The organism is Pseudomonas sp. DR48 (assembly GCF_019823085.1).
Taxonomy (GTDB): Bacteria; Pseudomonadota; Gammaproteobacteria; order Pseudomonadales; family Pseudomonadaceae; genus Aquipseudomonas.
This window is the reverse complement of the sequence record NZ_CP081946.1, coordinates 2,721,156-2,836,498: the sequence shown is the minus strand read 5'-3', so window position 1 is coordinate 2,836,498 and position 115,343 is coordinate 2,721,156. Positions and strand designations below refer to the sequence as shown.

At 57.6% G+C, this 115,343-nt stretch carries 87 protein-coding genes, 2 tRNA genes, 3 rRNA genes, 1 other RNA gene and 2 pseudogenes (2 of these 95 cut by a window edge); 38 read left to right on the top strand and 57 right to left on the bottom strand.

Annotated features, from left to right (window positions below):
• The 5 genes from K5K95_RS12755 to K5K95_RS12735 all read left to right on the top strand — a co-directional run.
• On the top strand, positions 1-2,228 hold the 3' portion of the coding sequence (locus K5K95_RS12755; RefSeq protein ID WP_222589725.1) for an FAD-binding and (Fe-S)-binding domain-containing protein. The gene continues 592 nt to the left of window position 1, outside the view; only the last 2,228 of its 2,820 coding nucleotides appear in the window; its start codon lies beyond the left edge, outside the window; its stop codon occupies positions 2,226-2,228.
• Positions 2,229-2,345: 117 nt separating this feature from the next.
• Positions 2,346-2,621, top strand: coding sequence for a hypothetical protein (locus K5K95_RS12750; RefSeq protein ID WP_222589724.1), 276 nt, complete (start codon positions 2,346-2,348; stop codon positions 2,619-2,621).
• A gap of 390 nt (positions 2,622-3,011) precedes the next feature.
• Complete coding sequence (locus tag K5K95_RS12745; protein ID WP_222589723.1) at positions 3,012-3,278, top strand: hypothetical protein; 267 nt, start codon at positions 3,012-3,014, stop codon at positions 3,276-3,278.
• 95 nt (positions 3,279-3,373) lie between these two features.
• Positions 3,374-3,771, top strand: a transfer-messenger RNA (tmRNA) gene (gene ssrA, locus K5K95_RS12740).
• Positions 3,772-3,957: 186 nt separating this feature from the next.
• Entirely contained in the window at positions 3,958-5,214 is a 1,257-nt protein-coding gene (locus tag K5K95_RS12735; protein ID WP_222589722.1) for an integrase domain-containing protein, read from the top strand.
• Between the two features lie 166 nt (positions 5,215-5,380).
• Here the strand turns inward: K5K95_RS12735 and K5K95_RS33045 are convergent, their stop codons facing one another.
• From K5K95_RS33045 to K5K95_RS12690, 11 genes are all read right to left on the bottom strand, one after another.
• Entirely contained in the window at positions 5,381-5,650 is a 270-nt protein-coding gene (locus K5K95_RS33045; protein WP_261398150.1) for a hypothetical protein, read from the bottom strand.
• Complete coding sequence (locus tag K5K95_RS12730) at positions 5,647-6,627, bottom strand: integrase domain-containing protein (protein ID WP_222589721.1); 981 nt, start codon at positions 6,625-6,627, stop codon at positions 5,647-5,649. The genes K5K95_RS33045 and K5K95_RS12730 overlap by 4 nt, the downstream gene beginning before the upstream one ends.
• The gene (locus K5K95_RS12725) at positions 6,611-6,964 is read right to left on the bottom strand and encodes a hypothetical protein (protein WP_222589720.1); all 354 of its coding nucleotides are present in this window, start codon (positions 6,962-6,964) and stop codon (positions 6,611-6,613) included. Before K5K95_RS12725 ends, K5K95_RS12730 begins: the two co-directional genes overlap by 17 nt.
• Positions 6,951-8,357, bottom strand: a complete 1,407-nt coding sequence (locus K5K95_RS12720) for a YfjI family protein (protein WP_222589719.1) — start codon at positions 8,355-8,357, stop codon at positions 6,951-6,953. The genes K5K95_RS12725 and K5K95_RS12720 overlap by 14 nt, the downstream gene beginning before the upstream one ends.
• Before the next feature lie 1,065 nt (positions 8,358-9,422).
• Positions 9,423-9,644 (bottom strand): LasR-specific antiactivator QslA, encoded by a 222-nt coding sequence (locus tag K5K95_RS33040; protein WP_261398149.1) that lies wholly within the window; start codon positions 9,642-9,644, stop codon positions 9,423-9,425.
• Positions 9,622-9,837: a hypothetical protein gene (locus tag K5K95_RS33035; protein ID WP_227973654.1), complete on the bottom strand. Its 216-nt coding sequence runs from the start codon at positions 9,835-9,837 to the stop codon at positions 9,622-9,624. Before K5K95_RS33035 ends, K5K95_RS33040 begins: the two co-directional genes overlap by 23 nt.
• Before the next feature lie 71 nt (positions 9,838-9,908).
• Complete coding sequence (locus K5K95_RS12710) at positions 9,909-11,153, bottom strand: MFS transporter (protein WP_222589718.1); 1,245 nt, start codon at positions 11,151-11,153, stop codon at positions 9,909-9,911.
• Positions 11,154-11,170: 17 nt separating this feature from the next.
• Positions 11,171-12,112: an alpha/beta fold hydrolase gene (locus K5K95_RS12705; protein WP_222589717.1), complete on the bottom strand. Its 942-nt coding sequence runs from the start codon at positions 12,110-12,112 to the stop codon at positions 11,171-11,173.
• 119 nt (positions 12,113-12,231) lie between these two features.
• Positions 12,232-13,230 carry a zinc-binding alcohol dehydrogenase family protein gene (locus K5K95_RS12700; protein WP_222589716.1) on the bottom strand — a complete coding sequence of 333 codons (999 nt, stop codon included), beginning with the start codon at positions 13,228-13,230 and terminating at the stop codon, positions 12,232-12,234.
• A 113-nt stretch (positions 13,231-13,343) separates the two neighbouring features.
• On the bottom strand, positions 13,344-14,315 hold the full coding sequence (locus K5K95_RS12695; protein ID WP_222589715.1) for an alpha/beta fold hydrolase: 972 nt from the start codon (positions 14,313-14,315) through the stop codon (positions 13,344-13,346).
• Between the two features lie 72 nt (positions 14,316-14,387).
• Positions 14,388-15,032, bottom strand: a complete 645-nt coding sequence (locus K5K95_RS12690) for a glutathione S-transferase (protein WP_222589714.1) — start codon at positions 15,030-15,032, stop codon at positions 14,388-14,390.
• Positions 15,033-15,157: 125 nt separating this feature from the next.
• Here K5K95_RS12690 and K5K95_RS12685 point away from each other — a divergent pair, with 125 nt between their 5' ends.
• Positions 15,158-15,694 (top strand): TetR/AcrR family transcriptional regulator, encoded by a 537-nt coding sequence (locus K5K95_RS12685; RefSeq protein WP_260329027.1) that lies wholly within the window; start codon positions 15,158-15,160, stop codon positions 15,692-15,694.
• A gap of 172 nt (positions 15,695-15,866) precedes the next feature.
• Here the strand turns inward: K5K95_RS12685 and K5K95_RS12680 are convergent, their stop codons facing one another.
• The 4 genes from K5K95_RS12680 to K5K95_RS12665 all read right to left on the bottom strand — a co-directional run bounded on the left by K5K95_RS12680 (position 15,867) and on the right by K5K95_RS12665 (position 22,152).
• Complete coding sequence (locus K5K95_RS12680) at positions 15,867-17,285, bottom strand: efflux transporter outer membrane subunit (RefSeq protein WP_222589713.1); 1,419 nt, start codon at positions 17,283-17,285, stop codon at positions 15,867-15,869.
• On the bottom strand, positions 17,282-20,476 hold the full coding sequence (locus K5K95_RS12675) for an efflux RND transporter permease subunit (RefSeq protein WP_222589712.1): 3,195 nt from the start codon (positions 20,474-20,476) through the stop codon (positions 17,282-17,284). The genes K5K95_RS12680 and K5K95_RS12675 overlap by 4 nt, the downstream gene beginning before the upstream one ends.
• Positions 20,477-20,487: 11 nt before the next feature.
• Positions 20,488-21,732, bottom strand: a complete 1,245-nt coding sequence (mexE, locus tag K5K95_RS12670) for a multidrug efflux RND transporter periplasmic adaptor subunit MexE (protein WP_222589711.1) — start codon at positions 21,730-21,732, stop codon at positions 20,488-20,490.
• A 141-nt stretch (positions 21,733-21,873) separates the two neighbouring features.
• Positions 21,874-22,152 (bottom strand): LysR family transcriptional regulator, encoded by a 279-nt coding sequence (locus tag K5K95_RS12665; RefSeq protein WP_222589710.1) that lies wholly within the window; start codon positions 22,150-22,152, stop codon positions 21,874-21,876.
• 172 nt (positions 22,153-22,324) lie between these two features.
• On the opposite strand from K5K95_RS12665, the gene K5K95_RS12660 reads away from it, so the two are divergent.
• On the top strand, positions 22,325-22,927 hold the full coding sequence (locus K5K95_RS12660; RefSeq protein ID WP_221398665.1) for a TetR/AcrR family transcriptional regulator: 603 nt from the start codon (positions 22,325-22,327) through the stop codon (positions 22,925-22,927).
• Between the two features lie 81 nt (positions 22,928-23,008).
• On the opposite strand, the gene K5K95_RS12655 is transcribed toward K5K95_RS12660, so the two are convergent.
• A complete protein-coding gene (locus tag K5K95_RS12655) occupies positions 23,009-23,557 on the bottom strand; it encodes a nuclear transport factor 2 family protein (protein ID WP_221398664.1) in 549 nt (182 codons plus the stop codon).
• A 66-nt stretch (positions 23,558-23,623) separates the two neighbouring features.
• On the bottom strand, positions 23,624-24,049 hold the full coding sequence (locus K5K95_RS12650) for a MarR family winged helix-turn-helix transcriptional regulator (protein ID WP_260329026.1): 426 nt from the start codon (positions 24,047-24,049) through the stop codon (positions 23,624-23,626).
• A 168-nt stretch (positions 24,050-24,217) separates the two neighbouring features.
• On the opposite strand from K5K95_RS12650, the gene K5K95_RS12645 reads away from it, so the two are divergent.
• Entirely contained in the window at positions 24,218-24,853 is a 636-nt protein-coding gene (locus K5K95_RS12645) for a glutathione S-transferase family protein (protein ID WP_222589709.1), read from the top strand.
• A 254-nt stretch (positions 24,854-25,107) separates the two neighbouring features.
• Positions 25,108-25,989 (top strand): NmrA family NAD(P)-binding protein, encoded by an 882-nt coding sequence (locus K5K95_RS12640; RefSeq protein ID WP_222589708.1) that lies wholly within the window; start codon positions 25,108-25,110, stop codon positions 25,987-25,989.
• Between the two features lie 742 nt (positions 25,990-26,731).
• Here the strand turns inward: K5K95_RS12640 and K5K95_RS12635 are convergent.
• Positions 26,732-28,288 (bottom strand): methyl-accepting chemotaxis protein, encoded by a 1,557-nt coding sequence (locus tag K5K95_RS12635; protein WP_222589707.1) that lies wholly within the window; start codon positions 28,286-28,288, stop codon positions 26,732-26,734.
• A gap of 543 nt (positions 28,289-28,831) precedes the next feature.
• Here K5K95_RS12635 and K5K95_RS12630 point away from each other — a divergent pair.
• From K5K95_RS12630 to K5K95_RS12600, 7 genes are all read left to right on the top strand, one after another.
• A complete protein-coding gene (locus tag K5K95_RS12630; RefSeq protein ID WP_222589706.1) occupies positions 28,832-29,083 on the top strand; it encodes a hypothetical protein in 252 nt (83 codons plus the stop codon).
• A 140-nt stretch (positions 29,084-29,223) separates the two neighbouring features.
• Entirely contained in the window at positions 29,224-30,255 is a 1,032-nt protein-coding gene (pstS, locus tag K5K95_RS12625; RefSeq protein WP_222589705.1) for a phosphate ABC transporter substrate-binding protein PstS, read from the top strand.
• Between the two features lie 73 nt (positions 30,256-30,328).
• The gene (gene pstC, locus K5K95_RS12620) at positions 30,329-31,294 is read left to right on the top strand and encodes a phosphate ABC transporter permease subunit PstC (RefSeq protein WP_222589704.1); all 966 of its coding nucleotides are present in this window, start codon (positions 30,329-30,331) and stop codon (positions 31,292-31,294) included.
• Positions 31,294-32,187 carry a phosphate ABC transporter permease PstA gene (gene pstA / locus K5K95_RS12615; RefSeq protein ID WP_222590335.1) on the top strand — a complete coding sequence of 298 codons (894 nt, stop codon included), beginning with the start codon at positions 31,294-31,296 and terminating at the stop codon, positions 32,185-32,187. Before pstC ends, pstA begins: the two co-directional genes overlap by 1 nt.
• Positions 32,188-32,189: 2 nt before the next feature.
• Entirely contained in the window at positions 32,190-33,023 is an 834-nt protein-coding gene (gene pstB, locus K5K95_RS12610; protein WP_405046064.1) for a phosphate ABC transporter ATP-binding protein PstB, read from the top strand.
• 101 nt (positions 33,024-33,124) lie between these two features.
• Positions 33,125-33,823 carry a hypothetical protein gene (locus K5K95_RS12605; protein WP_222589703.1) on the top strand — a complete coding sequence of 233 codons (699 nt, stop codon included), beginning with the start codon at positions 33,125-33,127 and terminating at the stop codon, positions 33,821-33,823.
• Positions 33,823-34,458 (top strand): hypothetical protein, encoded by a 636-nt coding sequence (locus K5K95_RS12600; RefSeq protein ID WP_222589702.1) that lies wholly within the window; start codon positions 33,823-33,825, stop codon positions 34,456-34,458. The genes K5K95_RS12605 and K5K95_RS12600 overlap by 1 nt, the downstream gene beginning before the upstream one ends.
• A gap of 95 nt (positions 34,459-34,553) precedes the next feature.
• Here the strand turns inward: K5K95_RS12600 and K5K95_RS12595 are convergent, their stop codons facing one another.
• Together K5K95_RS12595 and K5K95_RS12590 are read right to left on the bottom strand one after the other, a co-directional pair.
• Complete coding sequence (locus tag K5K95_RS12595) at positions 34,554-35,798, bottom strand: saccharopine dehydrogenase family protein (RefSeq protein ID WP_222589701.1); 1,245 nt, start codon at positions 35,796-35,798, stop codon at positions 34,554-34,556.
• A 29-nt stretch (positions 35,799-35,827) separates the two neighbouring features.
• Positions 35,828-36,925, bottom strand: a complete 1,098-nt coding sequence (locus tag K5K95_RS12590) for a carboxynorspermidine decarboxylase (protein WP_222589700.1) — start codon at positions 36,923-36,925, stop codon at positions 35,828-35,830.
• Between the two features lie 355 nt (positions 36,926-37,280).
• Between K5K95_RS12590 and ppk2 the strand changes: the two genes are divergently transcribed.
• From ppk2 to K5K95_RS12575, 3 genes are all read left to right on the top strand, one after another.
• Positions 37,281-38,198, top strand: a complete 918-nt coding sequence (ppk2, locus tag K5K95_RS12585) for a polyphosphate kinase 2 (RefSeq protein ID WP_222589699.1) — start codon at positions 37,281-37,283, stop codon at positions 38,196-38,198.
• Positions 38,199-38,451: 253 nt separating this feature from the next.
• Positions 38,452-39,162 carry a PIG-L family deacetylase gene (locus tag K5K95_RS12580; RefSeq protein WP_222589698.1) on the top strand — a complete coding sequence of 237 codons (711 nt, stop codon included), beginning with the start codon at positions 38,452-38,454 and terminating at the stop codon, positions 39,160-39,162.
• Between the two features lie 370 nt (positions 39,163-39,532).
• A complete protein-coding gene (locus tag K5K95_RS12575) occupies positions 39,533-39,910 on the top strand; it encodes a DUF6124 family protein (protein ID WP_222589697.1) in 378 nt (125 codons plus the stop codon).
• Between the two features lie 704 nt (positions 39,911-40,614).
• On the opposite strand, the gene pelG is transcribed toward K5K95_RS12575, so the two are convergent.
• The 8 genes from pelG to K5K95_RS12535 form a co-directional block, all read right to left on the bottom strand.
• The gene (pelG, locus tag K5K95_RS12570; RefSeq protein WP_222589696.1) at positions 40,615-41,985 is read right to left on the bottom strand and encodes an exopolysaccharide Pel transporter PelG; all 1,371 of its coding nucleotides are present in this window, start codon (positions 41,983-41,985) and stop codon (positions 40,615-40,617) included.
• Entirely contained in the window at positions 41,986-43,500 is a 1,515-nt protein-coding gene (gene pelF / locus K5K95_RS12565) for a GT4 family glycosyltransferase PelF (RefSeq protein ID WP_222589695.1), read from the bottom strand.
• Positions 43,497-44,486, bottom strand: a complete 990-nt coding sequence (locus tag K5K95_RS12560) for a HEAT repeat domain-containing protein (RefSeq protein WP_222589694.1) — start codon at positions 44,484-44,486, stop codon at positions 43,497-43,499. Before K5K95_RS12560 ends, pelF begins: the two co-directional genes overlap by 4 nt.
• A complete protein-coding gene (locus tag K5K95_RS12555) occupies positions 44,464-45,831 on the bottom strand; it encodes a PelD GGDEF domain-containing protein (protein ID WP_261398148.1) in 1,368 nt (455 codons plus the stop codon). Before K5K95_RS12555 ends, K5K95_RS12560 begins: the two co-directional genes overlap by 23 nt.
• A 5-nt stretch (positions 45,832-45,836) precedes the next feature.
• Positions 45,837-46,355: a penicillin-binding protein activator LpoB gene (locus K5K95_RS12550; RefSeq protein WP_222589693.1), complete on the bottom strand. Its 519-nt coding sequence runs from the start codon at positions 46,353-46,355 to the stop codon at positions 45,837-45,839.
• Between the two features lie 28 nt (positions 46,356-46,383).
• Positions 46,384-49,977, bottom strand: a complete 3,594-nt coding sequence (locus K5K95_RS12545; RefSeq protein WP_222589692.1) for a tetratricopeptide repeat protein — start codon at positions 49,975-49,977, stop codon at positions 46,384-46,386.
• A complete protein-coding gene (locus tag K5K95_RS12540; RefSeq protein ID WP_222589691.1) occupies positions 49,955-52,768 on the bottom strand; it encodes a bifunctional glycoside hydrolase 114/ polysaccharide deacetylase family protein in 2,814 nt (937 codons plus the stop codon). The genes K5K95_RS12545 and K5K95_RS12540 overlap by 23 nt, the downstream gene beginning before the upstream one ends.
• A 62-nt stretch (positions 52,769-52,830) precedes the next feature.
• Positions 52,831-53,763, bottom strand: a complete 933-nt coding sequence (locus K5K95_RS12535) for an NAD-dependent epimerase/dehydratase family protein (RefSeq protein WP_090175770.1) — start codon at positions 53,761-53,763, stop codon at positions 52,831-52,833.
• A 247-nt stretch (positions 53,764-54,010) separates the two neighbouring features.
• On the opposite strand from K5K95_RS12535, the gene K5K95_RS12530 reads away from it, so the two are divergent.
• Positions 54,011-54,223: a hypothetical protein gene (locus tag K5K95_RS12530; protein ID WP_222589690.1), complete on the top strand. Its 213-nt coding sequence runs from the start codon at positions 54,011-54,013 to the stop codon at positions 54,221-54,223.
• 157 nt (positions 54,224-54,380) lie between these two features.
• On the opposite strand, the gene K5K95_RS12525 is transcribed toward K5K95_RS12530, so the two are convergent.
• On the bottom strand, positions 54,381-55,172 hold the full coding sequence (locus K5K95_RS12525) for an NYN domain-containing protein (protein WP_222589689.1): 792 nt from the start codon (positions 55,170-55,172) through the stop codon (positions 54,381-54,383).
• Between the two features lie 545 nt (positions 55,173-55,717).
• Here K5K95_RS12525 and K5K95_RS12520 point away from each other — a divergent pair.
• The 8 genes and pseudogenes from K5K95_RS12520 to K5K95_RS12485 all read left to right on the top strand — a co-directional run bounded on the left by K5K95_RS12520 (position 55,718) and on the right by K5K95_RS12485 (position 62,510).
• Positions 55,718-56,101 carry a DUF6124 family protein gene (locus K5K95_RS12520; RefSeq protein ID WP_222589688.1) on the top strand — a complete coding sequence of 128 codons (384 nt, stop codon included), beginning with the start codon at positions 55,718-55,720 and terminating at the stop codon, positions 56,099-56,101.
• Between the two features lie 35 nt (positions 56,102-56,136).
• Positions 56,137-56,394, top strand: a complete 258-nt coding sequence (locus K5K95_RS12515; RefSeq protein ID WP_222589687.1) for a hypothetical protein — start codon at positions 56,137-56,139, stop codon at positions 56,392-56,394.
• 337 nt (positions 56,395-56,731) lie between these two features.
• Positions 56,732-57,424: pseudogene (locus tag K5K95_RS12510) on the top strand (DUF433 domain-containing protein).
• The gene (locus tag K5K95_RS12505) at positions 57,421-57,828 is read left to right on the top strand and encodes a hypothetical protein (RefSeq protein ID WP_222589686.1); all 408 of its coding nucleotides are present in this window, start codon (positions 57,421-57,423) and stop codon (positions 57,826-57,828) included. The pseudogene K5K95_RS12510 and the gene K5K95_RS12505 overlap by 4 nt, the downstream one beginning before the upstream one ends.
• Before the next feature lie 103 nt (positions 57,829-57,931).
• The gene (locus tag K5K95_RS12500) at positions 57,932-59,338 is read left to right on the top strand and encodes a DUF2252 domain-containing protein (protein WP_222589685.1); all 1,407 of its coding nucleotides are present in this window, start codon (positions 57,932-57,934) and stop codon (positions 59,336-59,338) included.
• Positions 59,339-59,585: 247 nt separating this feature from the next.
• Positions 59,586-60,020 carry a hypothetical protein gene (locus K5K95_RS12495; RefSeq protein ID WP_261398147.1) on the top strand — a complete coding sequence of 145 codons (435 nt, stop codon included), beginning with the start codon at positions 59,586-59,588 and terminating at the stop codon, positions 60,018-60,020.
• Positions 60,017-61,477 (top strand): ATPase domain-containing protein, encoded by a 1,461-nt coding sequence (locus K5K95_RS12490; protein WP_222589684.1) that lies wholly within the window; start codon positions 60,017-60,019, stop codon positions 61,475-61,477. The genes K5K95_RS12495 and K5K95_RS12490 overlap by 4 nt, the downstream gene beginning before the upstream one ends.
• A 10-nt stretch (positions 61,478-61,487) precedes the next feature.
• Positions 61,488-62,510 carry a sensor histidine kinase gene (locus tag K5K95_RS12485; protein WP_222589683.1) on the top strand — a complete coding sequence of 341 codons (1,023 nt, stop codon included), beginning with the start codon at positions 61,488-61,490 and terminating at the stop codon, positions 62,508-62,510.
• Positions 62,511-62,618: 108 nt separating this feature from the next.
• On the opposite strand, the gene K5K95_RS12480 is transcribed toward K5K95_RS12485, so the two are convergent.
• Together K5K95_RS12480 and K5K95_RS12475 are read right to left on the bottom strand one after the other, a co-directional pair.
• On the bottom strand, positions 62,619-63,452 hold the full coding sequence (locus K5K95_RS12480) for a phosphatase PAP2 family protein (protein WP_222589682.1): 834 nt from the start codon (positions 63,450-63,452) through the stop codon (positions 62,619-62,621).
• Positions 63,453-63,478: 26 nt separating this feature from the next.
• Positions 63,479-64,150 carry a histidine phosphatase family protein gene (locus K5K95_RS12475; protein WP_222589681.1) on the bottom strand — a complete coding sequence of 224 codons (672 nt, stop codon included), beginning with the start codon at positions 64,148-64,150 and terminating at the stop codon, positions 63,479-63,481.
• 256 nt (positions 64,151-64,406) lie between these two features.
• On the opposite strand from K5K95_RS12475, the pseudogene K5K95_RS33605 reads away from it, so the two are divergent.
• The 6 genes and pseudogenes from K5K95_RS33605 to K5K95_RS12450 all read left to right on the top strand — a co-directional run.
• A pseudogene (locus K5K95_RS33605) lies at positions 64,407-65,420 on the top strand (methyl-accepting chemotaxis protein); the annotation flags it as partial.
• Positions 65,421-65,462: 42 nt separating this feature from the next.
• Positions 65,463-66,326: a methyl-accepting chemotaxis protein gene (locus K5K95_RS33600; protein ID WP_409999727.1), complete on the top strand. Its 864-nt coding sequence runs from the start codon at positions 65,463-65,465 to the stop codon at positions 66,324-66,326.
• A gap of 196 nt (positions 66,327-66,522) precedes the next feature.
• Positions 66,523-69,084: a Tc toxin subunit A gene (locus K5K95_RS12465; RefSeq protein WP_222589679.1), complete on the top strand. Its 2,562-nt coding sequence runs from the start codon at positions 66,523-66,525 to the stop codon at positions 69,082-69,084.
• Between the two features lie 33 nt (positions 69,085-69,117).
• Positions 69,118-73,191: a neuraminidase-like domain-containing protein gene (locus K5K95_RS12460; RefSeq protein WP_222589678.1), complete on the top strand. Its 4,074-nt coding sequence runs from the start codon at positions 69,118-69,120 to the stop codon at positions 73,189-73,191.
• Positions 73,188-77,681 carry a SpvB/TcaC N-terminal domain-containing protein gene (locus K5K95_RS12455; RefSeq protein WP_222589677.1) on the top strand — a complete coding sequence of 1,498 codons (4,494 nt, stop codon included), beginning with the start codon at positions 73,188-73,190 and terminating at the stop codon, positions 77,679-77,681. The genes K5K95_RS12460 and K5K95_RS12455 overlap by 4 nt, the downstream gene beginning before the upstream one ends.
• A 59-nt stretch (positions 77,682-77,740) precedes the next feature.
• Positions 77,741-80,500 (top strand): RHS repeat-associated core domain-containing protein, encoded by a 2,760-nt coding sequence (locus K5K95_RS12450; protein ID WP_261398146.1) that lies wholly within the window; start codon positions 77,741-77,743, stop codon positions 80,498-80,500.
• 52 nt (positions 80,501-80,552) lie between these two features.
• Here K5K95_RS12450 and K5K95_RS12445 read toward each other — a convergent pair whose 3' ends face one another.
• From K5K95_RS12445 to K5K95_RS12410, 8 genes are all read right to left on the bottom strand, one after another.
• Positions 80,553-80,924 (bottom strand): glyoxalase superfamily protein, encoded by a 372-nt coding sequence (locus K5K95_RS12445; protein WP_222589675.1) that lies wholly within the window; start codon positions 80,922-80,924, stop codon positions 80,553-80,555.
• A gap of 120 nt (positions 80,925-81,044) precedes the next feature.
• A complete protein-coding gene (locus K5K95_RS12440; RefSeq protein ID WP_222589674.1) occupies positions 81,045-82,502 on the bottom strand; it encodes an N-acyl-D-amino-acid deacylase family protein in 1,458 nt (485 codons plus the stop codon).
• A 1-nt stretch (position 82,503) separates the two neighbouring features.
• Positions 82,504-83,364, bottom strand: a complete 861-nt coding sequence (locus tag K5K95_RS12435) for a MurR/RpiR family transcriptional regulator (protein ID WP_222589673.1) — start codon at positions 83,362-83,364, stop codon at positions 82,504-82,506.
• Between the two features lie 15 nt (positions 83,365-83,379).
• The gene (locus tag K5K95_RS12430) at positions 83,380-84,729 is read right to left on the bottom strand and encodes a gluconate:H+ symporter (RefSeq protein ID WP_222589672.1); all 1,350 of its coding nucleotides are present in this window, start codon (positions 84,727-84,729) and stop codon (positions 83,380-83,382) included.
• Positions 84,730-85,010: 281 nt separating this feature from the next.
• Positions 85,011-86,456, bottom strand: coding sequence for a SulP family inorganic anion transporter (locus K5K95_RS12425; RefSeq protein ID WP_222589671.1), 1,446 nt, complete (start codon positions 86,454-86,456; stop codon positions 85,011-85,013).
• Between the two features lie 222 nt (positions 86,457-86,678).
• On the bottom strand, positions 86,679-87,572 hold the full coding sequence (locus K5K95_RS12420) for an NAD-dependent epimerase/dehydratase family protein (RefSeq protein WP_222589670.1): 894 nt from the start codon (positions 87,570-87,572) through the stop codon (positions 86,679-86,681).
• Between the two features lie 103 nt (positions 87,573-87,675).
• Positions 87,676-88,587 (bottom strand): LysR family transcriptional regulator, encoded by a 912-nt coding sequence (locus K5K95_RS12415; RefSeq protein WP_222589669.1) that lies wholly within the window; start codon positions 88,585-88,587, stop codon positions 87,676-87,678.
• Positions 88,588-88,645: 58 nt separating this feature from the next.
• Complete coding sequence (locus tag K5K95_RS12410; protein WP_090175823.1) at positions 88,646-89,236, bottom strand: NAD(P)H-dependent oxidoreductase; 591 nt, start codon at positions 89,234-89,236, stop codon at positions 88,646-88,648.
• 163 nt (positions 89,237-89,399) lie between these two features.
• Between K5K95_RS12410 and K5K95_RS12405 the strand changes: the two genes are divergently transcribed.
• On the top strand, positions 89,400-89,714 hold the full coding sequence (locus K5K95_RS12405) for a putative quinol monooxygenase (RefSeq protein ID WP_222589668.1): 315 nt from the start codon (positions 89,400-89,402) through the stop codon (positions 89,712-89,714).
• Here the strand turns inward: K5K95_RS12405 and K5K95_RS12400 are convergent.
• Positions 89,704-90,468: a sulfite exporter TauE/SafE family protein gene (locus tag K5K95_RS12400; RefSeq protein WP_222589667.1), complete on the bottom strand. Its 765-nt coding sequence runs from the start codon at positions 90,466-90,468 to the stop codon at positions 89,704-89,706. The two genes, K5K95_RS12405 and K5K95_RS12400, sit on opposite strands and share 11 nt — an antisense overlap.
• Before the next feature lie 233 nt (positions 90,469-90,701).
• On the opposite strand from K5K95_RS12400, the gene K5K95_RS12395 reads away from it, so the two are divergent.
• Both K5K95_RS12395 and K5K95_RS12390 read left to right on the top strand, forming a co-directional pair.
• The gene (locus K5K95_RS12395) at positions 90,702-91,583 is read left to right on the top strand and encodes a LysR substrate-binding domain-containing protein (protein ID WP_222589666.1); all 882 of its coding nucleotides are present in this window, start codon (positions 90,702-90,704) and stop codon (positions 91,581-91,583) included.
• 112 nt (positions 91,584-91,695) lie between these two features.
• Positions 91,696-92,040, top strand: a complete 345-nt coding sequence (locus K5K95_RS12390) for a cupin domain-containing protein (RefSeq protein WP_007946320.1) — start codon at positions 91,696-91,698, stop codon at positions 92,038-92,040.
• A 96-nt stretch (positions 92,041-92,136) separates the two neighbouring features.
• Here the strand turns inward: K5K95_RS12390 and mmsB are convergent, their stop codons facing one another.
• Together mmsB and K5K95_RS12380 are read right to left on the bottom strand one after the other, a co-directional pair.
• Complete coding sequence (gene mmsB, locus K5K95_RS12385; RefSeq protein WP_222589665.1) at positions 92,137-93,024, bottom strand: 3-hydroxyisobutyrate dehydrogenase; 888 nt, start codon at positions 93,022-93,024, stop codon at positions 92,137-92,139.
• Between the two features lie 10 nt (positions 93,025-93,034).
• A complete protein-coding gene (locus tag K5K95_RS12380) occupies positions 93,035-94,561 on the bottom strand; it encodes a CoA-acylating methylmalonate-semialdehyde dehydrogenase (protein ID WP_222589664.1) in 1,527 nt (508 codons plus the stop codon).
• Positions 94,562-94,723: 162 nt separating this feature from the next.
• On the opposite strand from K5K95_RS12380, the gene K5K95_RS12375 reads away from it, so the two are divergent.
• Positions 94,724-95,671, top strand: coding sequence for a LysR family transcriptional regulator (locus K5K95_RS12375; protein ID WP_222590332.1), 948 nt, complete (start codon positions 94,724-94,726; stop codon positions 95,669-95,671).
• A gap of 124 nt (positions 95,672-95,795) precedes the next feature.
• On the opposite strand, the gene hxsC is transcribed toward K5K95_RS12375, so the two are convergent.
• From hxsC to K5K95_RS12300, 15 genes are all read right to left on the bottom strand, one after another.
• Complete coding sequence (hxsC, locus tag K5K95_RS12370) at positions 95,796-96,959, bottom strand: His-Xaa-Ser system radical SAM maturase HxsC (RefSeq protein ID WP_222590331.1); 1,164 nt, start codon at positions 96,957-96,959, stop codon at positions 95,796-95,798.
• A complete protein-coding gene (gene hxsB, locus K5K95_RS12365) occupies positions 96,953-98,410 on the bottom strand; it encodes a His-Xaa-Ser system radical SAM maturase HxsB (protein ID WP_222589663.1) in 1,458 nt (485 codons plus the stop codon). Before hxsB ends, hxsC begins: the two co-directional genes overlap by 7 nt.
• Positions 98,403-98,705 carry a His-Xaa-Ser system protein HxsD gene (gene hxsD / locus K5K95_RS12360; RefSeq protein ID WP_222589662.1) on the bottom strand — a complete coding sequence of 101 codons (303 nt, stop codon included), beginning with the start codon at positions 98,703-98,705 and terminating at the stop codon, positions 98,403-98,405. The genes hxsB and hxsD overlap by 8 nt, the downstream gene beginning before the upstream one ends.
• Positions 98,705-98,962 carry a His-Xaa-Ser repeat protein HxsA2 gene (gene hxsA2 / locus K5K95_RS33595; RefSeq protein WP_409999726.1) on the bottom strand — a complete coding sequence of 86 codons (258 nt, stop codon included), beginning with the start codon at positions 98,960-98,962 and terminating at the stop codon, positions 98,705-98,707. Before hxsA2 ends, hxsD begins: the two co-directional genes overlap by 1 nt.
• 178 nt (positions 98,963-99,140) lie before the next feature.
• Positions 99,141-99,593 carry an OmpA family protein gene (locus K5K95_RS12350; protein WP_222590330.1) on the bottom strand — a complete coding sequence of 151 codons (453 nt, stop codon included), beginning with the start codon at positions 99,591-99,593 and terminating at the stop codon, positions 99,141-99,143.
• Positions 99,594-99,649: 56 nt separating this feature from the next.
• Complete coding sequence (locus tag K5K95_RS12345) at positions 99,650-100,918, bottom strand: diguanylate cyclase domain-containing protein (protein WP_222589660.1); 1,269 nt, start codon at positions 100,916-100,918, stop codon at positions 99,650-99,652.
• The gene (locus tag K5K95_RS12340) at positions 100,915-101,490 is read right to left on the bottom strand and encodes a YfiR family protein (RefSeq protein ID WP_222589659.1); all 576 of its coding nucleotides are present in this window, start codon (positions 101,488-101,490) and stop codon (positions 100,915-100,917) included. The genes K5K95_RS12345 and K5K95_RS12340 overlap by 4 nt, the downstream gene beginning before the upstream one ends.
• A 119-nt stretch (positions 101,491-101,609) precedes the next feature.
• The gene (gene recD, locus K5K95_RS12335; RefSeq protein ID WP_222589658.1) at positions 101,610-103,718 is read right to left on the bottom strand and encodes an exodeoxyribonuclease V subunit alpha; all 2,109 of its coding nucleotides are present in this window, start codon (positions 103,716-103,718) and stop codon (positions 101,610-101,612) included.
• Positions 103,715-107,404 (bottom strand): exodeoxyribonuclease V subunit beta, encoded by a 3,690-nt coding sequence (gene recB / locus K5K95_RS12330; RefSeq protein WP_222589657.1) that lies wholly within the window; start codon positions 107,402-107,404, stop codon positions 103,715-103,717. Before recB ends, recD begins: the two co-directional genes overlap by 4 nt.
• A complete protein-coding gene (recC, locus tag K5K95_RS12325) occupies positions 107,401-110,850 on the bottom strand; it encodes an exodeoxyribonuclease V subunit gamma (protein WP_222589656.1) in 3,450 nt (1,149 codons plus the stop codon). Before recC ends, recB begins: the two co-directional genes overlap by 4 nt.
• A gap of 156 nt (positions 110,851-111,006) precedes the next feature.
• Positions 111,007-111,122, bottom strand: a 5S ribosomal RNA gene (rrf, locus tag K5K95_RS12320).
• A 162-nt stretch (positions 111,123-111,284) separates the two neighbouring features.
• Positions 111,285-114,175, bottom strand: a 23S ribosomal RNA gene (locus K5K95_RS12315).
• A gap of 250 nt (positions 114,176-114,425) precedes the next feature.
• Positions 114,426-114,501, bottom strand: a tRNA-Ala gene (locus tag K5K95_RS12310).
• A gap of 28 nt (positions 114,502-114,529) precedes the next feature.
• Positions 114,530-114,606 (bottom strand) — tRNA-Ile (locus K5K95_RS12305).
• An 82-nt stretch (positions 114,607-114,688) separates the two neighbouring features.
• Positions 114,689-115,343, bottom strand: a 16S ribosomal RNA gene (locus K5K95_RS12300); it runs 882 nt beyond the window's last position.
• The 16S, 23S and 5S rRNA genes sit together here with 2 tRNA genes alongside, the layout of an rRNA operon.

Genomic DNA, 115,343 nt, shown 5'->3' with positions numbered 1-115,343 from the left:
CGACATTGGGCCGCGAGACCCGCGCCAATGCCGAACTGGCTGCGCGAATCCGCCACAAATACCGTCTGAAAAATACCACCGGACTGTCGCTCAATGCGCTGGTGGATTTCGACGAGCCTGTGGATATCTTGAGCCACTTGCTGGTCGGCTCCGAAGGCACGCTTGGTTTCATCAGCGCCGTGACCTACGACACGGTCATCGACCACCCGAACAAAGCCTCGGCGCTGATCGTGTTCCCGGATGTGGAAACCTGCTGCAACGCTGTCACCGTGCTGAAAAGCCAACCGGTGTCCGCGGTGGAGCTGCTCGATCGTCGCAGCCTGCGCTCGGTGCAGGACAAGCCCGGCATGCCGGCTTTCGTACAACAGCTGTCGAACAATGCCTGCGCGCTGCTGATTGAATCCCGCGCGGCATCGTCCACTTTGCTGCAGGAACAATTGGCACAGATCATGGCGTCGCTGGCTTCGTTCCCTGTGGAAAAACAGGTCGACTTCACCGAAGACCCGGTCGAGAACGCCCGGCTCTGGGCGATCCGCAAAGACACCTTCCCCGCCGTCGGCGCGGTGCGCAAAACCGGCACCACGGTGATCATCGAAGACGTGACCTTCCCGGTGGAACAACTGGCAATCGGCGTGAACCGCCTGATCGAGTTGTTCGATAAACATCACTACGACGAAGCGATCCTTTTCGGACACGCGCTGGAAGGTAATCTGCACTTCGTCTTCACCCAAGGCTTCAACAACCCGGACGAAGTCGCACGCTACCAGGCGTTCATGGACGACGTGGCGCAGTTGGTGGCGGTGGAATTCGGCGGCTCGCTGAAGGCCGAACATGGCACCGGTCGCAACATGGCGCCGTTCGTTGAGCTGGAATGGGGCAGCGACGCCTATCAACTGATGTGGCAGCTCAAACGCCTGCTCGACCCCAACGGCATCCTCAACCCGGACGTGGTGCTCAGCGAAGATCCGCAGATCCACCTCAAGCACCTGAAACCTCTGCCGGCCGCCGACGAGATTGTCGATAAGTGCATCGAGTGCGGCTTCTGCGAACCGGTCTGCCCATCGAAAGGCCTGACCCTGAGCCCGCGCCAGCGCATCGTGATCTGGCGGGATATCCAGGCGAAGAAACGCGCAGGCGTCGACACTTCCGAGCTTGAAGCCGCCTATGAATATCAAGGCATCGACACCTGCGCCGCCACCGGCCTGTGCGCGCAACGCTGCCCTGTAGGCATCAATACCGGCGAGCTGGTGAAAAAGCTCCGCGCCCGCAACGCGACGCATACGAAAACCGCCAACTGGCTTGAAGGAAATTTCGCCACCGCACTGCAAGGTGCTCGCTTCACCCTGCACGTGGCCAACGGTGCGCGGATGCTGCTGGGCGCACCACGCCTGGCGAAGCTGTCGGCGACGTTGACGAAGTTGTCCAAGGGCCAGGTCCCGCAATGGACCAACGCGATGCCGCAACCGGAAAAAGCTATTCGCTTCAGCCCGATCGTGTCGGACGAGCGTCCTCGGGTGGTGTATCTCGCCGCCTGTGTCTCGCGGGTCATGGGCCCGGCGGCGGGTGATAAAGAGCAGATGTCGCTGTACGACAAAACCCGTGGGTTGCTGGAAAAGGCCGGCTATCAAGTGGTCTTCCCGGACAATCAGGACAGCCTCTGCTGCGGTCAGCCGTTTGCCTCCAAGGGTTATGCCGAACAGGCCGAACACAAACGCCAGGAACTGATCGGCGCGTTGCTGCATGCCAGTCGCGGCGGACTCGATCCGATCTATTGCGACACCAGTCCGTGTACGTTACGGCTGGTTCAGGACCTGGGCGATGTGCGCCTGGACCTGTACGACCCGGTGCGTTTTATCCGTACGCACTTGATGGATCGGCTCGACTTCACACCGCAGGAGGCGCCTATTGCAGTGCACGTCACCTGCAGCACCCAGCACCTTGGCGAGAGCCAGGCGCTGATTGATCTGGCGCGTAAATGCAGTAAAAACGTGGTCATTCCCGAAGGCATTCATTGCTGCGGTTTTGCGGGGGATAAGGGCTTCACGACGCCAGAACTGAACGCACACTCGTTGCGCACGCTCAAGGATGCGGTGCAGCAGTGCAGCGAGGGGATTTCGACCAGCCGCACCTGTGAAATCGGGCTGACGCAACACGGCGGAATTGACTACCACGGGCTAGTCTATCTGGTGGATCGGGTAACGCAGGCCAGGGTCATGCAAGAAAGATAGAACCCTGATGCGCTGCCGTAGTCCACCCAATAAGCCCGGACGACCGGGCTTTACCTAAACTCGGCAGCCCGTCCTGATGGCCAGCGATGCCTGGACCCTCAGTTCAAGGAGATACACATGAAACGTTCTGTACTGTTAGGTCTGTTCGTTACTGCCTCACTGATGGCGTCCACCTCGTTTGCCGCTGAAAAAGACCAATGTGCGGTCAACTTGCAAACCATCGAAGATGCCCAAGCGCAGATTCCTCAAGAGATGGCTGATCAGGTAGCGGATAGCGTCAAGCAAGCCAAAGCCGATCATGCAAAAGGCACCAAGAAAGGGATTGATGATTGCGTCGCCGAGACCAACCAGACCATCCAGGACCTTAAGAACGCGAACAAAGGCGGGAAGTAAACCAGCAGGAGGTCAACCTTCGGGTTGGCTTGCTGGGCCCCCGGCACCATCCAGTACGAAGCAAGACGACAAAACCCGCCATTTGCGGGTTTTGTTGCATCTGGGACTTGGTCAGGCGTGCACCGCCAGCGTCGCCATGAAAACTTCCCCCACGCCCGAGTCCCGGGGTCCATCGGAGCGAGAGTCCGCTAGAGGTCACCCGTGAAAAGAAGCGATATCCCCTCTGCTTCTATCAAACAATTTTTTCATAGCCACTCTGCTAAAACCGAATTACTGCGTTCCGCCGCAGTCTTTTATGTAGGCCCCATCAATCGTGATTAATTTTTCCAACCTCGGCCGAGCCGCTCGTTCACACGGCAGCACCGAGACCATCAGGTAAAGGAGATATCCATGAAACGTACCGCACTCGCTGGCCTGTTGATTTCTGCTGCAATGTTGGCCTCTCCCGTATTTGCTGCGGACAACAGCCTTTGCACGAGCAAGGTGCAAGAGCTCGAAAATAAAGTCAGCTCACTGCCGCCGACCTCTACAAACACCACAATGGAGGTCAAAAGGCTGCTGGCCAGCGCCAAAGCGTCACAAGCCTCCAAGGACGACAAAAAATGCGTCACCGAGGCCACCCAGGGATTGTCACTCGCCAACCAGGTCACCCCGTAACGTGCGATGGACAACCTTCGGGTTGGCCTTCTGAGCCGCGTTGGCGTACACTACGCGTGCTTGTTGCTCACTTTGATTCACAGAGCAACAGGCTCGGGGCCGTTTAGGATTCGACGCCGGTTGCGAAACTTTAGGTGCATGCCGAGTTGGTAACAGAACTCGTAAATCCACTGTTGCAACTACTTATAGTTGCCAATGACGAAACCTACGGCCAGGAATTCTCTCTCGCTGCGTAAGCAGCTTTAGATCCTGAGCTTCTGGTACCTTCGGGTCCAGCAATCACCAGGGGATGTCTGTAAACCCAAAGTGATTGTCATATAGAACAGAATCGCCGTGCAGTACGTTGTGGACGAAGCGGCTAAAACTTACACAACTCGCCCAAAGCACCCTGCCCTTCGGGTCGCTGAGGGTTAACTTAATAGAAACGGCTACGCATGTAGTACCGACAGCGGAGTACTGGCGGACGGGGGTTCAAATCCCCCCGGCTCCACCATTTCATCATCTAAAGACGTCCACGGACGTCTTTTTTTGTGCCTGAAATCCAGTGAATACAGGGGTTTCAGCGCTTATGGGGGCTTTGCAGGGTTTCTGAGTTCCAGGCGCTTTGGCATCCCAGGTGGTATCCCGGACTGCCAAATGCTATTTTCAGGATACCAAAACGGTGCTGGAGGTAGCCCTCATGCCTACTAACGCAACCCGCCTCTCCGATCGCCAGCTCAAGGCAATCAAGGCAACTGGTAAAGACTTCGTCCTCAGCGACGGCGATGGCTTGCAGCTTCGAGTACGCGCCAGCGGCTCGATGATGTGGAATTTCAATTACCGCGAGCCGTTGACCAGAAGCCGTATCAACATGGCGCTTGGTCCATACCCTGACCTCTCGCTAGCCAACGCCCGGAAGAAAGCCGCAGAGGCGCGTGAGTTGCTTGCTTTGGGCACTGATCCCAAAACCCAGCGTGATGAGGTAAGGCAAGCCAAACTTGCTGAGACTGAACACACTTTCGAGAAGGTGGCCACTGCCTGGTTCGAGCTGAAGAAAGACTCCGTAACCAAAGCCTACGCCGAAGACATTTGGAGATCGCTGACGCTCCATGTTTTCCCAAGCATGAAAACAACGCCGCTCTCTCAAATCACTGCTCCGATGGTTATCAAGATCCTTCGCCCAATCGAGGCCAAAGGAAGCCTCGAAACCGTCAAACGATTGAGCCAACGACTCAACGAGATCATGACCTACGGGGTCAACTCCGGGCTGATTTTTGCGAACCCCCTCAATGGAATTCGGGCGGTGTTCAAGAAACCTAAAAAAGAGAACATGGCTGCGCTACCACCTGAGGAGCTTCCCGAGCTCATGATGGAAATCGCGAACGCAAGTATCAAGCGCACGACCCGCTGCCTGATCGAATGGCAGTTGCACACGATGACCCGCCCTGCCGAAGCAGCCACCACACGATGGGCAGATATCGACTTCGACAAGCGCATTTGGACCATTCCGCCAGAGCGCATGAAAAAGCGTCGGCCGCACACAATCCCTCTTACCGATCAGGCAATTTCGTTACTGGAGACGCTCAAGCAACTCAGCGGTAACAGAGAATACGTGTTCCCCTCAGATAGAAATCCCCGCACCCATGCCAATAGCCAGACCGCCAACATGGCATTGAAGCGCATGGGCTTTCAGGACCGTCTAGTCAGCCACGGCTTGCGCTCGATGGCGAGCACCATCCTGAATGAGCATGGCTGGGATCCGGAGCTGATCGAGGTCGCGCTGGCGCATGTCGACAAGGACGAAGTTCGTAGCGCCTACAACCGGACGGATTACATCGAACGCCGGCGTCCGATGATGGCTTGGTGGAGTGAACATATCCAGAAGGCGGCCACCGGCAGCCTGTCGGCATCGGCCATCAATCAAACCAGGGACCGCAACGTCGTACCGATTCGCTGAGCATCTAAGGTACGCAACGCCGGCTACAATCCGTGTCGTGCAGCAGGGCGAAAGGAGTGACGACTGTCGCTAAATCGCTGGTATGCCTGCGCCTCTTCAGCCAAGCCCCTGAGTATGGGAAGGCTCCGCATTCCCATACTCAGGGGCTCACGCTTAAAAACGTCTATCAGACAACCACGAGTAGCGCCTTTCTGCGACGGATCAATCCTGCTGTTAACGCATAGTAATAGACGGTCGCGGGCGCTGAGCAACTCAGATAGTGCTCAAAAAACCATCTCACATGTTTTTCCCTCCAAGACCAAGGAGTCGCGCAACCCCAGCGCTCACGAAGCACCTCGTGCATCCTTTCTGCTTGCCTGATGTGCCGCTGTCGCGTGGCATGCGCACCTTTGAGCACGGGGCTCAGAAACAACGCTATATCGAACTCGGACTTCATCGCCGGCCTCCGATGTAGGCACTCACCACATCAATGCGGTTATGTCCCAACTCATGACTGATCTGCTGTCGTGCACGCTGATCGAGTTGACGATCTTCTCTATAACCACGACCGCCATTGATGGGTGCAGGGAAGCCGGTCAGTTGCTCATAGCGCTCACAGGCGTACGCCGCACGCAGTTCATGAAAGCCTTTCAGACCCTGCTCATGCAGGAGGTCCCGTGCCGGCCGCACGACTTTTTGTATGAAGTCTTTGTAGCTTTCATCGGGTGCCAACAAATTTCGACTGCCACTGGGTAACGCCTCGCAGGCCCTAGCCAGAGCATCGCGAACTTGATCCGTGACCACGATCCAACGCGGTGCCGATGCGCCTGACCGACCACCCTTGGTACCATCCTGGATGTTGATCTTGCCCAGTTGCCGAGCTTCACGTTGCAGTCGGAGCAGATCCGCCAAGATTGCCTCACGCAAACGCATGCCGGTCTCCCGGGCCAAGTGCACAATTGCGGTCACTCGTTGCTGGCCTCTCTCTGACAGCGCTTGCGCAATCAGCCCGACCTGCCCACGGTCTTGGCCTTGCGGCGCCTCACTACGAACGCTTGAACGCTGCAAGCCAAGCGCCTTACTTGGACTGGAGATTTTGACGTACTGATCACCGCGCAGCGCGGCTATGGTTCGGTTCACACTGGACAGGCGATTCTGCGCGGTGGCGATGCCGACGTTGCCCTGATTAACCTGCTCGCGCACGTGGGCGGCGTACCGCATGAGGATCTCGCGGTCGATCTGTCGCGCGTCATTGAGCCTCGGTCCTTCTTCGGTTCGACACCATTGCACGAAGGCCTGCCAGCGATCGCTATGGGCTTTGACGGTACCAAAATGGCCATCGCCAAACAGTTCTTTCAGGGCTTGCGGTCCGGCATAGCTGAGCTGGCGACCGAAACCAAAATTGCGCCCAGCTCGCTTACCGACCCGAGCCATTTTTCTGCTCCTGATTGACTGCAGCAAGATCATGTAAAAGGGCTCGCCAGTGCGCGCTCACGATGGCGAGCTGAGCCCAATCAGTCGGGCGAAAACACAGCGTGTTGTCGGTGACATAGAGATGCGCGCCCTCCTCTTTCAAGCATTGGATGATGGCTGTCGTCGAGGTGATAGCTTTACGGGTGGTGGCGACATCGGCGACAGCGGCGACAACCCTTGTCCTGCCTGGCTTTGAGCGTGGCGACAAAGTGGCGACAGTCGCGGCGACAAACCGCGCTTTCGGCTCCTTTTGGCGCTGAGCCAGATGGTTGCGCAGCGCCTCATCAAGATTGAACATGGCGCACCTCGAAGGTATTCCCGTCGGTGATCAGCCACTGATGATCAATCAACTCGACCAGCAGCTTAGCGGCATGACGGCTGCTCTTACGGGCAAAGCGGGGACCGTTGCGATTCAGCTCTCGAATACTGAAGCGCTTCCAATCTTTGATCTTGAGCCAGCGCAGCAGCCGGTCCGCCTCTTCCTTTACCCGGCACACCGGTTCCTGTTCAGTCAGGCGCTGGATCTCGTTGAGGTAGTAGCCGATTAAAGCGGAGGCTCGTTGGATATGATCGACCTCCACGACACTGCTCTCCTCCACCACGGCCAAAATGCCAGCGACGCGCAGCAGGTTGTCGGCGGCTTTCGATCCGCTAGGCCGCACGCTGGCCAGCTCCCCAAATTCACCCAACTGGGCTTCGATGGCGTCATGCAAATCAATCCAGCGACGACGGGACAATGGACTGAGGTTCAACGGTGATAGCTGGAGAGCACCGTCAGCGGAAAGTGACCAAGGCTGATGAAACAGGGCCGAAAGGCGTTGGTGATATCGCTTTAGTGCGGCGTCTTTGGACAAGTCGACAGCCTGGTAGCTGCGTTGTCCAGCCAGACTCGTGGGCCAGGTCATCAGACAGCGACCGAGGATGCCTTGCCCTTGCAGCAACGGATCACTGAGTAACTGCATGGCCAAGTACGGTTGCAGCATCAGGTGCAGGCTCACGCGCCGATCGTAGGCTCGTAGGCTTTCACCGACCATGGAGCGAGCACGATCAATCGGGCTCCCGTCCCAGAGTGACGACAAGGTCGTGATCGCTTTCAAACGGTTATCGCGACTCATGGTGCTGCTACCGAGGAATTGTCCGCCCTCATCACAGAACAGCCCCATGCTGGGCAAGTCATGACAGAGCCCCTTAATTAAGGCCTCGATAGTCGGGTCTGTGGTGATCAGCCGAGGTGCAGAGGGCTCCGCTTCGAGCTGCACGTCATTTGCGGAGTCGGGGTCGGCAGGATTGATACGCTGCGCCTGTCGCTGTGCGGCGCGGTACCGGGAGAGCTGTTCGCGGTAGCGCTGCCACTGTTCACGCTCCCATTGTCGTGCTGGCAGCAATGCAAACCTGTCTGCGGCGGTCTTGCGATCACCTGACGCGGCCACCGTGATCAGGTACAGCGACAAGGGGTAATTTCTTCCGTCGAGGTGTAAGCCTGCATGACCTTGAGTGGCCAGCGCTGAGGCAGCCAAGACCGATTGTGCTGCCAGTGCTTGAGGCACGCCGATCACCTCGGCCATGCGCTCGACCGCGGGACCAAGAATGCCCCCCAACGCCTGCACCGGATAAGGTTCGGCCTCCGGATTCGACTCGATTAACGGTCGAGGGGATCGTGGTAGTTCAAGCTTCGGATCTAACTGCTGCATGGGCCCTCTCCTCGGTGATTGCTGGTTGTCCTCACGTACTCCCGCCACAGCTGTTGAGTGTTATCAGGGATCAAGGCCCCTGCGACCTGTGAGGTGTTCACTGACGCGGAACGAACGGCTCCTTACGACCGGGAGCGAGGGCATGACCCCATGAACTTGGCCTCCTTAGCGCATCCGAAGATGCGGGCGGGCAGAGGCAGTGCCGACTGACGAGTTCGGCACCTACAGATCCTGGGTGGGAGAAGGCAAAGACCTGGACACCTGGGGCATGCCTGACTGTCAGTCAGGTGCAGCCTCTCCATGGGCTGCGGCACCGGCGCCTGTGTCGTTGCGGATAGCGACGAATCGGAGTTGTCAGGTCGATTGTCACGAGGAGAGTTGCGGCAATGCCCTGTACGACGTGGCTTGCAGCAGTGGTACGAGCGCCCGTCTCTTTCCAGGAGAAAGAGACGGGCGCGGATTGGCGCAGCTGAGTGTGCCGAAGGGTGAGGTTGCTGCAGCGCAGCAGGGAAGTCCATCGTCTGCCGCAGTGGGCAGATTAAGTCGAGTAGGCATCCATCACTCTTGGGGAGTGACCGTGCGAGCCGCCGGACGCTAATCGCACTTCGGGAGATCCACCACGCAAGTGGCGTAGCCTTAAAGGTTCTGGCTACCTGGGCTGGTGCTGTCAACGACAGCGATCCGTGCGCCAATTTTTATACCCACTCGAAAAGACGGTCAAGCATTCCGGGCATTAGGGGGCAAGAAGTGGCGACTGTCGCCACTTTTGTCGCCACGCTCCAGGGCACATCCGACGTGGGTTGTCGCCGATGTCGCCAGTGTCGCCAATTCTCTAGCCATGGCCCACGACAACCTCCGCACTGACACCGAAGCTGCGCTCGATAGAGATCGTGGGTAATTACTGATGGGGAAATGACGCTACAGCGCTAATCAAAAATTTGAAAGGGAAGGTGGAACGAGGTGGCTTCGAGAAAGAGCGAGTGAACCCTCCGATCGGCGCGATCAAAGATCGCTAGTTCGGAGGGGTTGGCGGGAAAAGCAATAACTCAAACGTCAAATACAGCCTCAAGCATCAAAGCTGGTTGATTGGGAGGTGGCGGTTTCATGCCGCATGATTAGCGTCTGCTGCAACCGCAGCAGAAAGCCGACCTCGAACGCTTCCTGTATATCACCTGAGCGATGATGCTTTCGGTTCTGCGCCAGTGCCCACCATAGCGGTAGTGATGTGCCGTCAAGCCAGCTCTCCGCACAACGAACGCCGTCCTCAATCCATTGGGCTGAATTCATTGCCCCATGGGGTTCTGATACCGGGAAAGCCTTCAGCGGACGGGACAGAGGAGTATTCGGCGATCTGTTGATGCACGCGTCGAGCCGGGATACCGGACAGATATCGGAACTCTTTACCCGCCTTGAAGTGAATCACTTTAGACATAGCCGACATCATCAACGGCAGTGGCGTTCCTTTAAAAACGAAATCCATAAATCGACTGTCATTCGCCTCTGTCAGGCATAGCCTGGCAGCTACCTTCCCTCCTGACTTTCCTACGGGTCTCATGACTGGACAGCTGACGTGCTTATTTGATGACCACGATACGCGCGCCAATGCGTCAGGCTGGTGGTCAGAGCTACCAGTAACAGCGCGACGAGATAAACCCAGCTGGTGTCTAGCAGGCCAAAAACTCCGACTCCGAATCCGGCCATGATCGGAGGCAGGCTCAACGACAAATAACAGGCCACAAAAATCGCCGCGAAGAGCTCTGCTCGCTCATGTTCTTCGGCGAGTGGCGCCAGCGTTTGCAGAACCGCCGAGAATCCCGCTCCAGATCCAACTCCCGCGATTAGCGTGCCGATGAAAAATACTACGACCCCTCCTCCCAACAGAGACATGATCAGGACACCCAGCCCAACGACCATGGCTATAGCACCCACTGCAGCGCAAAGAGAGAGCGTGAGGAAACGGCCCAAAGCCGCTGCTGCAATGGCTGCGGGACCGCACAGCGCAGCAACTGTCAGACCGTTGAGTCCGGCGCTGTTCACGTTGAATACTCCATAAAGAATCGAGGGCGCCAGTGACATGTACAGGCCGCACAGCGCCCAGATGGCGAGCAACAGCGGTATGCTTCGAACGTAAGCAGTCTGGGCCCTGGCACTCACCGAAATACGAGGCTTCAACGATCCCAAAGCACCGGCACGCCGAGTCGCCGTTTCCGGGACCGTCGCCACCCCCACCGCGGCAATCGAGAAAATGAACGCCAGCACCGCGAATACCATCACCTCCGGTCGCCCGATCCAGTACATCGACAATCCTGTGATTAACGATCCTGTGGCCAGTCCCGCTAACGGAGCGATGCTGCTGATCAGTACCCCTGCCTTCTTGTGGCCGACAGGTGCTGCCTCGACCACAGCCGCCGATAATGCACCACTGGCAATTCCCGTCGCCAGCCCTTGGAAACAACGCGCCACAATAAGTTGATTTATATCGCCGGCATACACGAAAAGAATCATCGCCAGGGTCTGCAAACCAAGCGCGCCGATAACCACCGAACGTCGACCGATATGGTCCGACAACGACCCGGCGCTGAGTAGAGCGACCAACAGCGCAATGGCGTACACCGAGAACGCGACGGTCAGCATCCCGGAGGAAAATCCCCAATGACGCTGAAACACCACGAACAGAGGCGAAGGTGTGCTCGCAGCAAAGAAGAACGCGAACAGCACCATGGCCAATAAGGGGAAGGCGAAGGCATCTGCCCGGCGAGCTGTCTCTCCTGTTGGGGTATTACCTCTATCCGACATGCCAATCTCCTGATGCCTCATTGCCCGGCAAAGACCTGAATAATGCGTTGGGCGATGTCGCGATGCTCTTCCTCCAGCGCAAAATGCCCGGTGTTGTAATGGTGGATCTGAGCCCCGGATACGAACTCCTTGATGGAATCTGCGCCTCGCGGCGTAAAAATCGGGTCGCCATCTCCCCAGACCACCAACGTGGTGGGTTGAGCCTTTCGCAAGTAAGCTTGCCATTGCGGGTACAACGCGAGGTTTGACCCGATGTCGAGCTGCAGATCCGTCATGGCTCGCCGTTTCTCAGGATCGCTGAGCGCAAAGGCATCGTTTGCCCACGCGTCAGGATTAAGGCCATCGGGATTGCGGGCGCCGTGCTGATAAAGAAACAGGTCAGTCGCCAGAACAACCCGCGCCTGGGCGGCTGAACGTTTCTCAGGCGTTTGCGGACCATCGTTTGCCTGAATCGCTTTCAGCCTCGCGGGCTCCCATCCATCCAGCGTAATCGGCGTGTTCTGGATGACCAGTCCGCGTACCCACTGTGGATTACGTGTCGCCAGGCGCATTCCGACAGGGCCGCCAAAGTCCTGCATGAAGATCACCGCGCTTTTAATTCCTAACTCCCGAACCAACTCTTCCATCGATTGACCTAACGCGTCGAAAGTAAGCGGCGCCAAGGGTGCTGCGGTGGGGACGGCACTGTTTCCCATACCGAGGTAATCAGGGGCCAGCACATGAAAATACGGTGCTAGCTCAGGGATCAGGTCGCGAAACATGTGCGAAGACGACGGAAAACCATGAAGCAGCAGAATGGTTGGTTTATGAGGATCGCCGGCCTCCCGATAAAACAGATTGTTGCCAGCGACCGTGATGAACCGGTAGTGAATATCGGCTGCCGTCGCATGGCCGCCCCACGCGAGCATCAGTCCGAGCGTCAAACATCTTGCACTTGCAGTGAAGTAGTGACGGCGCATAGCGCGCTCCTCTCGTGACGGACGTATTTACTGATGAGTGTGTGGCCGCCTGATCAACGCCACAGACGCTCCTGCGTCCCTAGTTCGCAAGAAAATTCAGGGGAATCGGTGATCCACTCTTAGAGGTTTGGATCCAGCACAATGACGCCTTGCACTTCCCTTCGCTCCAATAAGGCGTGCGCCAGCCCCGTTTCGCTCAGGGGTAACGTCGCGCCGATGACTGGTCTGATCACTCCGCCTGAAACGCCATCAGCGAGGAATTGCAAAGCCTCGCGAATCAACGTTGGGCGCTGGAAGAACGTCGGCAGGTACACGCCGGCCAAGGTTTGCGCTTTGGCCATCAACCGACGAGGCGCCAATGCCTCGCCTGGACCCCGCGTGGAGCCCACCACCACACAACGCCCCAGCATGGCGAGACACTCAAAGTTCTGATCGAACACCTCGCCGCCGATGGTTTCGAGGATCACATCAACTCCACGCCCCTCGGTCAGTTCAAGCACCCGTTCCGGCCACTGGGGAGTGTCGTAGCTAATGGCATAGTCGGCCCCGAGGCTGCGCACGAATGCGCGACGACTTTCAGTGCTGGCCGTACCGAAAACTGTCTGTGCGCCCATGGCTTTAGCGATCTGCACAGCCAGACTGCCAACCCCCCCGGCGGCACCTTGAATCAAAACGCTTTCACCTGACTGTAAATGCGCGCATGTGCGTAGAGCGAGGAACGCAGTCACTCCCTGACAAGGTAAACCCGCCATGGCGACGTCGTTTGCCGACTCACCCAGCATTACCAGCATGTCAGCACGGGCAATAGCCTGTTGTGCGTATGCGCCTTTGGGCATCAAGGCCATGACCTTGCGCCCGACAACGGCAGGGTCAACGCCCGCCCCTGTTTCCGAAACGCGTCCGACCACCTGAAGTCCGGCGACATGCGGCAGCGTGACACCACCAACGCGTGTTTCGGGCCGGTTATACATGCCCAACCGTTCACGAATATCTGGAAAATTCACCCCGATCGCAGAAGTGTCTATCAATACCTCTCCGGGTCCCGGTACGGGCGTTGGCAAGTCGACGTACTCGAGTACTTCGGGGCCGCCGAAGCTACGGAACTGAATCGCTTTCATAATCTGAGATCCTGGATTCTTCGCTCGTCAGATCTGTAGACGCAGGCCTGACTTGGAGCCTAATCGGTGGTGCGGCATGTGCTGCCGAGCAAATCGTCAGTGCAATGTTTCGATTACTTCACCCCATTGAGAAACAGCGTGGCGTGTTTCAAAAACAGATCCGGGTATTGATAGATCGCGCCATGGTTTGAATCCGGGTAGATCACCAACTGGGCGTTGGGCAAAGTCTGCTGCAAGGTCACGTCATTGGCCGTGTAGAAGACAATGTCATGGCTGCCGGCGACTACCATCGTCGGTTGCTTGATGCCTTTCAGGTAGTCGTTGGCGTTGTCGGCCGGCGCTCCCCAGCTAGCGATGGCGGCGGCTTGTGCGGGTGCAGTCTTGCTATCGACATCGACATCGCGATTGACCTTACGTGAGCGCAGACGGGTAAGGAACTCATGTCCGGCGGCCTGGCTTTCTACGGTCTGGGTAAAGAAAACGTCTAGCAGCAGTTCATCCGGTACGGCACGCTTTTTCGCCAGGTAGCCCTGGAATTCCGGCGTCAGCGAGTCCATACCAACTCCACCGCGAGGTGATGAGCCGACCAGAATCAGGCGACGCACGAGGTTCGGATGATCAAGCGTCACTTGCTGTGCGATCAGACTGCCCATGGAAAAGCCGAGCAAGTCAGCCTTTTTCACATTCAGTGCCTGGAGCAGGCCGGAGGCATATTTGGCCATGCCTTCGATGTTGTTCGGCACTTCACCGCTGGAGCTGGCGACGCCGGCGTTGTCGAAGAGGATAATTTCGCGATCATGGGCAAAACCGTCGATGACTTTGGGATCCCAGCTGTCTAGGTTGCCAACGAAATGCTGGAGAAATACCAGTGGCACGCCACTGGGTTTGCCAAAGCGACGGTATGCCAGGCGCGCGCCCTCGACTTCGATGAACTGGGTCGGAGCGGTTTGATGGGTGTAGCTTTGAGCAACTTTTTTTTCTGCTGGGGTGGTGCTGGCCTGAACAGTCAGTGTCGAGCACGCAGCCGTCAGCGCGACGATGGCCAGGGTATGGCGCAACGCCCATCGGGTGTTGAAAACTGTCATATAGAGGCACCTGAAAAAGACGAGTTGGTTTAAGGGCCGCCCTGACTGATTGCCAGTGGGGGCGGCGCAAGATCAGGCTGGTTTTTTTACACTTGGGCGTTGCTGCACGTTTGTCTGCCATGCCAAGAGCGCGCTGCACTGATCGGGGATGGCAATACTGGCGAAACCGGCGAAAATCAGCCCGGCAAGTACCGTGATGTCGGCCATGGAAAAATGCTCGCCAGCGATATATGGCTGGCTACGCAGGACCTGATCGAAGTAGTGCATTCCGGCAACCGCTTTGTCGCGTTGACGGTTGCCCCAATCGATACGACCTTCCCATTCAGGACTCTTGTATGGCTGCAGAGCGGCACCGAGCCCCGGCGTGGCGTGGTGGAAGTAAAACCCGACCGGATCCGCCAGTTCGGACTCCGCGCGCTTTTGCATCATGTGGATGATGGCCTTTTCCTTCGGCGTCTTGCCGGTGAGAATCGGGTTGCCGTCCAGATTGTCCAGATACTCGGTGATTGCGGTACATTCGGAAATGTTGGTGCCATCATCCAGTTGCAGCACTGGGACGGTACCCAGCGGGTTGATCGCCAGGAATGCGGGTTGCTTGTGTTCCGCTGCGGGCAGGTCGATCTTGATGAACTCTATTTGCGAGTCCAGGCCTTTTTCGGCCAGAACAATACGAATGCGCAGCGGGTTAGGAAAACCGGGAATATCAAAAATCTTCATACGAGCTCCATACCTATCTATCTACCTATCGATAGGTATAAACTACGACAAGAACATTTTCACTGTCAACATCTATCTATCGATAGAAAGGTAAAGTTGTGACGACGGATACGCGAGAAACGATCATGGCGGTTGCCCGAAAAATGGTGCAGACCCGAGGCTACAACGGCTTGAGCTTTCGTGAACTGGCCAAAGAGGTCGGCATCAAGAGTGCGAGCATTCACTACCACTTCCCTACCAAGGGTGACTTGGGTGCGGCTTTGGCCAAACGTTACACCGAGGATGGTCTTGAGTACCTTGATGGTTTACGCGCCCATTCCGAAGACCTGAATGTGTGGATGAAGGGTTACACCGACGTATTTCGCCTGGCACTGGTCAACGACAATCGCATGTGCCTGTGCGGGATCATGTCCGCCGAATACGATGACTTACCGCCAGAGGTGAGGATAGAGGTTGACGGCTTCACCGAACTGAATGTGCGCTGGTTGACGGAAGTGTTGTCTGTTTGCCGGCCACAGTTGAGCCTCGAGGAACGACAGCAGCAGGCGCTGGCGATCTATGCGGCTGTGGAGGGCGCTCAGCTGATCGCTCGGGGGCGTGATGACATCAGCGTTTATGACAAGACAATCGAGACGTATCGCTCGGCAGGGCTATTACCTTAAGGTGCCGCAGTTCTCGACACACCTTGACTGTGGAGTCCAGACCAGCAGCGAAGTGCGAGCAATCGCTGCTGGAACCGCAATGACGAACGATCAGATGAGGCAAACGCTACACGCTCTCTGAATCGCTTCTGATCTAGCGCCAGAGATTCCGCCAAGAGGTTCGATCGGTCTATCAATAAATGCTCGCGACCCTGCCATCACCGCTGTCCCAACCTCCCCCCAACGCTTTGTAAATCGCGACTATTCCCCGGTACTCATCAATTTCACCCAGTGCTTGAGCGTCCTCGGCGTTCAGCCGTTCACGCTGTGCATCCAGCAGCACCAGATAATCCACCGTGCCTTCCTTGTACTGGATAGCCGCCAGGTCTGCCGCCGCACGGCTCGACTCACTCTGCTTGATCAACGACAGCAACCGCTGCTGACGTTTGCCGTAATCGCTGAAGGCGTTTTCCGACTCTTCCAGCGCCAGCAGTACTTGTTGTTCATAGGTGGCCAAGGCGCCTTCGGCATTGGCGTCGGCACCCCGAATGCGCGCCCGTACGCTGCCCAGGTCAAAGGCCGCCCAGGTAATGCTCGGTCCCAAGCCCCAGGCTCTGGCCGCGCTGGAGCCAATCTGCGAACCACGGCCGGCGGTGAAACCGAGGAATCCGCTCAAGCTCACCCTTGGGAACAGGTCTGCGGTGGCCACGCCAATATCTGCCGTAGCGGAAGCCAGCCTGCGCTCGGCGGCGAGCACATCGGGACGCCGGCGCAACAACTCGGAGGGATCACCGATCGGCAGTGCTTTGGCGATAGCGGGCAACTCGGCGGGGTTCAACGACACGTTCAATGTATCCGGGCGCTCACCCAAGAGTGTTGCGATGCGGTTTTTCTGCCGTACCTGCTCCGCTTGCAGTTGCGGAACAGTCGCTTCGACAGCCGCCAAACGTGCGTCTGCACGCACCACGTCGAGTTCGTTGCCCACGCCCGCGTCGCGCAGGCTGACCGTCACGGTGCGCGAGTCCTGCTGATTCTTCAAGTTCGCCAAGGCAATTTTTTCCCGCAGCTGCGCGCCGCGTAATTGGCCGTAGGCATCCACCAGCTCGGCAATCATCGTGACGCGAAGCTGATACAGGTCTGCCGCCGCAGCGTCTTCCTGGGCGTTGCTGGATTCCAGTTGGCGCTGGATCCGGCCGAAGAGATCGACTTCCCACGCCATGTCCAGGCCCAGATCGTAACGCTCGATATTAACTCGGCTGTCGGTCTGGCCCGGCACTTGCGACTTGCCCTGCTGACTGCTGACGCGGCTAGTGACGACCGGCAAATTGTCGTTGCTGATGTCGTCACGAATCGCACGGGCCGCTTTCCAGCGGGCAAACGCGACGCGCAAGTCGCGGTTGCCTTCCAGGGATTTGCTCACCAACTGGTTCAGCGTGGGGTCATCAAACTGCTGCCACCACACCGTTTCAAAACGCGATTGATCGTAGTGGCCGGCTTGCGCCGACACTATGTTGGCAGGCGCGGTGTCGGGCGTTTTGTAGTCGGGGCCCACCGTGCAGGCGGCGAGCGCGACGACCAGAAGGCTGGGTAAAAAAAGCTTCAAGGTGTTCATGAATGTGCCTCCTGATTGAGTGCGTTTGCCTGATGAGGTTTGGTGACGTTGCGCGCGTTTTTGCGCTCGATGTAGCGACGGATCAGAACGAAGAACACTGGCGTCAGCAGCAACCCGAAGAAGGTCACACCGAGCATTCCGGAGAACACCGCGACACCCATCGCGCGACGCATCTCCGAGCCGGCACCAGTGGATGTCACCAATGGAATCACACCCATGATGAAGGCGAAGGACGTCATCAGAATCGGCCGCAGACGCATGCGGCAGGCTTCCAGCACCGCCTCCAACGGCGACATGCCCTGGTCCTGTTTGTCCTTGGCGAACTCGACGATCAGAATCGCGTTCTTGCAGGCCAGGCCGACCAGCACGATCAAGCCGATCTGGGTGAAGATGTTGTTGTCGCCCTTGGAAATGATCACTCCGGCAATCGCCGACAGCAGGGTCATCGGCACGATCAGAATCACTGCCAATGGCAGGCTCCAGCTTTCATACAGCGCAGCCAAAACCAGGAACGCCAACAGCACGCAAAGCGGGAACACCAGCAGGGCCGTGTTGCCCGACAAGATCTGCTGGTAGGTCAGGTCAGTCCACTCGTACGTCATGCCGTTGGGCAATTCTGCCTTCAGCAGTTTTTCAATGGCGGCCTGTGCCTGGCCGGAGCTGTAGCCGGGGGCTGCACTGCCGTTGATTTCTGCGGTGAGGAAACCGTTGTAGTGCGAGACCCGGTCAGGGCCTGATGTCGGGCTGACCTTGACGAACGTGGCCAGCGGGATCATCTCGCCGCGATCATTGCGCACCTTCAACTGGCCGATCTGTTCAGGCTCCTGGCGGAACTGTTGCTCGGCCTGCACATTGACCTGATAGGTCCGGCCAAAACGGTTGAAGTCGTTGGCATACAGCGAGCCCAGGTATACCTGCAAGGTGTCGAAGATATCGTTGATCTTCACGCCGTGAGTCTTGGCTTTTTCCCGGTCAATGGCGGCTTCGACCTGCGGCACGTTGACGGTGTAACTGGTGAACAGGTTGGCCAGTTCCGGAGCGCTACGGCTCTTGGCGATGATGTTCATGGTCTCTTTGTACAGCTCGTCATAGCCCAGGTTGCCGCGGTCTTCGATCTGCAGACGGAAGCCGCCGATCGTACCCAAGCCTTGCACCGGCGGTGGCGGGAATACGGCGATGTAGGCGTCCTGGATGCCACCGAACTTGGCGTTGAGTGAGGCGGAAATCGCCCCGGCGGACAAGCCGGGATCCTTGCGCTCATCGAATGGGCGCAAGCCGATAAAGGCGATGCCGGCGTTTGGGCTGTTGGTGAAACCGTTGATCGACAGGCCCGGAAAAGCCACGGCGCTATCGAAGCCCGGCTCGTTCATGGCGATGGTGCTCATGCGCCGGATCACCGATTCCGTGCGGTCGAGACTCGCGGCGTCCGGCAGTTGCGCGAAGGTCACTAGGTACTTTTTATCCTGGGTGGGCACGAAGCCGGTCGGCGTGGTGCTGAACCCCATGTAGGTCATGGCGATCAGACCGGCGTAGATCAGTAACGCCACACTGCTGCCGCGAACGATTTTGGCCACCGCAACCACATAGCCATGGCTGGCCTTTTCGAAGAAGCGGTTGAACGGTTTGAACAGCCAACCACCGAGCAAGCGGTCCAGCACTTTGGAGAAACGGTCTTTCGGCGCGCCATGGGCCTTGAGCAATACCGCGGCCAACGCCGGTGACAAGGTCAGCGAGTTGAACGCCGAGATCACCGTGGAAATGGCAATGGTCAACGCGAACTGTTTATAGAACTGCCCCGTCAGGCCCGAGATGAAAGCCGCTGGCACGAACACCGCGCACAGCACCAGCGCCGTGGCGATGATCGGCCCGGTCACTTCGCCCATGGCTTTCTTGGTCGCCTCGACCGGTTCCAGCCCGGACTCGATGTTTCGTTCGACGTTCTCCACCACCACAATCGCATCGTCGACCACGATGCCGATGGCCAGCACCAAACCGAACAACGACAGCGCATTGAGCGAGAAGCCGAGCAAGTGCATCACGGCAAACGTACCGATCAGCGACACCGGCACGGCCACCAGCGGAATGATCGAGGCGCGCCAGGTTTGCAGGAACAGAATCACCACCAGCACCACGAGGATCAGTGCTTCGAACAGCGTGTGCACCACCGCTTCAATCGAACTGCGGACGAAGATGGTCGGGTCGTAGACGATCTCGAAATCCATGCCTTCCGGGAAGTTTTTCTTCAGCTCGGCCATCTTCGCTCGCACCTGGTCGGAGATGTCGATGGCGTTGGAACCCGGACGCTGGAAGATCGGCATCGCCACCGCTTCCTGGTTATTGAGCAAAGCGCGCAAGGCGTATTGATTGGAACCCAGTTCGATCCGGGCAATGTCCTTCAAGCGCGTGATTTCGCCATTCGGGCCGCTGCGGATGATCACGTTTTCAAACTCTTCTTCGCTGACCAACCGCCCCTGCGAGTTGATCGACATCTGAAAGCTCGTGGCATTCGGCGCAGGAGGCGAACCCAGTTGCCCGGCAGCGACCTGACGGTTCTGTTCGCGCACCGCATTGACCACATCGGTGGCGGTCAGATTGCGTGACGCGGTTTTATCCGGATCGAGCCAGATACGCAGCGAGTAATCGCCGATACCGAACATCTTCACATCGCCGATGCCGTCCAGGCGCGCCAGTTCATCCTTGACGTTGAGGATCGCGTAGTTCGACAGGTAGAGCATGTCGTAACGCTTGTCCGGCGACACCAGATGCACGAGTAATGTCAGCTCGGGTGAGGCTTTGTCTACGGTGATACCGATGCGTGTCACTTCCTCGGGCAGCTTCGGTTCGGTGCGGGTCACACGGTTCTGCACCTGCACCTGGGCGTTGTCCAGGTCGGTGCCCAAGGCGAATGTCACGGTGAGGGTGAGCCGGCCATCAGCCGTGGATTGCGAGGACATATACAGCATGTTCTCGACGCCGGTGATGGCTTGCTCAAGTGGCGCGGCAACCGTTTCGCCAATGACCTTGGGGTTGGCACCCGGGTAGTTGGCGTGGACCACCACGGTGGGTGGCACCACTTCCGGATATTCGCTGATCGACAACTGGAACAGCGAGATGGCGCCGGCGATCAGGATCAGCAGCGACAGCACGGCGGCAAAAATCGGCCGCGTGATAAAGAACTGGGAGAACTTCATGTCAGTGCTCCTTATCCGCGAGGTGCAGCGGCAGATTCAGCTTTCACCAGCGCAGGCGATTTAGCTGAAGCCGGTTGATTGGAGGCATCGACTGCCTGACGCTGGCGGGCCAGTGTGGCGACCGTTTCCGGGCTGGCCATCGGGGCATCCTGAGGATCGATCACTGCGCCGGGCCGCACGCGCTGCAGGCCGTTGATGACGATACGATCTTCTTTCTGCAAGCCACTGCGCACGATGCGCAAGCCTTCAAGCTTCGGCCCCAGATCGACGCTGCGATAGACGGCTTTGTTGTCCTGATCGACCACCAGCACGAATTTCTTGCCGAGGTCGGTGCCCACCGCTTCATCTTTGATCAGCAGGCCGGGATAGGCGGCGCTGCCCACCAGTTTCAGCCGGGCATACAGACCGGGGGTGTACTGACCGTCCGCGTTGTCAAACACCGCGCGGCCACGGATGGTGCCGGTTTTCGGATTGACCTGGTTGTCGACAAAGTTCATCTGCCCGAGGTGGCTGTTGCCCTCCTCGTTCGACAGGCCCATGTACACCGGCGTGGCTTGACCGCGCTGCCCCTGGCGGGAAAGCAGGCTGTACTTGAGGAACATACGTTCGTCTGCATCGAAATAGGCGTAGACCTTGTCGGTGGAGACCACGCTGGTCAGCGGTGTGGTGTCGGCGGTCACGATGTTGCCAGCGGTGATTTCCGCGCGGCTGACGCGGCCGTCGATCGGCGCGGTGACGCGGGTGAAGCTGAGGTTTAAACGCGCCAAATCCAGCTGCGCCTGAATGGCATCGACGCCCGCCCTGGCTTCTTGCGCGGTGGTCGTGCGGGTATCGGCCAGCTCGGCGGAGATCGCGTTGCTGCTCAACAGCCGCTGGCCGCGCTGCGCTTCGTTACCGGTACGAACCAGGGTGGCGCGAGCCTGTTGCAGCTGCGCCTCGATGCGATGCACCTCATGCTCGAACGGACGTGGATCGATCTGGAACAGCAAGTCGCCCTTCTTCACCAGCGCGCCATCGGTAAAGGCAACGCGTTCGATCTGGCCCGAAACCCGTGGACGAACCTCTACGGTTTCCGGCGCTTCCAGGCGAGCGGTGACTTCATCCCATTCGGTAATGGGCTGCTCAAGCACCTTGGCGACGGTGACGTGCGGCGTCCCCGGAGCCTGAACGGCACTGGGCGCGCGCTCACACGCGGCAAGCGCCACCAGCGCCAACGCGGCAAAGGGATAACGCAAAGGTTTGAGTGACTGTTCCATGGGGTGTGTCCGCCAGACGATTTATGAATTTTCCGGATTCTCGGCCTCGCGCGAGGTCACGACGAATCGAATGGAGTGAAGTTGGCTATCATCAATAATGATAGCTATCATGTTTAAGGTCAAAAAAAGGGATCGGCCCGGTCAAACCTTGGTATTGGTGATCGCAGTACAAACGGAGTCCAGCGCCGCCCCCAGCGTCTGTGCCGCACTCAGTGCCCGCGCTGTGGGCACCATCCGGCGACCGATGCGCTCGAACAAAGGGTCGTTGAACAGCCTTCGCAGTCGCACCAGCGCCGCGCTGACGGCGGGCTGGCCCAGCGACAATTGCTCAGCAGCACGAGTGAGGTTGCGTTCCTGGATGAGCGCTTCGAATACCACCAGCAAATTCAGATCGATACTGCGCAGATCATTACGTTTCATGGGGCCGGTCCACGGGGGAATTATTGACTTGAGCTAAAGCCATGGGATCCGCGAGACTTCTGCAGATCCCTATACAGCCATTGCAGCAACTTTATATGACGAATATCATGAAAGCCAGCCCAGCTACATCGTTATGTCCAGGCGACGCCAACCTGGCCACAGGAGCAATTTCATGAAAGTGACGAAAGACCAGGCCGCAGCCAACAAAGAAGCCATCCTTACTGCAGCGTCACGGCTATATCGGGAAAAAGGCATCGACGGAATTGGTATCGGCGAGCTCTCGCGCTCGGTTGGCCTGACCCATGGCGGGTTCTACGGACAGTTTCCGGGCGGCAAGGAACAGCTCGCGTCAGAAGCGGTCAGCCGGACATTCGAGTCCAATATTCAGGATTGGCAAAATGCCAAATCCATTCCCGAGCTCGTCAAGACGTACCTGACACAAGCGCATCTGGATAACTGGACCGAGGGTTGTCCCATTCCTGCATTGGGTGCGGATGTCGCGCGTACCGGTGGCACCGTCAGCAGCTCCTTCACCAGAGGCGTCGAGCATTTAATCGACACCCTGATGGCGTTGGTTGAAGGCGAAAATCATGAAGAGAAGTACCAAGAGTCACTACGCGTCCTGTCATCGATCGCGGGTGCGATGCTGATTGCCAGAGCGCTGGATAACCCTGAACTGTCTGAGCAGTTTCTGCAATCGGTCATTAATGCCTGGCCTGTCACTCCCGCAAAAAAAGAGCGGGCTGCTAAGCGCCGCTCAAAGGATGAAGACTGACTTTACTGTCAGCAAGGGCTTCGCTATGCCGAACATGTGTGGAACGACACCCCCATCATCTTCTGCTCGACGATGGCAGGTTTACGCTTGCTTTAGTTGGGGCATGTACTCGGCAAGCTGAACAGGATCAGTTGTCGGTGGGTTGAGCCTCGTGTTGATGGTTGAACCGCCTATGAACCGCTCGAAGACTTTCCAGCCGTGTTCAGTTCGACGCAAGCGATCCATCATTGGCGAGTAGAGCCAGATAGCGGGCAAATCATCGGGGCTATCGATGGCTTGGCCATCTCCCAGCATCGCAGCCGATTCTGGCGTGGCGTAGCGCACAAGCAAATTCTGATAGCGCACCACCACACCGTCTTCATCGACATCGACAATGTGATTGGTAGCGTGTCGGCTGACCCCTGGAATCAGATACGGATAGTCCTTCTTGAAGAACTGGCGCATCTCATCGTGACCACTAATGGTGCCATGGAAGTGATACGCGACGGCTTCTGGTAGAAAGGCATCGACCATCGCCTCCACATCCCAAGTCTCGAACCACCAATTCAGCCTATTCACGAAGTCGATCGCGCTGATTCGCTCCGCTGGATCGACAACACCCTCGGACGAAATTCTTGGAAAAGCTTTCATGAGTACTTCCTCATTTCGGGATAAGAAAATTATCTGTGTAATTACACATGAAACATGCAAAAAAATTTACTTGCCGACGGCTTGCTCAAGAAGCGAGTTACGAATCAGTACAGCTGAGGCCTCGCCGATTTGATCCTCACGCTCACGCTGCGCAGCTTTCCAGTGGGGTTCGGCCTCTTTCAACTTTGCTCGTCCTTGCGCAGAGAGCGAGAGCTTGATGGCAGAACGCGGCCCTTCAGCATGGCTAGCGATATAACCTTCGCTCTGCAATGGCTTCAGCGCCCGAACTAATGTGGTTCTTTCCATGACCATAACCTCTGCCAAATCGGCGATTAGAATCCTGGGATGTTCATTGATCAACGCAAGAGTGGAAAACTGCGAGACAGTAAGATTCGCAGCAGACAAGTACCGGTCGTAGAGGCGGGTCAGCAGACGCGCGTGGCGTCTGGCGGCGAGACAATGACAAAGGTCGGCGCCATGGGGGCTTTTCATGACGCCCATCATATGTGTAAATACACACCAGTCAAGTACAAAATTGAGGCACTGAGGCTGTGCTCAGCGCCGACGAGACACTGAGAGTGTCAGCAAAATTGCTGAAACAGTCATACATCGTCCCTAGTGGACGCATTCGCGTAACCTATTTTACGAGGCTAGCAATTTATGTCTGAGGTACGAGAGCTTTATGGCGCATCAACGGGGAACAGTCTGCGAGCTGCAATCGCCTTGGCTGAAGCGGGCATAGAATTTACCCCGAGGTGTCTTGACCTTCTCTCTGGCGATCAGCGTGCCCCAGAATATCTGGCGCTTAACCCGTTAGGTAAGACTCCGACATTTGTAGATCACAGCGTCTCACCTACCCTTGTAATCAATCAGTCAAATGCAATTATTCAGTTCGCTGACGAACAGGCCCCTGGTCGGCTGTCGCCCCAAGGGCCGAGTGCTCAACGGTATAGGGTCTACGACCGGTTTTATTTCTTCGTCACGGATGTTATCGCCCCAAGCCACGCCGCTTTTTTTCTGCGCCAGATAGGGCAACAAGATGCATCTGCGCCACTAAACCGGCGAGCGTTGGAACATCTGATGACGGCAGACGCATTTCTCGAGGCCGGGTACATAGCGGGCGATGCCTTCTCGATGGCCGATATTTCTGCGTTTACTTTTGCAAGATCGGTGCGCGACCAAATTGATTGGGAGAAGTTGCCCCGTATGGCACGCTGGCTGGCGTTGATAGAAGCCCGACCCGCAGTGAAGCTGGGCATGCAGGCATTTGAATCCAAGCCGTCATCGCGAAAATGATCCATCAGCGCGACGACTTCGTCTTCCGGCCCCCGTTAGGGAACTCGTTCCGGTGGTTGCCAGCCCTCTCGTCAGATTGCTGACCTCCCGCCAGCCCCCGCCTGCAACGCCCCCCCCTCTAAAACTTACGTGCTGAATTTCCCTAGAACTGAAGAATTCGTTGACAAAGATGATAACCATCATATAACTATATTACAGCCATCATACAAGTCATGCCCATTATGCAGTCGGAAACCAAAAGAGAGAGAAGAACGATGACAAGCCCCACCATACTCGTTACCGGCGCCGGCGGTTTTACCGGTCGGAGAACCGTTGAAATATTGCGCGAGAAAAAACACGCGGTACGTGCGCTGGTCCGCACGAACGATGATCGAGCGGCCAGACTGCGCCAATTGGGCGCTGAAGTTGTGGTCGGGGACCTGCTGGACTTGAACACGGTTCGAGCAGCGCTTGAAGGCACCAAGCGAGCTTATTTCGTTTATCCAATCGCACCTGGCTTGATTGAAGCGACTGCCCACTTCGCTCTCGCTGCTAAAGAAGCCGGGGTAGAGTCAGTTGTAAACATGTCTCAAATTTCCGCACGTCGCGTGGCCAAGAGTCACGCGGCCCTTAATCACTACACTGCCGAGCGAGTGTTTGACTGGTCGGGCCTGGATATGACGCACTTGCGACCGACTTACTTTGCACAGTGGCTGATCTACCCGCACTGGCGCAAACATATTGTTGAACACGGCGAGATTCGCCTGCCGTTTGGTTCAGGTCGTCACGCCCCGATCGCAGCAGAGGATCAGGCTCGACTGATCGCTGCCATCTTGGAAAACCCGCAATCCCACAAGGGCAGGACGTACCCGCTGTACGGTCCGGTTGAACTGAACCAGCAGGGCGTAGCTGACGAAGTCGGCAGAGTATTGGGTCGTGAGATCAAGTACGTGGCGATAACACTGGATCAGTACCGCCAGGAGTTGCAGAGCGACGGCCTACAGCCTTTCCTCATTCAGCATCTGCTGGAAGTTGCCAAGGACTACCAGCACGGCGTGTTCGAGGGTGAGGATTCCATTATTGGCAAAGTTACGGGACAGTCACCGATGACTGTTCAAGCGTTCGTGACCTTGCACAAGGAACTATTCAGCAGATAAAGCCCTTGTCGAGTTGCGATAAGCGTTGCTATAGCCAGACACCCGTAAGCCAACCTGCCTCCGGGTTTCACACGTTGCAGGGCAGTATCCCTTGTTATGGAATCTGGTAGCACAATGTCGAGCCTACTTCATGGCGTCAGGTAAACCGGTCGAAATAGAGAGCCTAAGATCAACAAAAGTTGAGTCATGACCGCTATATTGGATCAATTTCTGCCTGTCGCCCCCGGCAGCTTTACTCAGTTCACCGCTCAACTCGGATACGAAGCACGCTAGACAAAGCGGATGTGAACAGTTGTCAGCCGAATACAAGCGCGCGGCCAAGTGGCGTGCAATTTCGCAAGGTATTCCAGTTGGTATTCCAACTAAAAACCAAAACGAATCTTAATCATAAAAATCAATATGATAAAAGCCAGATTCAGATTACCCCGGCCCACCAAATACGAAGCAAAACAAAACCCGCCAAGTGCGGGTTTTGTTGCATCTGGGGGTTGGGGATTTGTAGCTCGACCATGGCCTGCGAAATGCGCGATCTCACGGGGCAGCGTAAATCTGTAGGCGCGAGGCGTGTTTAGCTGACAAAAATCGACTGACACACCGTGTGCGCTGATACTCCGGCTCTATCACGCCTCTTCCTACAGTGCCGGGGAAAAGCCAAACGCGATTTTTAAATAAATGCGTCCCCTTTTCTCCCTTAAATAAATGCGTCACCTTTTCTCACCCTTTTCTTCACTTTAGAGCAGCCTTACAGTCGAAAGCGCTTAACCAACCCATCAAGTTCATGACCTAAGCGTGCCAATTCAATGCTTGAGGCGGCTGTCTCATCACTAGCGCCAGCGGTTTGTTCAGAGATATCGCGCACGTTCAGCACGCTACGGTTGATCTCTTCAGCCACGGCACTCTGCTGTTCAGCGGCTGAGGCAATCTGCTGATTCATCAACTGAATTGTAGAAACCGTGCGGGTAATATTCTCAAGAGATGTACCGGCGCGACGAGTTAATTCAACACTACTATCAGTCAATGTACGACTGCTCTCCATAATGCTGGATACCTCTCGAGTGCCGCTTTGCAAGCTGGAGATTAGCTTTTCAATTTCTTCGGTGGATTGCTGGGTACGCTGCGCCAGGCTACGAACTTCATCGGCAACTACCGCAAAACCTCGTCCAGCTTCGCCAGCTCGCGCTGCCTCAATGGCGGCATTGAGAGCCAGTAAGTTGGTTTGTTGGGCGACGGCCTTAATAACATCGAGCACACCGCCGATTTTGGTACTTTCCTCTCTGAGATTGCTCATCGCCACAGTGGAGTTGCCGACTTCGATAGCTAGGCGCTCGATTTGAGCCACGGCCTCACCAACAACTTGGTCGCCTTCGCGGGCCTGCTGATCTGCGGCAGCGGCGGCGTCAGAGGCCTCCTCAGCATTGCGCGCTACCTCTTGCACGGTGGAGGTCATTTCGTTCATTGCAGTAGCAACTTGGTCGGTTTCGACTTTTTGGCTGTTCACGCCGGCACTAGTCTGCTCAGTGACGGCTGACAACTCTTCGGCAGCGCTAGCGATCTGGATGACGCTAGCGCCGATACCGCCAATCAATTCACGCAGGCTGGTGGTCATTTGTTGCAGGCTTCTCTGCAATTGCCCTAACTCATCGCGACGATTGACCTCCAGATCCTGACTCAAATCGCCGGAGGCAATACGATCGACGTCCGTGAGGACATGCTGCAACGGTGTAACTATTTGCCGAGTAATGACCCAGGCCGCGAGGACGCCGAGCAGTAACGCCAGCGCAGCGATACTAGCAAGCATGGTTTTAGCAAAAGACGAGTCGGCATTGCGCTTGGCGGATTGTGACGCTATCAACTGCTTGGTGGCACTGAGCAGGATGTCGCCTTGCGCACTCATTCGGGCGAATACCGGAGCCAAATCTGTTCCCGCCTGGCTTAAGGAGCCAAAGGCATCGCGGTACACCTTGACCGCGGCTATCTGCTGGTCAATCAGCGCCAAATCGCTGGGCGAGGTCAGGCTGGCACGCGCAGTGTTCAAATGTTCAGTGAGCTTCTCAAGCGTCTGTAGGATTAACTGGGAGCCATCGCCCTTGGGGTTGAGTTCTACCTGCAAACGATGAACTCGCAAGTCCTTGGTCATCTCGGCGACACGAGCAATGCTCTCTATCTTGACGCCCCGCTCATCAAGACTATTGATTGCTATCCAGCCAGTGAAAGCGAGTAGAGAAGTAAGCGCCAGTACCAGGCCGAAGCCAGTACCTAGTTTGGTGCCTACACGGATATTCCTGATCCAATCAAACATACATGCTCCATGCAGTAGATTACGTTTACTAGCGGGCGAATCTCAGAACCTTATCGGCCGGCTCGTCACTATGTTGAGCAATAACGTGTTAGGCAATGTCTCTCGAGGCTCGCCCTCATGAATGAGACAAAAACATGCCAAATTAATGTCGAATGCCCCAGTTGCGAAAACATCTCATGAATGATCAACGATAGCTGTTCCAGCGTCAGGTTTTGTCAGGTTCCAGCGTGTAGAAAACGACACTCTGTGGCCCACCAAATACGTAGCAAAACAAAACCCGCCAAATGCGGGTTTTGTTGCATCTGGGGGTTGGGAATTTTGGCTCGACCATGCCCTGAGAAATGCGCAATCTCACCAGACAGCGCAAACCTGTGGGAGCGCGGCTGCCCGCGAAGAGGCCTGTTTAGTTACCAGAAAACGACTGACACACAGTGCGCCCTGAGGTGCCAATTCCATCACAACCAAATTCATGCCCGATCCCGTATCCTCAGGATTTCGTCAGGGTCCCCAGTGCCTTTTTCTGCAACCCACCCGAGATCTCATATGAGTAACCTCAAGAAGCTATTCGCAAATGCCCGGTCCGGCTTATCTGTTCAGGAAAAAATCTCTGATGACGGTTGGCAGGCAATCGCTGAGCAATGTGGTGCCGCTGAAATCGAAGAGATCGAACAGCGTATTGCCAGGTTACGAGCAGAGCTGGAAACGGTTGAGGAGTGGGACGGAGATACTCAAGACGACATACATCTCGCGATTTCCAGCTTTACCCGATTACTGAGGTCCGCGAAAGCACGCTAACGTTGCTGGCAGTGATAGAGCCACAAGGATTCAACATGAACAAAACCCCCACCCCAAGCACCCTAACCGCCCAACCATCATAAAAACTTCACAAACTTGCTTCAAAGTTCGGGAGCCCGTTATCACAAGGAGTTCCTTTAATGAAAAGTTTGATCAAGTCTGCTGCGCTCGCCGTTACGGTTTCTCTTTGTGCCTCCTCAGTGTCTTTCGCTAATGACAGCGTCCGCCTGACTGGTTCTGGTGCCAGTTTCCCTGCACCGATCTACCTCACCTGGTTCAAGGATTTCAGCAAGAAAGCCACTGGCGTCACCGTGGATTACCAATCCAAGGGCAGCGGTGCGGGTGTGCAGGACTTCCTGAACAAAACCGTTGATTTCGCGGCCAGTGACTCGGCAATGAAAGACGAAGACATCGCCAAGGTTGCGGAAGGCGCGCAGTTGCTGCCGATGACTGCGGGTGAAATCGTGCTGGCTTACAACCTGCCGGGCAGTCCCAAAGGGCTTAAATTGCCGCGCGACGTTTACTCCAATGTGTTCCTGGGCAAGATCACTCGCTGGAACGATCCAAAGATCGTCGCGGCCAACCCGGAGCTGAAACTGCCTGACATGCCGATCACGGTTGTCGTACGTGCAGACTCCAGTGGTACTACCGCGGTATTTACCAAGCACATGGCTTCAATCAATCCTGAGTTCAAAAAGGAGCTGGGTGAAGGCAATACCGTCAACTGGCCGGCCAGCGACAAGTTCATCAAATCGCCCAAGAATGATGGTGTAACAGCCACCGTACGCCAGACCCCGGGTGCGATCGGCTACATCGAATACGGTTTCGCCAAGCTGGCTAAAGTCGACTTTGCCCAGTTGCAGAACAAGGCCGGCGCTTACGTTGTACCGAACGCGGAAAGTGGAGCAGAGGCTCTGGCTGCGGTGAAGATGCCGGAAAGCCTGGTGGCCTGGCTGCCCGATCCGGATGGCGCCAAGTCCTACCCGATCACGTCCTACACCTGGATGATTTTCCGCAAGCAGAACGAGAGCCCGGCCAAGGCCAAGGCTATGCGCGAAATGGTCGAATACAGTCTGACCGAAGGCCAGAAAATCGCCGATTCGATGGGGTACATCCCCCTGCCGCAATCGGTCGTCGATCAGGTTCGTAAAGCTTCCGCCAACATCCAGTGACGCTCGCGAGGCTCCTTCGGCGTGCGCTATCAGCCTCGCCGAAGGGATTTCCCCCACGCTCCGGAATTAGCCCATGAACAAGCCATTTGTCGTACCGGTTAATCCGGACTCTGCATGCCAGCCCCCTTCTGCAAAGGATTTCCTGCTTGATCGCACCTTTCGCGCGCTTGCGCGGATTGGCGTGGTTCTGGTTCTGGCGCTGGTGTTTGCCTTGGTATTCGAGGTGGGGCGCAAGGCTCTTCCCGGCATCGAGAAGCACGGTCTGGACGTCCTTTTGGGCTCCGTCTGGGATGTGAACCAAGGCAAGTACGGCATTCTGCCGGCCATCTGGGGCACGCTCTACAGCGCCCTGATCGCGTTGGTGATCGCAGGCTTTTTCGGCGTCAGCATGGCGATTTTCCTGACCCAGGATTTCCTGCCTGCCCAGCTTGCAGCCATTTTTCGCACCATTGTCGAGTTGCTCGCGGCGATTCCCAGCGTCGTTTACGGTCTGTGGGGGATCTACGTGGTGATTCCAGCCATTCGGCCTCTCACGGACTGGTTGAACAGCGAACTGGGCTGGATACCTTTTTTCGGCACGACCTTGAGCGGCCCAGGCCTGTTACCCGCCGCCTTGGTGCTGGCCATCATGATCCTGCCGACGATTGCCGCCGTTTCGCAGGATGCCCTCTCGGGCGTACCGATGAAAACCAAGCAAGCCGCCTATGGCATGGGGACTACCCACTGGGAAGCGATTCTCAAGGTGATGGTGCCATCCGCTGCCACCGGCATTTTCGGCTCACTGGTACTGGGCCTGGGTCGGGCCTTGGGTGAAACGATGGCCCTGGCGATGTTGGTCGGCAACTCGAACAATATTTCTCTTTCTCTGTTTGCACCGGCCAACACGCTGGCAGCTTTGCTGGCGCTGAACTTCCCCGAAGCGGGGCCGACCGAGGTTGAAGTGTTGATGTATGCCGCACTGGTACTGATGTTGATCACCCTGATAGTGAACGTCATCGGTTCCATGATCATGGTCTATGCCCAGCGGGGTACTAAATGATGAATGACCTCAGTTCTACTGCAGCCGCGCTGCCAAGTTTGCAGCGCAAATTTGAAGGCCGCGCCCTGCGCAGCCTGGTGTTGACCACTCTGGTCTGGGCGGGCGCCCTGCTGGCCAGCGTGCCGCTGATTTCCGTGCTCTACATGCTGATTACCCGTGGAGGTGCCCGTCTGCGCCTGGAGGTGTTCACCGAACTACCGCCGACCGGGTTCGAGACCGGCGGTGGCTTCGGCAACGCAATGGCAGGCACCTTTGTCATGGTCGGTATCGCAGCCGCAATCGCGGTTCCGGTCGGCATCATGGCGGCGGTCTTTCTGGCTGAACTGGGACCGGACAGCAAGCTGGCCAACGCCGCGCGCTTCGCCGCCAAGATGCTCACGGGGCTGCCTTCGATTCTGGCCGGGGTTTTTGCCTACGCCCTGGTGGTGATGACCACCGGTACGTACTCGGCACCGGCGGGCGGCGTGGCACTGGCAGTGCTGATGCTGCCGATCGTCGTGCTGACCGCTGAAGAGTCGATGCGGATGGTGCCCAAGATCATGAAGGATGCAGCCTATGGAATGGGCTGCACCCGCTCGCAGGTCATCTGGAAAATCGTATTGCCTACCGGCATGCCAGCGATCCTGACCGGCGTGATGCTGGCGGTGGCGCGGGCAGCCGGCGAAACCGCGCCATTGCTGTTTACCGCCCTGTTCAGCAACTACTGGATCTACCACGACGGCAGCCTGGCGGTCATGAACCCGACCGCATCGCTTGCCGTACTGATTTATAACTTCTCCGGCATGCCGTTCGACAATCAGCTTGAGCTCGCCTGGGCGGCCTCGCTCGTGTTGGTGATGATCGTGCTGATTGTGAATATCGTCAGCCGTATTTTCGGCAAGCCGAAGTTTTGAGAATGGGAGCAAATACAGTGAACGTATTATCTGCGCAAAAAGCTGCCCCGTTCGAGGCCCAGGCATCTGTGGTCATGGACTGCAAGCTCGACAAGATTTTTTACGGCAACTTCATGGCGGTCCGTGACAGCCATGTGCCGATCGAGAAGAACAAGATCACCGGATTCATCGGTCCCTCCGGCTGCGGCAAGAGCACCGTGCTGCGCAGCCTCAATCGGATGAACGATCTGGTAAAGGGCTTTCGTTTCGAGGGCCATGTGCATTTCCTCGGGCAAGACGTGTATGGCAAGGGCGTCGATCCAGTGGTCGTGCGTCGCTACATCGGGATGGTGTTCCAACAGCCGAACCCGTTCTCGATGAGCATTTTCGATAACGTGGCTTTCGGCCTGCGCCTCAATCGTTACCAGGGCGATCTGGGTGACCGCGTCAAGCACGCGCTGCAGGGCGCCGCGCTGTGGGATGAAGTCAAGGACAAGCTCAAGGTCAGCGGTCTGTCCCTCTCGGGGGGCCAGCAGCAGCGACTCTGCATCGCCCGCGCTATCGCCACCGAACCGGAAGTCCTGTTGCTGGATGAGCCGTGCTCGGCACTCGACCCGATTGCAACACGCCGTGTCGAGGAATTGATGGTCGAGTTGAAGAAGGACTACACCATCGCTCTGGTCACCCACAACATGCAGCAGGCGATCCGTGTCGCTGACACGACGGCATTTTTCTCGGTAGATATTTCGCAGGGCACGCGTACCGGTTATCTGGTTGAGATGGGCCCCACCGCGCAGATATTCGACAACCCACGTGAGCAAATGACCAGCGATTACATCAGCGGCAAATTCAGCTAATCGACAACCATCCGGTCAGGACCGAATGCCGCCAAGGGCCAAACGACATTGGCGTGCATTCGGTCGCTTTACCTTCTCACTCATCTTCATCAGGATTGCCAATGTTCGCAAAGCGTCGTCTTGATTTGCCCGCGATTGAACGTGCGCTACGTGAGGTGCAAAGTCGATTTGCCGAGCTCAGCACGCAATTCACCGAGCAGCGAGATCCCTTGACGGACGAGGTGCTGCAGAACGTGCTTGAAGGCTATGCCCTGATTGACGACTACGTTGCACGTGATGTCGACCTGTTTGATCTTCAGCAGTTGAATCTGATGCTAGAGATCAATGCCACGGTGCTGTGCGGCCGAGACCCGGCCCGCCGGCTGGAATTCGCTCAACACCTTGCCGCCACCGAGGAACACTTCTTCAACAACGTGGAAGGTGGAATCAAAGACTTGTTCAACTGGTACTCTGCGCATCGCAGCGAATCAGTCTGGAAGCGTGCCGCTGGTGTGTATGTGCGCATCCTCAGCAAGCCGCAATTGTTCATTGAAGGCAACAACCGTAGCGGCTCGCTTATCGTCAGCTATCTGCTGATGCGCGCAGGTCTGCCGCCGTTCGTGCTGACACTGAAAAACGCCGAGGGCTACTTCAACCCGTCCTCGGTCATACGCAACTCCGCCAAGCATGGCGTCAAGGCGTTGTACGAATTGCCCAAGATCAAGAAAAAATATGCAGCTTTCCTGGAAGAACAGGCGCCTGATCCCTTGAAGTTTTTTCTCAAAGACAAACGCGTGCCCGTCCATCAGGGTGGCCGTTGATGGATTGGTATCCAATGCTCGCCAAATGCCGAACTTCCGCCAGCCGGGTATGGCAAGCCATCCAGCGTGCCATCCCGATGCCCGTGTTCAGGCGTGCGCGCATACGGATTTCGTTCGATATCGATGACACGCTGGCCTGCCAACTCCACCACTGCGCAGTCGAGAAAAGCCGGCTGCCGGCCTGTGTTCACCGTTGGCTGGGTGAGCCGTTGCGGATCGGAACACGCTCGCTGACCCAAGAGTTACGCCGCCAGGGCTGCAGCATCTGGGTCTACACATCGTCGGGGCGCACGCCGTCTTACATCCGGCGCTGGTTATTGCTTTACGGGATCCGCGTCGACGGCGTGGTCAACAGTGTGCGGCATAACCGTGCCCTGACGGTGCATGGGCTGTCGAATGCGCCCTCGAAGTTTCCGCCGGCATTCGATATCGACTTGCATGTCGACGATTCCGAAGGCGTACGGATTGAAGGTCATGACCACGGTTTTCGCGTGGTTGTCGTGCATCCGGAAGATGAGCGCTGGGCGCAGAAAGTCCTGGATGCAGTCACTGACGTCCAGGTGCGACTAGCCCGGCAGCAACCGCACAGACACAAGGAGCCCGCGCAACAACGCTCGGAAGTTTTTTCCTCCTGAAGTTCACCATCCAGAAATCACGTACAAACAAAAACGCCGCTCAATGAGCGGCGTTTTTGGCACTGGCAATCAAGCTCAGCGGCAGGTTACGAGCCTTAGACGTTACCGTTCCAGGGACGATCTCCATTCTCGTCCTTGATGCGGGTTGGAAGGCCCATCACGTCCAGTGCCTTGAGGAACGGCTCAGCCGACAGCTCCTCGACGTTGACCATGCGCTGCACGTCCCACTCGCCACGGGCGACCAGCAGCGCTGCGGCCACGGGCGGCACGCCAGCTGTATAGGAAATGCCCTGGCTGTCGGTTTCTGCGTAAGCTTCTTCGTGGTCGGCCACGTTGTAGATGAAGACTTCACGCGGCTGGCCATCCTTGGTGCCCTTGACCAGATCACCGATGCAGGTCTTGCCGGTGTAGCCCGGCGCCAGCGAGCTTGGGTCAGGGAGCACGGCCTTGACCACTTTCAGCGGCACGACCTCCAGACCTTCAGCCGTCTTGACCGGTTTCTCGGAGAGCAGGCCGAGGCTTTTCAGTACGGTGAACACATTGATGTAGTGCTCGCCGAAGCTCATCCAGAAACGCACGTTGGGCACGCCGAGGTTTTTCGACAGGGAGTGCACTTCATCGTGGCCGGTCAGGTACAGGTTCTGCGACCCTACGACCGGCAGGTCGTCGGTGCGTTTGACTTCGAACATGGCGTTGCTGGTCCACTGGCTGTTCTGCCAGCTCCACACCTGTCCGGTGAACTCGCGGAAATTGATTTCCGGGTCGAAATTGGTAGCGAAATACTTGCCGTGGGAACCGGCATTGACGTCGAGAATGTCGATCGAATCAATGCTGTCGAAATATTCTTGCTTCGCCAAAGCTGCATAGGCATTGACCACGCCGGGGTCGAAGCCCACGCCAAGAATGGCGGTGATGTTTTTCTGCTGGCATTCCTCGAGGTGATTCCACTCGTAGTTGCCGTACCACGGTGGTGTCTCGCAGACCTTGCCCGGCTCTTCGTGAATAGCGGTGTCCAGGTAGGCTGCGCCGGTATCGATGCAAGCGCGCAGCACCGACATGTTGAGGAAGGCGGAACCGACGTTGATGACAATCTGCGATTCAGTTTCGCGGATAAGCGCCTTGGTCGCCTCGACATCCAGAGCGTTCAGCGCGAAGGCCTTGATGTCGGCGGGTACTTTGAGGCTACCCTTGGCCTTGACGCTGTCGATGATGGCCTGGCACTTGGAGATGTTGCGCGACGCGATAGCAATACGACCGAGTTCGTCGTTGTGCTGCGCGCACTTGTGGGCCACCACCTTAGCGACACCTCCTGCGCCAATGATAAGAACGTTCTTTTTCAATTGCGGTATCTCTCCTTTATATGTCTGCTTTACGAAAGGCTGGACAGGTAGTCTTCAAAACCAAATTCGCGAACCACTTCGACTGTACCGTCGAGTTGTTTCACCACGATGGATGGCATTTTCAGGCCGTTAAACCAGTTCTTCTTGACCATGGTGTAGCCCGCTGTATCGATGAATGAAAGCCGATCACCGATGGCCAGCGGACGATCAAATTGATACTCACCGAAGATGTCTCCGGCCAGGCACGACTTGCCGCACACCATGTAGGTGTGATCACCCTCGCTTGGCGCGAGCTTGGCGTTGAGGCGATAAATCAGCAGGTCAAGCAGATGGGCTTCGATGGAGCTGTCCACCACCGCCAGGTGCTTGCCGTTGTACAGCGTGTCGAGCACGGTCACTTCCAGCGAGGCGCTGTTGGTGATCGCCGCTTCGCCCGGTTCCAGGTAGACCTGCACGCCGTACTTTTGCGAGAACGCCTTGAGCCGCGCGCAGAACGCGTCCAGCGCATAGCCTTCACCGGTGAAGTGAATGCCGCCGCCCAGGCTGACCCAGCTGACCTTGTGCAGCAGCTCACCGAAGCGTTCTTCGATAGTGCAGAGCATTTTGTCGAACAGGCCGAAGTCGCTGTTCTCGCAGTTGTTGTGGAACATGAAGCCGGAGATCTGGTCGATAACGCCTTCGATCTTCACCGGGTCCCACTCGCCCAGACGGCTGAACGGACGCGCCGGGTCGGCCAGCAGATAGTCAGAGCTGCTGACTTGCGGGTTGACGCGCAGGCCGCGGACTTTGCCTTCGGAACGCTCGGCAAAGCGTTGCAGTTGGCTAATGGAGTTGAAGATGATCTTGTCGCTGTTGTCGAGCATCTCTTCGATCTCGTCGTCAGCCCAGGCGACGCTGTAGGCGTGGGTCTCGCCTTCGAACTTCTGCCGACCAAGCTTGAGTTCGTAGAGCGACGACGACGTGGTGCCGTCCATGTATTGCTGCATCAAGTCGAACACCGACCAGGTGGCGAAGCACTTGAGCGCCAACAGGGCCTTGGCCCCAGACTGTTCGCGGACATACGCGATCGTCTGCATGTTCTTCAGCAGCTTTTGTTTGTCGATGAGGTAGTACGGCGTTTTGATCATTTCGAGGCCTCCGGCAAGGCCAGTCAAAAAAGGATGCGCATTGTGCCTTCACTGACTGCATATCGAAAGAGCAGAAGTAACGCCCGCAGAGTCAATACACTCACCTGAGGCTAGCGTTAAGGGCGTCACTTACTCGCTACGCCGCGTAATAGACGGATATGGTTTTGAACAGTCTGAACCTGATCCGTCGTTTTTACAGCAGCGTCCATCTGAAAATTATCGCCAATGTTGCGGCGATCATCCTGCATAGTCGCTTAATCAACCTGTAAACCGGATGAAACACCAACGCTCGTCACCGCCTCGTCACAAATTATGAATAGCATTTGCGCGGCCACCCACGACGTGAGTTCTCACCATGCCTTCAACCCAGGACACCTTGATACAGCGCATCCACCGCGAGCTGCTCGATCACAGTGACGAAGAGCTGGAACTGGAATTATCCGAAGACGGACATGACCTGAATGCGCTGTTTGATGAACACGCCGAGGACGGAAGCGAGAAGGAAGCCCGACGACTCTACTTCAGCGAACTGTTCCGCCTGCAAGGCGAACTGGTGAAGTTGCAAAGTTGGGTGGTCAAGACCGGCCACAAAGTGGTGATCCTGTTCGAAGGACGCGATGCAGCCGGCAAAGGTGGTGTCATCAAGCGCATCACCCAACGACTCAATCCTCGGGTATGCCGTGTCGCGGCCCTGCCTGCGCCCAACGATCGCGAACGTACTCAATGGTATTTCCAGCGCTACGTCTCGCACCTGCCGGCAGCGGGTGAAATCGTGCTATTCGACCGCAGCTGGTACAACCGCGCCGGGGTCGAAAAGGTCATGGGGTTTTGCAATGACGATCAGTACGAAGAGTTTTTTCGCACGGTGCCAGAGTTTGAACGGATGCTCGCCCGTTCCGGTATTCAGCTGATCAAATACTGGTTCTCCATTTCCGACCAGGAACAGAACCTGCGCTTTCTCAGCCGCATTCACGACCCGCTCAAACAGTGGAAACTCAGCCCCATGGATCTTGAGTCCCGTCGACGTTGGGAGGCTTACACCAAGGCCAAGGAAATCATGCTCGAACGCACCCACATCGCCGAAGCGCCATGGTGGGTGGTGCAAGCCGACGACAAGAAAAAAGCCCGACTCAACTGCATCCATCATCTGCTCGGCCAAATGCCCTACGAAGAGGTTGAACTACCGGTGATCGAACTGCCGAAACGCGTGCGTCAGGAGGACTACTCGCGCAATCCGACGCCACCGGAACTCATCGTGCCTCAGCTCTATTAAGACGAATAAATTCAACGTAGCCCAGCCCAACAGATACGAAGCAAAACAAAGCCCGCCGAGTGTGGGTTTTGTCGTATCTGGGCTACCCGATATTACTGAAACCCGAAGTTGTCAGTCGCTAATAATTCGCACTCTTAAAAGCATAATTTTTCCAGATACCGAAGCGTTTTCGACGCTGACTTGCGCGCCTGATATTTAAACTTGGCTATACCTGAGGAGAGGCACCGATTTTACTGTCGGGAGACGGAATTCAATGCGTTTGCCAATCCCGCAACACATCACCGTAATCTCCCCACATTTAGATGATGCTGTCTTCAGTTGCGGCTGCCTTTTGGCTGAAAGTCGAGACGCTCTTGTCATTACAGTATTCGCTGGCGTGCCTGATCCTGAAATAGCGACCCCGGCGTGGGACAGAGCAACAGGTTTTAGTAGTGGGTATCAAGCCGTGCTCACGCGACGTTATGAAGATGCGGAGTCGATGCGCAGACTCGGTGCGAAAGGCTCATGGCTCAACTTCTGGGACGGCCAGTACGGTCGCGGCTATCAAACGACTGACCTCGTACCGGCGCTAAAAACAATCCTTGAGCGACGGGGCGGAACCGTTCTCATGCCCATGGGCCTTTCCCACCCCGACCATCTGCTGACGAGCAATGCCTGCCTGGCGGTTCGCGAAGCGTTTCTGCTTGCGCAACCGTACGAAGAGGATGGCGCCACTGACCGGCCAATGAACTGGTTCGTCTATGAGGAGGCTATCTATCGACAGCTTCCGGGGCTGGTCTTGACTCGGCTCGCCGCCTGGAGGCAGGCTGGACTAAAAATGAGCGCCGTTCAATTTCCGACCTCAAGTGCAAAAAAGAAAGCCCACGCTGTAGGCGCCTACCGGAGTCAACTTCCGCTATTCGGAGCCTCCAAGCGCGCCGATATAGGCTCCCCTGAACGCTATTGGCGGCTTGATGCCGAGTAGCCGTTACAAGGTATTTGAAGCATCTTTTAAACAACATATCTCGCACTGATCCTACAGACGCTCCGGTTTTCGGAGATGTTTCCGACAAGTCGCGGCGGTTGTTGGGTAGGAAGCGGAGTGGATAGGCTTTGTCGGTCGCTGCGCATCAGCGACCGGGCCTGGAAACCCGAGGTATTGAAGGCGTAATAGCTCGACAAATGGGATACTGCGGCGATTTTTTTTGATCGCCGCTCCCCATATGGCGGCTGTACGTGGGAGACCTTCGGGTCTGCCGGGCTCCTTCTGCCTCGGTTTCCAGCCCGCGTATAGCTGCCACCCTTTCGCTTGGAACGAAAGATTGGTAGCTCCATCACGCAGAAGGAGTTACACCATGATTAAAGAAACACCAAACCCGCCCGCCGCGGACGACGTCTCTCCCTACGAATCCGCCGACTCCAAAAAATTCAACGACGCGGCCGAACGCGCGCTGGATCACTACCTCAACCCCACCGCCCTCAAATCACCGGCCAACCGCAAACCCAGCACCATGTTCCTGATTGCGCCGGACATCAAAGACGAAGACCTGCTGGCCCACACCTGCGAGTCGCTGGCCCAGGCCAGTGTCATGGCCAGTGACTTCGCCGGCTACCTGGAAGGCCCGCACCGACACACAGCAATGGCAATTCAGCAAATCGTCATGCTGGCCGAACTGGCCGTGAACCGAATGCTGGATAACGTCGAATTGCCAAAACCCGCGCCACACTGCTAATCCCTGTGGGAGCGGGCTTGCCCGCGATGGCGGCCTGACAGTCACCTTATTTATTGACTGAACTACCGCTATCGCGAGCAGGCTCACTCCCACACTGGATCGTCGCCGGACACAGCTTTGGTATTCACCGCCGATCACCTGTGGGAGCCAGCCTGCTGGCGATGGCGGCCTGACAGTCACCTTATTTATCGACTGAGCTACCGCTATCGCGAGCAGGCTCACTCCCACACTGGATCGTCGCCGCACACAGCTTTGGTATTCACCGCCGATCACCTGTGGGAGCCAGCCTGCTGGCGATGGCGGTCTGACAGTCACCTTATTTATTGACTGAACTACAGCTATCGCGAGCAGGCTCACTCCCACACTGGATCGATGTCGCACACAGCTTTGGTATTCACCGCCGATCACCTGTGGGAGCCAGCCTGCTGGCGATGGCGGTCTGACAGTCACCTTATTTATTGACTGAACTACCGCTATCGCGAGCAGGCTCACTCCCACACTGGATCGTTGTCGGACACAGATTTTGTATTCACTGGCGATCACCTGTGGGAGCGGGCTTGCTCCGGGCGGCGTTCCGACGATGGTGGCGTGACAGTCACATAGATTCCAACCGACCCACCGCTATCGCGAGCAGGCCACAGTCAAACAAAAAAAAGGCACTGGACTATTTATCGCCAGTGCCTTTTTTCATGCCTGAAAATCCGTCAGCGCGACAACATAAACGTGTCGTACTCCAGATCCTCAAGCGCCGTTGAGAGCCTGTGTAAACCCAGCAATACACAGATCAGCAACGACAGCGTAAACCCGTACCCGAAGAAGCTTGGGCCCAGGTACATGCTGAACAGCGTCAACATCGCGTTCAACACCGCAAACAGCACGCACAGTTCGAGCACTACGGTGCGTTTGTCGAGGTAGAAGAACACGTTGAGCAAGGCCATGAACACCACCTGGATGCTCACACCGATCAGGTCGATATAAAACAGCGGCAGGTAATAACTGGAGATGCCCAGCCAGTCCAGCAGTCGAGGCGCAAACAGGAACAACAGCACCGCCGTCAGCCCTTGCACCTTGCAGATTTCCAGCAAACCCTGACGGATCGACAAGGTCATTTCGGTTTTCAGCTGGCCGATGTGCTGCAGGGTTTCGCCTTCGCGAATCGCCCGGAACAGACGGTCATACCATTCGGCAAAGTCGGTCTCGATGCGCACCAGGAACACCGCCATGCCGGGGATGATCGCCAGGTACGCGAGGAAGATCGGCAAGTCGTAAAGGATCGAGGCGCGCAGCGGGCCGACAATTTCGTTGGAGGTTCCGGGGTTGAACCAGAACATGAATTTGTCGATCCAGATCCCCAGGTTGTAGAAGAAACCGGTGGCCAGCAGGCTGAGGAAAACGTTGCGCCGCTCGAGGAAATCGAAGGCGATCAGTTTTTCGGCGCGGTACTCGCGCAGGATGTCGTAGAGGAACAGGAACAGCAGCGTGCTGTGCCCGATCAACAACGCCAGCAGCAAGCCCGGCATCTGCAGGAAGCTCAGCACGTAGGCACTCGCGACCATCAGCGTGTAACCCACCAGCATCACCAGCAGGATGCGGTTATAGGCCTTCATCCCCGAGAGGAAGATGATCACCAGCCACAAGTTGCACAGCACCACGAAGTTGGCCAGCACCAGCACGCGGTAGATCAGCGGCTGATCGAACAACAGGCCCAGGACGATGATCCCCAGCACGCCGGCGCCCAGGGTAACCATCAACAACACGCCCAACAGGTTGGGCAGGATCTGGTCGTACTTGTGCTCGAACAAGCGGTCGGACACGAAACGGGTGAAGAACAACTGCAAGCCACCCGTCAGGATCAACGAGGTGGCCATCAGGTACGTCACCGTCACCAGGAATTGCCCGACCAACGCATTCGGCAGCAACAAGCCGATGCTGATGATGCCCACCAGCATCACGCTGATGATCGACAACACCCACGGGCCGGAACTGATCAGCCCGGCGTAGACGTAGGCGTGCAACGTTGCGGTGTAGGAATCGCGCGAAAGGATTTTTCGCAGTTCAAAGCCAATACCGGCCATTTAGCTGTTCTCCATGGCGGCTTGATACAGGTCGCGGTAACGCTGCAGCATCAAGGCTTCGGTGTAATAACGGGTAACCCGCAACAAGCCGCTGGCCTGGGCGGCCTGCCAGCGTGACGGGCTGCGCAACAGTTCAAGGATTGCGGCGCTGGTGGCTTGTGGATCGGCAATCGCCACCACTTTGCCGGCGTGCCCCAGGTCACGGTCTTCGGCGCTGCCGCCTTCGATCAGCTCGCGGCACGAACCGACGTCGCTGCTGACCACCGGCGTACCGGCGGCCCAGGCTTCGAGGATCACCAGCGGCTGCGCTTCACTGATCGACGTCAGGACCATCAGACCGAGCTTAGGCAGGATCTCCTGGATGCGCTGGAAGCCGAGGAAATGCACCTTGCCCTCCAGGCCCAGACTGGCCATCAGGCTGCGGCATTCGCTGACGTATTCCGGGTCTTCTTCTTCCGGGCCGACGATCCAGCCTTCGGCGTTCGGCATGGCGCTGATCACGCCGCGCATCGCTCGCAGAAAGGTTTTGACGTCCTTGATCGGCACCACACGGCCAATCAGGCCGACCACTGGCGCAATACCCTCGGCGCGCGATTCCAGCGCCGCGGTCCACACCGGCAGATCGATGCCGTTGGGAATGACTTGGGTACGGGCGGCAATGGCGCCGTCCTTGATTTGCCGCTGACGGTTGCCGTCGTAGAGCGCGATGATGTTGTCGGCGCTGTTGTACGTCAGCTGACCAATGCGTTCGAAGAAACGCACCCACAAGGTTCGGATGTAACCCGAGCCGGCATCGAGGCTGCGGTTCAGCGCCTGGCCGGAACTCTCGGCGATCCAGCTGGCCTGGGCCAGGTCGATCTTGCGTTCCTTGGTGTAGATCCCGTGCTCGCTGAGCAAATAAGTGCAGTTCCAGCGCTGCTTGAGAATGCAGCCGAGGAAGCCCGCATACCCTGTGGAAATCGAGTGCAGCACCCGCGCTTTCGGCATCCGTTGCGCGGCTTCGGCGAGCATCAGCAACGGCGACTGCATCGCGCGCAGGGTCCAGAAATAATTGACGAACGAAGGGTCGGCGCAATGCTGACGATAGCCTTCGCTCAACGACTCCCAACTGGCGCGGCTGCGCAGCACGTCGTCGAGGGTCATGCGGCCCTGGGCGATGCAATCGAGCAAGCGTTCGCCCAGCGCCGGGGCTGGCGCGTCCGGGTGATGCAGGAAGCGATACAAGTCCTGCAATTGCTGCGAGTCAGCCTCACGCGGATCGCCCAGCGTGTTGGTCGGATGCGTCGCATCTTCGAGGAACACTTCTTCGATGTGCAGCACATTGGCCGGCACGTCGTAGCGACGGGACGGATACGCCTGACGCTGGCCGCCGATGAACATCACCGAAAAGGTCAGTTCCGGCAGGCCGAGAATCATCTGGTGAATCCAGCTGGAAACACCGCCGCGCACGTAAGGCCAGGTGCCTTCGAGCAGCAGACAGATGTCGGCAACCGGTGCCTGTTCCTTGTGCATCATGTCCAGCTCCTGACCAATGCGGCGAACGGTGGCCGCTGACGGGTTTCCTCGGGAAGGCGTGCGAGCAAGCCGGGAATTTCGTGGTAACGACCGGACTCGAACGCCAGCTCCGCACGAAACGGCAGCACTTGTGCCGCGCCCATTCCGTTTTCCTGGGCCAGACTCAACAGCACTTCGGCGCGCTCGACGTCACCGCGCTCCAGCGCGATGCGCCCGGCCAGCAAGAACAGCTCACCGCCCTCGCCCGCTGCCAGGCCAAGCTCGGCATGTTCGCTGGCCTGGGCAAGTACGTGGTCTAGCACGCTGCCTTGCGCCAGCCCCAGATACGCCAACTCCCAGTACCAGCGCGCCAGCCTGCCGTGCAGCGCACCCGCCGCTTTGGCAGTGGCGTCGACCAGTTCGCCGAGGGCGATCTGGATGTGCAGGTTGATGTCGCTTTCCTGTTTGTCGAGCATCGAATAAGCCAGCAAGCGCACATCGTCGCTCGGGTCGGCCAGGGCCAGTTTGAGAATCGGCACGGCTTCTTTGCCAGGCATGCGACGAGTCGCCAACAGGGCGGACAGGCGCTGATCCGGATCGGGCGCATGACGCAGCACGTCCTGCAAACCGCCGTCGGCAAAAATCGGCGAGTGCAGTTGCAACTGAGCCCGGTACGGCAGTTTCGGGATGCCCACCGCTTGCCACGCTTGCTTGTCGCGTTTGCGCGGCAGGTACAGCGCCGGGAAGATTGCCGCCACCACGCCGACTGCGCCAAGCACCGGCACGAAGAACGCCAGGCTGAAGATAAACAGCGGGCTCCACGGCAGCGGCGAACGGTAGCGCGCCGGCAGCAACAGCCACACGGCGGCGCACAACATGACGCACGCCAGGCCGTGACTGAGGGTGAACACCAGCAATTGTTGTAACTCGGGCGCCGCGAGCCACAAACTGGCCCAACTGCCCGCCTCTAACAACAAGGCTCCGCTAAACAGCCACTTGCTGATCATTCAAGCCACACTCGTTGAACAGGAAATTACGCAGCCCGTTGCGTTCACAGCCAGGCTCCAGGTTGAACGGCAGCACGCGTACGCCAAGGTTTTCCAGGCTGCTTTCAATGCCAAAGTGTTCGTGCAGCATCAGGTTCATGCGCGCCAGATAGCCTTCGGTGCCTTGCGGACTGGTCAACGGCAGCAGCACCAGCAATAGCTGATGATCGCGGTTGTTGCGCAGCGGCAATTGCAGATCGAGGCCACGCTGGCTGCGTTCGAACAGACGCGACAGCTCTTCATTGGGACGGGTCATTTCAAAGGCGAAAAGACCGGCCGCCAGTTTGTGCTGCTCGACATCGACCAGCGAACGCTTGAGCTGCGACGTGAACTGTTGCGCATCGGCGTCGGCCAGTTGCAGCACTTGCGGGTCGCGGCGCAGCAGGTCGGCGATGTGCCCGGCGAGCAACGCCAACAGGCTCAATGTGCGATCCTGGAAGGCGAAGAACGGCATCTGCCGAACCGCCAGAATCGCCAGCAGACGACCTTCGGCATCGATCAGCGGAATACAGGCTTGCAACGACGAGAACTGTGCCGAGCTGCCGGCATCGATCAGTTCCTGACGCACGCTGACCAGTTCGCCACGTTCCAGGCACAGCTTGACCAGACCGTCTTCAGTGCCCAAAGGCCCCATGACGCCAATCGTCGCCAGTGCTTCGGGCAAGACGTTTTCTTCGCGCTCGTCCACGCGATACAACCCGGCCACGCGCAGCGCGCCGTATTGGCCCAGCATGGCGACGATCGGATCGGCCAGCGCCGCCAGTGCATCACCTTCGTCCGGCATCACCCGCAACTTCTCGCGCAAACCCAGCAAGGAGCTGCGCAAGCTTTGATCGCTGCCCGCCACGCGCTGCTCCAGCAGGTCGTGAGAGACGCGCAAAATCTGGTGCGCGCGGGTGAACTCGTCGAGACGATACTGGCGGTAATCGTTGGCCATCTGCAGGCGTTGCAAGCGCCGTTCCCACAGATCGCGAACCTCGCCCACCAGCATGCCGCTGACCAGTACGCCGACAATGAAGGACGGATCAAGCTGCGCGTAGGCTTCGTGCCCGATGTAGCGCAGTGCGAACAACGCCATCACCAGCAGGCTGGCGCTGAGCAAGCCGCGCACAAATCCATAACGCACGCCCAACAGCAGCGGCGCCAGCACCGGCCAAGGGAAACCGCTGTGCATCTGCAGCGGGTCTTGCGGGGTCAGCCACAAGCCCAGGCCGATGGCGCCGCCCGTTACCAAAAGCGTTTCCAGCCAAGACACCGGGCCGCTGGCACGCGGCGCGAGGCTGTAATCCATGTGGGGAGAATTCATTGCATTCACTCGAACCGAAGGGCGCCAACAAGTTTGTCGAGCACCGTTTGCGCGGTGCCGGCGAGGCTTTCACGGGACCAGCCCGCACGGGCGCCGCTTTTGCTCCAGAGCACACGACCGCTGCTGGCTTCGAGCACGCGCAGGCTGATGCCCACCGCCGGTTCGCCGTCCAGGCCGTTCTTGTATTGCCACTCTTCGACGCTGCCCGCGACGACATAATCAAGCTTTTGGTCGCGCGCCCAATCGAGAGCGCCGGCCAGACGTTCGTTGTCGTCCATCAGCGCTTGTTCGCCTTGGGTGCTGACCGGGTAAACCCGTGGTTGCAGACCATGGCTGCTGAGTACGCTGAGCAGGATTTGCTCGGCGCGTTCGCCAGCTTGCGGGGTTTGCGAATAGTTGATCATCGGCACGGTGCCCCACTTCGCATTACGCGGAAGATTCGGGCTGGTGTCGCCGGTGAAGCTGGCGCAACCGGCGACAAACAGGACTGCCAGAGCCAGGCTCAGATTACGAATCGCTTGCATCAGTTTTTCTCCTGTAAACATTTCATGATCAGCGTCCGAATCGCACGCCGTAGCTCACACCCAGTGTTCCGCCCGCCTGACCGTTCCCGCCTTGAGGCGCGGATTGGTAGCCGACGGTAAGGGCCAATTCGTCACCGCCCAACACTTCGACGCCGAGCCCGGTGTTGATGCCGTAGTTGAAGGTTTGATCCAGCCATTGCCAGCCTGCCGTCACGTCCACCAGCCAGGTGTATTGCGGGCGAGTGCGCACCAGTGCGCCCGGCAAACCGCGACGCCATGAACTACCGACGTACAGTTGGCCATAACGGCTTTGCAGCAGATCGTCAGCCGTCACGACGGTAGGATCGTCCGAGTTATCAACGCTTTTCACCGGGCCGCCGTTGGCGCTGGACAGGTAATCCAGGGTGCGGTCCTTGACGTTGTTGTGCTGATAATCGATACCGCTGCGCACGGTCCAGTTGGGCCCGGCGAATTCCAGCGTGTGGTTGTATTCCATCTTCAGTTCCTGGCCGTTGCCCAGGGAATCGCCCGCACGGGTGGAGAACGATTTCTGTGCCACTTCCCAACTGATCTGATCCCGCGCCGAGAGCCCGTGACGGCCGCCGACCCACACGCTGTCGTGCTGGCCGAAAGCGCGCATCAGGCCGCTGTCTTCGCTTTTGCGATGCCAGTCCAGACCGGTTTCGACCTGGTCGCTGGCGCTCAACTGCCAGGTCCGGGACAGGCCCAGGCCATTGCGGTCGTCGTCCTTGCGCTGACTGGTGTCGGCGAACAGTTTGTAGCTGCCATCCTCGACCGAACGTTGCAGGGTCAGCGCAGCGTTGTGCTCATCGCCCATGCGCGTTTCGATCAACTGGTTGCTGTTGTAAGTGCCGTTCTCCAGCTCAAGATCGGCGTACCACTGAGCACCCAGGTTGTGCGCAATCTCCAGACGCGGCGCGCTGTATTCCAGGCCACCGAAATCCTGTTGATGCCAGGACAGCTGCGCGCCTTGTGGCGTCAGTTCCTGAAGTTCAACAGCCTGACGGCGCAGTTGGTCACGCACGGCCGCCGGCTGATCGTCACCCAGCGCGGACTGGCTGAGGTCGAGGGCTTCGTCGAACCGACCGAGGCGACTCAGTGCCTGAGCGCGTTGCGCCGGGTTCAGGTCACTGCTGGCCAGCAGCGTTTCGACCTGCGCCTTGTTGCGACTGCGCAGGGCTTGCTGAATCTCTTCGTAACGCTGGACTTTCAAGCCCTGGCTACGCGCCCAATCCAGCCATTGGTCTTTCTGCGATTCCTGGTTCGTCGCGTCGAGACGCGCCAGCAACCGCTCGAACCACAATTGCAGCATCGCTGGCGAGCCGTCTTTCCACTTCGCCACTTCCTGCTGTGCCTTGCCCGGCGAATAACTGCTGGCCATCAAGCGCAACCAGATTGCATAGCGTTGGGACGAAGGCTGAATGTTTTCGCCCTCGGGACTGCGTAGCAACTTGAGGCGCAACCGTTGTGCGGCATCCTGATAGCCGGCGTTTTCCAGCGCATCGGCATAGGCCGCGCGGACCAGCCAATCCTGCGGGGCGGTCTTGAGGTACATGCGATACCAGGCCAGGGCTTCGGTATCGCGACCCAGCATTTGACTGGCACTGGCGAACGGCAGCCAGAGGATTCGATCCTGACGCGCCTGCGGCTTCCATTCAGTCAGCAATGGCTTGAGCGCGGTGGTGTTGCCCTGATCGATGTAAAGCCACATCAGACGTTCGCGGAACAGGTTTTCATCCGGGAAACGTGACAAGCCCGAGAGGTACAAACGCTGCGCCTCATCGACGTTGCCCTGCTGCACCGCCAACGCACCGCGTACCGCCAGCACTTGCGCTTGCTCGTTGGCCTCCGGGTATTGCTCGGCGTCTTTGAGCAAGGCGACCACTTGCGGCCAGTCCTGCATTTCTTGCGCTTGCTGCAAGGCTTCGACCAGACGCAGCGGATCATGCGCACGGTTCCAGCTGCCGACCATCATGGTCAGGGCGCGTTTCGGATCGCTGGTGCGATACCGCGTGATCAGCTGACTCTCGTCGCCACTGTTGAGCGAACCCTTGATCGCGAGCAGTTTTTCCAGGGAGTCCTGCAGCTCGTTGTCGAGTTCCAGGTCCCAGGCCAGGGCTGCGCGCAAGCGCCAGTAACTTTCATCGGTGATCTTGCTGTTATCGACCTGCAACACTTCCCACGCCGCCTGATTATCAAACAGCTTCAGGTCGGTGTTGGCCCAATCGACGCGCTCGGTCGTGGTCAGTGCAAAACGTTTCGAGTAGTTCTTGTAGACCTCGACCTTTGCGGCGAACTGCCCCGTGCTTTCGAGGTTTTGCAGCAACCGCGTCCAGGCCAGGCGATGGGCCGGGTACTTGCGCAGGTAAGCGTGCAACCAGGCTTCGGCTTGGGCCGGTGTGCCGCGCGATTCGTGGCCGTAGATCAGCGCATCGAGCTCGACGTCGGTCAGCGCACGCTGGTCCATGATCTGGGCAAGCAAAGGGATCGACTGATCGAAGTCGTACTGTTGGCTCGCCAGTCGCCAGGCGTGCTCACGGGTTTGCGGATCTTCGTGCAGCTTCAGCAAACGAATCCAGTAGGTCAGGGCTGCCGGAGTGTCACCGCGCCATTCGCCCAAGTGCGCCATTTGCTCAAGCAACGCCAGGTCATCCGGATGCTCAGCTACCAGCTGCTGACCGCTCTCCCAGGCGCCGGGCAGATCGCCGAGGGCCAGGCGCATGCTGAATTCCTTGCGCAGGATTTGCGGGTTATCCGGTTGCAAAACGCGCCACTGATCGAGAAAACGCTGGGCCAGATCGAAGCGTTTGCTGCCGACGGCAACGTCGATGCCCTGCTCCAGCCAAGCCGAATCAGTTTGCGGATCCTTGAGCTGGTCCAGCTCCTCAGCCAGCACGCGCACGGCCTGGTCGCCACGACCCGCCGCCAATAGGCTGTTGAACGCCAGTTGCGCGTATTCACGACGCTCGGATGGCGCCTGGCTGTCTTGCTTGAGCAGCAGGTAAATGTCGGCGGCGCGCCCCGGTTGCTCACCGGCCAGATACCACTGCGCAGCAGACTTGAGCGAATCAGTACGCTGGGCCTGATCGCGATCGGCAATTTCTTCGTAGACGCTGGCTGCAAACGCCGGGGCCTGCAGTGTCAGGGCCAACTTGGCCAGACTCTGCAGCTGCGGCAGTGCCAACATCCGGTGATCAAAGCTTTGCAGGCGTTCGACCAAGGCTTTCTGCGCGACCGGATCATTGGCTTTCGCCGCCTCCAGCGCATCCAGCTCCAGACGGTAATAGGCCTGCAACTCAGGTGCCGGTTTCGGCCAGCTCTCAAGGTGCTGGCGCGCCTTGGCGTAGTCGCCAAGACGAATCAACAGATCGACCAGTTGCAAGCGCAGACGGTCGTCGTCCGGGTGCGCCGCCAGCAGCAGTTCGGCGTAGTTGGCCGAGACCGCATCCGGTTCGCGGCCGTCCGGCTGGAACACTTCTTCGCGCTGGAACGTCAGCCACAAAAGGCCACCCACGGCCACCGCCACCACCGCCAATGCCCAAGGATTGAGCAGGCGGCTGCTTTTGGTTACTGAGGAGTTAGATGCAGAAGAGTTGACCATGACTCACCTGCTTCATTGGTAATTGAAAAGTCCACAGGCCGGCGGATGCCTTGCCTGCAAAATGTTGCCCATCCACTTCAACCCGGCAGGTGCTCGACGAACGCACGGAGAAGGCCAGATCGACCTGCCCGGCGAACGAGAAGTTCACTTGCTTTGCATCCACATACGTCCAGTCCAGCAACGGCAGATTGGCGTCCTCCAGCGCCGGTCTGTCATCCCGATCGGGACGCAACACCAGCAACGCGTGGTCGCTGCTCAACGCCACATAGCGGCCTTGCGGCAAGTCACGAACACCCGCGACGCCTTGCGAACGCAGCAGGTCCGGCCAGCCCATTTGCGGGTCGAGGCGCAGGGTACGCAGCGCATCCATGCCGCGAACCTGCCAGTCGCCATCGGCGGTACGGGCCAGACTGGATTGATACAAACCGTGCAGACGATCGAGGTAGTCGCTCATCCACAGCGACATCGGTTGCTGGGTTTTCATGTAGCCGTAGATATCGCCCATGGCCTTGATCGAGGCCTGCTTGGTGCTCGAATAGAAGTGGTAATACAGGTGCAAGCCACGCAAGCGCCGTGGGCTGTCGGTGAGTTCGAAGGTGTCGATCACATCGCGAAAGCCGTAGTACGGGCCTTTCCACAGGTTGGTGTAGAGGTTCTCGTTGATGATCGGCGCGTAGTACTGCAAGCCACCTTCAGTGGGGCGCAGCAGCGGGTTCAAACCGGTCAGCGACGGGTTGGCCTTGGTCAGCATGGTTTCGGCGCCGTTGACGTTTTTCAGTCCCGCGTCGTAAGCCAGCTTGATGGTGGCCGCCGACGGCAATGCATCGCCCGGCCAGAACACCATCTTCACCGGTTTTTCCGGGGTGGTGAGCTGCTGGTTGATGTAGTCGCGCGAGCCAAAAATCTCGCGGTGGAAATCGATTTTGTCGTAGCCCGGAATCGCCATCTTCAAACCGTATTCCGGGTTGAAGTTTTCGCGCTTCTTGGCCTGTTCCGGCTGCATGAAAAACGGATGGCTGAAGGTGTGCGTGGCGACCTCGACTTTCGGGTCAGCGAACAATTCGCGGGCAATCGGTTCCAGCTCGCGGGCGAGGAACGGGAACATCCCGCGCGGCGAAATCTCGCCTTCGATCACCGACACCGACGTCAGAAACGGATTGGGCCGGATGAAATCGTCCAGCACCTGTTTGCCGGCATAGGGCGTGCCGCGCACTTCGGCGCGCGACGGGAAGCCATCGCCATCGATGTGCACGGTGGCGATGCGGCGACCGTTTTCGGTGGTGGTGTCCGGACGCGGCTGCACCGGCAAACGCAAGCTGGCCTGGAGGAAAGCGAACGGGTCGAGAATCCAGCGGCTGCGTTCGTTGTTGGTTTCCAGAATGTACGGCGCAAGGGCGACACCGCCCCACTCAGCGACCGCCACCGGGGCGAATGTCTGGCCGTCTGCCGTGGTCAGCAACAACGCGGCTTTCGGGCCTTTGGGCAGCAGGGAGATCGCGGTCAGGTCACGGGATCTGGGCTGCACCGGTGCTTCGAAGGCGCCGATCAGCGCCTTGTCCTGATAAGTAATGCTCAACGCTTGAGTGCCAATCGGCGCCGCGCGATTCAGGCCCAGGCGCTTGAGCAGCAACGTGTCTTGAATCGGCAGGCCGGAAAAGAACACCACCGGAACCTGTTCGTCCAGACGCTTGCCGATCCAGCTGTTAAAAGCCGATGCGTCCTGCGGCGGGCCGCTGGTCATCCAGGTGATGACGCCTGCGTACAAACCACCGAAGCGATACGCAGGCAGTGTGTTGTCCACCGGCAGGTAATCGACGCGGTAGCCGAGGTATTCGAGCAGACCGCCGAGCAACGTGTGCCCGGCGTTGCGGATCAGGTCGCCTTCGCGCGGATCGTAAAGCAGCGCGATCCGGCGCGGCTGGACTTCGATGCTGCTGATGCCCATCGAGTCCAGCTCAGGCGTGCCGATGTAGGGAATGAAACCTTCGGCGCGCAGACGCTTGGCCAGTTTGCGCGCTTCGTCGCGGCGCTCTGGCGGCAAGTAGTCGATGGCGACCAGCGGAATGCCTTTGGCGCGCAACGGTTGGATCTGGGTTTCCAGCCACTGGCGATCGGCTTCAGGCACCGGGCGATAGCGCTTGGCGCCAGCGTCCCAACCGGCATGAATGGACTCGATTGCCACCGCAGACGCCACACCGTCCAGGTCCGGCAATACTTCAAATCCACGGTTGAAAAACAGCTTCAGGCTCGGCTGACGCTGGTGCAGTTCGCGCAGGAAACTGGCGAGTGCCAGACGCTGTTTTTCTCGCGACGACTCGGGCATCAACTGGAAGCTGTCGAGGGTGTCGAGGAACAATCCGGCGTAGCCCTCAGTCTGCAAAGACTTGGCGCGAGCGAACAAATGCTCCCGCCAGGCCGCCGCTGACAAGTCCATGACCTGACTGTCCCACGCGCCGTTGCGCACAGGACCGACTGCGCCGCTGAGGTGTGCTTTTTCGATGTCCGCCTTGCTGCCACTGAACTCGCCCACCGACAGATAGGCGAATGGCTGGCTGCCCAGTTTGCGCAGGGTTTTGACGTCGCCCACGGTCATATGCCCCGGCTCAACCACGGACCAGTCGAACTGAGCCAGCTCGGAAATCGGCGGTTGATCGGCGTACCAAAAAGCCACGCTGGCGGGTTGCGGTAATGCGGCGGCCTGCACGGCGGGCCCGCTCACGAACAATGCTAATGCGGCTAGCAGCCGTTTAGCGGCCGCGCGGACACGCGTCCTGCGAAAAACGATTTCCATAACTCACTCTTGAATGGACTGAACCGATACTGCTTGGATGTCGGACAGCGAAACCGACCGGCTTACAGGCTGCGGATAAGCTGAACCAGCCCTTTGCCGATGGTGGTCGGTTCCGGGAGCTTGAAGCGCTCGAGCAGGCGGCTGTTGTTGGCGCGCGAATGGCGAATGTCGCCTTGACGTGGCGCGTGATGAATCACCTTCAACGGGTTGCCGGTGGCGGCGCCCAATTCAGTGATCAGGTCGTTGAGGCTAGTGGAACGGCTGAGGCCGACATTGACCGGGCCTGGGCTTGGTTCGCTGACTTCCAGCGATTGCACGAGAATGCTCACCAGGTCCTGCACATAAACGAAATCGCGGGTTTGGCCGCCGTCGCCGAAAATCGCCACCGACTGCTCTGCCAAGGCCAGCTTGGTAAAAATGCTGATGACCCCGGAATACGGCGATGACGGATCCTGGCGTGGGCCGAAGATGTTGAAGAACCGAAAAATCATCGGTTCCAGGCCATGCTCGCGGCGATAGAAATCCAGGTAATACTCACTCGCCAGTTTGTCGCTGGCATACGGCGTGAGTGGGGATTTTGGCGTGTCTTCGTGAATCGCCGTGCCTTCGCCATTGTTGCCGTAGATGGCAGCGCTGGACGCGAATACCACGCGCTTGATCCCGGCCTTCACCATGCTTTCGCACACGTTGAGGGTGCCGACGAAGTTGCTTTGATGGGTGCTGACTGGATCATCCACCGAGGCTTGCACCGAGGCGACCGCCGCCAGGTGAACCACAGCGCCGCAATCGCGCATGGCTTGTGCCACTACCGCACCGTCCGCGACATCACCGATGACCAGGTTCAGATTGGCATTATCCATCGGCAGATTGCTGACCTTGCCGGTCGACAAATTATCCAGCACCCGAACCTTGTAGCCCTTGCCCAGCAACGCTTCTACGAGGTGCGACCCAATAAACCCAGCACCGCCAGTCACCAGTATTCGCTCAACAAACATGAAATCTCTCCCTGAACATTAGAGCGGATACGAGTGCTTGAATTCCGCCGACTTTATGGCGCAAGGCCATCAAAACGCCGCCGATAATGGGAGATCAGAAACAGGGTGTCAATACTTTGTCTGACTTGTCGCCGAACGGTAATCACTGTCAATTTTCAGTCATTTATTTGGCGGCATTTATTAGCTACACGGTGTCATACAATTGCCATGCGAGTTCAACAGACTTGTCTGGCACGGAGCATACGCCGTGCACCTTTCCCTGTTTATTATCGATGGCCAGCTTCGCTTCGAACCGCCGCAATGGCTCGTCGATGGCCTTGAGAAAATTATCGGCTGCCTGATGAGCGTCGTCGCCGACGAACGGCACGACAAATCCATGACGCTTTTTGAAAAGCTGCTCGGATGCCCTGCCCTTTTCGGACGATCACGGCCTGATCCCGGCAGATCGCGGCTTCATTAGACGCGGATATGGGTCGAGGTCGGATGAGATGTAATCGTTCTACTCATTTCGCATCAAAGGGCTAGAGATAAGGGGAGGACGGGGGGAGGAAGCGTGGATTCTGCGGGAGGATGGGTTGCGGAGTATTGAAGAGCGTCGTATCGACGCTCTGGGTTTATCAACTTGCTTTTTGCCTGGACCGGAAGTGACTCCCGTCAGGCTCATCTTCACGCCACCACTCCGGTTGCTGAACCAGTTCAGAATTGGTCACATGTTGAAGAATCCTGACCAGGTCAAATGATCGGACCCCGTCTACATGCTCTCTCAGACTGTCCGTGGTATTAGCCCACAGGGGATCAAGTACAAAATCCACTCCTTTCATTCTGGCAAGCTTGGCTGCGGGAACAAAGTCAGAGTCTCCTGCAACCAACACAATTACGTCGACAAGCTTGTCCAATGCCAATGTGGTGATGTCCATCCCAAGTTTTGTATCGACTGTCTTCTGCTCAATTCTGTAGTGAAAGTCATCGTTCGTAAGATCGCCCCATACTCTCTGCCCATTGAGTAAGGCTTTGAGGGTGTGGGTGTTGAGTTGCCATTCTCCATTTTTAGCCAGCTCTCCTAATCGAAGTGCAGTCTTACGACTGGTTCGGAGATACGCATGCAAATTACGTCGAAGCTGATAGGGAGCATGGGTATTAAAATTCATATACCCCGAAGTTTTATGGCCATTAGGGATAATCGGCAAGCGAACCTGATTCGAGGGGGGAGGACAGTCGTAGAAATAGATTCGATACAGTTCTCGGCAGGGGGATCGCTCATCCATCAAGTGATGCCTCGCTACTATCTTAATAAGATGGACAAGCTGCTCGGCAGTGAGCATCACGTTCCTGCCGAAATATTTACGAGTAAAAAACATTACACGCTGGAAGAAGAATCCCCCATCGATGAGGATGGCTGTTCGCTTCATTGACTTTTCTCTGGGCGAAAAAAAGCCCAGGACTGCTGGGCAGATCTAACAATTGACTGCACGCTGTACTGAGCTGTTGGGAGAACTTTAGGCCGCCCCCCACTTCTCCGTCAACCGCCAGGTTGTGTAGGAAATACATCTATTAGCCGTAGGCTGGTCATGAGCGCATCGATTTTCGATGAGTTGCTTTCAGTCGAGTCTGATCAATGACTTTTTTGTAAGACCGTAGTCACCGTCCTAGGACATTTCCCGCAACTCGTATCGCCTTTCATGAACTGGCGGGCACTGCTCATCGACGATAGCCTTCAGGTGTCGCTGCAAATCAGCGAACGGCTTTGACAGGCTGAAGAACCGCAAGCTTTCACTCCTCCGCATAAAACGGCATGCTTTCACGCGTGCAGTTTCGTTCTGGTGGCTGTGCGTGGGGCATCTTCGGATGCACTGGATGCTTGCGTTTCCGGTCTGTCAACCCGCGTACAGCTGCCACCCAATCCTGTTTGACAGCAGGGGATTGGCAGCTTCCAACTAACGCAAGGAGCTCCATCATGAAGAAAGTCACCCCAAATCCCCCCGAATCTGCGGCACTGTCAGACACAGACGCACCCGATTTAAGCCAACTCTCCAAAACCACCGAACGCACCATCAGCGCCCGCCTCCGCAACCCGACTCACCCCAGCCCCATCAGCCACGTCTTCGCCATCCTCCCCGACGTCGACACACCTCCCCTGCTCGCCCACGCTTGCGAAACACTCGCCTCGCTCAACGTCATGTCCACCGACCTGGCTTGTGATCTCGAAGGTTCACATCGCAACGTGGCACTGGCGATTCAGCAGCTGGCGGTGCTGGGCGAACTGTTGGTAAACCGAGCGCTGGACAACCTCGACCCGCCTGAAGGCGTGTCCGAAGCTCCGTCCGCCAGCCACGTCTAAGTGGTCGCACTCTTTTACCCAATGGAGGTTTTGTCATGGATCGATACATGCCCGTCACCGGCATCGACTGCACCATCGCGTCGTTGCTGATCGACACCGAAGCACCGCTGGACGTATTGCACGAAACCGCGGCGTACCGCATACGCACCGCGACGCAATTGCTGGAAAGCTTCGCCGTCAGCGAGGGTGTTCACAGTGAACTGGCGCGGGTGTTGGTGACTTCACTGCGCGACGGCTGCGATTTGATGGATGTCGTCGGGCGACGATTGCAGGCGCAGGTTTCGTCAATTTAATAATTAGCCCGTAGAAACTTCCCACAACAAAAATCGGCACCTGACGAGACTGTCGCAGGTGCCTTTTTGACTTTGACTCAACAGAAGGTTTCATAAACTGTAACTTTCTGTCGACTCAACTCCCCACCCCACCCTCAAACCGTCACAGCAGCGAATTACAGGACAGGTTCTTCGGAAATTTCCTGCAAGCCATATCGACGCTGAGCTGATTGTGCTGATCAACCTTTAAACCTACCCTGAACGAACAAAAACGGCTGTTCGTCCACGACCATTTGCTTGCGGTCCCCCTTACGACCAGAATCCCTTCGCTTAATTATCTGCCGACAAGGAGGCCAACATGCAAAAAACCATAGTGTCTAGCCGCCTTGTCGGTGTTGGCTTGTACACACCAGCGGAAGCCTCTCTCTACACGGGAATTCCTGCCACCGATATTCGCCGCTGGCTATTCGGCTACACAGCGCATGGCGTTCAGCATCCGGGGCTTTGGAACTCGGAACTGGCTGATTTGGGTGAGGCCGTTCTAGGCTTTCATGATCTTCTGGAAATTCGCTTCGTACATGCCTTCCGCAAGCACGGCGTAAGCCTGCAAGCCATCCGAAACGCCTCGTAACAAGCCAAAGAACTGTTTAATCAAGCCTACCCGTTTACCTGCAAACGCTTTCAAACCGACGGTCGACGTATTTTTGCCACCGTCATGAGCGAAACGGGGGATGAGTCTCTTCTGGATCTGATCAAGCGACAATATGCGTTTGAGCAGGTCATTAAACCTTCTTTATATGAAGGCATCGACTACACGGAATCTGACGCCGCTCAGCGCTGGTATCCGGTAAAGCGCAGTAAAGCCATTGTTTTGGATCCTTCCCGGAACTTCGGCAAGCCAATACACGCGAGTACGGGAATTGATACCGCGGCGATTTTTAGCGCCTACAAGACGGAAGGAGAAAACACCAAACGAGTGGCACTTCTCTACGAGATTCCAAATGCAGCGGTTGAAGCAGCGGTCAATTTTGAGCTAAGGAATGCCGCTTGAACTTCCTACTGGACAACAACCTGCCCCCCGCCCTGGCTCGCGCGTTAAATGAGCTGACAAAAATAGAGGGCCATTCAGTATTGCCACTCAGGGATAAATTTCCGCAAGACACTTGTGACGTTCATTGGATTTCAGTCCTGAGTAACGAAGGTGTCTGGGCGGTAATTTCACAAGATAAATTTACAAAAGGCGATATTGAAAAACGGGCATTTCGTGAATGTGGACTACCGGTGTTTTGTTTAGCCAAGCACTGTGGGAACGAATCCTATTGGAACAAGGCCCATAATCTGGTGCGTTGGTGGCCCGCGATCACGATTCAAGCAAACCTGATAAGAGGTGGCGCAGCCTTCAGAGTGCCTTGGAAGCTTCCCGCACACGGGAAATTCGATCAGATAAAAATATAGCCCGGCCAACAGCCGGGCTTTTTTGTTTCATTGAATATTTCTCTGTTCGTTGGGCCTTCTACACTCAATCCCCACAAGCCCCAACCCCCACCAAAGAGCCCCCATGACCACCCTCAATGACCGCTTGAAGCAAGGCAAGGATGCTCGCAAGAAATGCCCACGCAATGCTCAGGCCGAGACCGGGAAAATCAAGCGCGACCCACTCCCGCTGATCAAGGCGTCCAGCGTAGGACGAATCAGCCCCCTGGTCGAATTACGCTACGGCCGCATGCTGGTCTCGCCCTTCACCTTCTATCGCGGCAATGCGTTGCTGCAAGCCCACGATCTGGCCGGGACCTCGAACATGGGACTCGTATCGCCGATCTGCGGCGATTGCCACCTGATGAACTTCGGCGGTTTTGCCACGCCCGAACGCAATCTGTTGTTCAGCGTCAATGATTTCGACGAGGTGCATCCGGGCCCGTGGGAATGGGACCTCAAACGCCTGGTGGCGAGTTTTGTCGTGGCCGCGCGGGACCTGCGTCATGGCGAATCAGTCGAAGAAAGCGTCTGCCGCGAAGTGGTCGCCTCCTACCAGAGGACCATGCTCGAATGCGCCGAACAAAGCGCACTGGAAACCTGGTACGAGTCCATCAGTTATGACGACCTGCTCAAACAGGCGAATAAAGCCACGCTGGAACATGTGGAGCGCGCCATCGAAAAAGCCGAACGGCGGACGCATGCCGAACTGCTGCCGAAAATCAGTGAGCGTGACGCGCACGGTCGCCTGATCATTCGCGATGACTTGCCGGAGATTTTCCACCTGCACAAAAACACCACGTTGCTGGACGCCGACGATGACTGGCTGCGCCTCTCGGACTGGCGGCCGCTCTATGACACGTTTATGCGCGACTACCCAGGCACGTTGCAGGCCGACCGTCGCGCATTGCTGTCACGTTTCCATGTTCATGACCTGGCGTTCAAAGTCGTCGGAGTCGGCAGCGTCGGCACGCGTTGCCTGGTGGCGTTGCTGACCGATGAACAGGAATTCCCGCTGTTTCTGCAATTCAAGGAAGCGCGGCGCTCGGTACTGGCCGATTACGTAAAAGTCCGTTCAAAGGTGCGGCATAACGGTCAGCGCGTGGTCGAAGGCCAACGCTTGATGCAGTCGGCCAGCGATCTGTTCCTCGGCTGGACCACCGGCCCCAACGGTCGGCATTTCTATGTGCGGCAGTTGCGCGACATGAAAATTTCGGCCGAACTGGAGACTTTCGACGCACCAACTTTTGCCGCCTACGCTCGTGTCTGCGGCCGGGCCCTCGCCCGCGCGCATGCCAAAGCGTCAGGGCAGGCCGCGCAGATCAGCGGTTACATCGGCAAGAGCGATGCGTTGGCCGACGCGCTGCTCAAGTACGCCAAAAACTACGCCAAGCAGAACGAAAAAGACTTTGAGCGATTCCAGCAAGCCTGCCGCAAGGGCCGGTTGCAGGCTCGCTCGGAGGCAGATTTTGCGGCCGACCATTTGCCGTAGAGGTGCTGGCGCGGGGACGTTCATGTGCATAAATTTTTCTTCACCCCCGCGCGCCTCTTGAATCGGTACATTGCCCTCGCTCATTCAAGAAACTACGGTTTGCCCGCCCTCCCGCGGGCTTTTTTTTGCCTTTTGATTGATAAGCTGTTGTTTGTCATCCAATGCCGCCCATTAAGCTGGCGCAAATCACTTGTTGGCACGTCATTGGGTGTACCATCGATACCTGTCCATCAGATATCAGTTAGCCATGTCCACGCTAAGCGAAGAGAGCCGTCAGATCGTAGCTTCTCTGGCGCACCGTGCTGGTCCCAACGCTGACACTGCAAAGACCGCTCAGGCGATCGTTTCAACCTTGCAGGATATGGACGCAGCCCTAACGCCCATCATTGGCCAGCAAGGGGTTGCCGCGCTCTATCGCCGCAGCCTCCACCTGTGCGCGTCTACTCATCCGTCTCTGGCCCGCACTTGCGACAAGATGCCGGCCGGCATGGATCTGACCGCCCTCCCGTCTGTACTCGTCGAGCAAAGCGAAACCGATGCCTTGTTTTTCGGTGAAGTGTTATTGACCACTTTCTACGAGTTGCTGACCACGCTGATCGGGCCCTCGCTCACCGCACGTTTACTTCGTGACGTGTGGGAGCCTTCTTTGAGCGACACCCCTTCGCAGGAAAATTCGCCATGAGCACCAAAGTGACTATCAACCGCCTGGCCACCGGCGTGCCGGGACTGGACGAGGTGCTCGGCGGAGGATTGCCGGAGTTTTCGTTCAACATGATCGCGGGTCCCCCTGGCTGCGGCAAAACCACTCTGGCGCATCAAATGATGTTCGCCCTGGCGACGTCCGAGCGTCCGGCGCTGTTCTTTACCGTGTTGGGCGAGCCGCCGCTGAAGATGTTGCGCTATCAGCAGCAATTCGATTTTTTCGACAGCGAAGCGATCAACCAGTCGATCCGCTATATCAATCTGGCTGCCGACACCCTGGCGGGTAATCTGGACGAGGTGCTGCGGCGCATTGTCAGCGAGGTGGAGGCTCACTCACCGGCGCTGGTATTCGTCGACTCGTTCCGCTCCGTGGTGCTGGCCAGTGAGACCCAGGACAACCCCAACAACAACCTGCCGCAGTTCGTTCAGCAGTTGGGCATGTTAATGACCACCTGGCAGGCGACGACTTTCCTGATTGGCGAATATTTCACTGAAACCGACACCAACCCGATTTTCACCGTCGCCGATGGCCTGATCTGGCTACGCCAGAGCGTTCAGCGCAACTCCATGGTGCGCAAGATGGAAATCATGAAGATGCGCGGCCAGCCAACGTTGCCGGGGCTGCACACCTTCCGCATCGCCACGTCGGGAATCAAGGTCTTTGCGCCGCCCCCCATCAACCCGGTTGAAGCGCCGCTGGAGTTCCCGATCAAGCGCCTGAAAATGGGCGTGCCGCAGCTCGATGACATGCTCGGCGGTGGTTTGCCCCGTGGCTACTCCTTGCTGGTGGCCGGCCCCTCGGGCTCGGGCAAAAGCATTCTGGCCGCCACGTTCCTGGCCGAAGGCGCGCGCAATGGCGAGACCGGCGTGATCGCTGCGTTCGAGCAACGGCCCAATCACTCGCAGAACGCCACCCTTACGGGCCTGATCCAAAGCGGTCAGGTCGGCCTGGTGGACAGCCGCGCGCCGGACCTGTCCATCGACGAAATCGTGCAGTTGCTGCTGAGCGAGATCAGCCGCCTGAAAGCGACCCGCGTGGTTATCGATTCGCTGTCGGGCTTCGAATTGGCCCTCGCCCCGACCTTTCGCGAAGACTTCCGCGAGTCGTTGTCGCGCATGGTCACGGCGCTGACCAGCATCGGCGTCAGTGTATTGCTGACCTCCGAGCTGGAGGACCGCTACACTGACTTGCGATTCAGTCCTTACGGCACCGCGTTTCTCACCGACGCCATCATCGTCCAGCGTTACATCGAAGTGCAGAGCCGCTTGTTACGCATCATGGCCGTGGTCAAGGTTCGGGCCAGCGCCCATTCCGATGAACTGCGCCAGTACCGCATCGACGATAACGGCCTGCAGATCGGCGAGATGCTGCCGGAACAGGAAGGCTTGCTCGGAGGTCGTCCGACCCGGCGGCTGTTGAACAAAGACAGGGAGTAAGCAAAAAACCATGACTGAGGCCAATGGCAAAAACGAGCAAGCGATGGCCACGGCCGCTCGCGAACTGTTTCTGCTCGGCCAGAGAACCGGTGAGGCACGCGCGGCCCTGACAGCCCTGAACAAAGAGCTGAGCGAGGCGAACGTCCAGCACTCCGATAGTCAGCAGATCGAACAACTGATCGAGGCCAATCAACAATTGGTCCTCGCGATTCTGTTGGCGCAGTCAGATGCAGAAAAGCCAAAGCGTTCAGCCGATGAGCAGCAACGTTACCTCGAAATGCGCGAAGCCAACGAACAGTTGGTACTGGCCGTCCTCAGTGCGCAACACTTGCAAGCGTCGGCCGAACACAGCCTGGCACAGCAACGCAACATCCTCACGCTGGTGGCCCACGAACTGCGTAACCCGCTGACGCCGATCAGCCTGATCGCCAGCCGACTGGTCCGGGTGCCGAGTGAAGAGCTGCCACGCATGCAGGCCCTGATCGAGGGTCAGGTGCAACACATGTCGCGCCTGGTGGACGACTTGCTCGATGTCTCCCGCGCCAGCACCGGCAAGCTGCGCCTGGATTGCCGCATCGTCGACATGGTGCAGATCATTCAGGACGCTATCGCTGTGTGCAGTCCGGTGATGATCGCTCAACAGCTGCATTTCACCGCGCAGTTGCCGGAACGTGCATTGGCGGTAAACGGCGACCCGGTTCGACTCACGCAGATTCTCGGCAATCTGCTGGGCAATGCGGTCAAGTACACACCGGCCGATGGCACGATCACGCTGTCGGTCACCACCGAGGCCGATCTGCTGGAAATCAGCATCCGCGATACCGGCATCGGTATTTCCGCCAAGGCATTACCGTTTATTTTCGAGCCTTTCGTTCAGGACGTGCATGCGGTCGGATTCAACGGCGCCGGTCTGGGCATTGGCCTGACGGTGGTGCGTGAGCTGGTCGAAGCCCACGGTGGCACCGTCACCGGCATGAGCGACGGCGACCTCACGGGCAGTACGTTCATCGTAACGTTGCCGCTCGCGGTTTGAATGTTCCCTCACGCTGAAGCTGGGGCGTCGGGTTGACTCATTCGTCGGGCAATAAAAAACCGCCATTCCTTCGCAGGATTGGCGGTTTTTTCACACATGGGGAGCTGTTTACGTTGCGACGTGCGGCTGTGCACGCTGCGCGAGCTGTTCATGCTTTTGCAGCACCGGCATCTCCAGCCGCGCTCGCCCGTAGAACGCCAGCGCCGTCAGCAAGCACGCCAGCCACACGAAGATCCCCGCCCACAAGGTGTGGGACATGTAGTGCCAGCCTTGCAGCACCCGCGTTGTACCGTAGACGAATCCGAGCAGCAATGCGCCGTACATCAGCGCCTTGGAATAGCGCCAGCGGTAGCGGCGCGCGACGAAGTACAGCGCGAGCATGGTGAAGCCGCCTGAAGCATGGCCGCCCGGCCAGCAACGACCATCACCGGCTTCCCTGAACAGCTGGAAGTTGTTGTACCACTCCATGTGGGCAATTTTCCCGCCGTAGATGGTCGTTTCAATCGGGCAGTACACGCTGGTGTGCGACTTGAGGAAGTGAATCACGCCGGTGCAGATGGCAAACGCGAAGACCACAAACAGGAAGTCACGCCGATGGTTGTAGGCAAACCGCAGCACAGGGGCCGCTTTGCAGCGCTCCAGGAAGCTGACGAAACGCGGATATTTTTGCGCGTTGATCAGCGGCCAGACAAACGACAGGATCGCGCCGATCAAGGCAATCTCGGCAGTCCAGTTCGGAATGATCCGCGCCCATTTATGGGTCAGCTTTTCGAAGAAGCGAACCTGGTCCAGCGGGAAGGTCTGGTTGACCGGATCAAACAGAAGGTTGCTGAAAGCGATGTCGATTTTGGTCATGTCGAACATCAGGAAAACCACGGCCGCGCAGAGCAACGGGATACCGAAGTTCGCCCAATAAAAGCGAGAGCGGGTAGAAGTCAGCATTGTGTGTCCTGATTCAGAGGAAAAACTCACTCGGTGCTTACCGAGCGCCAATCGGAGGCTTCAATGAAGCCCAGCATGCGCGGTGCTTGCTGTGATTGGGCGGAGATAAACAAAGAAGCGCCATAGCCTAACGTAGATGTTGGCAACTTGAGGTCTTTTTCGAGCTGATTCATGCATTCGCTGTGGGTCACAAGAATCAGATTGCGGCCCGCCACCTTGTGCGAAAGGGCATCGCGCAACATTGTTCCCTTGCAACTGATCAACCAGTCTTCGCCCACACCGACCTTGTTGAACATGTAGGTGGCCGTCTGTGCCGTACGAACCATGGGGCTGTTGTAAATATCCGCCTTGCTCAGCCCCATCTGCTGGAACTGTGCACCGACACTCACCGCGACGCTGCGCGAGCGCTCGGTGATGCCGTCATCACCGTTCAGGCACGCGGCGGTCGAGTGATCGCAGCGCTCGACGTGGCGCACCAGTACGATCACATCACCTTTGGCCCAATCGGCGGCCAACGCTCGCGCGCCCACGACATTACCGTGCGCCAGATCCGGCACAGCGGCAGGCCGCAATAGCCAAATCGTCAACGGAATCACCAGCAGCGCGGCGGCCAGCACCACGATGGCATTTCGATAACGGCTTGAACGGCCCAGTTTAATTGAGCGTTTTATCCCGGCCAGACTCAGTCTCAATTCCACATCAGGCCGCCTCGCCGGCATGCATCACTGTCATCAAAAGCGACAAAGCTAAATAGACGCGCGTCGGTGAACAGTGAAACCTTTGTGAAAAAAAGCTTAAGACTCAAAAAAGCGTGTTACCGGATCCGCCTACAAAAACCTTTCAGCTCTCGCGATTGCTGCCGATACAGTCCTGCTACACCCCTTGCTGGCGCCTAAAAACAACAATCTTCCAGCCAACCGACGATCGACAGCGCAACGTTCCTGGAGGAATTTGATGAATAGCTGGTTCGGCAACATCAGCGTGAACATGAAACTGGGCCTGGGATTCGGCCTGGTCCTGGCATTGACCTGCGTGCTGGCCCTGACCGGCTGGACCAGCCTGGGCGGACTGATTGACCGTAGCAACTGGATGAGCGACATCACCCAGCTCAACGCCGGCTTGACCAAGCTTCGAGTGGTTCGCCTGCAATACATGCTGACCAACGGCGATGAAACCGCCGCTCAGACCGTTCAGACCACCCTTGACGCCTTTTCCGCTCAGCAACAATCGCTGCTGTCGACCTTCAAAAGCCCGGAAAACCTCAAGCTGCTCAAAGAACAAGGCACCTACATCGACGCCTACAAGACGTCGCTGAATAAAATGCGCAGCGCCTACCGCACCGGCAACAGCGCCCGCGACGCCATGGGCGCCAACGCTGCAACCGCCGGCACGCTGATCGAAGCCATCAACACGGCTGTGCAGCAGATGCCGCTGAGTGATCAGCGCTTCGAACAATTCCAGGCCATCACCGCCGCCAAGGAAGCGTTCATCCTGGCCCGCTACGAGGTTCGCGGCTACACCGCCAGCTCCAACGCCGAGACCGAACAAAAAGCCATCAACCAGCTGGACGCGGCCATTGCCAGTCTCAAACAGCTCAACGTGCATTTTGCCGACACCCAGCAAGATGCGCTGCGTCAGCTGGAAACCGCACTGAGCAACTACCGCAGCGCGTTGCAGGCTTATAAAGCGGCCAACTCCGACGCCGTTCAGGCACGCAAGGAAATGACCGATCAGGGCGCCGCTATCGTGACCCTCAGCGATCAGCTGTATCAGATCCAGCTCGATCGCCGTGATGCCGAAAGCGCCCAGGCGCGCACGTTGCAACTGATCAGCACGTTGCTGGCACTGTTGGTAGGCATCATTGCGGCGGTGATCATTACCCGTCAGATCACCGGTCCGTTGCGCGACACCCTGGCTGTGGTCGAACGCATCGCCAGTGGCGATCTGTCCCACGACGTCAAGGTGACTCGCCGCGACGAACTGGGCGTGTTGCAGCAAGGTATCGCGCGCATGGGCGTGACCCTGCGTGACTTGATCAGCGGCATCCGCGACGGCGTCACCCAGATCGCCAGCGCCGCTGAAGAATTGTCTGCAGTGACCGAGCAAACCAGCGCCGGGGTCAACAGCCAGAAGATCGAGACCGATCAAGTGGCCACGGCCATGCACGAGATGACCGCGACCGTGCAGGAAGTCGCGCGCAACGCCGAACAAGCGTCCCAGGCCGCAGCCGCCGCTGATGGCGAAGCTCGCGAAGGCGACAAGGTGGTCAATGAAGCCATCGCCCAGATCGAACGTCTGGCCACCGAAGTGGCGCGGTCAACCGAAGCCATGAGCGTGCTGCAACAGGAAAGCGACAAGATCGGCAGCGTCATGGACGTGATCAAAGCCGTGGCCGAACAGACCAATCTGCTGGCACTTAACGCCGCGATCGAAGCGGCGCGTGCCGGTGAAGCCGGTCGTGGTTTTGCGGTGGTGGCTGACGAAGTCCGAGGGCTGGCGCAGCGCACCCAAAAATCCACTGAAGAAATCGAAGGTCTGGTGGCCGGTCTGCAGAACGGCACCCAACAAGTGTCGACGGTGATGAACAACAGCCGCGCCCTCACCGACAGCAGCGTCGCCCTGACCCGCAAGGCCGGTGTGTCACTGGAAAACATCACCCGCACGGTGTCCAACATCCAGTCGATGAACCAGCAGATCGCCGCCGCAGCCGAACAGCAAAGCGCCGTGGCTGAAGAAATCAGTCGCAGCATCATCAACGTGCGCGACGTGTCAGAACAGACCGCCGCCGCCAGCGACGAAACCGCTGCATCCAGTGTTGAACTGGCGCGGCTGGGTAGCCAGTTGCAGCAGATGGTGAGTCACTTCAGGGTTTGACCTGCGCCTGGGCTCAGCCCCTTACCTGCAATGGGTATAGGGGCTGAATACCTACGGTATCCTGGCGGAAAATCCGGACAACGGATTGCTTTTTCATACAACTCAAACTCCAAGCAACCTACCGCCATTCCTTGCCAGCTCCTGTACGTTTTCTTCTGACTTCGAACCTTTCGTTCGAACAAGAGAATGACTACACATGGACGTAAGCGACGATTCAATGCTGCACAGGCTGGTTGACTCTCCACTCGGCGATGACAGTACAAAGGTCAGCTTCAACATTGCCATGCAGCGCATGGGGTTCGGATCCGTGTTCGACATTGTGCGCATGACCAAGGCGCAATTCACCCTTGCACTCGCTGAACATACCGATGCCGATGCCGGGCAGGTGTATGACAACGCGCACGGCTATGCACGGCAGGTGAGTCGCCTGTATCAGGAACATCAGCTGTCATCCGGCGACGCCAATCGACGGGTTCGGCGCAGTGTCGGCTCAGACTCGACGTCAGGTCCCGCCACCTATCAAGCGTTGTTTAAAGAGAACTGGAAACAGTTTTGCGAGGATGGCGATATCGCTGCCATCGACTCTCCAGTGGCGTATCTGCGGGCGCTGTATCTGTTTGCAGATCAACTGGAAAATTCGTCTGATCACACCGATAAAGTCACTTTGGAGAAGCGGCGTCCGGACCTCAAGGGATTAATGCTGGATCATCAGAGTGCCTTTGCACCACAGCCCATGTTGAGCATCGTCAATGACACCTTGAGCAGTCACATCAAGTCACACCTGGACAAAACCACCTCCCAGAAAACCGTTCACGAAGCACTCGCAAGCGGGCGCTATCCCCTCTCTCTGCCTTACGACCTTCATCATCACCAATGCTTGCTCGGGTTGGGTGCTGACAAACCAACGTTGGGCGAGTTGAACTATCGGGTCAGCCTGACACTGCCGTTTTCACTTGGTCACTTGAAATACGGAAGCGTTTCCATGCCCACTTCTGAGGCGCAAAAACTGTTGTCTGGTCTAAGCCCAGAGCAGCAGAAAATACTCATCGAACCGTTCGACCTTGAGGTGGAAGTAAAGGCTTACGCTACGAAAGAGGGCGATCCAAGGCTTAGCGTCGAGCGTTTCAAGAAGCTCACCGGGCTATCGATGGAGCAGATTGATCAGGTGTTGGCACAGGGTAAATACCGTCCGAAAAACTCAACCAACAGCCCACTACCTCATCGTTATTTTTACGGATGCGAGTATATCGCCGCGAATTCAGCTAGTAACAAACCCATAGTAGTAACGACAAGCCCTTTGACTTTCAAATTTCTTCCTGTGAACTGTTTCGACCTTTTGCTGCGGATGGTCCGATTGCAACGCTGGACCGGTATCCCCTTTGCCGAGCTGGACACCCTGATCGTCAACGCCATGCGTTCGGAAGGCACAACCTCACTGTTGCTCAACACCAACACCGTGCGCGTCCTGGGGGTCTACCGATACCTGAATCAACGTCGCGGCATCGCGCCCGAGGAGTTTGCTTCGCTGCTGCACGACATGCCGACTTCCGCTTGCGGCGATCGTGCTCCGTTGTTCGATCAAGTGTTCCATCGCACTCAATTACTCTTGAGTCCGCTGGTGCAAAACAAAGAGCAGGACATTGATATCGTGGGGGCCACATCGCAACAAACCCTCAACTATCTCGGAGCAGGATTGGGGTTGCCCGTCACGCAAGACTCACTGTTACTGTTCGCGGAGCAGACCAGGGAACACCTTACTTCGCTCAAACATGACTTGCCCACGGTGTCCTCACTCTATCGCCAGGCCCGTATTGCACGGATGTTTGGTCTCTCGGCTGTCGAGTCCAAGGGACTGGCGCAAATACTGGGAGGCAATAGATTTTGCAAACTGCTGGTGAGCGGAGCGCTACGCAAGCCGGATGAATCCAAGGCCGACATCCTCGACGTGCTGATGGCAATGGATTGGGCCGTTGACTGGCTCAAGCGAAGTAACCGTGATGTGAACCAGTGGTGTCGCTTGTTCGACGCTGTAAAGAACGACTTACCGCAAAATCAGAATGTGCAGAAGCGGCTGAGGGCACTGCAAACGAGCGACGATCCCGACGTTCATCAGCAAACTCGTCAGATAGAAAGCATGCTGCACGACATCGCGGACTTGTCCGCGCAATACGTCCCCAGTGTGATGAAAATGGCCGGCACCTCTGCAACAGCGGTTTTCGAGGAGACAAGAAACCTCTCCGCAGGGGAATCAACACCGTTGCTGGCGAAGGTCCTTCAGGCTGCGCAAGCCTGCCAGGGGCTGCACCTGAGCAGCCACACGCTGCAGGAGTTGATAAATAACCCGAGGTGGCTAGCTTCGGACAGCACGGGAAAACTGACGCCTCAAACCCTGTATTTGCTCGAACGCTTCAGTGATTGCGCCCGTTATCAGACGAACTCCGAAGAGCGCCTCTTGCATTATTTGCATCTAGCCAACCTGTCCGCCCTGAAAAATCAGAGCGTCAGCGATTCCGCAAACCAATTGCTCGCCAACATGCTGGACTGGGCGATCGATGAAGTGAAACTACTGACGAACCAGTTTGAGCACAAGTACGCGAAATCCATGGAGGCAGTGGACTGGATCATGCGCTGCCAAGCGTGCTGCAAGAGCACAGGACTGTCGGCAAGCCTGCTGCTCAAAGCCACCGATCTGACAGCCACCAGCACGACACCCGACTGGAAAGCCGTAGGTGAAGCCGTGATCGCTGCCTGTCATTGACCCCAGCCCCCCTTCAATATTCAAGGATCGAATATGACCGTTGCCTTAAAAAAGCAGCTTGATGAAAGCCTGCGCGATGCTCTTTTAGCGTACTACCTGAATTGCATTGCACCCGCCAACGCCACGACAAAAACACTGAAGACCGCCCAGAGTCTCTACGAACACTGGTTACTCGATGTACGGGTCGGCCACGATGTGCCCACCACGCCAGTGGCCTGTGCCATTGCCAGCCTGCAGCAGTACATCAATCGCATCCTGCTGAACATGGAGCCGGGTTATGACTCTGCAACCATCACTCATGAGCTCGCGCAAACGTGGCGCAAGGAGATGCATCAATACGCAAGCTGGGCAGCTCTTCAAAAGCTCCTGTACTTCCCCGCTACTTATCTGGACCCTGGACTGAGAGACAACAAGAGCGACAACTTCCGGCAACTGGAAAACGACCTCAACCAGGACCGACTTCAACCCGATGCCGTTCAGACCGCCGTGCTGGCCTACCTGACCCGCCTCGAAGAAGTCGCGAACCTGAACATCCTCAATGGCTACATTGATGGCGATGACTTCGTCAACAGCAACTATTACTTCATCGCCAAATCCCGCAGTGAAAACACTTTCTACTGGCGTTCGCTGGACATGGCGCGGCGTCCCTCCGACAAGGAACAATCCGATTCACTCGCCTGGTCGGACTGGAAGAAAGCCGATGTACCGATTCCAGTCGATGCAATTGAACACTCGATTCGTCCTGTCTGGTTCAATAATCGGCTGTTTGTCATTTGGGCCGATTGTATTCATCAGGATCCAGCCCCCGGCTCCGCTCAAAACCAGACGACACAACGCCACCCACTGTTCCGGTTAAATCTCAGTTACCTCAAGCACGATGGTAACTGGAGCAGTGCTCGAACCTGGCTGCAGGGTTATAGCAATAACGCAACACTCCAGAACAAGGACCTGAGCTCACTCAAGTCGATGGTAGGCACCGTTGCCGTATATCAGCAGGAAAATACCCATGACCGTCTCTTCATTGCGCTCCACGTCAGTCAACGAGACACCGGGAACAATGGAAACTTTATTTTTCTCAAGACAGCCACCATCGATAAAAACCTCACGCACAGCCAGGGAATAACTATCGATAAGGGAAGCCGCGAGGAAAGCCGGACACATCCGCACTACAGCCTTGCGAATGGGTTACGCGGCTCCCTCGATAAAATCTCATTTCAGCTGAAGGTTACTGAAAAAACCAGGCTCAACGAAAGCAAGACACTGAAGAAAAGCGCTGCAACTGCTGAACTCATGAAGGAAAACATCGAACAACTGGATGAACGCTTTGCCGTATCCATCAACTACGTCCCATCGACAAAGCAGGTCACTTTGCGCATCTCCGATACCGGCAAAGATCAATTAGGTGTCACAGAGGATTATTCAATTCAATACGTGGTACGGAGACCCGAGACCACCGTTTCGCCGGAGGAAAATACCTCTGGCAACGCTGACAAAACGACGCTACCGAAAAGCTACACCTTCCGTTTCCAGCCTCATGAGTTCAGTGAGAATGGCGAGAATCTTTACTATGGATTCTGCATCACAAAAAATGACAACACTAAGCAATACTGTCTCGCGGCTATCAATCTCAGTTTAAGCAGCCACTTTCTCTCTCCCAGCATTGGAGTTACGGACGCCGCGCAATTTCTCGACTTTTCGCAGTCAACGATGTCGAATAGCGAGAACATCCTACCGACAATCCGACTCAACACAGTGTTTGCTGCCGAGTTGATCCGTCGTACTGAAAACAGTCTGGATGAACTGTTCAGCAGGGACACACAACAGCTGCCAGAACCGAAAATAGCCAGCACAGCTTCCGTAGCAACCATGGATTTCCACGGCCCTTACGGTCGATACTTCACGGAACTATTCCTGTATCTGCCCTGGTTGATCGCCCACCGGTTGAACTCTGAACATCAGTACGAGGAGGCTGAACGCTGGATTCGCTTTCTTTTCGATCCGGGCCGCCAGCCACCCCAGTACTGGAACGCTGTGCCTTTGACCGGTCCCGACGTTCCCTCGTATTCCAATCAAGCGCCCCAGGATCCGCACCAGATCGCCCTCAGCCATCCAGTGCATTTTCGCAAGGCGCTGTACTTTCTGTACCTCAACATCCTGATCAACCGGGGTGATGCCGCGTATCGCGAGTTGACGCCCGACAGTCTCAGCGAGGCAAAGCTCTGGTATGTGCGCGCGCTGGACCTGCTGGGGTCGCGCCCGGAAGTCCAACGGGTCGATCAATGGTCGGCCATCAGTCTGCAAGCGTTGAGTAAAACAACCAGTAAAGACCTTCGCACATTCGAGAACACACTGGCCCGTTCAAACCCTTCTTCGTTTCCGATGCGCAAAGGCAGTTCACGAGCGTCCTTGCCGGCAATCGATACCTCGCACTTGCATTTACCGTTCAACCCGGCACTGCTCAAGCGTTGGGATATCACCGAGAACCGTTTGCACAACCTGCGGCATAACCTCGATATCGCCGGCAAACCATTGCATCGACCGTTGTTCACCACACCGCCGGATCCTCACAACCTGCTCGACGCAACAGCACTGAGCGCCTCGGGCGGCATGGCTTCAAGCCTGCCAGGCACGCAAATGCCACACTATCGTTTCACTGCCATGCACAGTCAGGCCCTGAACGCAGTGGAAAGTGTCAGCCAGTTCGGCGCCACGCTGCTGTCGCTCATTGAGCGCAAAGAACAGGGTCAGTTACAGGAGTTGCAGCAACAGCAAGCCTGGAGTCTGGCGAAAATGTCCGTTGACCTGCAAACCCAGGCGCTACGCATTGATCGTCAAAATCGCCAGGCCCTGTTGGCCAGCAAGGCAATCGCGCAGGGGCGGCTCAGCCACTATCAGCGGTTGCTGGAAAAAGACGTCAGCGAAGCAGAAACGCAGGCCAGTCAGTTGTATTTGAGCAGCGGTTCATCCGAGCTCACAGCATCGGCCGCTCAGGTCGTGGCTGGCGGCATGATGATGGTTCCGAACATCTTTGGCTTCAGCAATGGTGGCAGCCGCTGGGAAGGCGCAATGCATGCCACTACGGCACTCGCCCATGGTACCGCCATTGCGACCCGCACGGCGGCCGCCCATCTCGACCGTAGGGCGCAATTCAGTCGGCGGCGGGAAGAGTGGACTCTGACCCGTGATCAGGCACAGCTCGAACTGGTAAAAATCGACGCGCAACTTGCGCATTTCGCCGAACAGGAAAGCGCCACACGCCTGCAATTACGGCAGGCCGAAACAGCACTAAACCACACCAAAGCCAGCTACGACTTCCTCAGCAGGCGCTTTACCAAAACGCAGCTCTACCAATGGCTCAACAGCCAGCTTACCGCCCTGTATTACCAGGCCTACGACGCAACATTGGCACTGTGCATGGCAGCCGAAGCCTGCTGGCAATACGAGCGTGCCGACTTCAGCACGCGTTTTGTTCAACCCGGGGGGTGGAACACAACTTACCGAGGACTTGGAGCAGGTGAACATTTGAAGCTGAGCCTGCTGAAAATGCAGGCCGAATATTGGCAACGTAACGAGCGAGAGCTGGAAATTCGTAAAACGGTATCGCTGCGTCAGATCAAGAGTAAGGACAAGCACTGCTCGATAAACGAAGAGTGGGCAGACATTCATACCAAACTGAAGAGTGGTGCCTGTGATTTCAAGCTGACCCACGCCATGTTCGAAGACGATTACAAAGATCAGAACCATTACCTGCGGCGCATCAAAACCATCAGTGTGTCCTTGCCTGCCCTCCTCGGCCCTTATGAAAACATTCGTGCAACGCTGACCCAGACCTCCAGCAAAGTATTCATGTCGCCAGGCGACAAAGGGCCGGCCCTGGAGAACAAGCGCGCCAGTCAGCAAATCGCGCTTTCAACGGGCGTCGACGACCATGGGCTGTTCACCCTGAACTTCAACGATGAACGCTACTTGCCATTCGAGTACACCGGTGCCATCTCTACATGGCACCTGACCTTCCCGAACCCCGACGCTCAGAAAGCGATGCTGGAATCCTTGACCGACATCATCGTGCATGTCAGCTACACCGCCAGGGTGGGAGATGCGCAATGAGTGAGCAAAGCACATTGCCTGTTAACGCGCCGTCACTGCCCAAGGGTGGCGGGGCAATTCAAAGCATTGGCAAGGGATGGGGCGCAATCGGCCCCCATGGAGAGGCCTCTTATGAGCTTGCCTTGCCGATTTCACCGGGGCGAGGTTTTGCTCCCTCCTTGTCGCTCATCTATGGAAGTTCCGTCGGAAACGGCGTCTTCGGTATCGGTTGGGGGATGTCATTACCTGTCATTGCGCGACGTACCGGCAAGGGCGTCCCGGCCTATACCGAGGATGACGAAATTGTCGGCCCCAACGGCATTGTCTGGTTGCCGCTGCGCGACTCAAAAGGCTCTCGCATTTCCATCAGCATCAAGCATTACAACGATCTGGAACTGGACACGACCTACACCGTGGCAACCCACTTTCCACGCCTGGAAAGCAACTTCGACCGCATTGAACATTGGTCCTCGGAGAGCGACAAACCAGGTTTCTGGCTGGTGCACGGTGCCGATGGCAGCCTCCACGTATTTGGAAAGAATTCTGCATCGCGTCGTGCCGACCCGGAGGATTCGAATCATGTCGGCGAATGGCTGCTGGAGGAAAGCCTGAACGCCCATGGCGAACACATCCTTTACCAGTACAAGGCAGAAGATGACACCAAGTCTCAACGCTATTTGAGCCGTGTGAGTTATGGCAATTTCGAGGCCGATGCGCAGCTTTACGTGTGGAACACCCCCCGGCTGAATCCTGTGCAATGGCATTTCGAACTGGTGTTCGACTACGGTGAACGAAGTACCTCGTACGTACAGAAACCGCTCTATGAAGGTCAGGAATGGCAAGTCCGTAGCGACGCATTTTCCAGCTTAGCCTATGGCTTTGAAATTCGTACCGAACGTCTGTGCCGTCAGATACTGATGTTTCATCGTTTCCCCGATGAATTGGGTTCCGGCCCCGTTCTGGTCCGACGCCTGTTGCTCGATTACCGCCAGACGTTGCTGGGTTATCACCAATTGAGTGCGGCCCATGAGCAAGCATTTGGCAGCGCCGGCACCGTCGATAACCGCCCTCCCGTTGAGTTCAGCTACAGCGGGTTCGAGGTGGTGACTGATGACCGTACCTGGCAGCCCATTCAAGGAATGCCCGGTCTCAACGATGGCCAAGGTTATCAATTGGTGGACTTGTACGGTGAAGGCTTGCCGGGCGTGCTGTATCGTAAAGACAAAGGCTGGCATTACCGTGAACCCATGCGAGCCAAAGCCAAAAGCGATGAAGTGACCTACGACCAGTGGCGAGCATTACCCGACGTTCCCGTTGCTGACACTAAAAAAGCGTTGCATATGGCACTGAGCGATCTTACGGGTGATGGTCGTCTGGACTGGGTGATCGCTCAGCCGGGATTCAGTGGCTATTTTTCTCTTGGCCCCGACCGGGGCTGGTCGCGCTTTGCAACGTTCAGTGCATTCCCCGCGGAGTTTTTCAAGCCACAGGGGCAGTTGGCCGATCTGATGGGCGAAGGCCTCAGCGACCTGACATTGATAGGCCCGCGAAGCGTTCGCCTTTACGCCAACAGACGAGAAGAAGGTTTTTCGGCCGCCCGAGAGGTCCATCGTAAAGAGGATGAAGACGCCCTTCCTCTGCTCACCGCGTCATCCAGCGAGCTGGTCGCTTTCAGCGATGTCCTGGGCACGGGTCAACAGCACCTGGTGCGCATTCGTCACAACGAAGTGAAGTGCTGGCCCAACCTGGGTCGCGGGCGTTTTGGTAAAGGCATCGTGCTGGGTTCGCCGGGGCTTGCGTATGAATCGTTCGATGCCGCGCATGTACGTCTTGCGGATCTGGACGGGTCCGGTGCGGCCGATCTGATCTATCTGCAAGCGAATCAGGCACTGATTTTCATGAATCGCAGCGGCAACGGGTTCGCCCCCTCCGTACCACTGCCCTGGCCACACGATGTGCGCTATGACGCGCTATGCCAGGTCAGCATCGCCGACCTGCAAGGGCTAGGCTGTTCCAGCCTGATACTGAGCGTCACGCACACGACAGCGCAGCATTGGCGATATGAGTTCGTCAGTGAGAAACCGTATTTGCTCACGGGCACAAATAACAACATGGGCGCCGCCGGAAGCATCCGCTACCGAAGTTCGGCGCAGGAATGGCTGGATGAGAAAGCGCAGAGGATCAAATCCGGCAAACCGCCTGCTTGCCACCTGCCATTGGCCATGCATCTGGTCTTGAAACAAACGCAGCATGACGAAATTACCGGCAACCGACTGACCCAGAGCTTTTCCTATCGCCAAGGCTATTACGACGGTATCGAACGAGAATTTCGCGGCTTCGGCCTGTTGTTGCAAATCGACAGTGAAACCCATTCTGGCGATGCCGACTCGCAAGGTTTTACGACACCCTGCCTGAAAAAGAGCTGGTTCCATACCGGGCAACAAGTGGACTCGCCCCGTACCGGTTATCACAATGCCGACAAAGCCGCAGTGCCATTGGGTAAGGCACTGCTTTGCCAACACTCATCCGGGATCGAGGGTGACACACTCATCACTTCTCCCGATCCGGCAACAACTCTGGAAATGGCCCGGGCCCTGAGCGGCCACTTGCTGCGCAGCGAGATCTTCGGCGTCGATAAACACCTGAAGACCAGAACGCTCTACTCGGTTCAGGAAAACCGCTATCAGGTACGTTTGCTCCAGGCCCCTGAGCACAACCGGCGCTATGCCCGGATGTTGCCGCTGCTGCTGGAGACCATCGCTTACGAGTACGAAGGCATCGCCGATGATCCGCAATGCCGGCACACCTTCAATCTGCAGCACGACAGGTTTGGTGCGCTGACCCACAGCGTGAACGTCCATTACGCCCGACGCAAAACCGACAGTGAGCCCCCGCCCTTCAGCGATGTCGACCAGCAACAATGGTGGCGAGATGCTCATGATCCGGCACAGCAGTTCTACTACATGAATGAAGTCCGCGCCGAGTTCATCCATCTGCAGAATCCTCAGGGATGGCGATTGGGCTTGCCTTACCGACAACGTACCAATGCGTTGAAACGGCCGAAGGCACCTGAAACAGGTGGGCTGAATATCAGGGACATGACCCACGAAAGGCTTATCGAGTGGGTCAAAGAACCGAGCTGGACAACCCATAGCACTCTGACGGGCTTGTCTGTGCACCGCTACAAGAACACCTTGACCGGAGAAGTGCTCGAGGGTGGCGACGCTCACTTCGAAGCCTTGGCCGACCATCTCGAAACCGCCGAGCTGGACGAAACAGCGTTGAAAGCGTTTGACCTGTTACCCCAAGCGTCTCGGCCCAAAGGAAAACTGCTTGAACAAAGCGGCTATCACCGCATGGTCGATTTTCTTCCAGTGACCACACCTGCCAGAAAGCTCTGGTCAGTCAAAAGTGGGTTCGCGACCTATGCCTCGTTGAAAGCTTTTTACAAAACCCGGACCGTGCAGCCGAGCAAAAGCCACGGCCTGACCGAAATAAGCTACGACAAGCATCACTGCTGCATCACCGAACTCAAACTTCCCGATGGCTGTATCACCGAGGCTACTCACGACTATCACGTGTTTGCCCCCCTGCGCATCACCGACCCGAATGGCAACATTCAAGAAGGTCTGTACGACAATTTTGGCCAGATGCGGGTCAGCAGTTTCTACGGAAACGAACGCAACAGTGTTACTGGTTTCAAACCGGTCAACGAATACAAACGCCCGACGTTTTCTAGCCCGGGCGATGCCATCGAAGACGGTAAAAAAGCGCTGCAGAACGCCGCAAGCGCCACTTTTAACGCACCGTTCAGCTGGATGGGGCGCCTCTCACAAGAGGCCCTGAAGGACGCTGACTGGCTGGCCCGTTGCGTCGCCAAAGGTGACGTGTTGGCCGGGGGATATATTTGCTCTCAAGCCCGAAAGCGGCTGGCTGACCTTGAATCGCTTTCAGCTGACGAGAGGAAACTGAAAGCCGAAATTGATGCGTCCATCCGTGAGCCGGTACACGTTGCTGTCCTCGTCGCCGATCGTTACCCCGACGATGACCAGCAACAAATCCACCTCTGCGTGACCTGCTTCGATGGTTTCGGCCGTACATTACAAAGCAAGCAACAGGTCGAGCCGGGGACAGCCTACGTCGTCAGCACACACGGCGAGTTGGACCTCAAGGATGGAAAACCACAGGAGCAGATCGCTGCAAAGCGCTGGAAAATCAGCGAGCGGGTGGAATACAACAACAAAGGATTGGCGATCCGCACCTACCGTCCTTACTTTGCCGATCAGCATCGCTACATCAACGATGGATCCTTTCGAGCGTTCGGTCACTGCGACCTGCAGTTTTACGATGCATTGGGTCGACCGACTCGCACACGCCTCGCCAAACAAAGTGACTTCTCCTACATGCGGCGGCAAACCCGTCACCCTTGGTACACCGTTGATGAGGACGAGAACGATACCTTGGAAGAGGTCATGGCCGAGCAGTCTTCGACCTCCGGCGGTGAGGCATGAACGCACGCCTTCACCGCAAGACCCCCACGATCAATGCCATCGACAGCCGTGGCCTGGCGGTGCGGCAAATCGCCTACTGGCGCCGCAACGCCGATGACAGCCCTCAGGCGCGAATCACCCGTCAACAGCATGACGTGGCCGGGCGTCAGATTGCACAATGGGACCCACGCCTGTTTGCCAGCGTACCTGATGCCAATAATCGGACTGTCTACAGCCTGTCCGGCAGAACGCTGTTGGTCGATAGCGCAGACGCCGGATGGCGTATGAGTTTGCCCGCAGATGCCGGCCAGATATTGCGCAACTGGGATCAGCGTGGCAGCGGCTGGCAAATCACTTTCGACGACCAGCTGAGACCGACCATTATCCAGGAGCAAGCGGCAGATGAAACATTACGGGTGATCGAACGACTCAGCTATGGCGACAGCTCATCTGCCTCTGCCCGGCATAATCAATGCGGCGCACTGACTCGTCACGATGACACCGCTGGCTCCCTGCACATCAACGAATACGCACTTTGCGGCAAGCCCGTTAGCCAGACGCGACGCTTACTCACCGATCCCCGACAACCGGTCTGGCCTGCAGGCGAAAAGGATCGCAATGCTCTGCTTGAAACGGGGGATGGCCACGAAACGACTTGGCGATACAACGCCCTGGGAGAAGCGATCCAGCAGATTGATGCCGGTCAGCACCAACAGCGCTTCTCGTTTGATGTAACGGGTCAGCTCAAGACCATCAGCCTGCTGATCAAGGACGCCCCGACAGAACAAGTGATCTTGAAGGATCTTCTCTACAACGCCTTTGGCCAAATCGAATCCCAGACCGCTGGGAACGGTGTTGTCAGCCGCGCCGTGTTCGATCCAGCCAGCGGTCGCCTGAGCTCACTCGGCGCAACGGTGTCTGGCAGCACCCTGCTGGATTTGCACTACGCCTATGACGCCGTGGGCAACGTGACGCGGATCGAGGACAGGGCCCAACCGGTGCAGTTCGGCAGCAACCAGCGGGTCGAAGCCGTCAGCAATTTTATCTACGACAGCCTCTACCAACTGTCCAGCGCAACGGGTCGGGAGTCGACGGGGCAACACGTTCAACCGCATCTTTCCCTCTCTGGCAGGACACCGATTGACACCCGGCGACTGTTCAATTTTATCGAGCACTATGCATACGACAACGGCGGCAACCTGACCGAACTGCGCCATGTTCGCGACGGCAACAACTACACCCGAACATTCAGTGTCGCCACTGCCAGCAATCGTCTGCGATCCTGGAACAAGGGCAATTCGGTTCCTCACTCAAATGCAGACTTCGATGCCAACGGCAACCAGCAAGCGTTGAATCCGGGTCAATCGCTGCAATGGCATGCTCGTAATCAACTGGCCAGCGTCCTGCTGGTCCCGCGTGAAGAAGGGAATGACGACATCGAACGCTACAGCTACGACAGCAGCGGTCAACGGGTACGCAAGATACAAACAACCTTCGCAGCGTCAGCGACACATACCCGGGAAGTCCGCTATCTGCCCGGCCTCGAAATCCGCACCCACAACAACGAACACCTTGAAGTGATCACCCTGAAAGCCGGTCGTTGCAGCATTCGCTACCTGCACTGGACCACAGGTCGGCCGACCGGCATCGCGGCAAACCAAATGCGCTACAGCCTCGACGATCATCTGGGTTCGAGCTCGCTGGAACTCGACGACCAAGCCTGGCTGATCAGTCAGGATAGTTACTTGCCCTACGGGGGAACGGCCTGGTCAGCATCCCGCTCGCAGGTGGAAGCGGGTTATCGAACCATTCGCTACTCGGGCAAGGAGCGCGATGCCAGTGGCCTCTATTACTACGGAGCACGATATTACGCGCCTTGGTTGCAACGCTGGATCAGCCCAGACCCGGCTGGAGCGGTTGACGGACTGAATCTATATTGCATGGTCGGGAACAACCCCGTGCGCTACATCGATCATCACGGCAATCAAAAAGACGAAGCCACCATCAAAGATGAATTAGGTGCCTATTCCAGCATTTTGGCCGAAGTCAACAACAGGGTCGGAACGCTGAACCATCAGATCTACAACAGCATGCGAAAAAGAGACATCGTAAAAAGGCTGTTTCAGAGCTACGCCTATAACGCAGCGAGGCATCTGATGGCGTGGGGAGCCGGCCTGTTAGCGGCACCGACCGGTCCGGCGGGCATGGTCGGGGCAACAGTCACCACGTCATTGGCGACCGACGCACTTGCCAGCAAATTCAATGCAACACGGCATCTGCCTGTCGCGCTGTATCCCCAGACCAACCAACTGAAGCCTGGGGAAATAGAACATAAAGGGCGGACGGCTTTCTATAATTTGAACGCCAAGTGGCAGCACGCAAAAGCGCAGGACATCAATCCACGGAGCGCGACGGGCCAGAAAAACCTATCGGTGATGGCAACCGGCTTCGTTCTGACCAAGGTGCTTGAGGTCAAAGGCGCGTGGATTCCAAACTTTGAATCGTCGACCCAAGCGACCAAAGCCCTCGAAGGTCTGTCGGGACAGAAAATCGAGCGTTTGAACAATGCCCTGATCGAACTCGACAACTATCTGGAACACGACGCTTTCGCCATCAACGCCGCTTTTGATGAATTGGGAGTGGATGAGTTTTATGCCGCAGGTGTGAAAGGCGCACTCGGTAAAGCCACAGATCGAGTGGGTGTGGAAAGCTCCAGCCTCATAAGCCGCGATTCCATACACCGTGAGGTGAACACCGCACGTGCAACGATACAAAGAGGAAGGGAATTGTTGTTCAAGCTTAATGAACACAACAAATCACAAGGCAAATTTTTTGTCTGACGCTGCCCTGCGAGGCCTGCCGAGAAATCGTCGGGCCTCGTTTTAACCTCGCTCAATCAACACTGATTGCATTGGTAAACACCAACCGGTTCCCGAACGGGTCGGCAATGGTCATGTCCTGGCTGCCCCACGGCATGGCCTGAATCTGTGGATGCGCGATTGTGTATTCCTTGGCCAACAATTGCTGCTGAAACGCCTCGAGCTCATCGGTCTCGATCCGCAAGGCCGAACCCGGCGTGCTGTCGCCATGGTGCTCGGACAAGTGCAGCACGCATTCGCCACGGGAGACTTGCAGGTACAGCGGAAAATTGGCTTCAAAACGATGCTGCCAGTCGACCGTGAACCCCAGGAAGTCGACGTAGAACTCCAATGCCTTGGTTTCATCGAAAATCCGCAGGATCGGGGTGGTTTTGCCGAAGCTCATTGGGTTGCTCCTTGACTGGATAGACCCCGATTGTAGTCGGGGTGGATCTCAGCGCTTCGGCTTGGACATGGCTTTCTTTAATCGCAATGTGCCATCACTGTGACCCAATGCTCGGATTCGTTACTGGAACCCGTCGCGCAAATCCCCTTCCCGCGCCAGAAACCGCCCTTCCCTTCTACCGTTTGCCTGCCCCTCGCGGTAACTCAGCACGCCGTTGATCCACACGCCATCAATCCCTTCCGCCGCCCGTTGCGGATCATTGAAGTCAGCCACATCACGAATGGTCACCGGGTCAAACAACACCAGGTCGGCCCAATGCCCTTCACGGATTTCACCCCGCTCCTTCAAGCCAAATCGCGCCGCCGACAACCCGGTCATTTTGTGCACGGCGGTGTGCAGCGGAAACAGCCCGACATCGCGGCTGAAATGTCCGAGCACGCGTGGGAATGCGCCCCATAAGCGTGGATGCGGAAACGGGTCTTCCGGCAATCCGTCAGACCCGACCATCGACAGCGGATGCGCGAGGATTCTTCGTACATCGGCCTCGTCCATGCCGTAATACACCGCACCGGCCGGTTGCAGCCGGCGAGCGGCTTCGAGCAACGGCACACCCCACTCGGCGGCGATGTCCATCAAGTCGCGGCCACCCAGTTCCGGGTGCGGCGTGGACCAGGTGATGGTGATGCGATGGGCGTCGGTGACTTGCTTGAGGTCCAGGGTCGAAGAGCTCGCCGCGTAGGGGTAGCAATCGCAGCCCACCGGGTGGGTTTTCGCGGCGTGTTCAAGGGACGCCAACAGTTGCGGGCTGCGCCCCCAGTTACCGGCACCGGCGCATTTGAGGTGGGATATGATCACCGGGGATTTGGCATGACGGCCAATCTGGAAGGCCTCGTCCATGGCTTCCAGCACCGGCTCGAATTCGCTGCGCAAATGGGTGGTGTAGACCGCACCGAACGCGCTCAGCTCTTCGGTCAATTGCATCACTTCATCCGTGGACGCCGAAAAGGCGTTGGCATAGGCCAGGCCGGTGGACAAGCCCAGCGCGCCGGCCTCGAGGCTCTCGCGCAGTTGCTCGCGCATCGCTGCGATTTCATCCGGCGTGGCGGTGCGCATCAGGTCGTCAAGATGATTGCTGCGAAGCGCCGTGTGCCCGACCAGTGCGGCGACGTTCAGCGTGGTGTGCGCCGCCTCGACTGCCGCGCGATAGTCGCTGAACTTCGGATAAACAAAAGCCGCCGAGGTGCCCAGCAGGTTCATCGGGTCCGGCGGATCACCGCGCAAACTCACCGGCGAGGCACTGATCCCGCAGTTGCCGACGATCACCGTCGTCACGCCCTGGCTGAGCTTGGGCAGCATCTGTGGCTGGCGGATCACCACGGTGTCGTCGTGGGTGTGCACATCAATGAAACCCGGCGCCAGCACCCGTCCGGCGGCGTCGATTTCTTCGGTGGCAGTGGCCTCGTGCAAGTCGCCGATGCGCTCGATGCGGCCGTTCAGAATCGCCACGTCGGCGGGATATCCGGGGGCGTTGCTGCCGTCGATGATCAGGGCGTTGCGAATGAGCGTGTCGTACATCATGTCAGTCTCCCAGCGGCAAGTGATCGTCGCCGCCGCGGTAATCGTCCAGGGCGAGTTTGATCCGCCGCAGACGTTCTTGATTGTCTTCAGGATTGGCCAGCGCCAGCTCGGTGGCTAGCACGTCGATGGCCAGCAGCATGCCGTAGCGCGCCGCCGTGGGTTTGTAGATAAACGAGGTTTCGACGCCTTGCAGCGGCAGCAGCACATCGGCCAGTTGTGCCAGTGGCGAATCGGCGCGGGTGATGGCGATAATGCGCGCGCCATAGTTGCGGGCCAGCTCGACGGCTTCAATGAGTTCGGGGGTGATGCCGGTCAGCGAGCAGGCAATCACCGCGCGTTCGGCATCGAGGCTGGCGGAGGTGACGCGCATCATCACCGGGTCGTGGCACACCGCAATCGGGTAGCCAAATCGCACCAGGCGCACTTGCAGTTCGTCGCTGCACAAGGTCGAGCAACCGCCCATGCCGAACGCATGAATCATCCGCGCCTTGCCCAACAGTTTCACCGCATCGGCGAAGCGCGATTCGTCGAATGCCGACAAATGCTGGCGCAGCGTCGATTCGATATCGCCGACGATCTGCCCATAGAACGCCGACTGCTCGGGCTTGCCAGCCGGGTCGAGAAAGCGACTGCCAACACCGCTGGCCTGAGCCAGTTGCAGGCGTAAGTCGCGCAGGTCGCGGCAGCCCACCGTGCGGGCAAAACGCGACAGCGTGGCAGTGCTGACTTCGGCTCTCAGCGCCAGCTCATCGAGGCTGGCGGCGGAGGCAAATCCCACGTCGTCGAGCATCAGCCGGGCGATGCGTCCTTCGCCGGCACTGAAGGAATCCTGACGGGCGCGGATCTGGTATAGGATGTCCATGGCGAGCGGCTCCGACTAAATCAGGTAAGAAAGACCCACGGTCAGCGCGAACGCCACCAGCGAAATGATGGTTTCGAGCACGGTCCAGGTCTTGAAGGTCTGGGCAACGGTCATGTTGAAGTATTCCTTGATCAACCAGAAACCGCCGTCGTTGACGTGGGAAAAGATAACCGACCCCGCGCCCGTCGCCAGCACCAACAGCTCCGGGTGCGGATAACCCAGACCAATGGCCACCGGCGCAACAATCCCCGAGGCCGTGGTCATGGCCACCGTGGCCGAACCGGTGGCGATGCGCATCAGCGCGGCGAACAGCCAGCCCATGATCAGCGGCGACAGGTGAAATTCATGGGCCAGGCTGACGATCTGGTCGGTGACCCCGGCGTCCACCAGAATCCGGTTCAAGCCGCCGCCAGCGCCGACCAGCAAGGTGATGCTGGCGGTGGGCGCCAGGCATTCGTTGGTGAACTTGAGGATCGACTCGCGGTTGAAGCCCTGGGCAACGCCCAGGGTCCAGAAGCTCAGCAAGGTCGCCAGCAACAGGGCGATCACCGAATTGCCGATGAACAGCAGGAACTGGTTGAACCCGCTGCCCGGCGTGGAGATCAGGTTGGCCCAGCCGCCGATCAGCATCAGCACCACCGGCAACAAAATGGTCGCCATGGTGATGCCGAAGCCCGGCAGGCGGTCACGCGGTTCGCGGTCGAGGAACTGGCGCTCCAGCGGGTTTTCCGCCGGCAGTTGAATGCGCGGCACGATGAACTTGGCGTACAGCGGCCCGGCGATGATCGCGGTGGGAATGCCGATCAAAATCGCATACATCAACGTCTGCCCGACCGACGCTCCGTACACCTGCACCGCCAGCATCGCCGCCGGGTGCGGCGGCACCAGTGCATGCACCACCGACAGCCCGGCGACCATCGGCAAACCGACCATCAGAATCGACACACCAACGCGCCGCGCCACGGTGAACGCAATCGGCACCAGCAGCACAAAACCTACCTCGAAGAACAACGGCAGGCCGACCAGAAAGGCGATGCAGACCATCGCCCAGTGCGCGTTCTTCTCGCCGAAACGGTCGATCAGGGTGCGCGCCACCTGCTCGGCGCCGCCGGACTCGGCCATCATCTTGCCGAGCATGGTTCCCAGCGCCACCACCAGCGCGATGTGCCCCAGGGTTTTGCCGACACCCGCCTCATAGGCGCCGACCACGCCGGACGCCGGCATGCCGGCGAGCAAGGCCAGGCCGATGGACACCAGGGTAATCACAATGAACGGATTGAGTCGGTAACGGGCGATCAGAACGATCAGCGCAATGATGGCGATGGCGGCGTACACCAGCAGCCAATAGCCGAAGGACAGGGTCATGCGGTACTCCTCGAAAGGGTCACGTCGAAAGATTGTGAAAGTCATAAAACATTTCGAGAGGCGATTTTCAAACGAGGTGAAACTAATTTTCGTGCAAGGGTAAGGGTTGTCGCTTAGAAATATGCGCGGTCGGTCGATATGAAAATCGGATAGGAGAATTTACATGCCGATCGTTCCCAGGCTCTGCGTGGGAACGCAGCCAGGGACGCTCTGCGTCCCAAAGCGGACGCGGAGCGTCCAGTGAGGCATTCCCACGCAGAGCGTGGGAACGATCATCAAATTCAGTCGTGATTCACCCGGGCGCGCTTGAGCAGTTTCTTGCAGCGCTCGGACAAGTGCAGCACGCGCAGGTGCTTGCCGGCCTTGTCGTAGCGTTCACGCAGCGTCTTCAGCGCGGCGATGGCCGAGTAGTCGACAAAGCTCAGGTGCCGGCAATCGATCGTCACCACGGGCGGGTCGTTGGCAGGATCGAATTGATTGAGAAATGGCGTGGTCGAGGCGAAGAACAGCGTGCCATGCAGGTGATAAAGCTTGCTGCCGTCGGCTTCCAGATGACTGTCGGCATAGAGCTCGCGAGCCTGCTGCCAGGCAAAGTTGAGCGCAGCAATGATGATCCCGCAGAGCACGGCGGTGGCCAGGTCGGTGAACACGGTAATGACCGTGACCGCGATGATGACCAACACATCGTTCAGCGGCACCTTGTTCAGCACCCGCAACGACGCCCAGGCAAAGGTCTGTTGCGACACCACGAACATCACGCCGACCAGCGCAGCCAAGGGAATGCGCTCGATCAGCGGCGAGAGAAACAGAATGAACAACAGAATCAGCACCCCGGCCACCACCCCGGACAATCGTCCGCGTCCGCCGGAGCTGAGGTTGATCACTGTCTGGCCGATCATCGCGCAACCGCCCATGCCGCCGAATACGCCGGAGACCATGTTTGCCGCGCCCAGCGCCACGCATTCGCGATCCGGAAAGCCACGGCTCTCGGTGATCTCGTCGGTGAGGTTCAGGGTCAACAGGGTTTCCAGCAGGCCGACCAGCGCCATCAAAATCGCGTAGGGCGCGATGATCCGCAGGGTGTCCAGGCTCCATGGAATGTCAGGCAGCGCAAACGTCGGCAAGCCGCCAGCGATGTGCGCCATGTCGCCGAGGGTGCGCGTCGGCAAGTCGAGCACAAACACCGCCAGCCCCACGCCCAGAATCGCCACCAGCGCCGGTGGCACCGCACGCGTCAGGCGCGGCAGCAGGTAAACGATCGCCATCGTCAGCACCACCAGCCCGGTCATCAGGTAGAGCGGCGCGCCACTGAGCCAGACGTCACCACTCTTGAAGTGCTCAAGCTGAGCCAGCGCAATGATGATTGCCAGGCCGTTGACGAAGCCGAGCATCACCGGATGCGGCACCATCCGCACCAGTTTGCCAAGCTTGAGCAGCCCGAACGCCAGCATGATCAAACCGCCGAGCAATACCGTGGCCAGCAAATACTGCACCCCGTGCTGCACCACCAAGGCAACAATCACCACAGCCATCGACCCGGCCGCACCGGAGACCATGCCCGGACGTCCGCCGAAAAGCGCGGTCAGGGTGCAAATGATGAACGCGCCATAAAGCCCCATCAACGGGTTGAGGTGGGCCACCAGCGCGAAGGCGATGCATTCGGGAAGCAGGGCAAAAGAAGTGGTGAGTCCGGCCAGGACATCGGCGCGCAGACTTTTTGATTTCATGGCTAACCCAACGATACGGGCCACAAGACGTGGCCGAAAAAGAGGTAGCGGATGTTACGGAATCGAAGACGAACCGGCCAGTTGTCCGGACGCCTGAAATGCAATCGCGAGCAGGCTCGCTCCCACATTTGTCCTGCGTCGTTCCCATTTTTGCGGATCGACACAAGTCCCCTGTGGGAGCGAGCCTGCTCGCGATAAACGATGACGCGGTCTACAGCGAACTCACACCATCTCGTCACGAATCCAATCAACCACCGACGTCCGCTTCGGCGCCCAACCCAGCAATTCACGGGCATGTTTGCCACGTACCCGGCTGTTGGAGCCCAGACCATAGTTGGCCATTTCATAACCCCACTCGGCTTCGGCGTCCTTGAGCGGCCAGTCTTGTGGCGCGTCCAGTTTCAAGGCCTGCGCCATGGCGGTGGTCATGTCGATGAACGACGCCTCACCGCTTTCGACGAAGTAGAACGTGCCCGGTACGTTCTTGGTCAGCGCCAGCAGGTAAACGCACACCACATCTTCAATGTGCACGTTGGACCAGATGTTCTGGCCAGTGCCGACATGCCGCACCACGCCACTTTTGCGCGCCTGTTTCAGCAGGCGTGGCAGTTGCACGCTGTCGCGATTGACGCCCAGGCTGTGGCCGTAGATCAGGGTGTTGCAGATCACCGCCGAGTTCACGCCATCTTTCGCAGCAGCGAGAATCAAGTTGTCGATGGCCACACGAGCAGCCTTGTCGACAGTCGGTTCCGGCAGGTTGTCCTCAACGTAGATGACGTCACTGGATTTGCCGCCCGACGCATCGCCGACGATGCTCGAACCGCTGGTGTGCAGGAACACTTTGTTAGAGCCGCGCAACGCATTGAGCAAGGCCTCGACTGCGCCACGATGGTCGCTGCTCGCGGCATTGATGACGGCGTCGGCAGCCTGGGCCTGTTTGGCCAACAGCGCGCTGTCGTCAAGCGTGCCGATCACCGGCGTGATGCCCAGTGCGCTCAGTTCATTGGCTTGTGCTTCGCTGCGAACCAGGCCAGTGACCTTGTGGCCAGCCCGGACCAGGCCGGTGGCGATGGAGCCACCGATGAAACCAGCAGCGCCGGTAACGAATACGTTCATGGAGAAACTCCCTGCGTTAATAAGTGATGCAACGAGTATCAGGGACTGATCGCAGGCGAAAAATCCCTGTTGACCCAATTCACTCTTGCGCAGGAATCACGAATCAGCCCTTGAAGTCCGAATTCGCGTAGACCGCCAACTTGCCCTGGATGAAGTCCAGGAAACACTGAATCCGCAAGGCCAGTTGCGAGTTTCGGTAGTACACCGCGTTGATCGGTTGGCGGTAGCCGCTGTTGAATTCGGCCAGCAGCACTTTCAAGCGCCCGGCACGAATGTCCTCGATGGTCATGAAATGCGAGAGGCTGGCAATGCCCTGGCCTTCCAGCGCCAGTTGCCGGATCGTCTCACCGCTGGATGCGCCGATCGCCGCCTGGATCGGCCAGCGATCACCGTGCACATAGCGCAACGGCCACTGGTTGAGGCCTTCGTTGTGGGTAAAGCCCAACAATGAGTGCCCGCTCAACTCCTCGACAGTCTTGGGCGTGCCGTGTTGCTCAAGGTAAGCGGGGCTGGCAACGATGTGCAGCGGGCTGCAACCCAGGGAGCGGGCGTGCAAGGTCGAGTCGGCCAGCGTGCCGATGCGGATGGCGATGTCGGTGCTTTGCTCGAGCAAGTCGATGATCAAGTCGTTGCTGTTGAGTTCAAGCTGGATGTCGGGGTAAAGCCGGCGAAACTCATCGATGTACGGCACGATGGCATGCAGCATGAACGGTGATGCCGCGTTGATCCGCAGGCGCCCGGACGGGGTTTGCTGACGGGAGTTGAGGCGTTCTTCAAGTTCGTCCATCTGATCGAGAATCAACTTGGCGTGCTCGAAGAAATACTTGCCCTCCTCCGTCAGGTCCATGCGCCGCGTGGTGCGGTTGATCAACGTGGTATCGAGCTTGGCCTCCAGCCGCGACAGCGTGCGACTCACCGCCGAAGGCGTTTGCCCGACCTGTTCGGCCGCAGCGGAAATCGACCCGCACTCAATCACGCAGACGAAAATCTGCAATTCATCGGATCTGGCTTTCACGGATGCCCCTCATTCAAAAACTGGCTTGATAGTAGCTGGATGCGGGGCAAAAGGAACCTTACGCCGGCAGGCCGAACACCTCGGTCAAATGCTGCTCATAGCGTGCGACATCGGCTTCGATGTTCGGGCGTTTCATGACGTCGACACACAGGAACGTCGGCAAACCGGTCATGCCGAGGAACTCGTTGGCCTTGTGGAACGGGAAATACACCGCGTCCACGCCCTTGGCTTCGAAGAAGTCGGTCGGGTCGTCGAAGGCTTGCTGCGGCGCGTTCCAGGTCAGCGACAACATGTATTGCTTGCCGTGCACCAGACCACCGCTGCCGTATTTTTGCGAGGCGTCGGAACGGGTGCGGCCGTCACTGGCATAGAGGCTGCCGTGACCTTCGGTGAAGACTTCGTCGATGTACTTCTTGACGGTCCACGGCGCGCCCATCCACCAGCCAGGCATCTGATAAATGATCACGTCGGCCCAAAGGAATTTGGCGACTTCTTCGGCGACGTCGTAACCCTCGTCGATGAACGTGGTTTTCACGTCCAGACCGCCGCGATCCAGCACGCTCAGCGCGGTGTCGTGCAGGGTGGTGTTATAGCGGCCATCGGAGTGGGCAAATTTTTTGCCGCCATTGAGCAACAGGACTTTTTTCATGAAAGGTCTCATAAGGGTCAGAAATTGGATGGCGGCAGGTTAGCGATCTGCTTCGCGCGGAGTAAGCGGCAAATGGGCAAAATTCATTTGACCTACACGCACGAATAGACCGGTAATTGTTGCCGTAGACTTGCGGCCGATTCTGACTTCAAGAGTTTTTTTGATGAGTGATTTGCAAGGCTTCATCCTGCACGCCAAGACCCGCCCGGAAAAATCCGACGCCTTCGAAGCTTTTTTCAGCGGTTATGTAGAGGCGAGTCGCGCCGAGCCCGGCTGCATCGAATACCACATGCTGCGCGATAAACAGGACCCGACGCTGTTTATCTTCTTCGAGATCTGGCAATCCCAGGCCCACCTCGACATGCACTCGAACCTGCCGCACATGGCGCAGTTCCGGGAGATGCGCATGGAGTACCTGGAACGGGATTTCGATATCCGCGCCATCGACATGCTCAGCCCTTCGTCCGCTACCCGTTGATCAGCAAGTGGCTGCCGAGCACCCCGAGGCCCACGAAGAACACGCGCTTGAACAACACGGCACTGATCCGCTGACGCAGCCATTGGCCCAGTAACATGCCGAGGATCGCGGGGATCAGCGCCAGCAATGACGCGCTCAATTCGCCGCTCCCCAACGCGCCGCGCCAAAACAACCCGGCGGCCAGTGCGAGCGTCGAGACGGTGAACGACAGTCCCAGCGCCTGCACCAGTTCATCCCGGGTCAAACCAAGGGCTTGCAGATAAGGCACTGCCGGAATCACGAAGACGCCGGTGGCCGAGGTGATGATGCCGGTCAGCAAGCCGCACAGCGGGCCAAGCCAGCGCTCGCCTGGGCCATCGATGCGCAAGGTCGGCAGGAACAATCCGCTCAACGCATAGAGCAACAACGCAGCGCCCAAACCCCGCACCACCCAATGACCACCCGCCATGCCAATCCACAGCGTACCGACGCCAGTGCCGATGAAGATCGCCAGCAGCATCGGCCACAGCCGTTGGACCAGCCCACGCAAGTGCCCGCCGAATGCCAACTGCCAGACATTGGTGAGAGTCGCTGGAATGATCAACAGTGCAGCAGCCTGTGACGGCGCCATAGCCAGGCCGAGTAACCCCATGGCGATGGTGGGCAGGCCGAGCCCGATTACGCCCTTGATCATGCCGGCCAGCAAGAAGGTGGCGATGACCAATAACGAAAGGGCCAGGCCGAGGTTTTGATAGAACGCGGCAAGAGTATTCATGGGGCTATGGTGAGCCTCGATTGGCCGCTTGAAAATCTGCCATATACTGAGGCTGCCTCTTGCTTTGACAGAGGCTGAAACTTTCGCTGCGGTCGCGGACGCCATCGCGGGCAAGCCCGCTCCCACAGTTGGCCGATGTGAATATGAACTCTCTATTCACTGAAGATCCCTGTGGGAGCGGGCTTGCCCGCGAAAGCGTCCGCCCAGACAACAAACCTTCCGAGGCTGTGACAATGCACTTCGACCTCACCGACCTGCGCCTCTACCTGCATATCCTCGACACGGGCAACATCACCGCCGGAGCCGCCCGCAGTCATCTGTCTCTGGCAGCGGCCAGCGCGCGAATCCGCGCCATGGAGTCTTCGCTCGGTATCGAATTTCTGCAACGCGGTCGTCGCGGCGTCGCGCCCACACCGGCTGGCAAGGCGTTGGCCAAACACGCCCGGACCTTGCTGCAACAGGCCGAACGCATGCAACAGGATCTCGCGGAATACGCCAAAGGCGTCAAAGGCCAGGTACGGTTGCTGTGCAACACCACGGCGATCACCGAATACCTGCCAGAGTTGCTCGCCGACTTTCTGCGCGAGCACCCCAACCTCGACATCGACCTTCAAGAGTTGCCCAGCGCCCGCATCACCCACGCGTTGCGTCAGGGCGCGGCCGACTTGGGTATCGTGTCCGACGCCGTCGACACCAGTGACCTGCAGACCCGCGCCTTTCGCGATGACCCGCTGGTCCTGATCCTACCGCCCGACCATCCGCTGGCCGACAGCGAATCCTTGAGTTTCAGCGACACCCTGCACCACGATTTCGTAGGCCTGAACGCCAACAGCGCCCTGGCCGTGTACCTCGAAGAACAGGCGTTGCACATCGGTTCGCGCCTGAAGATCCGCGTGCGCGCCGACGGTTTCGACGGGGTGATGCGCATGGTCACTCGCGGTGCCGGGCTGGCGATCGTGCCCCTCGCGGCCGTCGAGCGCTGGCCGGGGGATCCACCCTTCAAGAGCCTCGCGCTGCAAGATTCATGGGCTCAGCGCAAACTCCTGATCGGCGCCCGGGACTTTGCCGTGTTGCCCGGCTACGCGAAGGCGCTGCTCGAGGCGTTGACCCTTTAGTTTCGAATTCGCGCGTTTCTGGATACTTCGATGTCGACCCCAGACAACTGGCCGGGGGATGGGCGCTATAGGGTGCGACTTCAGTTCTCTAGTCCACTGTCCCGGAGTCCACATGACCGCACCGATTACCGTCCTTCGCGATACCCACCCACTGCCGGTGCTCGACGCCTGCAAATGGGAAAAACTCGAAGGCGACCCGCACACCGTCAACCTCAATGCCTACACCAGCGAAGACGGCAGCAAGATCATGGGCACCTGGATCTGCACGCCGGGCAAGTGGTACGTGGAATACGTGAAGTGGGAATACTGCGATTTCCGCGAAGGCTATTGCATCATCACCCCGGAAGGGAAAGAGCCGATCCACCTGCGTGCCGGTGATATTTTTGTCATCGAGCCGGGTATGAAAGGCACCTGGGAAGTGGTTGAAACCGTACGCAAGTATTTCGTGTTTGCCTGATGCAAAAAACCGGGGGACCACCCGACGTGGTCTCCCGGCAAATAGCGTTACACGAGCTTGTGGCGAGCCCCCTCGCCACAATCCCGGAATGTCCCCTTATTGGGGTTTGCGATAGCTGTTGATGATCGCCGAGAAGTCTTTTCCACCCTCTCCACGCTGGCTCATCGCCTGATACAACTGCTGGGCCAACGCGCCGAGCATCACCGGTTGGTGCGCCTGACGTGCCGCTTCCGTGGCCAACCCCAAATCCTTGAGCATCAGTTCCGCACCGAAACCGCCGGTATAACCGCGCGACGCCGGCGCCGTTTCGACGATGCCCGGCCATGGGTTGTACATCTCCGAACTCCAGCAACGCCCGGTGGAACTGTTGATGATCCCGGCCAGCACCGTGGTGTCGATCCCCAGAGCATCGCCCAGGGCCATGGCTTCACTGACGCCGACCATGGAAATCCCCAGCAGCAGGTTGTTGCAGATCTTGGCGATTTGCCCGGTGCCGACTTCGCCGCAATGAACAATGTTTCGGCCCATTTGCGCCAGCACCGGTTGCAGGGTGGCGAACAGTTCAGGCGTGGCGCCGACCATGAAGGTCAGCGTGCCCGCCGCCGCTCCGCCCGTCCCGCCAGACACCGGCGCATCGGCCATGGCCACGCCCTGCTTGGCCGCAGCTGCTGCGACATCGCGCGCGGTTTGCGGGTCGATGGTGCTGCAATCCACGGCGGGTACACCCTTGCCGATACCAGCGAGCACGCCATCTTCACCCAGCCATACGCTGCGCACATGTACAGCGGCAGGCAGCATGGTGATCACCATTTCTGCGTCTTGGGCCGCTTCACGCGCCGAAGCGCTGATGCTGCCGCCCAATTGCTCCAGCTCAGCCAGAACGGTCTTGTTCAGATCGACCAGCCGCAGCGAGTGGCCAGCCTTGATCAGGTTGCGCGCCATCGGCGCGCCCATGTTGCCGAGACCGATAAAAGCGATTTTCATGTCCGGCTCCTTAACGCAAGTTGATGGTGGTGTTCACACCGTCGTTGACGCTGCTGTCATCGAACCAGCGACTGGTGACGGTCTTGGTCTGAGTGTAGAACTGCACCACTTGCTTGCCATACGGGCCGAGGTCGCCGAGTTTGGAACCGCGCGAACCGGTGAAGCTGAAGAACGGGACCGGCACAGGAATCGGGATGTTGATGCCGACCTGGCCAACGTCGATTTCGCTCTGGAACTTGCGCGCTGCCGCACCGCTTTGGGTGAACAGGCCCGTGCCGTTGCCGAACGGGTTGGCGTTGACCAGGGCAATGGCCTCATCGAGGGTCGCGACTTCCAGGACCACCAGCACCGGGCCGAAGATTTCCTGGGTGTAGATCTGCATGTCGGTGGTCACGCCGGAAAACAGGGTCGGGCCGATAAAGTTGCCCTGCTCGAAGCCTGGAACCGTGATGTCGCGACCGTCCAGCTCAAGCTTGGCGCCTTCCTTGATGCCACTCTCGATCAGATCAAGAATTCGCTGCTTGGCTTTTTTCGAGATCACCGGGCCGACGTCAGTGCCGGGCTCGCTGCCGGCATTCACCGTCAGTTTCTGCGCCAGCGCTTTCAAGTCTGGCAACCATTGTTTCGCCGCGCCCACCAACACCACTACGGAGGTGGCCATGCAACGTTGACCGGCCGCGCCGAAACCGGCGCCAACCAAAGCATTGAGCGCTTGTTCACGATTGGCGTCCGGCAGCACAACGGCGTGGTTCTTCGCGCCCATCATCGATTGCACGCGCTTGCCGTGTTTGCCCGCCAGGTCGTAGACGTGAGTGCCGACCGCGGTCGAACCAACGAACGACACAGCCTTGATGTCCTTGTGGGTGCAGAGTGCGTCCACTACGTCTTTACCGCCGTGAACAACGTTGAGCACGCCAGCCGGAACGCCGGCCTCGATCGCCAGCTCCACCAGCAGCATGGTCGACATCGGGTCCTGTTCGGACGGCTTGAGCACGAAGGTGTTGCCGCAAGCGATGGCCATCGGGAACATCCACAGCGGAATCATCGCGGGGAAGTTGAACGGGGTAATACCGGCGCACACGCCGATTGGCTGACGCAGGGTGTAGGTATCGACGCCGCCAGCGACGTTCTCGGCGAACTCGCCCATTTGCAGGGTGCCGATGGAGCACGCGTGCTCGACCACTTCCAGGCCACGGAAGATATCGCCTTCAGCGTCGGCGATGGTTTTGCCTTGCTCGTTGCTGAGCACCACGGCGATGCGTTTGGAGTGTTCACGAATCAACGCCTGGAGCTTGAGCATGATGCGCATCCGCGCGCCGATTGGCGTCAGCTTCCAGGTCTGGAAGGCGCGATGGGCGGCGCTGATCGCGGCGTCAACTTCTTGCGCGGTGGCAAACGGAACCTTGGCCAGCACTTGCTGGGTCGCCGGGTTGACGATGTCGTGCCACTCGGTGGTCTGCGACTCGACCCACTCGCCGTTGATCAACAACTTGACCTTCTGCACAGTGGTTTCATTTGGCGTGAGTGTTGCGTTCATATTGGGTCTCCGGGAAATTGTTCTTATGTAGAGAGCTGTCTGGGGAGCCAAGGCGAAAGGTCGCCTTGCAATGAAGCGGTTGCCGCGAATTGATTATCCGGCTGTTCCTGGAGTATAGATGTGCAAACTTCTGATAAGAACGCACATAAAAGCCGGTCCATCATGCAAAAAAACATCACGTCTTTAGGCTCGTTGAACTGGGATGACCTCAAGTTTTTCCTTGAAGTCTCCCGTACCCGCAAGGCTAGCACCGCGGCCAAGCGACTGGCGGTGGACTACACCACGGTCTCGCGGCGCATCAGTTCACTGGAAGCCGCATTGGGCACTTTGCTGTTCGAGAAATCCCGGACCAGCGGCTTTGTCCTGACCGCCGAAGGTCAGCGACTGCTCGGTTATGCCGAATCGATTGAAAGCACCCTGCACATGGCCTGCGAACAGGTTTCAGGTTCAGGCGTGGCGTTGTCCGGGCATGTGCGCATGGGCTGCACCGAAGGCTTCGGCAGCTTTTTCATCACCCCGCAGCTGAGCCATTTCGTCGATGCCTACCCGGCGATCTCGGTCGATATCCTGCCGCTACCGCACTTCATCAGCCTGTCCAAGCGTGAGGCGGATATCGTCATCGCCCTGGAACGTCCGGAGCACGGCCCTTACGTTTGTTGCAAGCTCTGCGACTACAAACTGCAGCTCTACGCGACTCAGGATTATCTGGACAAGCACCCACCGATTCGCCGCCCCGCAGACTTGGGCAAGCATCAATTCATCAGCTATGTGGACGACCTGGCCTTCAGCTCGGAGCTGCTGTACCTGGCGAACGTCTTGCCTGGCGCCAGCGCCAATCTGCGCAGCACCAGCGTGATCGCCCAATTCGTCGCGGCACAACAAGGGCGCTCACTGGCAATTCTGCCGTGCTTCCTGGCGGCTCAAGACCCGCGCTTGCTGCCGGTGCTGCCGGAGGAGATCCACATTACCCGGCAGTTCTGGATGTACTGCCGGGAGGATCTTAGGAAGCTCAAGCGGATCACGTTGTTGTGGGATTACATCCGGGAAGTAACCGAGCTGAATGGCCCGTTGTTGCTGGGCGAAACGCGGGATTTCCGGTTTGCAGATTGAGAGTCTGGAAGGAGAACGGGGCCCTATCCTGTCGACTGCTGAGGACTCTTGGCAACGTTTTGTGACAGGGGTCAGACACTACTTGTGACAGTCGAAAGGTTTTTACAGTGGCGTAAAGCCAAAGTCAGAATGGGATTAGGTGCTTGCTGTAGCCGAACTTAACACCTGATGCGAAAAAGCCCCCGCACTCTCGTTGTTTTGTGCAGCTCTGGCACTCAGGAGCGTACTCATTTTTCCAGTCGCTGATCGATTTTCGGTAGTAGGGCTGGATGTCCGGATTCACTAAGCACAGCTGATGGTTATAGACCGATATATTCATGCCGTAATTGGCCAGAATGCCAACCGATTTGCTGAGCGTGTCTTTGTACTCGACTGGATCGATCCAAAGTTCTTCGAGATTAGCCCTGGTGAAACCCATCATCTCAAGTCCCATCAGCGCCACATGATCAACAAACAGCAGATTGCGTGCAATGAACTCACATAGCTCGGGGAGGCGCTGCACCGATAGTTTGTGAATGACGACTCGGATCTCAACCTTCTGGCCCAAGCGCTTCAGATTGAGAATGCCCTGAATGGTTTCATCGAATGCGCCTCGGGCTTGGACGATGTAGTCATGCAGTGTTGGGTCGTCCGAATAGACAGGGATGCCGACCATCGCGTCGGTCAATTCAATCTGCGCATACTTTTCAGCAAACGCTGGGTCCTTGAAGCTGCGCCCGTTCGAGAGAATGTGGATTGCAGTTCTTGGCAGGTAACTTTTTGTCAGGCTGATGATCTTGAGGAAACGCTCGCGATTGGTTGTCGGCTCGCCGCCGGTAAAGACCAGCTCTGGGGTGTTCTTTGGGATTAACGGAATCAGATTTTCCGCTTCATCGAGCAACCATGAATCATCAGCAGCCTTAGGCGGTTGTGAGCACATTAGGCAGTAATGATTGCACTGTTCAGTGATCAGAATGCTGTTGTTCGGCGACGACGCCCGAAATAGTACGCGAATAGTCTGACGATCTGCTGAAAGCCTGACTATGTCACCATCACTGATGTAGCTGTAGTCATTCGGTAGGAGGGAGTAATCAGAGCCGGAAGGCAGCACTTCAACCAACTCCCGATGCTTCTCAATCAGAAGGTAGTGCGCGAATCCTCGGGGGATCTGGTGATCAGAAACCAGATAAGCCATCTCTCGTCGCAAAACTTCAGGCAGACTCCGGTTGGTCGCCACTTTGAGTAAGGTGAGGTCATTTTGAACATCAACGGCGTGGATCCGGATAATCTTTCCGCCGAGCTTTAGCATCGATTGGCCCATCCCATAAAAATCCGTTTCGTTTGCTCATCACGCTCCATCAGCTCAATGAGATGCTTGAAGATCGCCATATTTCGCTTGCAGAAAGAGGACTCAGGTTTTCTTGCAACCAAGTCCTTGTGGATGGCGTGATGGTAGACGGGCTCGGCGCCGCAGTAAGGCTCAAATGCACAGTCAGAGCACATTGGAGCGCTTAAAGTGAACGAGTTCTCCAGTGCATCCAGAAGCTGATCAGAGAGGATGATTTCCTCATAGGAATGCTCAAGAATGTTGCCCAGCCGGAACGTATGGTCGCCCATTTCGGCAAGCATTCGGCTTTCATCTGAGGCGTAGACCGATCCGTCGTAGTTGAACACGATGGCTGCGATGCCAGCCCCGGAAGGGTTCATCAAATCAACAAACCCAGGGTCCTCTGATGTCAGCATCTTCGTCAGCACAATCGAGGAGTACTGCTCTACAAATCGTATGCCGGACTTGTTCAGCTCAATGATGTATTCAAGACCTTCCTTGTAAAATTCCAGCCAGCGCTCCGTGTCATACGACATGAATTTCTTGGTTTTGATCGCGAAGCCGTAAGGGGAGAGCGTACGTAAGAAGATGCCATCAAAGCCCAGACGCAAGTATTCATCAATGATTTCACGTGCGCGTGGCAGGCTCTTATCTGTAGTTGTCATCAGGGCTGACACTTGGTCATAGCCGAGAGCTGCACGGGCTTTTTTCAAGCCTTCCTCGAAACGTTGGTGACTATCTCGGCCTGGCCGTGGGCGATTTGCATTATGCAAATCCATTGGCCCGTCCAGCGAAGATGAAAGCACTATGTGATGCTGCTTACAGAAATCGAGCATGTCATCGGTCAGGAGCGACAATGTGGTCGCGATGACAAATCGCAGGTCTCGCCTTTCCTTGATGTTGCGCTTTTTTGCCTCAAGAACGACGTACCTCACCATCTCGAAGTTCAGCAGTGGTTCGCCACCCTGAAATTCAATTTTGATAGCTGGGTTTGGTGACCTAAAAACAAAATCCAACGACTTGTCTGCCATCTCCGTGGTCATGTCGAATTCGCCTTTGCTTTCCGACTGCCTTGATACCTGGCAATACGGACAGCTGTGGTCACAGCGAAGGGTCACCACGAAGATATGTAGATTGGTGAACTGGGCCAGCCTGGACAACCGCGTGCGTATTTTGAGCGCCAAGAGCTGAAGTGGCGCTTGCTCATTGGTGAAGCGAATGAATTGCTTGGACCGGAGCGTGGGGATCAGCTCTGATGAGAGTGGAAGGGTCTTGCTAATGATCGGCTCAAGCATTGACGATGGTATGACGTGGAACTCGCCCGCCATGTTGGTAATTACATACTCGTCGTCATTCAGACGGTCAAACTTAAAGGGCAGCAACTCGTAAGGACATTGCTGTGTATAGAGTTCAAGTTTTTGGAATTTACTCACTAATCAGCCCGGTTTTTGAAAAGGCCAGTCCAAGGATCAAATTTTTGATCGCCTGCGTCTCAGTGCTCAGTTGGTGGCGCAACTGGTAGTCGAGCACATCCTTCTTGAATTCCTGAACGGCAGATAGGAAGGACGACTCGTCAACGCCGATATTCGAAGACAAGGCGCAGACAAACCGCGCCTCCTCGGTTGCGATATCAACCGTCAGCGAATTCATCGAACGGTAAGCGGCTTTGTGTAAAACCTGCGCGTCGTAAAGCCGCTCATCAAAAACGAGCTTATGTGAGTAAGCCATCAGGAGCCTGAAGTGTGAGAGGAGTGCGAGGAGTGTGAAGCATGTGAGCTGTGGGACGTGTGGTAAGCCATCAGCTGACCTTGGTCCCCGCGTTTGAGAACAAAAGCGAATTGGTCACTGCCTCCGCGAACGGATAAGTTTTCGTTTGGGGCTTCAGCTTGGAATGTGTTCGTAGTCTCGGTGCTGGGTTTGATAACTTCAAGATTGGTAATTGCTGAAGCGTGTTCGGTAGCTACCGCTGCTGCGAGAGTGGCCATCGGTACGAGAAAGGAGCGTTTTTTCATCACAAAATATCCTTATTATTATTGAGGTTTTCAGGCGAGTCTCACTGATGCTCATCGGTGATGTCAATATGGAATCGACTGATAGCCTTTTAATTTTCCATATTCCGACAGACGACACCCTTCTCACTTTCGACTGCTTTAAGTTCGCAGATTAACCAGCGCTCACCACGATCGACACTCGACGGTTTTCGGTTCGGCCCGCAGCGCTGTTGTTGGAGGCCACCGGCTCATTGCTGCCCAGACCGCGCAACTGGATGTTTTCTTCTTTCATGCCGACCGTTGTCAGGACTTTGCCGACGCTTTTCGCGCGGCGCAGGGACAGCGTCTGGTTATAGGACTCTTTGCCCGATGCATCGGTGTGACCATCGACCCGCACGCGCTCGATGCCAACCGCCAGCAAGGCCTTGCCGATGCGTTCGACGATCTCGGTGCTGGCGGCGTTCAGACCATCGTCGTCACTGCCAAACAGCACTTTGCCGGACAAGCCAAACGCCCAGCCCTCATCCGTCAGCTCGAAGCCCTGCTGTTTGAGCACGGAGATCTGGCCCGGGGTCAGGCCCTTTTGAGGAGCCGTCTGGCAGCCGGCCAATGCCAGCAAGGCCATGAACAGACTGATCGTGAAAAAACGCAGGGAATGTCGAGTGATCGAAAACAAAGCAGTCAGCTCCTGGATTGAACATGGGCGACAGGGTGCTCCGACCCTGCCGTGTGTTGCGCGCCTCTGGAAACACGCTTGGCTTGGTACATGGCCGCGTCGGCGGCATTGAGCAAAGCGCCCGGTGTGGACCCATGATCTGGATATACCGCGATGCCGATACTCAGAGAGGTCAACACGTGGGTGCTGCCCGGCAGCTGGATCGGTATTTCCATGCTGGCCAGGATCTTGTCGGCAATCCGTTCCGCATCTTCGGTTTTGTGCAGCGGCGTCAGTAACACGGCAAACTCATCGCCGCCCAGACGCGCGACCAGGTCTTCTTCGCGCAACTGCGCACGAATCCTGCTGGCGACGGCAATCAGCACCGCATCGCCGGCGGCATGACCGAAGCCATCATTGATTTCCTTGAAGCGGTCGCTGTCGAGAAACAGCACGGCCACGCGCTCGTTGAGCTTGTTGGCATTACGCAACGCACGGATCAGGCGCCCTTCGAAAAATGCTCGGTTCGGCAATCCGGTGAGGCTATCGTGACTGGCCTGGTGCGCCAGGGTTTCGTTTTCGCTTTGCAGATGGGTCTGCCAGGATTCGAGTTCACCGAGCAACGCATTGAAGTCATTGCCCAGGTTATTGAGTTCAGCGATCTCGGCAGGTGGCACACGCCGGTCAAAGGCTCGGTCACAGCGGGCGGCGTGCGCGACGGCGGCGAGGCGGCGCAGCGGGCCGGTTATGGCGCGAAGCTGTCGGCGTGCCAGATAGAGCGCGACCCAGGCACTGATGGCCGTGCACAGGACGATTCCCACCAGACCGCTGAGCAAGAAACGCAACAGGCTGCCGCCGTGACCGGTCAGCTGGATGCTGCCGACTTCCTGGCCTTGGTGAACGATCGGCATGATGATGGGTTTTTCCAGAAACGTTTTCGCGATCTGCAATTCCAGGTCGGAGAACAAACCACTATCCGGTCGCTGCCAGCGCGCCAGTAACCGACCCTTTTCATCCAGCACCTGGGCGTCGGCGACTTCTTCGGTGGAGGCGATCAACGCCAGCGCCTCAGTGGCCGCCGCTTTGTCGTTGAACACCACTGCGGCTTCCACCGTGTAGTTGATCGAACGCGCGATCAGGTGCAGGTTGTGGTCGGCATACACCCGCAAGGCCAGCACGCCCAACAATGTCAGGGAGATGCTCGCCATGGCCACGCCCACCAGCGCGACGATCAAGTGCCCGCGGCCGATGACCGAGCGCAAGGTGGGGCGATCACCCGGTGTGAATAGAATCATGGCGCCGCCGACTTGCGACGGGACAATTGCAGCACACTGGGGTGAATGCGTACGCCGCTGCGGGCGACGGAGTCGAGGTTGACCTCGAAAGACACCTGATCATCACTGACCCGCAAGCAAAACAGGCTGCCGACGGTGCACTGATCGTCGCTTTCGCTGATGCTCAGCACAGGGCGTCCTGTCAACGAGGCAAAGAGTCGACTGCGCTCATCACTGGTGAGCTTGCCGATGTAAACCGCATCGCACGCATCGACAATCGACGGGTTTTCGGCCAAATAACGTTGCACGGTGACGGGCCGGCCAGTGGCCTGGGTCGTGCCTTTGACCAGGTCGTCGGTGTACTCGGTGGGGCCGACCACGCACAGGCGTAATTGAGCGGGCTCAACTGGCCAGCGTGCATAACTGAGAATCCCGAGGACGACCTGAGTGACCGATTTGGCGCGTTGATCGGCCATGCTCCCAGGGGTTTGCGCCTGAGCGAAAACCACGCCGGTCAGCAAGCAGAGAACACCTGCAAGCAGCATTTGCTTGCAGCCAACGACGCGTCCTGTCGTCCGGACAGCCACCTTCATGCAGGATTCTCTTTGAGACAGTAACGAAATGATGCCGCAACGATAGCATAGGGTCGGAACACCAGCGAGGACACGTGCGGCACCGATTCGGCCAGTTCCCGCCATCCTGCGCCGCCCCTTCAATGACTCGGCTCGACGCCCTCTTCCCATTCCAGCATCAACCCGCTCAAGCGCTTGACCTTGCGTCGCACGGCCTCTTCAAACACCCCGGCTCGCGGCTCGATCAGAGTGAACCAGTGCTTGGCCCGGGTGATCCCGGTGTAGATCAGCTCCTTGGTCAGCACAGGGTTGAGCGCATCCGGCAGAATCAACGCCGTATGGGCAAACTCCGAACCCTGGGATTTATGCACGGTCATCGCGTACACGGTTTCAACGTCGTTAAGTCGGCTCGGCAGGACAAAGCGCACGCCGCCCTGACCATCGTTGCGGGGGAACGCTACACGCAGCACATGCTTGCCTGGCGCCAGTCCATCGCGCTCCGGTAGCTTGAGGGCAATGCCAATGTCACCGTTCATCAATCCCAGGCCGTAGTCATTGCGAGTCATGAGCACCGGCCGACCTTCGTACCATTGCTGATCGCTGTCGATCAGTCGAGCCTTGAGCAGCGCGGCGGTGACTCGCTGGTTCAAACCCTCCACGCCCCATGGCCCCTTGCGAACGGCGCACAACAGCTGGAAGGCGTCGAAAGCCTGCAACACCTCACACGCCCAATCGGTCCAGCGTGGATCTTCGAGCGAGCTGTCGAGCGGCGGACGCTGGCTGCGCAGCAGATGCAGGTAATGACGATAGCCTTGCGGCCCTTCGCCATGGCCTTCAAGCAGTAAGCGTTCCAGCGCCCGATCATGCTCACCTTTGAGGGGCAGAGAAAACACATCTTCGTGGCTTCGAGCCTGCAACAGTTTGCGAGCCTCTTCGGGCTGCTGCTGGTTGACCCAACGGGCCAACTGACCAATCCCGCTGCCCTCTCCGAATCGGCGCGAGTGACGGAGCATCACGACTTGCTGGGCAAGGGGATGAGCGCCGTCGGTGTCCTCACGCAAACCGCTGGCGCTCAGGCTTTCGCCACTGATGGACTCAAGCCACTGTCGAGTTTGCGGGCTGTACCAGCCAGCCTCGGCATCGCGACACAGATCGCCCAGTACCGCGCCCGCCTCCACCGAAGCGAGTTGATCCTTATCACCGAGCAACACCAGCCGGGCATGAGCCGGCATCGCATCGAGCAGGTTGGCCATCATTTCCAGGTCGATCATCGAGGCTTCGTCCACCACCAGAACATCCAGCGGCAAGCGATTGCCAGCGTGGTGACGGAAGTGCCGAGTGCCGGGGCGGCTGCCAAGCAAGCGGTGCACGGTGGTGACATCAGACGGGATTTTGTCTCTTACGGTGTCTTCGACTTCCAGTGTCCGGACTTGCTGGCTGATGGATTCCGTCAGCCGCGCCGCCGCCTTGCCGGTAGGCGCCGCCAGACGAATGCGCAGCGGTTTGCCCGCCGCCACTGCTGGCGCCTGGAGCAACGCCAGCAACCGCACGACCGTGGTGGTCTTGCCGGTGCCCGGGCCGCCGGTGACGATGCTGAACGCGCTGCGAGTGGCCAGGGCGCAGGCGAGCTTTTGCCAGTCGATCACTTCACCGGGCTTGGCCGGACCGAACAGGCCCGTGAGGCGTTCGTACAGGTCATTTGGCGTAGTTTCGTGTTCGGCCAGGCGCAAGCGCAGGGCATTGTCGATGCGCCTTTCGTAAGCCCAGTAGCGGCGCAGGTACAGGCGCTTGCCCGACAGCACCAAGGGCCGTGATTGCGCCTCCTCGCGACCATCGACGGCCAGCGCTACCAGGCGACTGGATGCCAGGACCTTGCACCAATGCGCGCCGTCCAGTGCTTCAAGCAGTTGCGATGGCAACAACATCGCACCACTTTGCACATCGCCTTCCGGCGGCAGCGACAGGGCGAAGTCCGGTTCTTTCAGCGTTTCGAACAAATCCAGGCAGACGTGGCCGTGGCCCAGTTGGTGACTGGTCAACGCGGCGGCGAGCAGCACCAACGGATCATCGTCGGGAGCGAGTTCATGGAGGAAGGCAACAAAGGCTTTGTCCAGCGCCCGCAGCCAGCCACGTTCCACCCAGCGCGTCAGCAATAGCAGCAGGTCATCTGCCCGAGTCAGGGGCGCCAGGTCCGCCAGGCTTTCGGCTGCCAATGGCGTGGGCAGCAAATCGGCGAAGGTGCGACTCATAACAGTTCTCCCTGTTCCCAGGCGGGTTCGGCCTTGGGTTCCGGCTTGCCTTGGAACAGCCGGTCAAGGCGCTCGATCAGCTCTCTGGGTGGGCGGGCAAAATACGCGCCTTGGGTGGATGCCCGCGTGCCACGCAGGAACAGGTACAGCGCCCCACCGACATGCCGGTCGTAATCGTAATCCGGCAGCCGCGCCTTGAGCTGGCGGTGCAGGGCCAACAGGTACAGCACGTATTGCAGGTCATAACGATTGTCGAGAATCGACTGCTCCATGGCCTGCTCGGTGTAGGACGAGTCATCGGGCCCCAACCAGTTGGATTTGTAATCGGCGACGTAATAGCGACCTTCGTGTTCGAATGTCAGGTCGATGAAGCCCTTGAACATGCCGTTGAGCAATACCGGTTCGGCGGCCACCCGAGCGACGCCGTTATGGGTGTATTGGCGCACCAGTTCATCGAGCTTGAGCACATCGACTTTATGACTGGCGAACCAGAATTCCATCTCGACGCGGTACTGAGTGAGTTGCTCGAAAATGACCGGGGTCTGCCCATCACCGATGGGCAACGCAGACTTGAGCAAGTGTTGCAGCCAATCGCTCAGCGTGGTGATCCAGCCTTCCCAGCCCCGACGATTGCAGCGACGGGCAATGGCGTCTTCCACGACTTGCGGGGCCGCACAGAACCCCTCATCGCCGGCCCATTCCAGCAAACCATGGAGAAAGGTCCCGGGGTTCGGGCCACGGGGGAAACGATGGATATCAGCGCCACCGGCAACAACTTCTCGCGGCGCTTGTGGATCGAGGCGCTCGTCGTCAAAGAGCTTTTGCGCTTGCGGGTTCTCCGGGGCTTCGTCACTGCCCACGCTCAGAATGTCGCCGATACGCAACGCACTGTAGGAGGCGATCCACCAGTTTTCGCTCGCCTTGCGCTTGGGTATCAGCGGCGCAAGCAACCTCGCTTCATTGCGTGGCGGGTGATAATGGTCGGCTGTCGCCTCAGGCATTTCTCCATAGCTCAGTGCCGGGCAGTCTTGCTGAAGATCTTCCAGCCAGCGTTTCAAGCCTGCGGATTCGGTCAGCGAAGCACCGCCCCCCAGCAAATAACCCAACGCAGAAAGGTGTAGCACCGAGCTGTTGTTATTGCCGCGCTTGAGATCGGTCACGCCGAGCCAGCAGGCATGTTGAGCCCGGGTCAGGGCGACATAGAGCAACCGCAGGTCTTCGGCCAGGCGCTCATCATCGGCGAGGGCAATCAATTCGGCAGTCGGCTTCAGGGTCACCTGAGCCTTGCCGCTTGCGTCGTGGAAATGCAGCGGTAAGCGGCTGCCATCCACTGGTTTTGCCGAGCAAATGAACGGAAGGAACACCAATGGATATTCCAGCCCCTTGGACTTGTGAATGGTCACGACCTTGACCAGTTGCTCATCGCTTTCCAGACGCAGGATCTGTTCTTCACCGGCCTGACCGGACAATGCCAAATGTTCGGACAGATGACGAATCAGCGCTTGCTCCCCATCGAGTTCGGCAGCGGCCTGCTGCAACAACTCCGATAGGTGCAACAAATTGGTCAAGACACGTTCGCCGTCACTGCGCGCGATCAACGCCTCGGGTAACTGGAAGTCATGCAACAGGCGCCGCAACATGGGCAACACGCCTTGCTTGCGCCACAGTTCGCGATATCCGCGAAACTGCATGACCCGAGCCTCCCAAGCGAGCTCGTCCTGATTCAGACGTTCCAGTTCAGCCAGGGATAGGTTCAGTGTGATGCAAGCCAGGGCGGCTCGAAGTGGCCGCTCGACATCCGGCTCGGCGCAAGCCTTGAGCCAGGTCAGCAGGTCGTGGGCTTCCTGCGCGGCGAAGACCGAATCCTTGTCCGAGAGGTAAACGCTGCGCACGCCGCGTGCAGAGAGTTCGCCACGCACGGCCTGGGCCTCTTTGCCGTCACGAACCAGAATCGCGATGTCGGCAGGCAAGAGGCGTCTGAAATCCTTGCCGTCCTCGATGAAGCCCGCTCGACCTGCTTCGCCCCCATTGAGCAACGCGGTGATTTCACTGGCACAGGCGGCGGCGAGCTGTTGTCGATACACCACACCTGACAATGGCTGCTCGGCGGACAGGTGCCAGATGTTCAGGGCGGGGACGACTTCACCGTCAACCTGCAGAACTTCTTTGCGACCTTGGGATTCGACAGGCAGGAACGGCACTGGGTTCTCGCCGTTCTTTTCACGAAACAGGAACGCGCCGCGCCCCAGCTCACGAGACTCGGCACGCTCGAATACATGGTTTACCGCACTGACCATGCCGTGGCTGGAACGGAAATTCGTTCCCAGGGTATGCAAGCGGCCGGCAGTGGCCTGGCGTGCCCGCAGGTAGGTATAAATGTCGGCACCGCGGAATGCGTAGATCGCTTGTTTGGGGTCGCCGATCAGAAACAGGCCGCATTCGGGATTGTTGTCTTCGATGCGATAAATGCTTTCGAAAATCCGGTACTGCACCGGGTCGGTGTCCTGAAATTCATCAATCAGCGCAACTGGAAACTGCTCACGAATCAGGGTCGCGAGGCGCTCCCCGCCATCGGACTGCAATGCCGCATCGAGGCGCAGCAGCATGTCATCGAACCCCATCTCCGCGCGGCGACGCTTTTCTTCCTCGAACCGTGCACTCACCCATTGAGCGGCGTGTTGCAGGACAGCCGCGTCAGGGGTGGGCAACCCATCGAGGCTCGCTTTGAGACCGGGCATGGCGTCCAGCCCCGGGTGACGTGGGGCGTCTCCCTTCCAGGCTTCGGCCATGCCATCCGGGGTCAGACGAGTGAAACCGGTGCCGATATCCAGCTGCTCCAGGGACTCGTCTTCGGCCCAGGCCATTATTTTTTCGAACCAGGGTTCGAAATAACGTGCCTGCATCTTTCGACCGTCGACGCTCTTGCTCGCAACGCCTTGGTGACAGAGAGCAAGCAGCTCGTCCGCCCATTGGCGCCAAGGCATCTTGAGTTCGAGCAAAGCAGCTCGTCGTTCCTGCAGGCACTCGGCAATGAGTTCGGCAGGCTCTTTACCTTGAACACTGTCCCGTTCGCTGGCGAACAAACCACGGACACGAGGCAATAACGCCGCGGGGCCTCCCCAATTATTTCGCACCCAGTTCAGTGCATCGCCTTGCATCGGATAGCAGAACAACCGCCAGTAATCGCGCAGCACTTCGCCCAGCAAATCGCTGTGATCGGTTTCAAGGGTTTGGGTAAACAGGCTGCCACTGTCGAATGCGTGCTCGCGCAACATGCGCTGGCACCAACTGTGGATGGTCGATACGGCGGCTTCATCCATCCACTGTGCGGCGATGTCCAGGCGGTTGGCGCAGCCTGACCACTGTTCCGGCAGATATTCATCACGCAGTTCAGCGATGAGGCTGTCGGGAGCCTTGATCTCCTCACGGAAGTAGCGCGCGGCTTCAGCCAGACGCGTGCGAATACGTTCGCGCAACTCTTTGGTCGCGGCATCGGTAAATGTCACAACGAGGATTTGTGGCGGCAACAATTCACGCCCAAATCCACCCGATTCGCCACCGTGACCAAGAACCAGACGCAGGTACAACGCGGAAATGGTGAAGGTCTTGCCAGTACCGGCGCTGGCTTCGATCAGTTGGCTGCCACTCAGGGGGAATGCCAGGGCCAGCGGAGTCTTCGTGGTCATGCGCGCGCCTCCTCGCTGTTCAACGAACGCCAGGGGGCTTCGAGCATCGGCTTATACAAAGTGTTGCACCAGTGGTGGAAAGTGTTCGCGGCAATCAGAGCATCGTAATCGGCGAATTGCCGAGCGAGTGCCGGGCTTTCACGGCGCTCGCCATCAGTGGTTTGACCGTCGCCTTCATAGGCTTTTCGAGCGGCGTCGTCGGCTTTGACCGGGTCTGTCTGGGAGAGCCAGGCAAAAGCTGTTTTCACCGCGATCGGCAGCGGTTGGCACATGCCTTCTTTCCATGCTTGTAACAGTTGGCCCAAGGTGCGCAATGCTACGTCCTTCTCCAACGGAGCCAGCAGCAGACTATCGTCACTGGCCACCAACGCCGTGGTCATCGACATGCCGCTGGCGCAGGCCACCAAATGATTGACCCACGGTCGCGTGAGGCGATGCCACTTGCGGGTCTTGATCGAACCAATGCTGTTGGGAATCGTGGTAACCGATAGCAAGCCGCCGTCTGCACGCTGATACAAGCCACTGAGCCAGCCCTCCAGACGAAGACCTTCCAGTTCCAGGCTCACTGGCAACGCACTGGTTAGCGCTGTTGGCCACAATGTCAGCAGTTGTTGGTAGCGTTGCAACAGATCCGGCAATGGTTCGATCAGCTCTCGCTGTAGGGATTCGCCGAACCCGGCCATAGGCAGGAGACCACTGTTTTGCAGACGCCTTGCCTGCGTCTCAAGCGCCGAATCGACATGCGCCAATTGCCCAAGCGCAGCGCCAAGCAAACTGTCACTGAGGCTATAGCGCTGAAGTGCGTCGAGTACGAAGGGCTCTTCATCGGCCAAGGGAGCTTCAGCCGCTTCGAAAAATACCTTCAGTCGCTGACTGAAAAAATGTCGCACCGGGTTACGCAGGAAATCCTGCAATTGACCGAGACTCAGCGGTTCCTCTTGAATGTAGTCATCGAGCGTCTGAACATCCGTCGCCAGTTCGCCGGTTTGATGCAGCACCTGCCACTCGCTGGCGTAGCTGAACAGGTCGTCGCCTTCATGAAAATAGCGCGCGCTGAAGGGTTGCAAAGGGTGCTCTTGCGTCATGGCTTCAAGCAGGTCACTGCCGTTTGCTAATCGCCAGCCACTGGCGAGGTGGTCGCGAAGTTGGCCAATCAATACCGAAGCCGGGCGCTCACTGTTGTCCCGAATGCTGCGACCGACCCAGCTGATATACAGTTGGTTGCGAGCCGACAACAGCGCCTCCAGCAACAGATAGCGGTCATCCTCGCGTCGGGAACGATCACCCGGGCGGTAGTCGCTGCCCATCAGATCGAAGTCCAGCGGTGGTTGCGCTCGAGGGTAATCGCCATCATTCATACCGAGCAGGCAGACGAGTTTGAACGGGATCGCCCGCATCGGCATCAACGTGCAGAAGTTGACCGCCCCAGCCAAAAAACGCTGAGACAGGCGCCCCTGGTCGAGTCCTGCCAGCCACGCTTCACGGACCACGGTCAACGGCAGGTCATCATGCAAGCCTACTGATTCGCAGGTCTCAAGCCAGGTTTCACGCAACTCTTCGAGTTGGGCCAGCAGGTAATCGTCATGCTCATTGCTGGCCAGGAAAAACAACTGCACCAACGCCTGCATCCTTGCGCCCCATTGCTTGGGTGGCGCCGGTTGCGTGAGTTCCTGATGGGCAATCTCCAACGCGTCCAGCAACGCAACCAAAGGACCGATGAGCGCGGCATCCAGGCCACCGATTTCATCGTAAGGCTCGATACCGTCGCAGGCACTGGCGCTGCCAACGGCATAGCCGAGCAGCATCCGACGCAGGCCGAAACGCCAACTGTTTTGCTCCAGCGCTTCAGGCAATCCCAAACCCGCACGCTGCTCCGCATTCATGCCCCAACGAATGCCGGCGCCTTCGATCCAGCGGTGCAGGGTCGGCAGATCACGCTCTTCTACACCGAAGCGAGCACGCAGCGCGGGAACGTCCAGCAGGTCGAGGATCTCGCTGACAGGGAAGCGGCTGTCGGGGAGTTTCAACAGATGTTCGACGGCAATGAGCAGTGGATCACGACCGCGCTGGCCTTGGTCCGCGAGCGTGAATGGGATGAAGCGCGGATCGAAGCGGTCGAGCTGACCGAACACTGCGCGGATATGCGGTGCGTAGCTGTCGATGTCCGGAACCATCACAATCACGTCGCGCGGCTTCAACTCGGGATCAGCACTGAAGCGTGCGAGTAACTGGTCGTGGAGGATCTCTACTTCGCGTTGCGCGCTATGGGCGACGTGGAAGCGGATCGACTCGTCCTGACTCAGATCGATGGCCGGCCACTGCTCGCGAGTCTCGTTCAGCGGACGTAGCTCGAGGATATCGTCTTGCAGTTGGTTGAGCATATTCCGTGGCTGGCTATCGCTGAACAAGTCGATGCGCCCATCACGAAATGCCGAACGATAGCTATTGGGGTCGTCGTAGCTATCGAGCAGATTAATGTAGTCTCGCCCCTGCTTGCCCCAGGCCGCCAATAGCGGATGGGCATGTTGGTGAAGGGTCTGTGGATCGAGCACGACAGGCATGCCGCTCTTGCGGGCCTGACGTTTGTATTGATGCCGCAACAGGTCTTTATCAGCGACGATGTCAGCCCAATGGTGACGACATGGGTTGTGTACGCAAAGCAAGACCTGGCTGAATCGGGCGAGTCCGGCCAGAGCTTCCAGCGCTTGAGCGGGGAGAGAGGAGATCCCGAAAACAATCACACGGGAAGGTAGTCCTTTGGGCGCCACGTCGAGGCTGTTGATACGCTCAATAAATCGCTGATGAACTCCGGCACGACTTTGAGCCATGCCCTGTTCACCAACATCCAGCAACAGTGCGCGCCACAGTTCTGCCTGCCAACAGTTGGCCGGGGTGAGGGGCTTGGCTTCGCCTCTGACATTTCGCAGCTGATGACGACCTTCCGCCCAATCCTCCAGCCAGTCGGCCCGGTACACCTGGTATTGGTCGAACAGATCTGCCAGTCGCTCTGACAACTGGTAGCGCTTGCGTAGATCAGTGTCGCTGGTAAGGAAGCGTTGCAGCGGTTCGAAATGTGGTTGATTGATCAGCTGCGGGAGCAATCGCATCAGACGCCAGGTCAGTGGTGCTTTATCGAGCAGGGATTTGACCGGAATTTCATCACGCCCCAGAACCATGCGATAAAGCTGCCACATGAAGCTGCCCGGTAACTGAACATCGATGGCCGCAGCAATTCCGCAGCCGCCCATATCGTCATCTTCCGGGTCTTCGGCCAACGCCAGCTTCAGCCACTGGGCGATGCCATTACTCTGAACCAGGGCGATTTCATTTTCCAAGGGAGCTAGCGGGTAGTTCCGCATTACGCTGATCACCAGGCTACGCAGTTCATCCAGACTGTTGCTTTGAACCACCATAAAACCGGCATTGAGGGACGCGGCGCCCGGCATAAAAGCTTCCTTGGGAAATTACAAAATCTAGGGCCGAACCTTAGCACTGTCGGGAGACTGTGACAGCCCGAAGCCGTCTGAAGATGCTGTACGAACTTTCCTGCGGGCAAAACAAAACCCCTACCTGCATACGCAGATAGGGGTTTCGGAATTTAATCTTGACGATGACCTACTCTCACATGGGGAAACCCCACACTACCATCGGCGATGCATCGTTTCACTGCTGAGTTCGGGATGGGATCAGGTGGTTCCAATGCTCTATGGTCGTCAAGAAATTCGGTAGCCAGGTCGTGCTCTCTTGCGAGACCACGCTCCAGCGAATGGGTATGTGATAGCTTCGGTGTTTTGCGAGCCTTCTCGAACTTTCGGTTCGTTTCGTCTTCACACACCGCAATCTGATGCTCTTTCGAGTAGTCAAATTGCTTGGGTGTTATATGGTCAAGCCTCACGGGCAATTAGTATTGGTTAGCTCAACGCCTCACAGCGCTTACACACCCAACCTATCAACGTCGTAGTCTTCGACGGCCCTTCAGGGGACTCAAGGTCCCAGTGAGATCTCATCTTGAGGCTAGTTTCCCGCTTAGATGCTTTCAGCGGTTATCTATTCCGAACATAGCTACCCGGCAATGCCACTGGCGTGACAACCGGAACACCAGAGGTTCGTCCACTCCGGTCCTCTCGTACTAGGAGCAGCCCCTCTCAAATCTCAAACGTCCACGGCAGATAGGGACCGAACTGTCTCACGACGTTCTAAACCCAGCTCGCGTACCACTTTAAATGGCGAACAGCCATACCCTTGGGACCGGCTTCAGCCCCAGGATGTGATGAGCCGACATCGAGGTGCCAAACACCGCCGTCGATATGAACTCTTGGGCGGTATCAGCCTGTTATCCCCGGAGTACCTTTTATCCGTTGAGCGATGGCCCTTCCATACAGAACCACCGGATCACTAAGACCTACTTTCGTACCTGCTCGACGTGTCTGTCTCGCAGTCAAGCGCGCTTTTGCCTTTATACTCTACGACCGATTTCCGACCGGTCTGAGCGCACCTTCGTACTCCTCCGTTACTCTTTAGGAGGAGACCGCCCCAGTCAAACTACCCACCATACACTGTCCTCGATCCGGATAACGGACCTGAGTTAGAACCTCAAAGTTGCCAGGGTGGTATTTCAAGGTTGGCTCCACGCGAACTGGCGTCCACGCTTCAAAGCCTCCCACCTATCCTACACAAGCAAATTCAAAGTCCAGTGCAAAGCTATAGTAAAGGTTCACGGGGTCTTTCCGTCTAGCCGCGGATACACTGCATCTTCACAGCGATTTCAATTTCACTGAGTCTCGGGTGGAGACAGCGCCGCCATCGTTACGCCATTCGTGCAGGTCGGAACTTACCCGACAAGGAATTTCGCTACCTTAGGACCGTTATAGTTACGGCCGCCGTTTACCGGGGCTTCGATCAAGAGCTTCGCGTTAGCTAACCCCATCAATTAACCTTCCGGCACCGGGCAGGCGTCACACCCTATACGTCCACTTTCGTGTTTGCAGAGTGCTGTGTTTTTAATAAACAGTCGCAGCGGCCTGGTATCTTCGACCGGCATGGGCTTACGCAGTAAATGCTTCACCCTCACCGGCGCACCTTCTCCCGAAGTTACGGTGCCATTTTGCCTAGTTCCTTCACCCGAGTTCTCTCAAGCGCCTTGGTATTCTCTACCCAACCACCTGTGTCGGTTTGGGGTACGGTTCCTGGTTACCTGAAGCTTAGAAGCTTTTCTTGGAAGCATGGCATCAACCACTTCGTGTACTAAAAGTACACTCGTCATCAGCTCTCGGCCTTAGAATCCCGGATTTACCTAAGATTCCAGCCTACCACCTTAAACTTGGACAACCAACGCCAAGCTGGCCTAGCCTTCTCCGTCCCTCCATCGCAATAACCAGAAGTACAGGAATATTAACCTGTTTTCCATCGACTACGCTTTTCAGCCTCGCCTTAGGGACCGACTAACCCTGCGTCGATTAACGTTGCGCAGGAAACCTTGGTCTTTCGGCGTGGGTGTTTTTCACACCCATTGTCGTTACTCATGTCAGCATTCGCACTTCTGATACCTCCAGCAAGCTTCTCAACTCACCTTCACAGGCTTACAGAACGCTCCTCTACCGCATCACCTAAGTGATACCCGTAGCTTCGGTGTATGGTTTGAGCCCCGTTACATCTTCCGCGCAGGCCGACTCGACTAGTGAGCTATTACGCTTTCTTTAAAGGGTGGCTGCTTCTAAGCCAACCTCCTAGCTGTCTAAGCCTTCCCACATCGTTTCCCACTTAACCATAACTTTGGGACCTTAGCTGACGGTCTGGGTTGTTTCCCTTTTCACGACGGACGTTAGCACCCGCCGTGTGTCTCCCATGCTCGGCACTTGTAGGTATTCGGAGTTTGCATCGGTTTGGTAAGTCGGGATGACCCCCTAGCCGAAACAGTGCTCTACCCCCTACAGTGATACATGAGGCGCTACCTAAATAGCTTTCGAGGAGAACCAGCTATCTCCGAGCTTGATTAGCCTTTCACTCCGATCCACAGGTCATCCGCTAACTTTTCAACGGTAGTCGGTTCGGTCCTCCAGTTAGTGTTACCCAACCTTCAACCTGCCCATGGATAGATCGCCCGGTTTCGGGTCTATTCCCAGCGACTAGACGCCCTATTAAGACTCGCTTTCGCTACGCCTCCCCTATTCGGTTAAGCTCGCCACTGAAAATAAGTCGCTGACCCATTATACAAAAGGTACGCAGTCACCCAACAAAGTGGGCTCCCACTGCTTGTACGCATACGGTTTCAGGATCTATTTCACTCCCCTCTCCGGGGTTCTTTTCGCCTTTCCCTCACGGTACTAGTTCACTATCGGTCAGTCAGTAGTATTTAGCCTTGGAGGATGGTCCCCCCATATTCAGACAAAGTTTCTCGTGCTCCGTCCTACTCGATTTCATGACTAAGAGATTTTCGCGTACAGGGCTATCACCCACTATGGCCGTACTTTCCAGAACGTTCCGCTAATCTCAAAGCCACTTAAGGGCTAGTCCCCGTTCGCTCGCCACTACTAAGGGAATCTCGGTTGATTTCTTTTCCTCAGGGTACTTAGATGTTTCAGTTCCCCTGGTTCGCTTCTTAAGCCTATGTATTCAGCTTAAGATACCTAACTTATGTTAGGTGGGTTCCCCCATTCAGACATCTCCGGATCAAAGTCTGTTTGCCGACTCCCCGAAGCTTTTCGCAGGCTACCACGTCTTTCATCGCCTCTGACTGCCAAGGCATCCACCGTATGCGCTCTTCACTTGACCATATAACCCCAAGCAATCTGGTTATACTGTGAAGACGACATTCGCCGAAAATTCGATAATACTCAATTAAGAGCAACTCACAAATTTTACCTTAGCCTGATCCGTTACCAGTGAAAGTAACGTCCAGTCTATCTTTCTATCACATACCCAAATTTTTAAAGAACGATCTAGCCAAAGACTAGAAATCAACATTCACCATCATCACGATGGAATGCTCATTTCTAAGCTTTCAACAAACAGAAGCAGTGAGTGGTGGAGCCAAACGGGATCGAACCGTTGACCTCCTGCGTGCAAGGCAGGCGCTCTCCCAGCTGAGCTATGGCCCCGTATTGCTACAGGTTCCCACACAAAAATTGGTGGGTCTGGGCAGATTCGAACTGCCGACCTCACCCTTATCAGGGGTGCGCTCTAACCAACTGAGCTACAGACCCAATTTCGGGCTGCTTCTTATCGTCTTCTTCAATGAATCAAGCAATTCGTGTGGGAACTTATGGAGCAGCTGATGTCGTCGATTAAGGAGGTGATCCAGCCGCAGGTTCCCCTACGGCTACCTTGTTACGACTTCACCCCAGTCATGAATCACACCGTGGTAACCGTCCTCCCGAAGGTTAGACTAGCTACTTCTGGTGCAACCCACTCCCATGGTGTGACGGGCGGTGTGTACAAGGCCCGGGAACGTATTCACCGCGACATTCTGATTCGCGATTACTAGCGATTCCGACTTCACGCAGTCGAGTTGCAGACTGCGATCCGGACTACGATCGGTTTTCTGGGATTAGCTCCACCTCGCGGCTTGGCAACCCTCTGTACCGACCATTGTAGCACGTGTGTAGCCCAGGCCGTAAGGGCCATGATGACTTGACGTCATCCCCACCTTCCTCCGGTTTGTCACCGGCAGTCTCCTTAGAGTGCCCACCATAACGTGCTGGTAACTAAGGACAAGGGTTGCGCTCGTTACGGGACTTAACCCAACATCTCACGACACGAGCTGACGACAGCCATGCAGCACCTGTCTCAATGTTCCCGAAGGCACCAATCCATCTCTGGAAAGTTCATTGGATGTCAAGGCCTGGTAAGGTTCTTCGCGTTGCTTCGAATTAAACCACATGCTCCACCGCTTGTGCGGGCCCCCGTCAATTCATTTGAGTTTTAACCTTGCGGCCGTACT

Bases quoted from the DNA above. Each gene is read 5' to 3' on its own strand.
- K5K95_RS12635 (WP_222589707.1), bottom strand. From the start codon at position 28,288: ATGTTTGATTGGATCAGGAATATCCGTGTAGGCACCAAACTAGGTACT.
- K5K95_RS12710 (WP_222589718.1), bottom strand. From the start codon at position 11,153: ATGTCGGATAGAGGTAATACCCCAACAGGAGAGACAGCTCGCCGGGCA.
- K5K95_RS12640 (WP_222589708.1), top strand. From the start codon at position 25,108: ATGACAAGCCCCACCATACTCGTTACCGGCGCCGGCGGTTTTACCGGT.
- K5K95_RS12420 (WP_222589670.1), bottom strand. From the start codon at position 87,572: ATGAACGTATTCGTTACCGGCGCTGCTGGTTTCATCGGTGGCTCCATC.
- K5K95_RS12750 (WP_222589724.1), top strand. From the start codon at position 2,346: ATGAAACGTTCTGTACTGTTAGGTCTGTTCGTTACTGCCTCACTGATG.
- K5K95_RS12340 (WP_222589659.1), bottom strand. From the start codon at position 101,490: ATGAAGGTGGCTGTCCGGACGACAGGACGCGTCGTTGGCTGCAAGCAA.
- pstA (WP_222590335.1), top strand. From the start codon at position 31,294: ATGAATGACCTCAGTTCTACTGCAGCCGCGCTGCCAAGTTTGCAGCGC.
- recC (WP_222589656.1), bottom strand. From the start codon at position 110,850: ATGCCGGGCGCCGCGTCCCTCAATGCCGGTTTTATGGTGGTTCAAAGC.
- K5K95_RS12540 (WP_222589691.1), bottom strand. From the start codon at position 52,768: ATGGAAATCGTTTTTCGCAGGACGCGTGTCCGCGCGGCCGCTAAACGG.
- K5K95_RS12520 (WP_222589688.1), top strand. From the start codon at position 55,718: ATGAAGAAAGTCACCCCAAATCCCCCCGAATCTGCGGCACTGTCAGAC.
- K5K95_RS12440 (WP_222589674.1), bottom strand. From the start codon at position 82,502: ATGATGTACGACACGCTCATTCGCAACGCCCTGATCATCGACGGCAGC.
- recD (WP_222589658.1), bottom strand. From the start codon at position 103,718: ATGAGTCGCACCTTCGCCGATTTGCTGCCCACGCCATTGGCAGCCGAA.
- K5K95_RS12395 (WP_222589666.1), top strand. From the start codon at position 90,702: ATGCACTTCGACCTCACCGACCTGCGCCTCTACCTGCATATCCTCGAC.
- K5K95_RS12580 (WP_222589698.1), top strand. From the start codon at position 38,452: ATGCGTTTGCCAATCCCGCAACACATCACCGTAATCTCCCCACATTTA.
- K5K95_RS12345 (WP_222589660.1), bottom strand. From the start codon at position 100,918: ATGATTCTATTCACACCGGGTGATCGCCCCACCTTGCGCTCGGTCATC.
- K5K95_RS12435 (WP_222589673.1), bottom strand. From the start codon at position 83,364: ATGGACATCCTATACCAGATCCGCGCCCGTCAGGATTCCTTCAGTGCC.
- K5K95_RS12575 (WP_222589697.1), top strand. From the start codon at position 39,533: ATGATTAAAGAAACACCAAACCCGCCCGCCGCGGACGACGTCTCTCCC.
- K5K95_RS12545 (WP_222589692.1), bottom strand. From the start codon at position 49,977: ATGGTCAACTCTTCTGCATCTAACTCCTCAGTAACCAAAAGCAGCCGC.
- K5K95_RS12500 (WP_222589685.1), top strand. From the start codon at position 57,932: ATGACCACCCTCAATGACCGCTTGAAGCAAGGCAAGGATGCTCGCAAG.
- K5K95_RS12390 (WP_007946320.1), top strand. From the start codon at position 91,696: ATGACCGCACCGATTACCGTCCTTCGCGATACCCACCCACTGCCGGTG.
- K5K95_RS33045 (WP_261398150.1), bottom strand. From the start codon at position 5,650: ATGAAGTCCGAGTTCGATATAGCGTTGTTTCTGAGCCCCGTGCTCAAA.
- K5K95_RS12515 (WP_222589687.1), top strand. From the start codon at position 56,137: ATGGATCGATACATGCCCGTCACCGGCATCGACTGCACCATCGCGTCG.
- K5K95_RS12525 (WP_222589689.1), bottom strand. From the start codon at position 55,172: ATGAAGCGAACAGCCATCCTCATCGATGGGGGATTCTTCTTCCAGCGT.
- K5K95_RS12690 (WP_222589714.1), bottom strand. From the start codon at position 15,032: ATGAAGATTTTTGATATTCCCGGTTTTCCTAACCCGCTGCGCATTCGT.
- K5K95_RS12410 (WP_090175823.1), bottom strand. From the start codon at position 89,236: ATGAAAAAAGTCCTGTTGCTCAATGGCGGCAAAAAATTTGCCCACTCC.
- K5K95_RS12425 (WP_222589671.1), bottom strand. From the start codon at position 86,456: ATGAAATCAAAAAGTCTGCGCGCCGATGTCCTGGCCGGACTCACCACT.
- K5K95_RS12560 (WP_222589694.1), bottom strand. From the start codon at position 44,486: ATGATCAGCAAGTGGCTGTTTAGCGGAGCCTTGTTGTTAGAGGCGGGC.
- hxsA2 (WP_409999726.1), bottom strand. From the start codon at position 98,962: ATGGCCACTCTCGCAGCAGCGGTAGCTACCGAACACGCTTCAGCAATT.
- K5K95_RS33035 (WP_227973654.1), bottom strand. From the start codon at position 9,837: ATGGATTTCGTTTTTAAAGGAACGCCACTGCCGTTGATGATGTCGGCT.
- K5K95_RS12685 (WP_260329027.1), top strand. From the start codon at position 15,158: ATGGCGGTTGCCCGAAAAATGGTGCAGACCCGAGGCTACAACGGCTTG.
- K5K95_RS12480 (WP_222589682.1), bottom strand. From the start codon at position 63,452: ATGCTGACTTCTACCCGCTCTCGCTTTTATTGGGCGAACTTCGGTATC.
- K5K95_RS12600 (WP_222589702.1), top strand. From the start codon at position 33,823: ATGGATTGGTATCCAATGCTCGCCAAATGCCGAACTTCCGCCAGCCGG.
- K5K95_RS12745 (WP_222589723.1), top strand. From the start codon at position 3,012: ATGAAACGTACCGCACTCGCTGGCCTGTTGATTTCTGCTGCAATGTTG.
- pstB (WP_405046064.1), top strand. From the start codon at position 32,190: ATGGGAGCAAATACAGTGAACGTATTATCTGCGCAAAAAGCTGCCCCG.
- K5K95_RS12445 (WP_222589675.1), bottom strand. From the start codon at position 80,924: ATGAGCTTCGGCAAAACCACCCCGATCCTGCGGATTTTCGATGAAACC.
- K5K95_RS12630 (WP_222589706.1), top strand. From the start codon at position 28,832: ATGAGTAACCTCAAGAAGCTATTCGCAAATGCCCGGTCCGGCTTATCT.
- K5K95_RS12380 (WP_222589664.1), bottom strand. From the start codon at position 94,561: ATGAACGCAACACTCACGCCAAATGAAACCACTGTGCAGAAGGTCAAG.
- K5K95_RS12645 (WP_222589709.1), top strand. From the start codon at position 24,218: ATGTCTGAGGTACGAGAGCTTTATGGCGCATCAACGGGGAACAGTCTG.
- mexE (WP_222589711.1), bottom strand. From the start codon at position 21,732: ATGGAACAGTCACTCAAACCTTTGCGTTATCCCTTTGCCGCGTTGGCG.
- K5K95_RS12680 (WP_222589713.1), bottom strand. From the start codon at position 17,285: ATGAACACCTTGAAGCTTTTTTTACCCAGCCTTCTGGTCGTCGCGCTC.
- pelG (WP_222589696.1), bottom strand. From the start codon at position 41,985: ATGGCCGGTATTGGCTTTGAACTGCGAAAAATCCTTTCGCGCGATTCC.
- pelF (WP_222589695.1), bottom strand. From the start codon at position 43,500: ATGATGCACAAGGAACAGGCACCGGTTGCCGACATCTGTCTGCTGCTC.
- K5K95_RS12605 (WP_222589703.1), top strand. From the start codon at position 33,125: ATGTTCGCAAAGCGTCGTCTTGATTTGCCCGCGATTGAACGTGCGCTA.
- K5K95_RS12350 (WP_222590330.1), bottom strand. From the start codon at position 99,593: ATGGCCTTGCTGGCATTGGCCGGCTGCCAGACGGCTCCTCAAAAGGGC.
- K5K95_RS12460 (WP_222589678.1), top strand. From the start codon at position 69,118: ATGACCGTTGCCTTAAAAAAGCAGCTTGATGAAAGCCTGCGCGATGCT.
- K5K95_RS12405 (WP_222589668.1), top strand. From the start codon at position 89,400: ATGAGTGATTTGCAAGGCTTCATCCTGCACGCCAAGACCCGCCCGGAA.
- K5K95_RS12465 (WP_222589679.1), top strand. From the start codon at position 66,523: ATGGACGTAAGCGACGATTCAATGCTGCACAGGCTGGTTGACTCTCCA.
- K5K95_RS12495 (WP_261398147.1), top strand. From the start codon at position 59,586: ATGTCCACGCTAAGCGAAGAGAGCCGTCAGATCGTAGCTTCTCTGGCG.
- K5K95_RS12400 (WP_222589667.1), bottom strand. From the start codon at position 90,468: ATGAATACTCTTGCCGCGTTCTATCAAAACCTCGGCCTGGCCCTTTCG.
- K5K95_RS12675 (WP_222589712.1), bottom strand. From the start codon at position 20,476: ATGAAGTTCTCCCAGTTCTTTATCACGCGGCCGATTTTTGCCGCCGTG.
- K5K95_RS12375 (WP_222590332.1), top strand. From the start codon at position 94,724: ATGCAAAAAAACATCACGTCTTTAGGCTCGTTGAACTGGGATGACCTC.
- K5K95_RS12555 (WP_261398148.1), bottom strand. From the start codon at position 45,831: ATGAATTCTCCCCACATGGATTACAGCCTCGCGCCGCGTGCCAGCGGC.
- K5K95_RS12725 (WP_222589720.1), bottom strand. From the start codon at position 6,964: ATGTTCAATCTTGATGAGGCGCTGCGCAACCATCTGGCTCAGCGCCAA.
- K5K95_RS12550 (WP_222589693.1), bottom strand. From the start codon at position 46,355: ATGCAAGCGATTCGTAATCTGAGCCTGGCTCTGGCAGTCCTGTTTGTC.
- hxsC (WP_222590331.1), bottom strand. From the start codon at position 96,959: ATGCTAAAGCTCGGCGGAAAGATTATCCGGATCCACGCCGTTGATGTT.
- K5K95_RS12700 (WP_222589716.1), bottom strand. From the start codon at position 13,230: ATGAAAGCGATTCAGTTCCGTAGCTTCGGCGGCCCCGAAGTACTCGAG.
- K5K95_RS12655 (WP_221398664.1), bottom strand. From the start codon at position 23,557: ATGAAAGCTTTTCCAAGAATTTCGTCCGAGGGTGTTGTCGATCCAGCG.
- K5K95_RS12455 (WP_222589677.1), top strand. From the start codon at position 73,188: ATGAGTGAGCAAAGCACATTGCCTGTTAACGCGCCGTCACTGCCCAAG.
- recB (WP_222589657.1), bottom strand. From the start codon at position 107,404: ATGACCACGAAGACTCCGCTGGCCCTGGCATTCCCCCTGAGTGGCAGC.
- K5K95_RS12735 (WP_222589722.1), top strand. From the start codon at position 3,958: ATGCCTACTAACGCAACCCGCCTCTCCGATCGCCAGCTCAAGGCAATC.
- hxsD (WP_222589662.1), bottom strand. From the start codon at position 98,705: ATGGCTTACTCACATAAGCTCGTTTTTGATGAGCGGCTTTACGACGCG.
- K5K95_RS12430 (WP_222589672.1), bottom strand. From the start codon at position 84,729: ATGACCCTGTCCTTCGGCTATTGGCTGCTGGTGTACGCCGCCATCGCC.
- K5K95_RS12695 (WP_222589715.1), bottom strand. From the start codon at position 14,315: ATGACAGTTTTCAACACCCGATGGGCGTTGCGCCATACCCTGGCCATC.
- K5K95_RS12730 (WP_222589721.1), bottom strand. From the start codon at position 6,627: ATGGCTCGGGTCGGTAAGCGAGCTGGGCGCAATTTTGGTTTCGGTCGC.
- K5K95_RS12660 (WP_221398665.1), top strand. From the start codon at position 22,325: ATGAAAGTGACGAAAGACCAGGCCGCAGCCAACAAAGAAGCCATCCTT.
- K5K95_RS33040 (WP_261398149.1), bottom strand. From the start codon at position 9,644: ATGAATTCAGCCCAATGGATTGAGGACGGCGTTCGTTGTGCGGAGAGC.
- pstC (WP_222589704.1), top strand. From the start codon at position 30,329: ATGAACAAGCCATTTGTCGTACCGGTTAATCCGGACTCTGCATGCCAG.
- K5K95_RS12650 (WP_260329026.1), bottom strand. From the start codon at position 24,049: ATGAAAAGCCCCCATGGCGCCGACCTTTGTCATTGTCTCGCCGCCAGA.
- K5K95_RS12720 (WP_222589719.1), bottom strand. From the start codon at position 8,357: ATGCAGCAGTTAGATCCGAAGCTTGAACTACCACGATCCCCTCGACCG.
- ppk2 (WP_222589699.1), top strand. From the start codon at position 37,281: ATGCCTTCAACCCAGGACACCTTGATACAGCGCATCCACCGCGAGCTG.
- mmsB (WP_222589665.1), bottom strand. From the start codon at position 93,024: ATGAAAATCGCTTTTATCGGTCTCGGCAACATGGGCGCGCCGATGGCG.
- K5K95_RS12590 (WP_222589700.1), bottom strand. From the start codon at position 36,925: ATGATCAAAACGCCGTACTACCTCATCGACAAACAAAAGCTGCTGAAG.
- K5K95_RS12535 (WP_090175770.1), bottom strand. From the start codon at position 53,763: ATGTTTGTTGAGCGAATACTGGTGACTGGCGGTGCTGGGTTTATTGGG.
- K5K95_RS12705 (WP_222589717.1), bottom strand. From the start codon at position 12,112: ATGCGCCGTCACTACTTCACTGCAAGTGCAAGATGTTTGACGCTCGGA.
- K5K95_RS12485 (WP_222589683.1), top strand. From the start codon at position 61,488: ATGACTGAGGCCAATGGCAAAAACGAGCAAGCGATGGCCACGGCCGCT.
- K5K95_RS12490 (WP_222589684.1), top strand. From the start codon at position 60,017: ATGAGCACCAAAGTGACTATCAACCGCCTGGCCACCGGCGTGCCGGGA.
- pstS (WP_222589705.1), top strand. From the start codon at position 29,224: ATGAAAAGTTTGATCAAGTCTGCTGCGCTCGCCGTTACGGTTTCTCTT.
- K5K95_RS12665 (WP_222589710.1), bottom strand. From the start codon at position 22,152: ATGAAACGTAATGATCTGCGCAGTATCGATCTGAATTTGCTGGTGGTA.
- K5K95_RS33600 (WP_409999727.1), top strand. From the start codon at position 65,463: ATGGGCGTGACCCTGCGTGACTTGATCAGCGGCATCCGCGACGGCGTC.